Origin of the sequence: Gordonia jinhuaensis (assembly GCF_014639795.1) — a bacterium.
Classification (GTDB): Bacteria; Actinomycetota; Actinomycetes; order Mycobacteriales; family Mycobacteriaceae; genus Gordonia_B; species Gordonia_B jinhuaensis.
Genome location: NZ_BMGC01000005.1, coordinates 115,344 through 220,059 on the forward strand (window position 1 = coordinate 115,344; position 104,716 = coordinate 220,059).

Annotated in this window: 87 protein-coding genes, 1 pseudogene and 1 riboswitch (1 of these 89 running past the window's edge); of the genes and pseudogenes, 25 read left to right on the top strand and 63 right to left on the bottom strand. The window is 68.1% G+C overall.

Annotation, left to right across the window (positions count from 1 at the left end):
* The 3 genes from IEW22_RS05475 to IEW22_RS05485 form a co-directional block, all read left to right on the top strand.
* On the top strand, window positions 1-399 hold the 3' portion of the coding sequence (locus tag IEW22_RS05475; RefSeq protein ID WP_188585587.1) for an aconitate hydratase. It extends 2,403 nt beyond the left edge of the window; only the last 399 of its 2,802 coding nucleotides appear in the window; its start codon lies beyond the left edge, outside the window; it ends in the stop codon at window positions 397-399.
* 216 nt (window positions 400-615) lie between these two features.
* Window positions 616-1,194, top strand: a complete 579-nt coding sequence (locus IEW22_RS05480) for a TetR/AcrR family transcriptional regulator (RefSeq protein WP_188585588.1) — start codon at window positions 616-618, stop codon at window positions 1,192-1,194.
* A gap of 159 nt (window positions 1,195-1,353) precedes the next feature.
* A complete protein-coding gene (locus tag IEW22_RS05485; protein WP_188585589.1) occupies window positions 1,354-2,889 on the top strand; it encodes an acyl-CoA synthetase in 1,536 nt (511 codons plus the stop codon).
* Window positions 2,890-3,034: 145 nt separating this feature from the next.
* Here the strand turns inward: IEW22_RS05485 and IEW22_RS05490 are convergent, their stop codons facing one another.
* Window positions 3,035-3,436, bottom strand: a complete 402-nt coding sequence (locus IEW22_RS05490; protein WP_188585590.1) for a hypothetical protein — start codon at window positions 3,434-3,436, stop codon at window positions 3,035-3,037.
* 30 nt (window positions 3,437-3,466) lie between these two features.
* On the opposite strand from IEW22_RS05490, the gene IEW22_RS05495 reads away from it, so the two are divergent.
* The 3 genes from IEW22_RS05495 to IEW22_RS05505 all read left to right on the top strand — a co-directional run bounded on the left by IEW22_RS05495 (window position 3,467) and on the right by IEW22_RS05505 (window position 5,493).
* Window positions 3,467-4,075, top strand: a complete 609-nt coding sequence (locus IEW22_RS05495; RefSeq protein WP_188585591.1) for a class F sortase — start codon at window positions 3,467-3,469, stop codon at window positions 4,073-4,075.
* 167 nt (window positions 4,076-4,242) lie between these two features.
* A complete protein-coding gene (locus IEW22_RS05500; RefSeq protein WP_308421362.1) occupies window positions 4,243-4,854 on the top strand; it encodes a hypothetical protein in 612 nt (203 codons plus the stop codon).
* Between the two features lie 114 nt (window positions 4,855-4,968).
* Window positions 4,969-5,493 carry a hypothetical protein gene (locus IEW22_RS05505; protein ID WP_188585593.1) on the top strand — a complete coding sequence of 175 codons (525 nt, stop codon included), beginning with the start codon at window positions 4,969-4,971 and terminating at the stop codon, window positions 5,491-5,493.
* Here IEW22_RS05505 and IEW22_RS05510 read toward each other — a convergent pair.
* The 3 genes from IEW22_RS05510 to IEW22_RS05520 form a co-directional block, all read right to left on the bottom strand.
* The gene (locus IEW22_RS05510) at window positions 5,430-7,265 is read right to left on the bottom strand and encodes a CocE/NonD family hydrolase (protein ID WP_188585594.1); all 1,836 of its coding nucleotides are present in this window, start codon (window positions 7,263-7,265) and stop codon (window positions 5,430-5,432) included. The genes IEW22_RS05505 and IEW22_RS05510 overlap by 64 nt on opposite strands.
* The gene (locus IEW22_RS05515) at window positions 7,262-8,464 is read right to left on the bottom strand and encodes a lipase family protein (RefSeq protein WP_188585595.1); all 1,203 of its coding nucleotides are present in this window, start codon (window positions 8,462-8,464) and stop codon (window positions 7,262-7,264) included. Before IEW22_RS05515 ends, IEW22_RS05510 begins: the two co-directional genes overlap by 4 nt.
* Before the next feature lie 192 nt (window positions 8,465-8,656).
* Entirely contained in the window at window positions 8,657-10,285 is a 1,629-nt protein-coding gene (locus tag IEW22_RS05520) for an ABC-F family ATP-binding cassette domain-containing protein (RefSeq protein WP_188585596.1), read from the bottom strand.
* Window positions 10,286-10,351: 66 nt separating this feature from the next.
* Here IEW22_RS05520 and IEW22_RS05525 point away from each other — a divergent pair, with 66 nt between their 5' ends.
* Window positions 10,352-11,173, top strand: coding sequence for an SDR family oxidoreductase (locus tag IEW22_RS05525; protein WP_188585597.1), 822 nt, complete (start codon window positions 10,352-10,354; stop codon window positions 11,171-11,173).
* Window positions 11,174-11,403: 230 nt separating this feature from the next.
* The gene (locus IEW22_RS05530; RefSeq protein ID WP_229742202.1) at window positions 11,404-12,543 is read left to right on the top strand and encodes a lycopene cyclase family protein; all 1,140 of its coding nucleotides are present in this window, start codon (window positions 11,404-11,406) and stop codon (window positions 12,541-12,543) included.
* A gap of 2 nt (window positions 12,544-12,545) precedes the next feature.
* Here the strand turns inward: IEW22_RS05530 and IEW22_RS05535 are convergent, their stop codons facing one another.
* From IEW22_RS05535 to IEW22_RS05575, 9 genes are all read right to left on the bottom strand, one after another.
* A complete protein-coding gene (locus IEW22_RS05535) occupies window positions 12,546-14,153 on the bottom strand; it encodes a S1C family serine protease (RefSeq protein ID WP_188585599.1) in 1,608 nt (535 codons plus the stop codon).
* A gap of 141 nt (window positions 14,154-14,294) precedes the next feature.
* Window positions 14,295-14,726, bottom strand: coding sequence for a DnaJ family domain-containing protein (locus IEW22_RS05540; RefSeq protein WP_188585600.1), 432 nt, complete (start codon window positions 14,724-14,726; stop codon window positions 14,295-14,297).
* Between the two features lie 12 nt (window positions 14,727-14,738).
* Window positions 14,739-15,221: a metal-sulfur cluster assembly factor gene (locus IEW22_RS05545; RefSeq protein WP_188585601.1), complete on the bottom strand. Its 483-nt coding sequence runs from the start codon at window positions 15,219-15,221 to the stop codon at window positions 14,739-14,741.
* Window positions 15,218-15,754: a Fe-S cluster assembly sulfur transfer protein SufU gene (sufU, locus tag IEW22_RS05550; RefSeq protein WP_188585602.1), complete on the bottom strand. Its 537-nt coding sequence runs from the start codon at window positions 15,752-15,754 to the stop codon at window positions 15,218-15,220. The genes IEW22_RS05545 and sufU overlap by 4 nt, the downstream gene beginning before the upstream one ends.
* A gap of 4 nt (window positions 15,755-15,758) precedes the next feature.
* Window positions 15,759-17,051 carry a cysteine desulfurase gene (locus tag IEW22_RS05555; RefSeq protein ID WP_188585672.1) on the bottom strand — a complete coding sequence of 431 codons (1,293 nt, stop codon included), beginning with the start codon at window positions 17,049-17,051 and terminating at the stop codon, window positions 15,759-15,761.
* A gap of 208 nt (window positions 17,052-17,259) precedes the next feature.
* Window positions 17,260-18,033, bottom strand: a complete 774-nt coding sequence (gene sufC / locus IEW22_RS05560) for a Fe-S cluster assembly ATPase SufC (RefSeq protein WP_188585603.1) — start codon at window positions 18,031-18,033, stop codon at window positions 17,260-17,262.
* Window positions 18,034-18,080: 47 nt separating this feature from the next.
* Window positions 18,081-19,322: a Fe-S cluster assembly protein SufD gene (sufD, locus tag IEW22_RS05565; RefSeq protein ID WP_188585604.1), complete on the bottom strand. Its 1,242-nt coding sequence runs from the start codon at window positions 19,320-19,322 to the stop codon at window positions 18,081-18,083.
* On the bottom strand, window positions 19,322-20,779 hold the full coding sequence (gene sufB / locus IEW22_RS05570; protein ID WP_188585605.1) for a Fe-S cluster assembly protein SufB: 1,458 nt from the start codon (window positions 20,777-20,779) through the stop codon (window positions 19,322-19,324). The genes sufD and sufB overlap by 1 nt, the downstream gene beginning before the upstream one ends.
* On the bottom strand, window positions 20,776-21,624 hold the full coding sequence (locus IEW22_RS05575) for a helix-turn-helix transcriptional regulator (protein ID WP_373284132.1): 849 nt from the start codon (window positions 21,622-21,624) through the stop codon (window positions 20,776-20,778). Before IEW22_RS05575 ends, sufB begins: the two co-directional genes overlap by 4 nt.
* 505 nt (window positions 21,625-22,129) lie before the next feature.
* On the opposite strand from IEW22_RS05575, the gene mptB reads away from it, so the two are divergent.
* The 5 genes from mptB (at window position 22,130) to IEW22_RS05600 (ending at window position 28,663) form a co-directional block, all read left to right on the top strand.
* Complete coding sequence (gene mptB / locus IEW22_RS05580) at window positions 22,130-23,887, top strand: polyprenol phosphomannose-dependent alpha 1,6 mannosyltransferase MptB (protein WP_188585673.1); 1,758 nt, start codon at window positions 22,130-22,132, stop codon at window positions 23,885-23,887.
* A gap of 156 nt (window positions 23,888-24,043) precedes the next feature.
* Window positions 24,044-25,021 carry an ABC transporter ATP-binding protein gene (locus IEW22_RS05585; RefSeq protein WP_188585607.1) on the top strand — a complete coding sequence of 326 codons (978 nt, stop codon included), beginning with the start codon at window positions 24,044-24,046 and terminating at the stop codon, window positions 25,019-25,021.
* A 119-nt stretch (window positions 25,022-25,140) separates the two neighbouring features.
* The gene (locus IEW22_RS05590) at window positions 25,141-25,920 is read left to right on the top strand and encodes an ABC transporter permease (RefSeq protein WP_229742214.1); all 780 of its coding nucleotides are present in this window, start codon (window positions 25,141-25,143) and stop codon (window positions 25,918-25,920) included.
* A gap of 136 nt (window positions 25,921-26,056) precedes the next feature.
* The gene (locus IEW22_RS05595; protein ID WP_229742215.1) at window positions 26,057-27,052 is read left to right on the top strand and encodes a COX15/CtaA family protein; all 996 of its coding nucleotides are present in this window, start codon (window positions 26,057-26,059) and stop codon (window positions 27,050-27,052) included.
* 222 nt (window positions 27,053-27,274) lie between these two features.
* On the top strand, window positions 27,275-28,663 hold the full coding sequence (locus tag IEW22_RS05600; RefSeq protein ID WP_188585609.1) for an amino acid permease: 1,389 nt from the start codon (window positions 27,275-27,277) through the stop codon (window positions 28,661-28,663).
* 21 nt (window positions 28,664-28,684) lie between these two features.
* Here IEW22_RS05600 and IEW22_RS05605 read toward each other — a convergent pair whose 3' ends face one another.
* Window positions 28,685-29,089: a hypothetical protein gene (locus IEW22_RS05605; RefSeq protein ID WP_229742203.1), complete on the bottom strand. Its 405-nt coding sequence runs from the start codon at window positions 29,087-29,089 to the stop codon at window positions 28,685-28,687.
* A 155-nt stretch (window positions 29,090-29,244) separates the two neighbouring features.
* On the opposite strand from IEW22_RS05605, the gene IEW22_RS05610 reads away from it, so the two are divergent.
* Window positions 29,245-30,240, top strand: a complete 996-nt coding sequence (locus IEW22_RS05610; protein WP_188585610.1) for a quinone oxidoreductase family protein — start codon at window positions 29,245-29,247, stop codon at window positions 30,238-30,240.
* 4 nt (window positions 30,241-30,244) lie between these two features.
* Here the strand turns inward: IEW22_RS05610 and IEW22_RS05615 are convergent, their stop codons facing one another.
* The gene (locus IEW22_RS05615; protein ID WP_268235459.1) at window positions 30,245-31,246 is read right to left on the bottom strand and encodes a heme o synthase; all 1,002 of its coding nucleotides are present in this window, start codon (window positions 31,244-31,246) and stop codon (window positions 30,245-30,247) included.
* 322 nt (window positions 31,247-31,568) lie between these two features.
* Between IEW22_RS05615 and tkt the strand changes: the two genes are divergently transcribed.
* From tkt to IEW22_RS05645, 6 genes are all read left to right on the top strand, one after another.
* A complete protein-coding gene (gene tkt, locus IEW22_RS05620; protein WP_188585612.1) occupies window positions 31,569-33,662 on the top strand; it encodes a transketolase in 2,094 nt (697 codons plus the stop codon).
* 4 nt (window positions 33,663-33,666) lie between these two features.
* Window positions 33,667-34,788: a transaldolase gene (gene tal, locus IEW22_RS05625; protein ID WP_188585613.1), complete on the top strand. Its 1,122-nt coding sequence runs from the start codon at window positions 33,667-33,669 to the stop codon at window positions 34,786-34,788.
* A 5-nt stretch (window positions 34,789-34,793) separates the two neighbouring features.
* Window positions 34,794-36,332: a glucose-6-phosphate dehydrogenase gene (gene zwf, locus IEW22_RS05630; RefSeq protein WP_188585614.1), complete on the top strand. Its 1,539-nt coding sequence runs from the start codon at window positions 34,794-34,796 to the stop codon at window positions 36,330-36,332.
* Between the two features lie 93 nt (window positions 36,333-36,425).
* Window positions 36,426-37,349 (top strand): glucose-6-phosphate dehydrogenase assembly protein OpcA, encoded by a 924-nt coding sequence (locus IEW22_RS05635; RefSeq protein ID WP_188585615.1) that lies wholly within the window; start codon window positions 36,426-36,428, stop codon window positions 37,347-37,349.
* Window positions 37,346-38,083 carry a 6-phosphogluconolactonase gene (pgl, locus tag IEW22_RS05640; RefSeq protein ID WP_188585616.1) on the top strand — a complete coding sequence of 246 codons (738 nt, stop codon included), beginning with the start codon at window positions 37,346-37,348 and terminating at the stop codon, window positions 38,081-38,083. The genes IEW22_RS05635 and pgl overlap by 4 nt, the downstream gene beginning before the upstream one ends.
* A 185-nt stretch (window positions 38,084-38,268) precedes the next feature.
* The gene (locus IEW22_RS05645; RefSeq protein ID WP_188585617.1) at window positions 38,269-39,678 is read left to right on the top strand and encodes an aldehyde dehydrogenase family protein; all 1,410 of its coding nucleotides are present in this window, start codon (window positions 38,269-38,271) and stop codon (window positions 39,676-39,678) included.
* A gap of 65 nt (window positions 39,679-39,743) precedes the next feature.
* On the opposite strand, the gene ppc is transcribed toward IEW22_RS05645, so the two are convergent.
* The 33 genes from ppc to IEW22_RS05810 all read right to left on the bottom strand — a co-directional run bounded on the left by ppc (window position 39,744) and on the right by IEW22_RS05810 (window position 77,592).
* Window positions 39,744-42,521: a phosphoenolpyruvate carboxylase gene (gene ppc, locus IEW22_RS05650; protein ID WP_188585618.1), complete on the bottom strand. Its 2,778-nt coding sequence runs from the start codon at window positions 42,519-42,521 to the stop codon at window positions 39,744-39,746.
* Between the two features lie 233 nt (window positions 42,522-42,754).
* Window positions 42,755-42,988 carry a preprotein translocase subunit SecG gene (gene secG, locus IEW22_RS05655; RefSeq protein WP_188585619.1) on the bottom strand — a complete coding sequence of 78 codons (234 nt, stop codon included), beginning with the start codon at window positions 42,986-42,988 and terminating at the stop codon, window positions 42,755-42,757.
* A gap of 239 nt (window positions 42,989-43,227) precedes the next feature.
* Window positions 43,228-44,016 (bottom strand): triose-phosphate isomerase, encoded by a 789-nt coding sequence (tpiA, locus tag IEW22_RS05660; protein WP_188585676.1) that lies wholly within the window; start codon window positions 44,014-44,016, stop codon window positions 43,228-43,230.
* Window positions 44,013-45,224, bottom strand: coding sequence for a phosphoglycerate kinase (locus IEW22_RS05665; RefSeq protein WP_188585620.1), 1,212 nt, complete (start codon window positions 45,222-45,224; stop codon window positions 44,013-44,015). The genes tpiA and IEW22_RS05665 overlap by 4 nt, the downstream gene beginning before the upstream one ends.
* A 34-nt stretch (window positions 45,225-45,258) precedes the next feature.
* Window positions 45,259-46,281 (bottom strand): type I glyceraldehyde-3-phosphate dehydrogenase, encoded by a 1,023-nt coding sequence (gene gap / locus IEW22_RS05670; RefSeq protein WP_188585621.1) that lies wholly within the window; start codon window positions 46,279-46,281, stop codon window positions 45,259-45,261.
* 155 nt (window positions 46,282-46,436) lie between these two features.
* Complete coding sequence (whiA, locus tag IEW22_RS05675) at window positions 46,437-47,414, bottom strand: DNA-binding protein WhiA (RefSeq protein ID WP_188585677.1); 978 nt, start codon at window positions 47,412-47,414, stop codon at window positions 46,437-46,439.
* A 139-nt stretch (window positions 47,415-47,553) separates the two neighbouring features.
* Window positions 47,554-48,555: a gluconeogenesis factor YvcK family protein gene (locus IEW22_RS05680; protein WP_188585678.1), complete on the bottom strand. Its 1,002-nt coding sequence runs from the start codon at window positions 48,553-48,555 to the stop codon at window positions 47,554-47,556.
* A gap of 20 nt (window positions 48,556-48,575) precedes the next feature.
* Window positions 48,576-49,508, bottom strand: coding sequence for an RNase adapter RapZ (gene rapZ, locus IEW22_RS05685; RefSeq protein ID WP_188585691.1), 933 nt, complete (start codon window positions 49,506-49,508; stop codon window positions 48,576-48,578).
* Entirely contained in the window at window positions 49,498-51,729 is a 2,232-nt protein-coding gene (gene uvrC / locus IEW22_RS05690; protein ID WP_188585622.1) for an excinuclease ABC subunit UvrC, read from the bottom strand. Before uvrC ends, rapZ begins: the two co-directional genes overlap by 11 nt.
* A gap of 143 nt (window positions 51,730-51,872) precedes the next feature.
* A complete protein-coding gene (locus IEW22_RS05695) occupies window positions 51,873-52,355 on the bottom strand; it encodes a PH domain-containing protein (RefSeq protein WP_229742204.1) in 483 nt (160 codons plus the stop codon).
* A gap of 77 nt (window positions 52,356-52,432) precedes the next feature.
* Complete coding sequence (gene ribH, locus IEW22_RS05700; protein WP_188585623.1) at window positions 52,433-52,927, bottom strand: 6,7-dimethyl-8-ribityllumazine synthase; 495 nt, start codon at window positions 52,925-52,927, stop codon at window positions 52,433-52,435.
* Entirely contained in the window at window positions 52,924-54,222 is a 1,299-nt protein-coding gene (locus tag IEW22_RS05705) for a bifunctional 3,4-dihydroxy-2-butanone-4-phosphate synthase/GTP cyclohydrolase II (protein ID WP_229742205.1), read from the bottom strand. Before IEW22_RS05705 ends, ribH begins: the two co-directional genes overlap by 4 nt.
* A 165-nt stretch (window positions 54,223-54,387) precedes the next feature.
* Window positions 54,388-55,008, bottom strand: a complete 621-nt coding sequence (locus IEW22_RS05710) for a riboflavin synthase (RefSeq protein WP_188585681.1) — start codon at window positions 55,006-55,008, stop codon at window positions 54,388-54,390.
* A 63-nt stretch (window positions 55,009-55,071) separates the two neighbouring features.
* Window positions 55,072-55,218, bottom strand: a riboswitch (FMN riboswitch).
* 70 nt (window positions 55,219-55,288) lie between these two features.
* Window positions 55,289-56,302, bottom strand: coding sequence for a bifunctional diaminohydroxyphosphoribosylaminopyrimidine deaminase/5-amino-6-(5-phosphoribosylamino)uracil reductase RibD (gene ribD, locus IEW22_RS05715; RefSeq protein WP_188585624.1), 1,014 nt, complete (start codon window positions 56,300-56,302; stop codon window positions 55,289-55,291).
* A 22-nt stretch (window positions 56,303-56,324) separates the two neighbouring features.
* Entirely contained in the window at window positions 56,325-57,008 is a 684-nt protein-coding gene (gene rpe / locus IEW22_RS05720; protein WP_188585682.1) for a ribulose-phosphate 3-epimerase, read from the bottom strand.
* A 33-nt stretch (window positions 57,009-57,041) separates the two neighbouring features.
* On the bottom strand, window positions 57,042-58,472 hold the full coding sequence (locus tag IEW22_RS05725) for an RsmB/NOP family class I SAM-dependent RNA methyltransferase (protein WP_188585625.1): 1,431 nt from the start codon (window positions 58,470-58,472) through the stop codon (window positions 57,042-57,044).
* Window positions 58,469-59,395 (bottom strand): methionyl-tRNA formyltransferase, encoded by a 927-nt coding sequence (gene fmt, locus IEW22_RS05730; protein WP_188585626.1) that lies wholly within the window; start codon window positions 59,393-59,395, stop codon window positions 58,469-58,471. Before fmt ends, IEW22_RS05725 begins: the two co-directional genes overlap by 4 nt.
* 123 nt (window positions 59,396-59,518) lie before the next feature.
* Window positions 59,519-61,468, bottom strand: coding sequence for a primosomal protein N' (locus IEW22_RS05735; protein ID WP_188585627.1), 1,950 nt, complete (start codon window positions 61,466-61,468; stop codon window positions 59,519-59,521).
* Window positions 61,469-61,664: 196 nt separating this feature from the next.
* Window positions 61,665-62,885 (bottom strand): methionine adenosyltransferase, encoded by a 1,221-nt coding sequence (gene metK, locus IEW22_RS05740; RefSeq protein WP_188585628.1) that lies wholly within the window; start codon window positions 62,883-62,885, stop codon window positions 61,665-61,667.
* Window positions 62,886-63,112: 227 nt separating this feature from the next.
* Window positions 63,113-64,348: a bifunctional phosphopantothenoylcysteine decarboxylase/phosphopantothenate--cysteine ligase CoaBC gene (gene coaBC / locus IEW22_RS05745; RefSeq protein WP_188585629.1), complete on the bottom strand. Its 1,236-nt coding sequence runs from the start codon at window positions 64,346-64,348 to the stop codon at window positions 63,113-63,115.
* Between the two features lie 11 nt (window positions 64,349-64,359).
* Window positions 64,360-64,659, bottom strand: a complete 300-nt coding sequence (rpoZ, locus tag IEW22_RS05750) for a DNA-directed RNA polymerase subunit omega (protein WP_188585630.1) — start codon at window positions 64,657-64,659, stop codon at window positions 64,360-64,362.
* A 166-nt stretch (window positions 64,660-64,825) separates the two neighbouring features.
* Window positions 64,826-65,440: a guanylate kinase gene (gene gmk, locus IEW22_RS05755; RefSeq protein WP_188585631.1), complete on the bottom strand. Its 615-nt coding sequence runs from the start codon at window positions 65,438-65,440 to the stop codon at window positions 64,826-64,828.
* 70 nt (window positions 65,441-65,510) lie between these two features.
* Window positions 65,511-65,828, bottom strand: coding sequence for an integration host factor, actinobacterial type (gene mihF / locus IEW22_RS05760; protein ID WP_188585632.1), 318 nt, complete (start codon window positions 65,826-65,828; stop codon window positions 65,511-65,513).
* Window positions 65,829-66,398: 570 nt separating this feature from the next.
* Entirely contained in the window at window positions 66,399-67,220 is an 822-nt protein-coding gene (gene pyrF, locus IEW22_RS05765) for an orotidine-5'-phosphate decarboxylase (RefSeq protein WP_188585633.1), read from the bottom strand.
* On the bottom strand, window positions 67,217-70,543 hold the full coding sequence (carB, locus tag IEW22_RS05770) for a carbamoyl-phosphate synthase large subunit (RefSeq protein ID WP_188585634.1): 3,327 nt from the start codon (window positions 70,541-70,543) through the stop codon (window positions 67,217-67,219). The genes pyrF and carB overlap by 4 nt, the downstream gene beginning before the upstream one ends.
* Window positions 70,543-71,691: a glutamine-hydrolyzing carbamoyl-phosphate synthase small subunit gene (carA, locus tag IEW22_RS05775; RefSeq protein ID WP_188585683.1), complete on the bottom strand. Its 1,149-nt coding sequence runs from the start codon at window positions 71,689-71,691 to the stop codon at window positions 70,543-70,545. Before carA ends, carB begins: the two co-directional genes overlap by 1 nt.
* An 8-nt stretch (window positions 71,692-71,699) precedes the next feature.
* Entirely contained in the window at window positions 71,700-72,191 is a 492-nt protein-coding gene (locus IEW22_RS05780) for a PH-like domain-containing protein (protein WP_229742218.1), read from the bottom strand.
* 56 nt (window positions 72,192-72,247) lie between these two features.
* Window positions 72,248-73,582: a dihydroorotase gene (locus tag IEW22_RS05785; protein WP_188585636.1), complete on the bottom strand. Its 1,335-nt coding sequence runs from the start codon at window positions 73,580-73,582 to the stop codon at window positions 72,248-72,250.
* Window positions 73,579-74,523 carry an aspartate carbamoyltransferase catalytic subunit gene (locus tag IEW22_RS05790; RefSeq protein ID WP_188585637.1) on the bottom strand — a complete coding sequence of 315 codons (945 nt, stop codon included), beginning with the start codon at window positions 74,521-74,523 and terminating at the stop codon, window positions 73,579-73,581. Before IEW22_RS05790 ends, IEW22_RS05785 begins: the two co-directional genes overlap by 4 nt.
* Entirely contained in the window at window positions 74,523-75,152 is a 630-nt protein-coding gene (gene pyrR / locus IEW22_RS05795; RefSeq protein WP_188585684.1) for a bifunctional pyr operon transcriptional regulator/uracil phosphoribosyltransferase PyrR, read from the bottom strand. The genes IEW22_RS05790 and pyrR overlap by 1 nt, the downstream gene beginning before the upstream one ends.
* Window positions 75,153-75,268: 116 nt before the next feature.
* Window positions 75,269-75,772: a transcription antitermination factor NusB gene (gene nusB / locus IEW22_RS05800; RefSeq protein WP_188585638.1), complete on the bottom strand. Its 504-nt coding sequence runs from the start codon at window positions 75,770-75,772 to the stop codon at window positions 75,269-75,271.
* A gap of 46 nt (window positions 75,773-75,818) precedes the next feature.
* Window positions 75,819-76,382, bottom strand: coding sequence for an elongation factor P (gene efp / locus IEW22_RS05805; protein WP_188585639.1), 564 nt, complete (start codon window positions 76,380-76,382; stop codon window positions 75,819-75,821).
* Between the two features lie 115 nt (window positions 76,383-76,497).
* Entirely contained in the window at window positions 76,498-77,592 is a 1,095-nt protein-coding gene (locus IEW22_RS05810) for a M24 family metallopeptidase (protein ID WP_188585685.1), read from the bottom strand.
* Window positions 77,593-77,767: 175 nt separating this feature from the next.
* Here IEW22_RS05810 and IEW22_RS05815 point away from each other — a divergent pair, with 175 nt between their 5' ends.
* Window positions 77,768-78,331: a B-4DMT family transporter gene (locus IEW22_RS05815; protein ID WP_188585640.1), complete on the top strand. Its 564-nt coding sequence runs from the start codon at window positions 77,768-77,770 to the stop codon at window positions 78,329-78,331.
* A 208-nt stretch (window positions 78,332-78,539) separates the two neighbouring features.
* Complete coding sequence (locus IEW22_RS05820) at window positions 78,540-79,028, top strand: hypothetical protein (protein WP_229742206.1); 489 nt, start codon at window positions 78,540-78,542, stop codon at window positions 79,026-79,028.
* A gap of 70 nt (window positions 79,029-79,098) precedes the next feature.
* Here IEW22_RS05820 and aroB read toward each other — a convergent pair whose 3' ends face one another.
* From aroB to alaS, 8 genes are all read right to left on the bottom strand, one after another.
* The gene (aroB, locus tag IEW22_RS05825; protein ID WP_188585642.1) at window positions 79,099-80,226 is read right to left on the bottom strand and encodes a 3-dehydroquinate synthase; all 1,128 of its coding nucleotides are present in this window, start codon (window positions 80,224-80,226) and stop codon (window positions 79,099-79,101) included.
* Window positions 80,223-80,849 carry a shikimate kinase gene (locus tag IEW22_RS05830; protein WP_229742207.1) on the bottom strand — a complete coding sequence of 209 codons (627 nt, stop codon included), beginning with the start codon at window positions 80,847-80,849 and terminating at the stop codon, window positions 80,223-80,225. Before IEW22_RS05830 ends, aroB begins: the two co-directional genes overlap by 4 nt.
* Window positions 80,846-82,036, bottom strand: a complete 1,191-nt coding sequence (gene aroC, locus IEW22_RS05835; RefSeq protein ID WP_373284133.1) for a chorismate synthase — start codon at window positions 82,034-82,036, stop codon at window positions 80,846-80,848. The genes IEW22_RS05830 and aroC overlap by 4 nt, the downstream gene beginning before the upstream one ends.
* Before the next feature lie 19 nt (window positions 82,037-82,055).
* Window positions 82,056-82,454, bottom strand: coding sequence for a prepilin peptidase (locus tag IEW22_RS05840; RefSeq protein WP_188585643.1), 399 nt, complete (start codon window positions 82,452-82,454; stop codon window positions 82,056-82,058).
* 100 nt (window positions 82,455-82,554) lie between these two features.
* On the bottom strand, window positions 82,555-83,469 hold the full coding sequence (locus IEW22_RS05845; protein WP_188585644.1) for a shikimate dehydrogenase: 915 nt from the start codon (window positions 83,467-83,469) through the stop codon (window positions 82,555-82,557).
* Window positions 83,470-83,491: 22 nt separating this feature from the next.
* Window positions 83,492-85,345 (bottom strand): endolytic transglycosylase MltG, encoded by a 1,854-nt coding sequence (locus tag IEW22_RS05850; protein WP_188585645.1) that lies wholly within the window; start codon window positions 85,343-85,345, stop codon window positions 83,492-83,494.
* Window positions 85,342-85,833 (bottom strand): Holliday junction resolvase RuvX, encoded by a 492-nt coding sequence (gene ruvX, locus IEW22_RS05855; protein ID WP_188585646.1) that lies wholly within the window; start codon window positions 85,831-85,833, stop codon window positions 85,342-85,344. The genes IEW22_RS05850 and ruvX overlap by 4 nt, the downstream gene beginning before the upstream one ends.
* A gap of 17 nt (window positions 85,834-85,850) precedes the next feature.
* A complete protein-coding gene (gene alaS / locus IEW22_RS05860) occupies window positions 85,851-88,517 on the bottom strand; it encodes an alanine--tRNA ligase (protein ID WP_188585647.1) in 2,667 nt (888 codons plus the stop codon).
* A 197-nt stretch (window positions 88,518-88,714) separates the two neighbouring features.
* On the opposite strand from alaS, the gene IEW22_RS05865 reads away from it, so the two are divergent.
* Window positions 88,715-88,942 carry a hypothetical protein gene (locus tag IEW22_RS05865; RefSeq protein WP_188585648.1) on the top strand — a complete coding sequence of 76 codons (228 nt, stop codon included), beginning with the start codon at window positions 88,715-88,717 and terminating at the stop codon, window positions 88,940-88,942.
* 183 nt (window positions 88,943-89,125) lie between these two features.
* On the opposite strand, the gene IEW22_RS05870 is transcribed toward IEW22_RS05865, so the two are convergent.
* The 7 genes and pseudogenes from IEW22_RS05870 to aspS form a co-directional block, all read right to left on the bottom strand.
* The gene (locus IEW22_RS05870) at window positions 89,126-90,499 is read right to left on the bottom strand and encodes a replication-associated recombination protein A (RefSeq protein WP_188585688.1); all 1,374 of its coding nucleotides are present in this window, start codon (window positions 90,497-90,499) and stop codon (window positions 89,126-89,128) included.
* Window positions 90,500-90,599: 100 nt separating this feature from the next.
* Window positions 90,600-91,853, bottom strand: coding sequence for a protein kinase family protein (locus tag IEW22_RS05875; protein ID WP_188585649.1), 1,254 nt, complete (start codon window positions 91,851-91,853; stop codon window positions 90,600-90,602).
* Window positions 91,854-91,917: 64 nt separating this feature from the next.
* Window positions 91,918-93,003, bottom strand: coding sequence for a transglutaminase family protein (locus tag IEW22_RS05880; RefSeq protein ID WP_188585650.1), 1,086 nt, complete (start codon window positions 93,001-93,003; stop codon window positions 91,918-91,920).
* On the bottom strand, window positions 93,000-95,750 hold the full coding sequence (locus IEW22_RS05885) for a circularly permuted type 2 ATP-grasp protein (RefSeq protein WP_229742208.1): 2,751 nt from the start codon (window positions 95,748-95,750) through the stop codon (window positions 93,000-93,002). Before IEW22_RS05885 ends, IEW22_RS05880 begins: the two co-directional genes overlap by 4 nt.
* A gap of 54 nt (window positions 95,751-95,804) precedes the next feature.
* A complete protein-coding gene (locus IEW22_RS05890; protein WP_188585690.1) occupies window positions 95,805-97,676 on the bottom strand; it encodes a transglutaminase family protein in 1,872 nt (623 codons plus the stop codon).
* 208 nt (window positions 97,677-97,884) lie between these two features.
* Window positions 97,885-99,678: pseudogene (locus IEW22_RS05895) on the bottom strand (transglutaminase family protein); the annotation flags it as partial.
* 239 nt (window positions 99,679-99,917) lie between these two features.
* Window positions 99,918-101,735 (bottom strand): aspartate--tRNA ligase, encoded by a 1,818-nt coding sequence (aspS, locus tag IEW22_RS05900; RefSeq protein WP_188585652.1) that lies wholly within the window; start codon window positions 101,733-101,735, stop codon window positions 99,918-99,920.
* A gap of 209 nt (window positions 101,736-101,944) precedes the next feature.
* On the opposite strand from aspS, the gene ypfJ reads away from it, so the two are divergent.
* The gene (ypfJ, locus tag IEW22_RS05905) at window positions 101,945-102,817 is read left to right on the top strand and encodes a KPN_02809 family neutral zinc metallopeptidase (protein ID WP_188585653.1); all 873 of its coding nucleotides are present in this window, start codon (window positions 101,945-101,947) and stop codon (window positions 102,815-102,817) included.
* Between the two features lie 78 nt (window positions 102,818-102,895).
* Complete coding sequence (locus IEW22_RS05910) at window positions 102,896-104,623, top strand: DUF885 domain-containing protein (RefSeq protein ID WP_188585654.1); 1,728 nt, start codon at window positions 102,896-102,898, stop codon at window positions 104,621-104,623.
* Window positions 104,624-104,716 lie beyond the last annotated feature (93 nt).

A 104,716-nucleotide genomic window follows, 5' to 3' on the forward strand; every position in this document is an offset into this window, starting at 1 on the left:
CTGGTCGTTCTCGGTGGTAAGGAGTACGGCACCGGCAGCTCGCGTGACTGGGCCGCCAAGGGCACCAGCCTGCTGGGCGTCAAGGCCGTCATCACCGAGAGCTTCGAGCGCATCCACCGCTCCAACCTCATCGGTATGGGTGTCATCCCGCTGCAGTTCCCCGAGGGCGAGTCGCACAAGTCGCTGGGCCTCGACGGCACCGAGACCTTCGACATCACCGGTATCGCTGAACTCAACAAGGGCACCACGCCCAAGACGGTTCACGTGACCGCCACCAAGGAGGACGGCTCGAAGGTGGAGTTCGATGCCAAGGTGCGCATCGACACCCCCGGTGAGGCGGACTACTACCGCAACGGCGGCATCCTGCAGTACGTGCTGCGCAACATGATCGCCGAGTGATCTCGGGGGTCATCACACCCAGCACGCCGATGTGACGAGACAGGCGGCGGGTCGCTCCAGCTGCGACCCGCCGCTTGTTTTCTCTCCGGTCGCGGGGGTCTGCCCGCGAGACCGCCCGCCGTCCGGCGGTGTCCAGATGTCCCACCGACCGGCGGTGTTCAGCCCGCCAACCGCATTCCCCGGCGGTGACGCCACGACAAGAATCGAGAGCCCGACGTGCCCAAGGTAAGCGAGGATCATCTCGCCGCGCGGCGGCGCCAGATTCTCGACGGCGCGCGCCGGTGTTTCGCCGAATTCGGCTATGACGGTGCGACCGTCCGCCGACTCGAGGAGGCCACGGGTCTGTCCCGGGGCGCCATCTTCCACCACTACCGCGACAAGGAAGCGCTGTTCCTCGCGCTGGCACACGAGGACGCCGAGCACATGGCCGATGTCGCGGCCGGCGGCGGCCTCGTGCAGGTGATGCGCGACATGCTCGACCGACCCACAGATTTCGACTGGCTGGCCACGCGACTGGAGATCGCGCGAAAACTCCGTTCCGACAGTACATTTCGCAGCGCGTGGCAGGCTCGTTCGGCAGAACTCGAAGATGCCACACTCGCGCGACTCGAACGTCAGCGCAGCGCAGGCCGACTGCGCGACGACTTGCCGACGCCGGTGATCCTGAGCTACCTCGAGCTCATCCTCGACGGACTGATCACCCGGCTCGCCACCGGCCAGGACACCTCCGGACTCCACGCGGTTCTCGACCTCGTGGAGGAATCCGTGCGTCAGCACAGCGAATCCGAGTCCTGACGGTCGGCGGGATCTAGCCGTCTCGACGACGTTCATCTCGCCGACGTCGAACCGCGCTCTCCAGGCGAAGACGGGAATCAGCGGAACTGTCGAAAGCGACATCCGGGTACGACCGCCGCCGTTAGCATCAGGGCAGACGCGCTGGAACGGAGGCTCTCGATGTATCCCGGGACATTTGCACGCACGACGCCCGACAAGCCCGCCATCATCAGGCCCGCCACCGGAACGCAGGTGACATACCGCGAACTCGACGAGCGCTCGACACGTCTGGCGCATCATCTGCGCGATCTGGGCATGCGCCCGGGGGACATCGTGGCGATGGTCTCGGCCAATGATCTCCGGTGCTTCGAGCTCTACTGGGCCGCAGTGCGATCGGGCCTCTACATCACCGCGGTCAACCACCACCTCACCGCGTCCGAGGTGAACTACATCCTCGATGACTGCGACGCGTCGGTGGTGTTCGCCGACGCCGGATGCGCACCCGCGCTGGCCGCTCTCGACGAGGTCGACGGTGTCCACACGCGTATCGCCTGGGGTGGGGAGATACCCGGATTCGCCGATTACGAGGACGTACTGTCGGCATCGTCGAGTGAACCGCTGACCGATCAGCCACGCGGACAAGACTTTCTGTACTCGTCGGGAACGACGGGCCGGCCAAAGGGTATCAAGGTCCCACGACCTGACGGGCAGGTCGACGAGGTGCTCGATCCGTACACCACCGCCTTCGCGCCCATGTACGGTTTCGGTCCTGACACCGTCTACCTGTCCCCCGCGCCGCTGTATCACGCAGCGCCCCTGCGGTTCTGCGGGACAACCAACTCCACCGGCGGCACCGTGGTCATCATGGATCGGTTCGATCCAGAACAGGCACTGTCCTACATCGAGCGTTTCGGTGTCACGCACAGTCAGTGGGTTCCGACGATGTTCATCCGAATGCTCAAGCTGCCCAAAGAGATTCGTGAGTCCTATGATGTGTCGAGCATACGTGTGGCCATCCATGCGGCGGCGCCGTGTCCCGCCGAGGTCAAGGCGCAGATGATGCAGTGGTGGGGGCCGGTCATCCACGAGTACTACGCCTCCACCGAGGCACCGGGTTCGACATTCATCGGCCCCACCGAGGCGCTGGCGCATCCGGGTTCGGTCGGCAGACCACTCGTCGGTGAGGTGCACATCTGCGACGACACGGGGAGTGAACTGCCCGCGGGAGAGATCGGCACCATCTACTTCGCGCGGGACAAGCGCATGTTCGCCTATCACAAGGACGACGCGAAGACCGAGTCGGCGTATCACCCGGAGAATCCGCTCTGGGCCACCACCGGGGACATCGGCTACCTCGATGACGAGGGCTTCCTGTATCTGACCGACCGCAAGGCATTCATGATCATCTCCGGCGGAGTCAACATCTATCCGCAGGAGGCCGAGAACGTCCTCATCGGGCATCCGGCCGTGTACGACGTGGGCGTGATCGGGGTCCCCGATCCCGAGATGGGTGAAAGCGTCAAGGCCTGCGTCCAGCTGGCAGACGGCTACAGTCCCTCCGATGAGCTCGCCGACGAACTGATCACCTACGTGCGGTCGCAGATCGCGGCATACAAGGCGCCGCGTTCGGTGGACTTCCTCGAACGCCTGCCGCGGACCCCGACGGGAAAGCTCGTCAAGGGCGACCTCCGCAAGATCTACGCCGCGCGCGGCTAGTCGGCCGGCCACATAACGGTCGTGCAACGAGGCTAACGTCTCGGCGTGTGCGTCCGAACTAGCTTGTAGTCGGGAACCTTTCGGGTCGGGACCGTGCAGGGTCGGGATGAAGGAAGACCACCATGTGCCCCATCGACATTTCTGATCACCACGATCGACGCCACGCCCGCGCCACCTCGCGAGGCTCGCGCACTCCGATACGTCTGGCGCTCACATTCGCTGCGACGCTGGCTGTCTCGGCCGGTCTCGCCGTCCCGTCAGCGGTGGCCGACGATGCGTCGACGCCTGCGCAGCCGGCCGCCACGACGACCAGCGCGCCGACGACAGACCAGACACCTCCGTCGGAACAGACCCCACCGGAGTCGACTCCCGCGGACTCGTCGGATCCCACCACGCCGGGCGAATCCACCACGCCACCAGAGGAATCGACCACAGCGCCGGATACGTCCGAGACCGCTTCGCCGGACGGGTCGGTCGAATCCGGCGCCACCGAGGAGAATGCCGGGAGTGGCTCGGTGGTCCGTGATCCCGCCGGGCGGGTGCCCATCGCATCGATCCCCTCGGGACCGGTGTACCGGTGAGGTTCGCGCGACTGGTACTCGCGGTCGTCGCGATCGTCGCCGCTGTCCTGCTCGCCGGCTGTGCGGCATCCGAGTCGCCGCCGGCGAGAGCGCCGTCGGCATCGGTCCATGCGCTGCCTGCGCCCATCCATGCAGTGGCCACCGAGGCCGCCGCGCCCGTCGAGCTGACGGCGCGCGGAGGTCGAGCGCATGTCGACCCGGTCGCCACCGACGCCGGCGGTGCCCTCATCCCACCAACCAGCGTCGCCAGGTTGGGTTGGTGGGTGGACTCTGCCCTGCCGGGGTCCGGGCGCGGCACCGTGGTCATCACCGGCCATATCGATGACAGCACACAGGGCACAGGTTTCGCCGCGCGATTCGCCGGAATGCGCCCCGGCGAGCGTGTGACCGTGACGACCGCGGGCGGCGGTCCCGTCGACTACCGGATCACCCGTGTCGACGAGACCGACAAGGCATCGGGTGAGGGTTCCGGTGGCCTCCCCGTCGCAGAGCTCAACCGCCAGGACGGAGTCGAGACGCTGGCGCTCGTGACCTGCGGTGGCCCGTTCATCGGTCCACCTCTGGGGTATCGGGACAACATCATCGCCTGGGCCACCCGGGCATGACCCTGACGAGGTCGACTCCCACGCAAGCAGTTGAACAAGCATTATAGCTTGATTTCTCACAATCAAGTCACAATGCTTGATCTGAGGAAATCAAGTCTCGTACCATGATCGTGCAGCCGATCACGGAGGCGGCCTGACGAGAAATGGGGCGATGCCCGGTGTACGTGATGACGATCGATCAGCGGCGAAGTCGCACCGATCGTGACCGCGTACCCGACGCGCTCACCGCGCTGAGTGATGTGCACACCGTCCGGCCGTTCGACCGTACCGCAGGAGATGAGATCCAGGCGGTGCTCGATGATCCAGCGACCGTGGCCGAGGTGATCATCCGTCTGCTCACCGACGGCCGCTGGAGCGTCGGCGTCGGCGTCGGACCGGTCGACATGCCCCTACCCCATCCGACCCGCGCCGGACGGGGGCGCGCCTTCGAGGTCGCGCGCGAGGCCGTCGACATCGCCAAGAAGCGTGCCGTGCCGGTGGCGATCACCGGATTCGACGAGTCGGCGACGCTCGCCGAACGTGCCGACATCGCCGGACAGCTCCTCGGTGACATCATCGTCAACCGCAGCGACGCGGGCGCCGAGGCGGTGCGGGCGATGAGTGGAGCCGCGAGTCAGTCGACGGCCGCGCAGGCACTGTCGATCAGCCCACAGGCAATCTCTCAGCGTCTGCGCGCGGCCAGGTGGGAACTCGGTGTTCGTGCTCGCGAGCTGCTCATCGCCCTGCTCGCCGACGCAGACACCGCCGCACTGACCGCCACCGACCCCGACCGGAAGTGAGGACCCGCGCCCGCCGGTGGCCTTGTGGCGCCGGTGGCCGGGCAGCGTCGGTGGCGGGTGGTAGAACGACCCGGTCATGTCGAATGCATGCCGACTGCCGAGGGGGAACGACCTGTGACCGCACTGATCGTCGCATTGCTGGTGATCGTCGGTGTGCTGCCGCTCGCGTGCTATCCGTTGACCCGCACCCGCCTGGCGCCGCCCACGGTGGCGGTCGCCGGTCTCACGCTCATCCTGCTCGGCATCGTCGCACTCCTCGCGGCCGAGGCCGACCCGGTGACCGGCGCCTGGGGCGTGGTGTGCCGGGTACTCATCGTGATTGCGGCGATCACCGGGGGCAGCGCGGTGGTGCGGTCGGCGCTGCTGGCCGGCGGTGTCGATCCCTGGAACGGCGGGCAACGACGCGACACCTGCGCAGACGAGTCCGCCGAGGAGACCGGGCAGACCAGGCGGCAGCCGGCTCTACGCGGGGGACGGGTGATCGGCTACCTCGAACGGGTCGCGATCCTCGCCGCGCTGTTCGTCGGCTGGCCCGCCGGTATGGCCGTGATCGTCGGGGTCAAGGGTCTGGCGCGTTACCCCGAGATCCGCGACGCGGACGCCGGTGAGCAGTCGCGCATGAGCCCCGCCGGCAGCTGATACCGACCACCCACCGCGAGGTAGTCGTCGAGGAACACCGAACGGTTCCCCTGCGTGGACGGCCAGGTGTGGGCATCCAGCGGCAGCGACAGGCTCCCCTGACGCACGGTCACGGTGGCGTCGCTCCCCGACGGCAGGTACAGCTCGGAATTCGCGTTGACCACCCGGATCCCGAGGCGATGTCCGGGTTCCAGCACCCAGTCGGTCGGCAGGAGGCCGAAGCGTGTCGTGTGCTCACCGGCGGCAAGAACCGTCGCCGCACGCGTGATACGGGTCGCCTCCCCCGAGGCCGGGATGTCGTAGAGGTCGACGACGAGGTGGGCGCCCGGCCGTGTGCTCGATGTGTCGACCGTGACCTGCGGAACCCCGGAGATCCGCATTGCCGCAGCGACCGGAGAACTAACCCGCCACAGGCCCCGATTGCGGTCGAGTCCGGATCCCTTGCTCACGGTGAGTTTCGACTGCTGTGTGCCATACGACCCGATCGCCGTCCCGGAGTCGAGATAGCGTCCGGTTGGCAGCGCGACCGTGGATGTCGAAGTCGCCTCCGGCCACGCGGGTTGGGCGTGCCATGCCCCGGAGTTGTCCTCGACGACGACCGGTGGATCGCTCGGCGCGTTGGCCCCAGAGAGGGGCGCCCCGATGAGGTACTTGTCGAACCAGCGCATCACCTCGTCGAACCATCCCGCGCGTCCCATCGCGAGCCGGCCGTTGCGGGCGGTCTCGTTGCCTCGCACGTGATCCCACATTCCCAGCCAGGCCCGGGTGGGCGCTCGGCGTCCGGCGATGGTCTCGTAGAGTCCGTCGGGCCAGGTGTTGTTCTCGATCAGACCCTGGGTGAGGAACAGCGGGACCGGGGAGTCGTGTGCCGCCCGGGTGAAATCACGGACCCGCCAGTACGGCGACGAGTGATCCGAGTCCGTCATCTGCGCTGTCGCATTGCGAGTCAGGCACTCCGGATGGGACAACTCGTAGAGCGAGGAGCGCATGTATCGCGGGTCGTCACCGAAGGGCACACCCGACGCCGACGCGATCTGGTCGTACCAGATACCCATGTACAGCGAGTTCAGGTATCGCACGCCGTTCTGATAGAGGTAGCGGTAACCGTCGTACATCGGCTCCTGCGCGACCACCGCACGTAAACCCTTGGGGGCCAACGCAGTTCCCATGATCCCGGTGTCCGCGTCGTAGGATTTTCCGTACATCCCCACCGCGCCGGTGGACCACGGCTGAGAGGCCGCCCACTCCACCGCCGTGCGCACGTCGGCCTGTTCACCCGGACCGTCGTAGTCCAGGCATCCGGTACTCCCGCCGAATCCGCGCAGGTCGACCATCACGAATGTGTAGCCCTTGCGCATCAGGTCGCCGCCGGTGACCAGATCGGCGAACCGATCGTTGGGGTGGGCCGGCGGCAGCGGGTCATAGGTGAACCCGTCGAGTGCACCGGCGACGCCACCGGAGCCCGAATGGTTGAAATACGGGCTGACGCTGAGGATCACCGGTGTCTTGGCCGTGGGCGCAAGGTGTGCCGGCCGCAGGATGTCCGCATGCAGCGTGGTCCCGTCGGATTCGTGGATGTAGGTCTGCGACCAGTGCGCGCCCGGCGCCCAACTGACGTTCTGGGTCTGCGCGGACCCCGCGCCGGGTGCCGCGACGGCGGGTGCCGCCTCTGCCAGTGCCAGTGCCAGTGCCAGTGCCAGTGCCAAGGTGAGCATCGCCGCGGCCAGTCGCAGACGCGGCATCGGCAATCGCGGCATCGGTGATCGGGTCATCGGACCGCCGCGAAGCGAGCGGCGAGGAATGGCGTCGAGTCGGGCAGCGAGGCCGCCATCGTTCCGTCGTGGCCGGTCCAGTACCCGTTGAACTGCACGTCGGCTCCGGAGTGCCGCATGTCGTTCACCAGCGATGCGGTCACCGGATAGATGGCCGTGTCGTCGAGGTAGCCCTCCCCGATGAACAGCGGCTTGCTGAACCCAGCGGTCGGAATGTGTTGCATCGCGGCGAATGCCGTGGCCACGCGCGGGTCACTCGCGGGACTCCGGGCGAACAGACTCGAGATCTGCACATGCGCGAGCTGGGCGTTCATCTCGTCGTCGCATGCAGTGTCGGCCCGTGCGACCAGCTTCTTGCCCAGCGGCGTGAGATACTTCTCGATCCCGAGTTCGGGGTGCGCGGCCTGCAAGCCGGCGATCGTGAAGACCACGTAGGCGGTCGCGTCCTCGATGGGGACCGGGAGCGCCGCATGCGGTGCGGCCTGCAGGACCAGCGGCGCCGCGCGATCGAAGTAGCCGGTGAGCCCGGTGCTCACCGAGCCGACGAATCTCAGTTCGGGGGCATATGTCTGTGCGACGTGGGCCGCGGCGACGGATGCCTGACCGCCCTGCGACTGTCCGATGGCGGCCCACCGGGTCGAGATGACCGACGGCATCAGCCGATGTGCGGCGCGCACCATGTCGACGACGTTGTAGCCGGGCACCTGCGCGTCGGCGTAGGGGTGGTGTCCGGTGCCGTCGAGCCCGTAGGTCCCCAAGCCGTAGTAGTCGCTGGCCACCACGGCATAGCCCAGCCTGAGCCAGTGTGACAGGTAATTGTTGTCGCGGTCACGATAGACCGGACCGTGAAGTGTTGGTGCACACTGGTTTCCGATTCCCACGGTGCCGTGGGCCCAGGACAGGACGGGGTACCCGCCCGGCGGTGGCGGCGTGGTGGGCAGGAAGATCGCCCCGCTCGAGAGTCCTGAGGTCCCCCGAGGTCCACGTGTCCGGTAGATGATCCGCTTCTGCGTGCTCGCATCGGCTCCGGGTATCGACCACACCGACGTGGGCAGCGGGGCCACCGACACGACGGTTCCGGCGGCGGGGTCGGCCGACGCGGTGGGTGCAGCCGACGCTGTCGGGCAGCCCGCGATCACCAGCGACGCCGCCAGCGAAACGAGGGTCAACGGGACGAGAGATCTCAGAAGTCGTCGCACGTGCGCACTGCTCCCTGCATGAGGCCGGATGTGACGTGGCGGTCACGTGTACGGCACATGACCTTGTGCCCAACATGTCACGTCGGCGCGGGTTACGCGCGGTGTACAGACGGCTTTCGGAGGTGCGTCACCTCATGGCCCGGATGCGAGACCGATCACCTCACCCGCCGGCGATCGATCCGGTGCAGGCGCTCAGGCGAGTTCGATCAGTTCCTGATACTCATCGGACCAGTGATCCTCGGTGCCGTCGGGCAGCAAGATGACGCGCTCGGGGTTGAGCGCGGCAGCGGCCCCCGGGTCGTGGGTCACGAGCACCACCGCGCCGGTGTAGGAGCGCAGGGCCTCGAGGACCTGCTCGCGCGAGATCGGGTCGAGGTTGTTGGTCGGCTCGTCGAGGAGCAGGACATTGGCCGCCGAGGACACCAGCCCGGCGAGTGCCAGCCGTGTCTTCTCACCGCCGGACAGCGTGCCCGCCGGCTGGTCGAGCTGCGGACCGGTGAACATGAAGGCACCGAGCAGCCCGCGCAGATCCTGCCCGCCGGCGTCGGGTGCGGCGTGACGGATGTTCTCCCACACCGTGGCCATGTCGTCGATCGTGTCGTGTTCCTGCGCGAAGTAGCCCAGCTTGAGCCCGTAGCCCGGCTCGATCGTGCCCAGATCGGGCTTCTCCACCCCGCCGAGCAGTTTGAGCAGGGTGGTCTTGCCCGCTCCGTTGAGGCCGAGCACCACCACACGGCTGCCCTTGTCGATCGCGAGGTCGACCCCGGTGAAGATCTCCAGCGAGCCATAGGTCTTGGTGAGCCCCTTGGCCATCAGCGGGGTCTTGCCGCAGGCTGCCGGTTCGGGGAAGCGGATGTGGGCGGTGCGATCGGCCACCAGCTCGTCGTCGAGATCGTCGATCATGCGCTCGGCACGTTTGAGCATGTTCTGGGCCGCGGTGGCCTTGGTGGCCTTCGCGCCGAGTTTGGCGGCCTGGGCACGCAGTGCGCCGGCTTTCTTCTCGGCATTGGCGCGCTCACGCTTACGGCGCTGCTCGTCGGTGGCGCGGGCGTCGAGGTACTTCTTCCAGCCCATGTTGTAGACGTCGGCCTCGCCGCGCACCGCGTCGAGGAACCACACCTTGTTGACCACGTCGTTGAGCAGATCCACATCGTGGCTGATCACCACCAGACCGCCATCGTGATTCTGCAGAAAGCTCCGCAACCAGGCGATCGAGTCGGCATCGAGGTGGTTGGTGGGCTCGTCGAGCAGCAGCGTCGTGTTGGACTTGCCACCGCCGGTGGAGGCGGCGAACAGGATCCGGGCCAGTTCGATGCGGCGGCGCTGGCCACCCGACAGGGTCTTCAGCGGCTGGCCCAGCACGCGGTCGGGCAGCGCCAGGCTGTGGCAGATCCGCGCGGCGTCGGACTCGGCCTCGTAGCCACCGAGTGCGGAGAACCGCTCCTCGAGCTGTCCGTAGCGGTTGACCGCTCTGTCGCGGATCTTGTCGTCGGCGGCCTCGGCCATCAGCGCCTGCTGCTTCTCCATGTCGCGCAGGAGTGTGTCGAGCCCGCGCGCGGAGAGCACACGATCCTTGGCCAGGACCTCGAGGTCACCCTCCTTGGGATCCTGCGGGAGGTAGCCCAGATCGCCGGTCCGGGTGACGCTGCCGGCGTAGGGTTCGCCCTCACCGGCGAGGATCCGCAGGGTCGTGGTTTTGCCGGCGCCGTTGCGTCCCACCAATCCGATGCGGTCGCCGGGCTGGATGCGCAGCGCCGGACCGGGTGCGGACAGCAGTGTACGAACGCCTGCGCGCACTTCGAGGTCGGTTGCTGTGATCACGACGTTCCAGTCTACCGGTCACGGGATCGTCGATGACGCGTGCTGTGTCCGCGCTAGGTTGTAGCAGTGACCGACACAACATCTCCCTCTGCAGCATCCCCCTCGGCGACCAGCTCGTCCGGCCCCTCACAGAACCTGCTCGACCGGTCGGCGTTGGTGACCGGCGCGAGCCGTGGCATCGGACTGGCGATCGCCACCGAACTCGCCCGTCGTGGCGCGGCCGTGACCATCACCGGCCGCAAGGCCGAGGCACTCGACGAGGCCGCGTCGACCATCACTGCTGCCGTCGACGGTGCCAAGGTGCTTACGGTTCCGGCCAACACCGGCGATGCGAGCAACCGCCACGACGTCGTCGCTGCCGCGGCGGCGGCGCACGGTTCGGTGGACATCCTCGTCAACAACACCGGCATCAACCCGGTCTACGGCTCGCTGATGGATGCCGATCTCAGTGCGGTCGGCAAGATCTTCGACACCAATGTCGTGGGCTCGCTCGGATTCCTCCAGGAGGTCTACCACGGCGGGATGAAGGAGACCGGTGGCGCGGTGGTGAACATCGCCTCGGTGGCCGGGCTGCGCTCCACCGGCGTGATCGCCGCCTACGGCGCCTCCAAGGCAGCGCTCATCCGGCTCACCGAGGAACTCGCCTGGCAGCTGGGCCCGGCCATCCGCGTCAACGCGGTGGCGCCGGCGGTGGTGAAGACCCGTTTCGCCCAAGCGCTCATCTCCGCGGGTGAAGATGCCGCGGCCAAGGCGTACCCGATGCACCGGCTCGGAACACCTGAGGACATCGCGGCGGCGGTGGCCTTCCTGGTCAGTGACGACGCCTCGTGGATCACCGGTGAGACGTTGCGCGTCGACGGCGGCCTGCTGGCGACCGGCGGACTCTGAGGCCGTACTCGCCAGCGCCACGGACAACAGCGAGTCCGAGTACGGCGCCACCGACCACGGGGCAGCGACAGCAGGGCGCCTGACAAGAGGGCTACTGCTGCAAGGCGTCTGGGGGCCGACAGGGCGACTGGAGGCCGACAGTGCGACTTGGGGGCACTGTCGCGACGAGCGACCACCCCTGGCGCGGACCGATGGCGCCGATACCGTCATCGCAGACAGGTGGTGAGCTCGTGACAGGCAACCCGCAGTTCCGCGCCGTCGTCGTCGGTGCGGGGCCGGCCGGTCGTGCGCTGGCACAACGGCTCGCCGTGGCGGGCGTGTCGACCACGCTGGTCGATCCCGCACCGCACCGGCGGTGGGCGGCCACCTATGCCGGCTGGTCGGATGAGTTCCCCGAGTGGCTGTCGCCGGCGGCCGTCGCCGTCGAGCTGCCATCGGTGTCTGCGCGAGCACGGACCGACCACGAGATCGCCAGGGCCTACCGGGTTCTCGATGTCGGCGCGCTACAGGACGCGCTGACGCTCGAGGAAGTGCGGATCGTCGCATCGAGGGCCGCACGCCTCGATCGCGGACGGGTCGTGCTCGACGACGGTCGCGAGCTCGTCGCCGATGCGGTGTTCGACGCGCGGGGCGGTCCCGACGGCGGCCCCCGCCAGACGGCATTCGGAGTGGTGGTCGCCCGCAGCGCGGCCGATACGGTGCTCGCCGACCGCGACGCGGTGCTGATGGACTGGTCGGGACCCGACGCCCGCGGTGGGTCGCCGTCATTCCTCTACGCGATCCCGCTGAACGACACCGAGATCCTGCTCGAGGAGACGTGTCTGGCCGGCGATCCCGCACTGCCGGTCGCCGAGCTGCGTGACCGGCTGCGCATGCGGATCGGTGCGCTCGCCGAACGTCCGCGGCGCACCGAGACGGTGAGTTTCACCCTGCTCCCCCGCCATCGCCGGCCGTGGCGGACTCTGGTACCGGAGTTCGGTGCCGCCGGCGGACTGAAGAATCCCGTCACCGGCTACAGCGTCGGTGCCTCGTTGGCCGCGGCCGACCCGGTTGCCCGCGCGGTGGCAGGTGGACGAGAGCCGATGGCGTCGCTGTGGTCGCGGCCGGCGCGCGCAGTACACCGGCTGCGGCTGCGCGGCCTCGCGGCGCTGCTTGCGCTCGACCCCACCGAGACGGTGGACTTCTTCGACACCTTCCTGGCCCTTCCCGTTGCCGCGCAACGGGCCTACCTCACCGGTCGTACCGACGTCCGGGGTGTGACGGCGGCGATGGGGCGTGTCTTCGCCGCATCCGACACCACCACACGACTCACCCTGGCCAGAGAGTCGACGCGACCACGACCCTGGGCGGACGAATTCGCCGACCGGTGAGATCAGTTGCCGCCCAGGCCAAACGGGTCCTGACCGAAGATCCCGCCCCCACTCTCACTGCCACCATCACTGCTGCCACCGTTACCGTAGCCACCACCACCGGATGAACCCGAGCCGAACGGGTCGGACTGTGCGTCGCCGGCAACGGTGGTCTGCTGTTTGTCGACGGTGCTGCCGAGGGTGACCTCGACGGTGTGTGTCGACCCGCCGTCGGATACCGTCACCGGCACGGTGTCACCGGGCAGATGCGTGAGAACCTGCGCCATCAGGTCGGCGTAGTCGCTCACCGGCGCGTCACCGATCTTGGTGATCACCTCACCGGCCTTGATCCCGGCCTTGGCCGCCGGACCGCCGGAGGTCACCGACGTCACGGTCGCCCCGGTGGAACCGGAAGTGTCGTTGAGCGAACCTGCCACCCCGAGAACGGGTTTGGTGGCCTGCCCATCCGCCAGCAGCTGATTGGCCACGCGCTTGGCGGTGTCGACCGGGATGGCGAATCCGAGGCCGAAGGCCTGTACGCCACCCTGGGAACTCTGCCCGGTGTCGACCGCGGAGTTCACGCCGACCACCTGCCCGGCCAGATTCACCAGTGGCCCACCGGAATTCCCCGGGTTGATCGGTGTGTCGGTCTGCAGGCCGTTGTACACCGCCACACTCTCACCGCTGTCGCCACCGGCGGTGACAGTCCGCGACAGCGCGCTGATGATGCCGGAGGTCACCGTATTCGACAGGTTCTCCGGGCTGCCCACCGCCACCACCTGCTGACCGACCTGGAGGTCGCTCGATTGCCCCAGAGTGGCCGGCGTGAGCCCCGACGCTCCGGCGAGTTTGACCACGGCGAGGTCGTAGGAGGGTGAGGTGCCCTTGACCGATCCGGAGTAGCTCTTGCCGTCGGTGGTCGTGACGGTGATCTTGCCACCGTCGGCGCCGGACACCACGTGATTGTTGGTGAGTACGTAGCCATCCGGCGACAACACAATCCCGCTGCCGACGGCGGTACCCGATGAGCCGGTCACCTTGATGTCGACGGTCGATTTCGATGCCACCTGTGCGGCGTAGGTGATCGACCCCGGTTTCAGGTCGGCGGCGTTGGTCGCGGTATTCGCCGGCGCGGATACGAGTGCGGGTGGACGTGACGACGAATCCTGGTGCAGCAGTGCGGCACCGCCGATACCGACACCGCCGCCGATCAGGCCCGCAAGTACCGCGGTGACCACGATGGGCATGGCGACGATGCGTCGGGACGGAGCCGGGGTGGTCGGCCGATCGGGGTGCGGACCGCTGAACTCCCCCGTGCCGCCGAGGGGCTGGGCGCCGTATGCGTGGTCGGGCCCGTAGCCCGACTGTCCCGGCCCGGGATGTGCGAACGGCTGTGTCGGCTGGGCAGCCCAGGCATAGGGGCCCACCGGCGAAAACTCATCCCCGCGGTACTCGCGCGGCTGTGCCGCCGGGTCGGGTCGGGTGACGCCCTGCGCCACGGTGGCCTGATCCTGCGAATCCTGCTGACGGCCCTGCGAATCCGGATGGCGACCGGGTGAATCCTGCTGAAACGGAAGGGGTGCGGTGGTGTCGCCGGCGTGCGGCCAACCGTCTGACTGGTGTTCGTGCATGAACCCACGGTGCCGACGCGAGCTGAGAACAACAGAAGAGATGGGGTACCGATCAGCTGATACTTTGCTGCCGGTTTGCTCAGAGTGTCCGACCGGCCCGTACGAGGGATTCGCCGGCGATCGGCACCTGCGAGCGTGCCGTCAGCGGTGCGACCGAATCTCTCGCCATCGTGCGAGCATCTCGTCGACGTCGATGGTGCCCACCACGATTGTCGACATCGGACCCAGTCCGCCGTCACCGAGCCGGTCACGTTTGACCCGCGAGTTGAAGTCCTCGAACACGCGCCGGACCGCGCCCTCGTCGGCGATGTCGGCCACCGACTCGGGATAGCCGTCGCGCTCCTTGCGCAGCTGCAGACGACTGGGCAGCAGCGACGATGCGTCGAGATTCTCCTCACGCATCTTCTTCTTCGCCCACCAGTCGGGATCGTGACTGTCGCTGAGATCCAACGGCTTACCCGACCCCGGGAGGTTGTCGAAGTCGCCGCGTTCGGTGGCCTCGCGGATGAGCCGGTCGACCCGCGACTCGGGGACCGTCGGCCGATACCAGCGGCGGCGTTTGCGCGCGGTCACTGCTGTCTGGGCTCAGACGGTGAAACCGAGTGCGCGCAGCTGCTCGCGGCCGTCGTCGGTGATCTTCTCCGGACCCCACGGCGGCAGCCACACCCAGTTGATCTCGATCTCGGTGCACAGGCCACCGTTGACGAGCGCGGCACGCGCCTGATCTTCGATCACGTCGGTGAGCGGGCATGCGGCGGAGGTGAGGGTCATGTCGATCTTGGCGACTGCCTCGTCGGTCACCTCCAATCCGTAGACCAGGCCGAGATCCACCACGTTGATCCCGAGTTCGGGGTCGACCACGTCACGCATCGCCTCTTCCACGTCGAACAGCGTGGGCAGTGAGGTGGTCGGTTCCGGTGTCGTCGATGCGGCCACCGTTGTTGATGCGGCAGCCGGTGTCGATGGGCCCGAACCACCGTCTGTCGGATTCCCGGCGGCATCGGATACCACAGCTGCATCGGAGAGGGAGGTATCCGATTCGGTCGCGGCAACACTGTTGTCGGTCATGGCTGTGCAACTTCCTGTCTGGAGTCGTCTGTGGAGGTCGAGGAGGGCGTCGCGACTCGGGCGGTCTCGCCCGGTGTCGCCTTGTCGGGCGGTGTATCGACCGTCTGGACCAGCGCATCCTTGAACGCCATCCAGCCCAGCAGTGCGCACTTCACGCGCGCGGGATATTTGCTCACCCCGGCGAACGCGATGCCGTCACCGAGGATGTCCTCGTCGCCGTCGTCCTTGCCGCGCGAGGTCATCATGGCGTTGAAACGATCCAGGGTGGCGAGCGCCTCGGCGACGTCCATCCCCACCACCTGGTCGTAGAGCACCGACGTGGAGGCCTGGCTGATCGAGCAGCCCTGCCCGTCATAGGAGATGTCCGCGACGGTCGTCCCGTCATCCGACAGCGCCACCCGCAGCGTCACCTCGTCGCCACAGGTGGGGTTCACATGATGAACCTCGGCGCCGAACGGGTCGCGCAGGCCGCGACCGTGGGGGTGCTTGTAGTGATCGAGGATCACTTCCTGGTACATCTGATCCATTCGCATCAGGTCAGCTCCCTTCCCTGTCGGTCCGCTCGCCGGCTGCCTCGGGACGTTCGGGCGCCGGGTCGGCGACCACCCCGAAGAAGCGCTGCGCCGTCACGATCGCGTCGGCGAGTGCGTCGACCTCGGCAAGGGTGTTGTACGCGGCGAAGGAGGCTCGCGCGGTGGCGGCCACCCCGAAGTGACGGTGCAGCGGCCAGGCGCAGTGATGTCCCACCCGGATCGCCACGCCTTCGTCGTCGAGGATCTGGCCGAGGTCGTGGGCGTGGATGCCATCGACGACGAAAGACACTGCTCCGCCGCGGTTGTCGGTGGTGGTCGGTCCGATCACACGGACCCCGTCGATGGCGCCGAGACGTTCGAGTGCATGCGCGACGAGAGCATGCTCGTGGTCGGCGACCGCACTCATACCGAGAACCCGCAGATAGCGCACCGCCGCGCCCAGACCGACGGCCTGTGAGGTCATCGGGACGCCGGCCTCGAAACGCTGCGGGGGTGCGGCGTAGGTCGATCCCTCCATGGTGACGGTCTCGATCATCGACCCGCCGGTGAGGAAGGGTGGCAGCTGGTCGAGGAGGTCGGCCTTCCCGTAGAGCACACCCACGCCGGACGGACCGAACATCTTGTGCCCGGAGAAGGCTGCAAAGTCGACGTCGAGCGCATGGAAGTCCACCGGCATGTGCGGAACCGATTGGCAGGCATCGAGTACGACGAGCGCGCCGACCTCACGGGCCCGGCGCACCATCTCGTCGACGTCGGCGATCGCACCGGTCACATTGGACTGGTGGGCGAAGGCCACCACCTTCACCGAGTCGTCGAGTGTCAGAGAATCGAGGTCGATTCGACCGTCGTCGGTGATTCCGTACCACTTCAGCGTGGCGCCGGTGCGGCGGCACAGTTCTTGCCAGGGAACGAGATTCGCATGGTGCTCGAGTTCGGTGACCACGATCGTGTCAGCGGGACCCAGCGGCCTGCCGCCGAACAATCCAGCCGACCTCTCGTCGCCGAGCGTGTAGGTCACCAGGTTCAGCGACTCGGTCGCGTTCTTGGTGAAGACGATCTCATCGACGTCGGCGCCGACGAAGGCCGCGATGTCCTCCCGTGCACCCTCGTAGGCGTCGGTGGCCTCTTCCGCGAGCTGATGCGCACCGCGGTGGACCGCCGCATTGTTGTGGACGAGGAAGTCCCGCTCGGCGTCGAGTACTTGGGTCGGCCGCTGCGAGGTGGCCCCGGAGTCGAGGTACACCAGCGGTTTCCCGTCGCGCACCGTGCGCGACAGGATCGGGAAATCGGCGCGCATCGCGTCCAGGTCGTACGCCGGACCATCGGTCGCTCGGATGGACTCCTCAGCCGAGGCCGGGTCGATCGTCAACTCGTCTGGTGTGGTTGTCACCGTGATCTCCTAAGGCCTGTCGGGAGTGACAGGGCCGGTCGACGTGCCGTCGCGGCGAAGCGCCGCCGTGGCCGCCACGGGCTGTGGCGGCTGTCCCAGCGGCACTTCCGCCGGCTCAGGCCTGTGCGGTCGCCTTGGTGAAGCGCTCGTAGCCGTTCTCCTCGAGCTCGTCGGCGAGCTCGGGGCCACCCGACTCGACCACGCGGCCCGCCACGAACACGTGGACGAAGTCGGGGTGGATGTAACGCAGGATCCGGGTGTAGTGCGTGATCAGCAGGATCCCCCCGTTCTCGCGCTCCTTGTAGCGGTTGACACCCTCGCTGACCACGCGCAGGGCGTCGACGTCGAGACCCGAGTCGGTCTCGTCGAGGATGGCGAACTTGGGCTTGAGGAGTCCGAGCTGCAGGATCTCGTGACGCTTCTTCTCACCGCCGGAGAATCCCTCGTTGACGCTGCGTTCGGCGAAGGCCGGATCGATGTCGAGTTCGGTCATCGCGGTCTTGGTCTCCTTGACCCAGTGCCGCAACTTCGGTGCCTCACCGCGCACGGCGGTGGCTGCGGTGCGCAGGAAGTTCGACATCGACACACCCGGCACCTCCACCGGATACTGCATCGCGAGGAACAGTCCGGCGCGGGCGCGCTCATCGACGCTCATCTCGAGTACGTTCTCGCCGTCGAGGGTGATCGAGCCCTGTGTCACCACGTATTTCGGATGACCGGCGATCGCGTAGGACAGCGTCGACTTACCCGAGCCGTTGGGGCCCATCAGCGCGTGGGTCTCTCCCGACTTCACGGTCAGGTCGACACCTTTGAGGATGTGGATGGGATCGGCATCGGGGTCGGTCTGGGCGACGTCGACGTGCAGATCGCGGATTTCCAATGTGGACAACGGTTTTCGTCTTTCTCGTGTGCGTCAGTTGGGCTGTGGGGCGGCGATCAGGCGCCGGCGTTCTCGAGTTCGGCCTCGATCGCTGCCGAGAGTCGCTCGCGCAGTTCGGGAACCGAGATGCGGGCGATGACCTCTCCGAAGAAGCCGCGCACCACCAGTCGGCGGGCCTGTTCTTCGGGGATGCCGCGGGCCTGCAGGTAGAACAGCTGCTCGTCGTCGAACCGACCGGTCGCCGAGGCGTGTCCGGCACCGATGATCTCGCCGGTCTCGATCTCCAGATTGGGGACCGAGTCCGCCCGTGCACCGTCGGTGAGCAGCAGGTTGCGGTTGAGTTCGAACGTGTCGGTGCCCTCGGCCTCCGGACGGATCAGCACATCGCCGATCCACACCGTGTGCGCCTCACGCTCGCGACTGCTCGGATCGCCCTGCAGCGCACCCTTGTACACCACATTCGAGCGGCAGTTGGGCTGGCTGTGATCGATCAGCAGGCGCTGCTCGAGATGCTGACCGGCGTCGGCGAAGTACAGACCCCACAGTTCGGCGTCGCCGCCGGGGGCGGTGAAGTGCACGACGGGACTCAGACGCACCAGATCTCCGCCGATGCTCACCGCGAAGTGGCGGACCACGGCGTCGCGGCCCAGTGAGATGTGATGTGCCGGAACGTGTACCGCGTCGTCAGCCCAGTCGTGGACATTGACGACAGTCAGGTGGGCGCTGTCGCCGACGACGAACTCGACGTTCTCGGCGACGGTGCCGCTGCCCTTCTGGTCGATGACGACCACGGCCTTGGCGAATGCCTGCAGGCGGATCTGGGTGTGCGCGTAGGCGACCTCGTCGACACCGGGTCCGTCGACGGTCACGATGATCGGTTCGGACACTTCGTGTTCGGTGCCCACGGTGATCACCGTGGCCGAGGTGAACGACGTGTACGCCTGTGCGGCGATGCGGTCGAAAGGCACGCCGGCGTCGCCGAGACGCCGGTCGTCGCGACCGACGGTCTCGACGGTGACCTTCTCGTCGCCACCGCGAACCGACACGGTCGCCTCTGCGGTGGGCGTGGCGGTCCCGTTGTGCAGGCCCCGCAGGCGACGCAACGGCGTGAAGCGCCACACCTCCTCGCGTGAACTGGGCACCTCGAACGCCTCGACGTCGAAGGAGGTGAAGACCTCACCCTTGTTGGCCGTGGGCCGCGCGGCGGGGTTCTCCCCGGTGACCGCGTCGATCACGCCGTCCCCGGTCGTCTTCCCGCTGTTGATGTTCCCGGTGCCGATGTTCCCTGTCGACGTCATCAGCCGACGGCTCCTTCCATCTGCAGTTCGATGAGGCGGTTGAGCTCGAGTGCGTACTCCATCGGGAGTTCCTTGGCGATGGGTTCGACGAAGCCGCGCACCACCATCGCCATCGCCTCGTCCTCGGTGAGACCGCGGCTCATCAGATAGAACAGCTGATCGTCGCTGACCTTGGAGACCGTGGCCTCGTGACCCATCGTCACGTCGTCCTCACGGATGTCGACGTAGGGGTAAGTGTCGCTGCGTGAGATGGTGTCGACGAGCAGCGCATCGCATTTGACCGTCGAGCGGCTGCCGTGGGCACCCTTGTTCACCTGGATCAGACCCCGGTAGGACGCCCGTCCACCGCCGCGGGCCACCGACTTGGAGACGATGTTGCTCGAGGTGTGCGGCGCCAGGTGCACCATCTTCGAACCGGTGTCCTGATGCTGACCCTCGCCCGCGAAGGCCACCGACAGCACCTCACCCTTGGCGTGTTCACCGGTCATCCACACCGCCGGGTACTTCATGGTGACCTTGGAGCCGATATTGCCGTCGATCCACTCCATGGTCGCGCCGGCCTCGGCCTTCGCGCGCTTGGTCACCAGGTTGTAGACGTTGTTCGACCAGTTCTGGATGGTGGTGTACCGGCACCGACCACCCTTCTTGACGATGATCTCCACCACGGCCGAGTGCAGCGAGTCGGTCTTGTAGATCGGCGCCGTGCAGCCCTCGACGTAGTGCACGTAGGCACCCTCGTCGACGATGATCAGCGTCCGCTCGAACTGCCCCATGTTCTCGGTGTTGATCCGGAAGTAGGCCTGCAGCGGGATGTCGACGTGCACACCCGGCGGGACGTAGATGAACGAGCCGCCCGACCAGACGGCGGTGTTGAGTGCCGAGAACTTGTTGTCACCGGCGGGGATCACCGAGCCGAAGTACTCCTTGAACAGCTCGGGGTGCTCCTTGAGACCGGTGTCGGTGTCGAGGAAGATCACACCCTGGGCCTCGAGATCCTCACGGATCTGGTGGTAGACCACCTCCGACTCGTACTGTGCGGCCACACCGGCGACCAGACGCTGCTTCTCCGCCTCGGGGATGCCCAGCTTGTCGTAGGTGTTCTTGATGTCCTCAGGCAGATCGTCCCAGGACGCTGCCTGCTTCTCGGTCGAGCGCACGAAGTACTTGATGTTGTCGAAGTCGATCCCCTCGAGTCCGGCGCCCCAGGTGGGCATCGGCTTGCGGTCGAAGATCTTGAGCGCCTTGAGCCGGTTCTCGAGCATCCACTCGGGTTCGTTCTTCTTCGACGAGATGTCGGCGACGACCGCGTCGGACAGTCCGCGCTGCGCGGATGCGCCCGCGACGTCGGAGTCGGCCCATCCGTAGCCGTAGTGGCCCAGGGATGCGATCGCCTCCTCCTGGCTCAGCGGCGCGGTCGCGGTGTCGGTTCCGGTGTGGCCGGGGTCGATGACCGTCATCGGGTCTCCTTCGTGTCGACGTGGGTGTGCGGCGCGGGCTGTGCGCCAGTGGTCGGTGTGCCGGCAGATCTTCGGGTCGGCGGCGTGCCGGTGCTCGATCGTGCGGTGGTCGCGGTGTCGGGTGGTTGCTCGCCCGCTACTGCGGCCTCGCCGGAGCTGTGTCCGCGGTGGGCCGTGACCAGCGGCACGTGGGTGGTGCAGGCACAGTCCCCGTTGGCGATCGTGGCCAGACGCTGGACCGGAGTGCCCAGCAGTTCGGTGAAGACCACCGTCTCGGCCTCGCACAGCTCCGGGAACTCTCCGGCGACGTGTGCGACCGGGCAGTGGTGCGCGCAGATCTGCACCCCGGTCCCCACTCGGCGTGTGCTGGCCGAGAATCCGGCGCCGGTCAGTGCGTCGGCGATCTGGTCGGCGGTCGCGGCGACCTCGTCGGCGTCGCCACAGCGTTCAACGGCATCGACCTGCGCGACAATTCCCTCGATGCGGTCGCGCGCGAAGTCGGTGATCGCCTGATCGCCGACCAGCACCCGCAGGCGCTGCATAACCGCACCGGCGAGATCGTCGTAGGCATGACGGAACCGGCCTCGACCGGCCGCCGTGAGTTGATAGCGCTTGGCCGGGCGCCCGCGCGTGCGAGGTGCATAGCGTGACGACGTCGCCGAGGCGCTCACCTCACCGGATGCCATCAGCGCATCGAGATGACGGCGTACGCCGGCGGCACTGATGCCCAGCTCCGAGCCGATCTCGCCGGCGGTGACCGGTCCGTGTTCGAGGAGCATCGTGAGCACGGCGTCACGGGTCTGACCATCTGCCGACCGAACATAGCCCTCATGCGATGCGGTCACCGCAGGTGAGGGACCGGATTCTGGCCGCGGCGAGCCTGATGAGCCGACACCCGGGAACGAACTGTCCCGGGTGTCCACATCGGTTCGCGTAGTTTTCACAACACAAGTGTGTCGTAATTCGAACCGCATTTCCAGCAAGGGTGCCCTACCTCTCGCCCTACCCCGCGCCCCAGCCCTCTCAGCAGCCCGCTCCGGGGCGGCGAACCAATCGCACCGGCTCGCCGACGCCGCTGCCGATTCGTTTCGCGGCGGCACTCCTCTAGAGTCGGCGTCTGTGTCGGACGGATCAACGCTGAGGCGACCGGCGCGTTCCGACGCTCCCGGGCCGGCCGACGTCGACGCGTCGGACGCTCGGTCGCATGCGCTGGATCCCGACGGGGTTGACCAAGCGGCTGATCACGGGGCCGAGGGACGCCGGGGTGCGGCCGATCCCGCCCCGGACACCACTCCGGGAACCTCTCCCGCCGACACGACCACGACCGCGCCCAGCAGACCGGTCACCGCGCTGCGCCGAGCGGGGCGCTACCTCGGTCTGCTCTCCGACGACCAGACGAGCGACCGGCCCGGTGACTACGGCACCGCTGTCGCGCGGCTGCACAGCTCCGACGGCGAGTCCGGACCGCTCACCCGCGCCGAGAACCACCGGCTGCATCGCATCCGGCTGTTCGGCTGTGTGGGGTCGATCTTCATCCTCGTCGGGTCGCTGGGAACCGGGGCGCTGCCGGTGCTGCAGAATCCGATCGCCGGTGTCCGGGTGCTTTCGCTGCCTGCGCGCATGTGGACCACCGCGCTGACCATCTCGATCGCGGGCAGCATCATCCTGGTCATCGCCTGGATCATGATCGGGCGCTACGCGGTGGGACGCTACGGCGCCGACGTGATCGGCCGTCGCGGGCCGAGGCGCCGGATGAGCCGTCGCCAGGCAGACCGCACCCTCGTGCTGTGGATAGCGCCGATCGTGCTGGCACCACCGCTGCTGAGCAAGGACGTCTACTCCTACCTCGCGCAATCGGCGATCGCCTACCGCGGCCTGGACCCCTACACCGTCACCCCGATCCGGGGGCTCGGCGTCGACCACGTGTTCACCCGCTCGGTGCCGACGCTGTGGCGAGACACCCCCTCGCCCTACGGGCCGCTGTTCCTGTGGATCGGCAAGGGGATCACCGCCATCACCGGCGAGAACATGACCGCCGCGATCTTCCTGCACCGCTGTGTGGCGTTGGTCGGAGTGGCACTGATCGTGTGGGCGCTCCCGCGACTGGCCGCCCGGTGCGGAGTGTCCGACGTCGCGGCGCTCTGGCTGGGGGCGATGAACCCGCTGCTGATCCTGCATCTGGTGGGCGGCATCCACAACGAGGCGCTGATGATCGGGCTGATGCTCGCCGGCCTCGAGCTGTGCTTCCGGGCCATCTACGGATCCGACAGGTTACGGCGTGCCGGCAGCCTCGCACCCACCAGGGCCGGTTGGATCCTCCTGGCCGGCGCCGCGATCATCTCGGCCTCCGCGATGGTGAAGATCGCCTCCCTTCTCGCACTGGGGTTCGTGGGCGTGGCCCTGGCGATGCGCTGGGGTGCGACGCTGCCGGCGCTGCGCAACGCCCCGCTGCGGCAGTGGTGGCACCGCTCGCGGCGCACGGTCGCCGCACTCGCCGGCGCCGCGGGACTGCTCCTGTCGGTGTTCGTGGTGATGCTGGTGTTCTTCTCCGCCGCCTCCGGGCTGGGCTTCGGCTGGGTGCACACCCTGAGCACCGGATCGGTGGTCCGCTCCTGGATGTCGATGCCGACGCTGCTCGCGGTGACCAGCGGGCGCATCGGGATCCTGATGGGGCTCGGCGACCAGTCGCAGGCCATGCTCGACGTAGCCCGACCCGTCGGGCAGGTGATCGCGGCGTTGTTCATCGTGCGCTGGCTGCTGGCGGTGCTGGCCGGACGTATCCACCCGCTGGGCGGTCTGGGACTGGCGATGGCCACCTTCGTGCTGTTCTTCCCGTTCGTGCAGCCCTGGTATCTGCTGTGGGCGATCATCCCGCTGGCCGCCTGGGCGACCGGTCGCTGGTTCCGCCTCGGCGCGATGTGGGTGTCGGCGATCATCGCGGTGGTGGTCTTCCCCACCGGTGCGGGGACCCGACCGTTCCAGCTCGCCGAGGCACTGGTCGCCTCGGTGATCACCGTGGCGATCCTGATGGCACTGTTCTTCGAGGAACACCCCTCCCGTCTCCTCCGGCGTCGGCGCGCGCAGCGGTCCGAGCAGGGTGTGCGGTGACGATCACTCACCGGCGATGTCTTATCGTCACCGGTGACCGGATTCGGTGTGCGGCGCCGGCACACATATCCTGGTCGGGACAGAGTACGAGCAGGACGGGGTGGCGCGAATTCATGGCAGCGAGCTCATCGCAACGGTGCGCAGCCGGGTGATGTCGTGACGACCCGGTCGACCTCCTCGCGGGCGTCCGCCGGAACCGCCGGCGGCGCGGATTCCTCGACGGCGCTGCGTGTACGCGACCTGGTGAAGTCCTTCGACGGCACCGTCGCGGTGGGCGGACTCGACCTCGATCTCGACCGAGGCGAGGTCCTGGCGCTGTTGGGCCCCAACGGCGCAGGCAAGACGACAACGGTCGAGATCTGTGAGGGCTTCACCGAACCCGACAGCGGAACCGTCGAGGTCCTTGGCCTGAACCCCACCACCGACAACGATGCCCTGCGCGCACGGATCGGCGTCATGCTCCAGGGCGGCGGCGCCTACCCGGGTGCTCGCGCAGGCGAGATGCTGCGGCTGTGCGCCGCCTACTCGGCCGACCCCATCGATCCGCGCTGGTTGATGGACAACCTCGGCCTCACCGATGTCGAGCGTGTCCCCTACCGGCGTCTGTCGGGTGGGCAGCAGCAGCGTCTGTCGCTCGCGTGCGCACTGGTCGGGCGGCCGGAGATGGTGTTCCTCGACGAACCCACCGCGGGGATGGATGCGCATGCGCGGATCATGGTGTGGGAGTTGATCGATCGGCTCCGCGGCGACGGTGTGGCGATCCTGTTGACCACCCATCTCATGGACGAGGCCGAAGAACTGGCCGACAATCTGGTGATCATCGACCACGGTGTCTGCGTGGCCCGGGGCACACCGGCCGAACTCACCCATCGCGGCGCCGAGAACGAACTGCGCTTCCGCGCCCCCCGCCACCTCGACCTCACACTGCTCACCGCGGTGCTGCCCGAAGACTACGTCTGCGCCGAGACCGCTCCCGGTTCGTATGTGGTGCGCGGCGACGTGACCCCGCAGGTGCTCGCGACGGTGACGGCGTGGTGCGCCAAAATCAATGTGCTCGCCACCGATCTGCGCGTGGAGACGCGCAGCCTCGAGGACGTGTTCCTCGACCTGACCGGACGGGAGTTGCGTCCGTGACCTCACCCCGACAATCCCCTCGCACCCCTGGAGCCCCTCGCACCACCCGGGCCTCTCGCGCCGCCCAGGACACCGACGGTGTCGGGACCGCCGGTGCCACCGGCGTCGCTGGCACCTCGATCCCGGGGCCGAACCGCTTCGAACCGGGGACGTTCACCCCGCATCCGGCACCGGCACCGGTGTCGCGGATGCTCGCCGCGCAGACCCGGATGGAGCTGACGCTGCTGCTGCGCAACGGCGAACAGATCCTGCTGACCATGCTCATCCCCATCACCTTGTTGGTGGTGTTGTGTCTGATGCCCATCGGTCACTTCGACGAACCGCGGGCCAACGTCTTCGTGCCGGCGATCATGACGGTGGCGGTGATGTCCACCGCGTTCACCGGTCAGGCGATCGCGGTGGGGTTCGATCGCCGCTACGGCGCGTTGAAACGGCTTGGCGCAACCCCTCTGCCGCGCTGGGGTGTGATCGCGGGCAAATCGGCCGCGGTGACGATCGTGGTGATCCTGCAGGCCATCATCATCGGCCTGATCGGCCTGGCGTTCGGATGGCACTGGACCTGGACGGGATTGGTCCTCGGCGCGGTGATCATCGCCTTGGGAACGGTCACCTTCTCGGCATTGGGACTGCTGCTCGGCGGCACCCTCAAGGCCGAGATCGTGCTGGCGCTGGCCAACATCCTGTGGTTCCTGTTCATCGCGATCGGCAGCCTGGTGATCGTGCGCGATAACGTGCCGACCGCAGTGCACTGGATCGCGAGAATCACCCCGTCAGGCGCTCTGAGCGAGGCCTTGCACCAGGCTGCGGACGGATCGTTCGATGTATTCGGCGTCGTCATCCTCGTGGTGTGGGCGGTGGTGGCGGGCACGCTGGCCGTCCGGTGGTTCCGGTTCACATGACACGAACAGGGACGACGCGAACAGGGATGGCGCGAACAGGGACTCTGCGGACGCGAACCGCCGACACCACCCGGCTCCGCGCGGCCCGGTGCCGCGGTCACAGACGAAAGTTTCGAGTGAGGACAAGCAAGTGCACGTGATCTCCCGCGGCTTCAACCGACTCGTCGGTGTGCTCCCCCTGCCGTCACTGCGGGTCCAGGTGATCATCGCCTGGCTGGTGCTCATCAGCCAGGCCGGGATCTGCGTCACCGGTTCGATCGTGCGCGTGACGTCTTCGGGTCTGGGATGCCCCACCTGGCCGCAGTGTTTTCCGGGCAGCTTCACCCCCACCCCCCACGAGGCGGTGCCGGGAATCCATCAGGCGGTGGAGTTCGGCAACCGCATGCTGTCGCTGCTCGTGGTCGTCACCGCGATCCTGATCGTCCTGGCGGTGACCAGGGCCGGTCGGCGCACCGAGGTGAAGGTCTATGCGTGGCTGATGCCCGCCTCGACTGTGGTGCAGGCCGTGGTCGGCGGGATCACCGTCAAGACCGGGCTGGTGTGGTGGACGGTGTCGATCCACATGCTGTTGTCGCTGGCCATGGTGTGGCTGTCGGTGATGCTCCTGGAGAAAGTCCGTGAACCCGACGACGGCACATATGTCGCGCTGGTCCCCGCCCCACTGCGGTGGCTGACCGCTCTGTCGGCGCTGGCGATGGCGGGGACCGCGATCGCCGGGACCATGGTGACCGGCGCCGGACCCCACGCCGGTGACCAGAACGTCGACAAGCCGGTGCCACGGCTGCGGGTGGAGATCGTCACGCTCGTACACCTGCACGCCGACCTGCTCATCGCCTACCTCAGTCTGCTGGTGGCCCTCGGTTTCGCACTGTGGGCTGTGCACGCCTCCGCACGTATCCGCACTCGACTCTATGTCGTGATCGTGATCGTGATCGCCCAGGCGGCGGTGGGGATTGCGCAATACGCACTGCACGTCCCCTCGCAGCTGGTCGTGCTGCATGTGCTCGGCGCCACCGCATGTGTGGCTGCGACCGCAGCGCTGTGGGTGTCGCTGCGTCCGCGACTGGAGTCGCCGCATGTGCAGGGCACCCCCTCAGCCGAGCAGACGCTGCGCGAACAGACCCTCGCCTGAGGAGTCCGCAGACCTCGACGTGCGGGCGCGTGCGGTGGCAGGGCGACGTCACATCACACGACGGCACGCCCATTCCGTCGGATCTGCGAAGTGAGAGCCTCGCGGTCTGGTAGTCAAGATGTCTGGGTTGGTCGCGTTGTCCGGACCGGCCGAGACGTCTGGGCGCGCACAGCCGACTCCGGCTGACGTCGCCGTCACGCCACGCCGCATGAGGGGGAATGCATGTCGACTACAGAGGGCAACGTCGCCACCGAGGCGAAACCGGCCGAACTCGGAGCCAATCTGAAGCCGCGTCACATCACGATGATCTCGATCGCCGGCGTCATCGGCGCAGGGTTGTTCGTCGGCTCGGCGAATGCGATCACCAAGGCCGGGCCTGCGGTCCTCATCCCCTACGCAATGGCCGGGGCGCTGGTGGTCCTCGTGATGCGGATGCTCGGCGAGATGGCCACCGCCAACCCCGACACCGGCTCGTTCTCCGTCTACGCCGATCGCGCACTGGGTCACTGGGCCGGGTTCTCGGTCGGCTGGCTGTACTGGTGGTTCTGGGTGCTGGTGATACCGGTCGAAGCCACGGCCGCGGCGACCATCCTCACCGATCTGGTGGGTGGTGCGCAGTGGATCTGGGCGCTCGCGGTGACGCTGTTGCTGACGGTGACCAACCTCGCCAGCGTCGGCAACTACGGCGAGTTCGAGTTCTGGTTCGCACTGATCAAGGTGGTCGCGATCGTCGCATTCATCCTCGTGGGCGTCGCCGCGATGCTGGGATGGTTCCCCGACTCGCAGGTCAGCGGCATCAGTCATCTCTGGCAGCCGGATGGGTTCATGCCCAACGGATTCGGCGCCGTCATCGCGGGCATGCTGATCACGATGTTCTCGTTCATGGGTACCGAGATCGTCACGATCGCCGCGGCCGAATCACCCGACCCGCAGCGCGGGATCACCCGTGCGGTCAACTCGGTGATCTGGCGGATCTCGCTGTTCTACATCGGATCCATCTTCGTGGTCGTGGCGCTGATGCCCTACAACAAGCTCGACAACGGGTCCTACCAGTCGGTGCTGGAGGCGATCGGGATCCCCGGCTCGAAGGTGATCATGGACATCGTCATCCTCACCGCTGTCGCGTCATGCCTGAACTCGGCGCTCTACACCGCCTCGCGGATGATGTTCTCGCTGGGAACGCGCGGCGACGCCCCGCAGGTGGTGCGACGGCTGTCGCCGAAGGGCGTGCCGTGGATCGCGGTGCTGATGTCGATGGTCATCGGCTTTCTCGCGGTGATCGGCAACTACGTGCTGCCCGACAAGATCTTTGCGTGGCTGCTTGCGACGAGCGGTGCGATCGCGCTGTTCGTCTACCTGACCATCGCCGCCAGTCAGCTGGTCCTGGGCCGCACGCTGCGCCACGAGGGCCAACGGCCGCCGGTGCGGATGTGGTTGTTCCCCTACCTGACCGGAGCGGTGATGGCCTTCATCATCGCCGTGCTGCTCCTGATGGTCTTCGACCCCGACCAGCGCCAGGCGATCGTGTTCTCGGCGATCTCGGCTGTGATCATCGTCGCCGCGGGCATCGTGGTGCAGCGCCGACGACGTCAGGTGCCCGCCGCCGCATGACCGCGGCGGGGCCTGCCGGGCTCAGGTGTTGGCGACCCAGCCGGCCATCTTGCGCCAGTGACCGGGCGCCGGAGTCGCCGTCGAGGTGAGGTCGCGGTCCCATTCGGCGACCTCCACTCCGTCGACCGCATCGACGACCGCCGTGGCGGTGTCGAGATCGTCGACGACCTCGTCGCCCAGGATGCCGCCCTCGGCGGCCACCAGGGTGATGCGCACGCCCGCACCGCCGATCGGCTGCAGCACGGCCTTCGCCGAACCGCCGTTGCGCCTGACGTAGCCCTCGATGGCCTTGACCACGCCACGCGGTGCGGCGTGTGCTGCATGCTTGCCGCCGGAGGCGGTGTCCCCGGTGCCGGAGGCGGTGGTGTTCTCTGTGCCGGAGGCGGTGGTCTCCTCGGTGCCGACGGTGCTGGTGTCCTCGCTCATGGGTGTTGAGTCTAGCGTCGCCACGGCTGCGCCCCGTCCGGCAGTCGCACCCCGACCGATCGGCGCCGAACGCGATGCGGCGTGACGGGGCGCTCCCGATGCCGTACCCGCGATGTCGGGATCGATCGCCGCCCAGACAGGGTAGAACTGAACGCATGTGGGCCATCGAAGTGACCGCACACGGCGGTCCGGAGGTACTGGAGCATCGACAGATCAGCGACCCGGAGCCCGGTCCCGGCGAAGTGCTCGTCGCGACGCGCGCGGTCGGCGTCAACTTCATCGACACCTATCTGCGAGAGGGGATGTATCCCTCGAACCCTCCGTATGTGCCCGGCTCCGAGGGGGCCGGTGACATCGTCGCGGTCGGGTCCGGCGTGGACCCTTCCCGCATCGGGGAGCGGGTGGCCTGGGCCGATGCGCCGGCGAGTTATGCCGAGCTGGTGCGGGTTCGCGCTCCCCGTGCGGTGCACCTGCCCGACGACGTGAGCTATGAGCAGGCGGCCGGGGTCATGCTGCGCGGGATGACGGCTCACTACCTGCTCGACGGCAGCGCACATCCCGGCGAGGGCGACACGGTGCTGCTGCACGCCGGCGCCGGTGGCGTGGGGTTGCTGCTGACCCAGATGGCCCGCGACAAGGGCATCCGGGTGATCACCACCGTGTCGACCGATGAGAAGGAACGACTGTCCCGGCAGGCCGGTGCGGCCGAGGTACTGCGGTACTCCCCCGATCTGGCGCAGCGGGTTCGTGACCTCACCGCCGGCGATGGCGTCGCAGTGGCCTATGACGGCGTGGGCGCCTCGACGTTCGAGGCCAGTCTCGCCGCGACCCGGGTACGCGGGATGATCGTGCTGTTCGGTGCGGCCAGCGGTCCGGTGCCGCCGTTCGACCTGCAGCGCCTCAACCCGGCCGGCTCATTGTCGGTGACGCGACCCACGCTGGGGCATTTCATCGCCTCCGACGAGGAACTGAACTGGCGCGCGGGAGCGGTCCTCGGCGCGGTCGCCGAGGGTCGCTTGCAGGTGGATGTCTCGGCGACCTATCCGCTGGCGCGGGCCGCGGACGCCCAGACCGATCTCGCCGCACGCAAGACCACCGGGTCGACGGTGCTCACCGTCGCGGGATCCGACGGGGCGGTCGCTCGGCAGTAGTCGCTCAGAAGTAACTGAGGATGGTCGGGAGGTTGACCACCGAGTCGACGGCGAGGCCGCAGAACACGATCGCCAGGTATTCGTTGGACTTGAGGAAGATCTTCAGCGGCGTGACCGGCGCACCGCGCAGGGTGTCGCGGTAGAGCTTGTGCACGACGACCAGGAACCAGGCGCCGGCGACCACGGCGACGGCCAGGTAGATCCAGGATGCGGCCGGGATGAGCGCGAACGTGCACAGCACCGTCAGCCACGTGTAGATCATGATCAGCCGGGTGACCCGGGCTTCGCTCGCGATCACCGGCAGCATCGGCACGCCGGCCGCGCGGTAATCCTCCTTGTAGCGCATCGCCAGCGCCCAGGTGTGCGGCGGCGTCCAGAAGAAGATCACCAGGAACAACACGATCGGTTCCCAGCTCAGCGATCCGCGGACGGCGGCCCAGCCCACCAGCGTGGGCATACAGCCGGCCGCACCACCCCACACGACGTTCTGCCATGTCCGCCGCTTGAGGATCATCGTGTAGACGCCGACGTAGAAGGCGATCGTGATCATCACCAGGATCGCCGACAGGAGGTTGGCGCCCAGCCACAGCACTAGGAACGACACCACAGCCAGGACCAGACCGAAGATCAGCGCGTTTCGTCTGCTCACCGCATCACGGGCCAGCGGACGGCGTTCGGTTCGCTTCATCTTCTGATCGATGTCGGCGTCGACCACCATGTTCAGCGAGTTGGCGCTCGCGGCGCCGAGCCAGCCGCCGATCAGGGTCACAACGATCAGGCCGAGATGGATCACGCCCCTGTCGGCCAGCAGCATCACCGGAATGGTGGCGACCAGCAGCAATTCGATGACGCGGGGCTTCGTCAGCGCGACATAGGCGGCGAACGTCGAACGTACGCGGCGCAGGACACCACTGTGTTCGGTTGCCTCAGACGACTGATCGGGCTCTCCCGACGACGATCGAGTGGGTGCGAAACCGTGTCCGCTCACACGCACCCCTATCTGCACCCGTCGTCGTGCACATCCCCCGCCATGGCAGGACTCCTCACAGGCGATGTCGCGGGAACCGGAGGGTCCTTCCGGCGACACCGTCGATCTACTACAACGCATGGTAGACGCCGAGCGCCGAGACGCAGAATCCGGTCGCTTTAGTGTGTTGACGTACTCGCACGACTAGGCTGGATCCCGACGCCATGCGGAACGCCGACGAAGTCTTCCGGTACTGCGACGAAGCGGTGCACGTCCATTGCCGAACCAGGCGCCCCACCAGCACGGCTGCAGGTTGTACGAGGTGCGAAACGAATTGACGGCAGGAGAAGCACGAGTGTCCATGACTGACGAAATCCGCGATCTGACCAAGCCCTCGTATCCCGAGGACTGGACAGATGTCGACACACGAGCGGTCGACACAGCGCGTGTGCTCGCCGCCGACGCCGTCCAGAAGGTCGGAAACGGCCATCCGGGCACCGCGATGAGCCTGGCGCCGCTGGCCTACACGCTGTTCCAGCGTGTGATGCGTCACGACCCGACCGACACCACCTGGCTGGGACGGGATCGATTCATCCTGTCGTGCGGGCATTCGAGCCTGACGCTCTATATCCAGCTCTACTTCGGTGGATTCGGTCTGGAACTGGAAGATCTGGAATCCCTGCGTACCTGGGGATCCAAGACCCCAGGCCACCCAGAGTTCCGTCACACCAAGGGCGTGGAGATCACCACCGGGCCGCTCGGCCAGGGTCTGGCCTCGGCGGTCGGGATGGCAATGGCCTCCCGTCGCGAACGCGGCCTGTTCGACCCCGATCCGGCCTGGGGTGAGAGCCCGTTCGACCACTACATCTATGTGATCGCCTCCGACGGCGACATCGAGGAGGGCATCACCTCCGAGGCGTCCTCACTGGCCGGCACCCAGCAGCTGGGGAACCTCATCGTCTTCTACGACGACAACAAGATCTCCATCGAGCACGACACCAAGATCGCGCTGACCGAGGACACCGCCAAACGGTATGAGGCCTACGGCTGGCATGTGCAGGTCGTCGAGGGCGGTGAGGACGTGACCGCGATCGAGAAGGCCGTCGCCGAGGCCAAGAAGGTCACCGACCGCCCCTCGTTCATTCTGATGCGCACCATCATCGGTTATCCGGCGCCGAACAAGATGAACACCGGCGGTGTGCACGGCTCGGCACTCGGCGAGGCCGAGGTCGCCGCCACCAAGCAGGTGCTCGGGTTCGACGCGGACAAGTCGTTCCAGGTGTCCGACGAGGTGATCTCGCACACGCGCGAACTCGTCGAACGCGGCCACAAGGCACATGAGGCGTGGCAGTCCGACTTCGACGCCTGGGCGACCCGTGAGCCCGAGCGCAAGAAGCTGCTCGACCGCGTGACCGCCGACGAGTTGCCGTCCGGCTGGGCCGACGTGCTCCCCACCTGGGAGCCCGGCAGCAAGCCAGTCGCGACCCGCGCCGCCTCCGGAGCGGTGCTGTCGGCCATCGGTCCGGTCCTGCCCGAGATCTGGGGCGGCTCGGCCGACCTCGCCGGCTCGAACAACACCACGATCAAGGGCGCCGACTCGTTCGGTCCGACGAGTATCGCGACCGCGGATTGGAATGCCGAGCCCTACGGCCGGACGCTGCACTTCGGTGTTCGCGAACACGCGATGGGTGCGATCCTCTCGGGCATCGTGCTGCACGGTCCGACCCGCGCCTACGGCGGCACGTTCCTCCAATTCAGTGACTACATGCGGCCGGCGGTCCGGCTGGCGTCGCTGATGGACATCGATCCGATCTACATCTGGACGCACGACTCGATCGGTCTCGGCGAGGACGGCCCGACCCACCAGCCGGTGGAACACATCTCGGCTCTTCGTGCCATCCCGAATCTGTCGGTGGTCCGACCTGCCGATGCCAACGAGACCGCGTACGCGTGGAAGACCGTGATCGGCAAGTCGTCGAGCAGCGGCCCGGTCGGTCTGTGCCTCACCCGCCAGAACGTCGAGGTCCTCGAGGGCACCGATGCCGACGGCGTGTCGAAGGGTGCCTATGTGCTGGTCGAGTCGTCGACCGCACTGCCCGAGGTGATCCTGATCGGCACCGGCTCGGAGGTCGAGATCGCGGTGGAGGCCGCCAAGAAGCTCGAATCGCAAGGTGTGGGAACACGCGTCGTCTCGATGCCGTGTATGGAGTGGTTCGAGAGCCAAGACCAGAATTATCGCGACCAGATCCTGCCGCCGACCGTGCGTGCACGCGTGTCGGTCGAGGCAGGTATCGCGATGAGCTGGCACAAGATCGTGGGGGGATTCGGGGAGTGCGTCTCGCTGGAGCACTACGGCGAGTCGGCTGATTACAAGACGCTGTACCGCGAATTCGGGATCACTCCCGATGCCGTTGTTGCAGCGGCGCAACGCTCGCTCACCAATGTGAAGGGATGAACCCATGGCCCAGAACGACAATCTCGCAGCGCTCGCCGCAGCCGGCGTCTCTGTCTGGCTCGACGACCTGTCTCGCGACCGACTCAACTCCGGGAACCTGCAGGAGCTGATCGACACCAAGTCGGTCACCGGCGTCACCACCAACCCGTCGATCTTCCAGGCGGCGATGTCGAAGGGTCACGCCTACGACCAGCAGCTCGCCGAACTCGCGGCGCGCGGTGCCGATGCCGATTCGGCGGTACGCACGATGACCACCGACGACGTCCGCAACGCCTGCGACGTGTTCACCCAGGTCTACGCGGCCACCAACTCGATGGACGGCCGGGTGTCGATCGAGGTCGATCCGCGCCTGGCCAACGACACCGACCAGACGATCGCCCAGGCCTCGGAGCTCTGGAAGATCGTCGACCGCCCCAACGCACTGATCAAGATCCCGGGCACCAAGGCCGGACTGCCCGCCATCACCAAGGCGATCAGTGAGGGCATCAGCGTCAACGTCACCCTGATCTTCTCGGTGGACCGTTACCGCGAGGTGATGGCTGCCTACCTGGCCGGACTCGACCAGGCCAAGGCTGCCGGACATGACCTGTCGACGATCCGCTCGGTCGCGTCCTTCTTCGTCTCCCGCGTCGACACCGAGGTGGACAAGCGGCTCGACGCCATCGGCTCCGACGAGGCGCTCGCGCTCAAGGGCAAGGCCGCGCTGGCCAACGCCCGACTGGCCTACGTCGCCTACCAGGAGGTCTTCGACAACGGCGACACCTTCGCCGCACTGGCCTCCTCCGGAGCGAATCCGCAACGCCCGCTGTGGGCGTCCACCGGCACCAAGAACCCGGACTATCCCGACACCCTCTACGTCGGCGATCTGGTGGCGCCCAACACGGTCAACACCATGCCGGAGAAGACGATGGATGCGTTCGCCGACCACGGCGAGGTCCACACTGACTCGATCCTCGGCCGCGGGGCGGAGTCCCAGGAGGTGTTCGACAAGCTGACCGCTGTCGGCATCGACATGGACGATGTCTATGTCGTACTCGAGGACGAGGGCGTCGAGAAGTTCAAGGTCGCCTGGACCGAACTCCTCGATGCCACCAAGACCCAGCTGTCGGAAGCGTCGAAAGGCTGACATAGGTGAGTGAGTCGAGCGGTTCGTGGTTCAACCCCCTGCGCGATCCGCGCGACAAGCGTCTCCCCCGGATCGCCGGTCCGTGCAGTCTGGTCATCTTCGGCGTGACAGGTGACCTGGCACGCAAGAAGCTGATGCCTGCCGTCTACGATCTGGCCAATCGCGGTCTCCTGCCGCCCGCATTCGCCCTTGTCGGGTTCGCTCGACGCGATTGGGACGACGAGGATTTCGCGAAGGTCGTTCACGATGCCGTGCGTGATCACGCGCGGACCGGCTTCCGTGAAGAGGTGTGGGAGCGACTGTCGGAGGGGTTCCGGTTCGTCGAGGGCAGCTTCGACGACGACGCGGCTTTCGACAAGCTGCGCGACACACTGCTCGCGCTCGACAAGGAGCGCGGCACCGACGGCAACCACGCCTTCTATCTGTCGATTCCCCCGAAGGCCTTCCCCACGGTCTGCGAACAACTCGACCGCAGCGGGCTCGCCCGGGAGGAGAACGACCGGTGGCGACGGGTGGTGATCGAGAAGCCGTTCGGTCACGATCTGGAGTCGGCCAAGGAACTCAACGCCATCGTCAACTCGGTGTTCCCCGAGTCGTCGGTCTTCCGCATCGACCACTATCTCGGCAAGGAGACGGTGCAGAACATCCTGGCGTTGCGGTTCGCGAACCAGATGTTCGACCCGCTGTGGAGCTCCAACTACATCGACCATGTGCAGATCACGATGGCCGAGGACATCGGGTTGGGCGGGCGCGCCGGATATTACGACGGCATCGGCGCCGCCCGCGACGTGATCCAGAACCATCTGATGCAGCTCATGGCGCTGGTCGCGATGGAGGAGCCGATCTCGTTCGAGCCCAAGCAGTTGCAGACCGAGAAGATCAAGGTCCTCTCGGCGACCCGCAACATCCTGCCGCTCGACGAGAACACCGCACGGGGTCAGTACGGCCCCGGCTGGCAGGGCAGTGAGAAGGTGCCCGGACTCCTCGAGGAGGAGGGCTTCGCCAAGGACTCCAGGACGGAGACCTACGCGGCGATCGCCGTCGAGGTCGACAGTCGCCGGTGGGCGGGGGTGCCGTTCTACCTCCGTACCGGAAAACGATTGGGACGCAGGGTCACCGAGATCGCGCTGGTGTTCAAACGTGCACCACATCTGCCGTTCGACAAGACGATGACGGAGGATCTGAGTCAGAACGCGCTGGTGATCCGCGTGCAGCCCGACGAGGGCATCACCCTGCGGTTCGGGTCGAAGGTGCCCGCGTCGAGTATGGAAGTGCGCGACGTGAACATGGACTTCAGTTACGGCACCGCCTTCACCGAGGCCTCCCCGGAGGCCTACGAACGGCTCATCCTCGACGTGCTGCTCGGCGAGCCCTCGCTGTTCCCGGTGAACGAGGAAGTCGAATTGTCCTGGAAGATCCTCGATCCCGTCATCGAGGCATGGGCCGATCACGGCGCCCCCGACACCTATGAGGCGGGTACGTGGGGGCCGAAGTCGGCCGACGAGATGATGGAACGGGTGGGCCGCGAATGGCGCCGTCCGTGAGTGGTTCCCCCGCTCCCAGCAGTTCCGGCACGCCCAGCAGTTCCCGTACCCAGCCCAGATCACGTACCCAGCGAAGGTGAGGACGGCCGCCCGATGATCGTCGACATGCAGGACACCTCGACCAGCGAGGTCGCCAAGAAGATCGTGCAGGTGCGCGAGTCCGGGGGCGCGGTCAGCCTCGGGCGCGTACTCACCCTGGTGGTTGCCGTGGAGCACGGCGAACCCACCGAGGGTGCTATCGAGGCGGCCGTCGCGGCCTCCCGCGAACACCCCAGCCGCATCATCGTGCTGTCGTCCCGATCGGCGACCTCGGAAACCCGTCTCGACGCGGAGATCCGGGTCGGCGGCGACGCGGGCGCCTCGGAGGTGGTGGTGCTCTACATGCACGGCGCATTGGCCGAGCACCCGCATTCGGTGGTGATCCCGTTCCTGCTCCCCGACACGCCCGTGGTCACCTGGTGGCCGGGTGCCGCACCGGAGCATCCGTCGCGCGACCCGCTCGGAAAGCTCGGGCGCCGAAGGATTCTCGATGCCGGCAAGGATGGTGACCCGCAGACCGTGCTCGCCCGTCGGTTGGCCACCTACGCGCCCGGCGACTCCGATCTGAGCTGGACGCAGATCACCTACTGGCGCGCGATCCTGGCCTCGGCGATGGACCGCCCGCCGCATTCGCCGGTCACCTCGGTGCAGGTGGCCGGACCCAATGACTCCCCCAGTCTCGACCTGCTCGCCGGCTGGCTCCGGTCGCAGCTCGGAGTGCCCACCTCCCGGGTCTTCGGCAGCTTCGAGGTTCGGCTGGACCGTGACGAGGGCCCCACGGTCCTCGCGGTCGATCAGAACAACAACGCGGTCCTGACGATGCCGGGCAAACCCGATGGGCGTATCGCGATGACCCGCCGGGACCTTCCGGTGTGTATCGCCGAGGAACTGCGTCACCTCGACGCCGACGAGGTCTATCTGCAGTCACTGCAGGGTGCGGCCGAGGTGGACTACGTCGACGATCTGGTGCCGGCATGACACAGACGGCGCAGGTCGAGGTATTCGCCGATTCGGCGGGGCTCGTCGAAGCGGCGCGGGCCAGATTGGTGGACACGCTGGTCGCCGCACAACGCGACCGCGGGAGTGCCTCGGTGGTGCTCACCGGCGGGAGCAATGGCATCGCACTCCTGACGGCGCTGCGTGCCGACTCCGGAGCCCTCGACTGGTCGGCACTCGACATCTACTGGGGTGACGAACGTTTCGTCGCCGCAGCCGACGACGAGCGCAACGCCAAGCAGGCCTTCGATGCGCTCCTGGACCATGTGCCCGTCGATCCGGCGCGGGTCTTCGAGATGGCACCCTCGGACGGCGCGTTCGGTGACGACATCGACGCCGCCGCTCTCGCCTATGCGGACACGCTGTTCGAACAGGGTGACGGTGCGGTTCCGCAGTTCGACGTGCACCTGCTCGGGATGGGCCCCGAGGGACACATCAACTCGTTGTTCCCGCACACCCCGGCCGTCGCGGAGACTCAGAAAGTGGTTGTCTCCGTATCGAACTCGCCCAAACCGCCGCCGCAGCGGATCACGCTGACGCTTCCGGCGGTGAACCGCTCGCACCATGTGTGGTTCCTGGTCGCCGGTGAAGACAAGGCGCAGGCGGCCGCGGCGGGGATCTCCGGCGCCGATGAAGCCGACTGGCCGTGCGCCGGCGCACACGGTCGTGCATCGACAGTGTGGTTCCTCGACGAGGGCGCGGCCTCGGCGCTCTGAGCGCGCCTGTCCGGCGCCGCATCGACGCTCGGCGCCCCCGGGCTCACTCCAGCGGGGTGCACCGTGCGTATCGCGTCGCGCTCGCCGGGCGTATCGGCCCAATCCGGGGTCGCGGTGGGTGTCCGATACTGGTCCTCGACACGTGAGTCAGACACGTGACGCACCGGCATCCGAGGAGGTCGATCATGGTCACACCGGTCGCGCCCGTCGAGGCGACCCCGACGCCCGAGCACGCGTTCGGTCCCGCCGACATGGAGGGGCTGCGGCTCGTCCAGAACTCAGGCCGCACTCGCGGTGTGGCGTGGCGGCGTGCACAGCTCGCGGCCATCGAGCAGATGATCGCCGATCACGAGGACGAGTTCGTCGCCGCGATCGCCGCAGATCTGGGTCGCGACGGTTTCGACGCCTACCTCGGTGACCTGGCGGTCACCCGCTCTGAGGCCGCCTACGCCCGCAAGAGGCTGCGCTGGTGGATGCGACGCAGGCCGGTGGCGCTGCCGCTGAACCAGCTGCCCGGCCGGGCATGGGTGCAGTACGAACCCAAAGGCGTCGTCCTGGTGATCGGGCCGTGGAACTATCCGGTTCAGCTCACACTCGCCCCGCTCATCGCCGCCCTCTCCGCGGGCAACTGCGTGGTCGTCAAACCCTCCGAGCTCGCTCCCGCGTCGTCGGCGGTGATGGCCCGGCTGATCCCGCAGTATCTCGATCCCACCGCGATCCGCGTCGTGGAAGGTGACGGTGGCGTCACCCAGGCGCTTCTCGGGCTCGGATTCGATCATGTGCTGTTCACCGGAGGCACCGAGATCGGACGCAAGATTCTGGCCGGTGCGGCACCCACGCTCACCCCGGCCACCCTCGAACTCGGCGGCAAGAGCCCGGCATATGTGGCCGCCGACGCCGACATCGAGGTCACCGCACGCCGGATCGTGTGGACGAAACTCCTCAACTCCGGACAGACCTGCATCGCACCCGACTACATCCTGGCCGACCCGTCGATCGTCGGTGAGCTCATCACCGCATTGCAGTCCACGATCGACACCTTCCTGGCCGGTGCGGACGCCGGCCGTCAGATCGTCAACGCTCGGCAGTTCGACCGTATCCGCGGCTACCTCGAGTCCACCACCGGGACAATCGTCCTCGGCGGGACCAGCGATCGCCAACGGCTGACGATCGACCCGACGATCGTGGTCTCCCCCGCACCCGACGACGATCTGATGACCCAGGAGATCTTCGGGCCCGTACTGCCGATCCTCACCGTGGACTCGCCGGAGGACGCGATCGCATTCGTCAACTCCCGGCCGAAACCGTTGGCGCTCTACGTGTTCACCGAGTCGCGAGCGCTGGGTCGACGCATGATCGATGTGATCCCCGCCGGCGGTGCGGTGATCAATCACGCGATCATGCACTGCCTGGTCCCCCAGCTCCCCTTCGGCGGGATCGGCGCCAGCGGTATGGGCGCCTATCACGGCCGCTGGGGATTCGAGGAGCTCAGTCACCGCAAGGCGGTGCTGGCCAAACCCAGCACACCGGATCTGTCGCTGCTGTATCCGCCCTATTCGGCACGCGACATCCGGATCCTGCGCAAACTGCTCTGATCGGTGACATCGGCCCGGCCCCGCTCTTGCGATCGACCCGGTGTGCGATCTACCCGGTGTGGGATCTACCCGCTGTTACGCAGTGCGGTGGCCAGTCCGTTCATCGTCAGCAGGATGCTGCGACGCACCAGCGGCGAGTCGTCGCCGGCGCGGTAGCGGCGCAGCATCTCGATCTGCAGCAGGTTGAGCGGTTCGAGGTAGGGGAAGCGGTTGAACACCGAGCGCTTGAGCGCGAGGTTGTCCTCGAGAAGGTCATCGGTCTCGGTGATCGCGAAGTACATCTTCACCGTGCGCTCATGTTCGTCGGCGATCATCCCGAAGATCGTGCGGCGCAGCTCCTCGTCGGGGACGAGCTTCGAATAGCGTTCGGCCAGACCGAGATCCGACTTCGCGAGCACCTGCGCCATATTCGACATGACGGTCCGGAAGAACGGCCATCGCGTGTAGAGGTCGCGCAGCACCCCCAGCCGCGACTCGTCGTCGCCGATCCACTGCTCGAATGCCGATCCGGTGCCGTACCAGCCCGGCAACATCACCCGTGACTGCGTCCACGACAGCACCCACGGGATGGCGCGCAGGTCGGAGATTTTCTCGGTCTGCTTACGTGAGGCGGGACGGCTGCCGATGTTGAGCTCGCCGATCTCGGATACCGGGGTCGAGGTGGTGAAGTACTCCACGAATCCCGGTGTCTCGTGGACGAGTTCGCTGTAGGCATCCCTGGCGAGGGCGGCGATCTCGTCCATCACCACATACGCCGATTCGGCGTCGTCACCGAGTCCCTCGACGTCGAGCAGTGACGACTCGATGGTCGCCGCGAGAAGCGTCTCCAGATTGCGTTGGGCCAGTGCCGGTTCGGCGTACTTCGCCGCGATGATCTCACCCTGTTCGGTCAGTCGCAGCGAGCCCTGCACCGCACCCGGCGGCTGGGCGAGGATCGCGTCGTAGCTCGGGCCGCCACCGCGACCGACCGTGCCGCCGCGACCGTGGAAGAGCCGCAGGCGGATCCCGGCCTTCTTGGCGGCCTCCACCAGATCGAGTTCGGCGCGGTACTGAGCCCAGTTGGCGGCCATGTACCCGCCGTCCTTGTTGGAGTCGGAGTACCCGATCATCACCTCCTGCAGTCCGCTCTGGTGATCGACCAGGCCCCGGTACAGCGGGAGATCGAGCGCCGCCAGTACGGTGGCAGCGCCGTGCTGCAGATCCTCGATCGTCTCGAACAGGGGCACCACCCGTACCGTCGATGTGAGCGCACCGGTGTCGTCGAGTTCGATCAACCCCGCTTCCTTGAGCAGGATCATCGGCTCCAGCATGTCACTGACCGATTGGCACATGCTGATGACGTAGTTCGGGATCGACGGTGCGCCATAGGTTTTCACCGCATGAGCGGCGGCACGGACGATCCCCACTTCCTTGGCCGTGACCTCACTGAGCTCGGCATCGGGCCGCAGCAGCGGACGGCGTGTGGTGAGTTCCGACGTGAGCAGTGCCACGCGGTCCTCCTCGCCGAGTGACAGATAATCCGGATGCACACCCGACCAGGCGAAGAGTTCGGCGATGACCTCCTCATGTGTGTCGCTGTTCTGTCGCAGGTCCAGCCCGGACAGGTGGAAACCGAATGTCCGCACGCCTTCTCGGATGGTGAGCAGCCGATCGTCGGCGATGAGGGCGTCGTGGGTCCGACGCAGTGAGTCGTCGATGGCGTCGAGGTCGGCGAGCAGTTGCTCGGCGGTGGCATAGGGCACCGCGTCGGGGTCGAGACTGCCGCCGATCGACCCGAAGGTCTCACCGAACTCGCTGACGGCGGTCGCAGCCAATCGCGAGCGGATGTGTTTGATGGCCAGACGATAGGGTTCGTCACCGTCCTCGCCGGCCAACTCACGCACCGCGTCGTCGACGGTCACCAGACGTGCGGACTGGCTGAGCTCGTGATAGAGCAGGCGAAGTTGCTCGAGATGATGGGCGATCGCCGTCTGCGCGGCCCTGCCGGTGGCCATCTCCACCACGTCGGCGGTGACGAAGGGGTTGCCGTCGTGGTCGCCTCCGATCCACGACCCCATCCGCAGCATCGGCTCCTCGAGCAGACCCGGCACCGGGTATCTCGACTGCAGCTCGGCGCGAACCTGCGCGTTGATCTGCGGCACCACCTCGAAGAAGGCGGCGTCGTAGTACTGCAGCCCCACCTCGATCTCATCCTGGATGCGCAGTCGCTCGAGGCGGATCAGCGCCGTCTGCCACAGTGCGAGGATCTGCCGCCGTACCTTCGTCAGCACCTCGTCGCGTTCGTCGGGCAGCAGGTCGGGCCGGTGCAGCAGGCGCAGCAGCTCGGTGATGCGGTGCTGTGCCTCGAACACCGAGCGCCGACGCGTCTCGGTGGGATGTGCGGTGATCACGGGAACCACGGTCGCGTGGTCGAGTCCGACGGCCACCTCGGCCGGGTCGAGGTCGGCGGCGTCGAGTTTGTCGTAGGTGGCGGCCAGGCTGCTGTCCTGAGGCGGATCACCGGCCAGGACGTGCAGCGAACGCCGGCGCTCGCGGTGGACATCTTCGGCGAGGTTGGCCAGCAGCGCGAAGTGGCTGAACGCGCGGATCACCGTGTTGGCGAGATCGACCGGCATGTCGTCGAACATCCGCTCGTAGTCGCCGCGTTCGATCTCCTCGCGGCGGACACGAAAGGCGCCGATCCGCGCGGCCTCCACGGTCTCGAACACCTTCGCACCGGCGTCATCTCGAATGGTGTCACCCAGAATCCCGCCGAGCAGCCTGATGTCCTCGCGCAGAGGCTCGGTCGCGGCGCGGCCCGAGGGGATGGCGGATACGGATTCAGATTCCGAAGACTGCGACATGCGACCAGTATTCCGCGTGCATCCGAGCACGGCATCTTCTGCACCAGCGCAGCAGGTCGGGTGGGCGTGTCCGTTGCCGGCGGCGATCATGTGCGGCGCGTCGTGTCACATCGAGGCGTGCGAACCAGGGGCGAAATGGCGAGAACCCACCTGCACCGAGGTAGGTGCAGGTGGGTTCTCGACGTCCCGCTCGCTCGCCGCCGCCGACTCCGGCGGCAGGTGCTGCGCGTGGATCAGTTGTACTTGATGTAGAGCTCGACGCCGATGATCAGCACGAACCAGATTGCACCGACGAAGATGGTGAGACGGTCGAGGTTGCGTTCCACGACCGAGGAGCCCGACAGGCTCGACTGCACGCCGCCGCCGAACAGCGACGACAGTCCGCCGCCCTTGCCGCGGTGCAGCAGGACGAGCACCACCATGAGCACACTGGTGATGACCAAACCGATGTCCATCGCGAGCTTCACGCTAGTTGCATCCTCTTGTCGAAACACACGTGTCGAGATACACGTCCGGGGCGCCGGTCCATCAGGTCGGGAGGACCTGATGGGCAGACCGACGCCCCAGTGTACGTGCTGTGCCCGCCGCGACCCGAATCAGGCCCGGCGTGTCCGCTTCGCCGGAACCGGCGACGGCGATCGGCGCTGGTCACGGCCGCTGAGCGCGTGTGCCGCGATCAGGGCAGTGGCGATCAGGGCAGGGGCGATCAGGGCAGGGGTCCGCCGGCGGCGATCGCGCACAGAGTGGCGAACTCGTCGGCCTTGAGCGACGCTCCGCCCACGAGCGCACCGTCGACGTCGGCCTTCCCGACGATCTCGGCTACGTTCTTCGAGCTGACCGAACCGCCGTAGAGGATGCGGATCCCCTCGGCGATGTCGGTGCCCGCGAGCGTGGCCACCTCGGCACGGATCGCCGAGCACACCTCCTGGGCATCCTCGGCACTGGCCACCCGGCCGGTCCCGATCGCCCAGACGGGTTCGTAGGCGATCACCACTTTGGCGAGTTCTTCGGCCGACAACCCGTTCAGCGAGTTCGCGGTCTGCTGGGTGCAGAACTCCACGTGATCGCCCGACTCGCGAACCTCGAGAGGCTCACCGACGCACACGATCGGGGTGAGTCCGTGCCGCAGCGCGGCGTTGGCCTTGCTGAACACGATCTCGTCGGTCTCGCCGTGCATCGAGCGGCGTTCGCTGTGCCCGACCACCACGAATGTCGCACCGAGCTTCGCCAGGAAAGCCCCACTGATCTCGCCGGTGTAGGCACCGGAGTCGTGCGCCGAGATGTCTTGGGCGCCATAGGTGAGCAGCAGCTTGTCGCCGTCGACCACCGTCTGGACGCTGCGGATGTCGGTGAACGGCGGGAGCACCGTGACGTCGACCTTGTCGAAGTACTTCGCGGGCAGTGCGAACGCGATCTTCTGGACCAGCGCGATGGCCTCCAGATGATTCATGTTCATCTTCCAGTTGCCCGCGATGAGCGGTGTGCGCGCCATCAGCTCTCCAGCACCTTCAGCCCCGGGAGTTCCTTGCCTTCGAGGTACTCCAGAGACGCGCCACCCCCGGTGGAGATGTGGGAGAAACCGTTCTCGTCGAGTCCGAGCGTGCGGACCGCGGCCGCCGAGTCACCGCCGCCGACCACGGTGAAGGCACCGTTGCCGGTGGCCTCGATGATCGACTCGGCGACACCCTTGGTGCCGGAGGAGAACTTCTCGAACTCGAACACACCCATCGGGCCGTTCCAGAACACCGTCTTGGCCGCGGTCAGCACCTGCGCGAAACGCTTGACCGACTCCGGACCGATGTCCAGACCCATCCAGTCGTCCGGGATTGCGTTGGACGCCACCGTTTTCGACTCGGCGTCGGCGGCGAACCGATCGGCGACCACCACATCACTGGGCAGGTGGATGACGTCGGCGAACCGGTCGAGCAGATCCTTGCAGGTGTCGATCTGGTCTTCCTGCAGCAGCGACGTGCCCACACCGAGACCCTGCGCGGCGAGGAAGGTGAACGCCATCCCGCCACCGATCACCAGGGTGTCGACCTTGGGCGCCAGCGACTCGATCACCCCGAGCTTGTCGGAGACCTTGGAGCCGCCGAGCACCACGGCATAGGGCCGGTCGGGATTCTCGGTCAGCTTGTTGAGCACGCTGACCTCCTTCTCGACCAGTTGTCCGGCGTAGTGCGGGAACAGCTTTGCCACGTCGTAGACCGATGCCTGCTTGCGGTGGACCACACCGAATCCATCGGAGACGAATGCCGCGCCGTCGTCGACGAGACCGGCGAAGGCCGCGGCCAACGCCTCGCGCTCGGCGTCGACCTTGGAGGTCTCACGCGCGTCGAAACGTACGTTCTCCAGCAGCAGGACGTCACCCTCGGTGAGCCCCTCGGCCCGCGCGAGGGCGTCGGTGCCGACCACGTCACCGGCGAGCTGAACGTTGCGACCGAGCTCCTCGCCGAGCCGCTTGGCGACCGGGGCGAGTGAGTACTTCGGATCCGGCTCACCCTTCGGCCGGCCCAGGTGGGCCATGATGACGACCTTCGCCCCGCCCTCGATCAAGGCGTTGAGGGTCGGGAGCGAGGCCTCGATGCGGCCGGCGTCGGTGATCCTGTCGCCGTCGAGCGGAACGTTGAAATCCGATCGGACGAGCACGTAACGATCCGAAACACCCTGCGCCAGAAGGTCTTTCAGTGTTAAGACAGTCATACTTCTCGAGTCTCCGGTCTCTGCTCGCCCGGCCTCAGAGGGACTTGCCGACGAGGGCGGCGAGGTCGACGAGACGGTTGGAGTAGCCCCACTCGTTGTCGTACCAGGAGCTCACCTTGGCCTGGTTGTCACCGATGACCTTGGTCAGCCCGGAGTCGAAGATCGACGAGTGCGGATCGCCGACGATGTCGGTCGACACCAGCGGATCCGCGCTGTACTTGAGGATGCCCTTGAGCGGTCCGTCGGCGGCGGCCTTGAGAGCGGCGTTGATCTCCTCGACGGTCACCGACTTCGAGAGATCGACGGTGAGGTCGGTGATCGAGCCGGTGGGTACGGGCACGCGAAGCGCGTAGCCGTCCAGCTTGCCCTTGAGCTCGGGCAGCACCAGACCGATGGCCTTGGCGGCACCGGTGGAGGTCGGGACGATGTTGATTGCGGCGGCACGCGCACGACGCGGATCCTTGTGCGGTCCGTCCTGCAGGTTCTGGTCGGCCGTGTAGGCGTGGACCGTGGTCATCAGACCCTTGACGATGCCGAATTCGTCGTTGACGACCTTGGCGAGCGGGCCGAGGCAGTTCGTGGTGCACGACGCATTCGAGATGATGTTCTGGCTGCCGTCGTACTTGCTGTCGTTGACGCCCATCACGATGGTGATGTCGGGGTCGGTGGCGGGAGCGGAGATGACGACCTTCTTGGCGCCGGCGTCCAGATGTCCCTTGGCCTTGGCCGCATTCGTGAAGATGCCGGTCGACTCGATCACGACGTCGACGCCGAGATCGCTCCACGGCAGGGCCGACGGTCCCTCCTTGATGGCCAGCGCCTTGATCTTCTTGTCGCCCACCACGATCGTGTCCTCGCCCTCGAGGTACACGTCCTCAGGCAGGCGGCCGGTGATCGAGTCGTACTTGAGCAGAGTTGCGAGCGTGGCGTTGTCGGTCAGGTCATTGACGGCCACGATCTCCAGATCAGGTCCACCCGCGAGCTTCTGAGCCTCCAGAGCACGGAAGAAGTTTCGGCCGATTCGTCCGAATCCGTTGATGCCAACTCGTACAGTCACGATGTCGCTCCTTTTGTCCTGCGTCCAACAGGTGAGTCACCTGCCGCGCTGTGGTGTGGTGCTCTTTCATGTCCAGCCTAGTGCGCCCGGGTTCAGCGTAGTGCGGGTGCTGGGCGCGGTGATCGGGTTCATACGCTTTGCCGCACCTGCGACGGTCACGCCTCGTCGAGCAGCTCGGAGGTCACCGCCGACTCGGTGTCCGGAATGCCTTCTGCGTGAGCCTTTTTGTCCGCCATCGACAGCAGCCGGCGGATCCGCCCGGCCACCGCGTCCTTGGTCATCGGCGGGTCGGCCAGCTGTCCGAGTTCCTCGAGCGACGCCTGCCGGTGCTCCACCCGCAGCCGTCCCGCGGCCACCAGGTGATCGGGCACCGTGTCGCCGAGGATCTCCAGTGCGCGTTCGACGCGTGCGGCCGCGGCGACCGCCGCGCGCGCCGAGCGTCGCAGATTCGCGTCGTCGAAGTTGGCCAGCCGGTTTGCCGTCGCCCGCACCTCCCGGCGCATGCGACGTTCCTCCCAGGTCAGCCGGGTGTCCTGGGCTCCCATCCTGGTGAGCAGCGCGCCGATCGCCTCGCTGTCGCGGATCACCACACGATCGGCCCCGCGCACCTCACGTGCTTTGGCGGACACCCCGAGCCGACGGGCCGCACCGACCAGTGCGAGCGCGGCCTCGGGCCCGGGACAGCTCACCTCGAGTGCCGAGGATCGCCCCGGTTCGGTCAGCGAGCCGTGTGCGAGAAATGCACCGCGCCAAGCCGCTTCGGAATCGGCGACCGATCCGCCGACCACCTGGGCGGGCAGGCCGCGGACCGGTCGGCCGCGGACGTCGAGAAGTCCGGTCTGTCGTGCCAGCGCCTCGCCGTCCTTGGTGACACGCACGATGTAGCGTGCGCTCTTGCGGATCTGTCCGCCACGCAGCACATGCACCTCCGACGGGTACCCCCACAGGTCGGCGATGTCCTTGCGCAATCGCCGCGCGACGTTGCCCATGTCGACCTCGGCCTCGACGACCACCCGGCCACCGACGATGTGAAGCCCTCCGGCGAACCGGAGCAACGAGGCGACCTCTGCTTTGCGGCTGCTGACCTGCGTCACCACGAGCCGACTCAATTCGTCCTTGACCGCCGCTGTCATCGCCACCGATATTCGCTCCTCCTCGACGTCATCGTCACGTCTTCGGTTTGTACGGCACGGACTGCACTCGGTGTGCGTCGCGGCGCCGGGCGGCGGGACCGCCGCCGACCTGATCTGCCGGATACACTAATCGTGTCGTTCACTCTCGTACATCTTCGTCGCCCTGCGCACGTGTCGCGGGCGATCCGTCCGCCATCAGGCCAGCGATCACCTCACCCAGCTTGACCGGGTCGTGCACGCTGCTCTGCGGCGCCGCCACCGAGTCGACGCGCAGGGTGGCCCCGAATTCGGCCGCTGCCTCTTCGAGGTATCCGCGTTCGCGCCCGGCCGGCACCGTCCCGGCGTCGACGATCACGTCGTCCACCCGCAGGTCGGCGTGCGCGCGTAACACCCGCAGGTGCCGTTCGAGCGAATAGCGCGGCGTCTCCCCGATCTCCGGCGAGAGGTTGACCACGAGCACTTTGCGCGCCGACGTCGACCGCAGCGCCTCGAGCTGAGCGGGCACCAGCACATGTGGGATCACACTGGAGAACCACGAGCCGGGTCCCAGCGTCACCAGGTCGGCGTTACCGATCGCCTCGATCGCGGCCGCACATGCCGGTGCGTCGCCGGGCAGCAGCCGCACACGACGAACCTTGCCCGGCGTGGTCGCCACCGCCACCTGCCCGCGGATGCACCGACTGATCCGTGGATCTGATTCGAGCTCGAAGACGTCGGCCTCGATCTCCAGCGGCACGGTCGACATCGGCAGCACCCGCCCCCGCGCGCCGAGGGTGGACATCAATGCGTCCAGTGCGGCGACCGGGTCGCCGAGGACCTCGGTCAGACCGGCCAACAGCAGGTTGCCCACCGGGTGCCCGGCCAGTGCCCCGCTCCCCCGGAATCGGTGGTGCAGGACCGATGCCCACAGCCGCGCATCGGCCGGGGAGTCCGCCGAGACGGCGTCACGCTCCGGCGGGGTGAGCAGCGCGGCGACGGCCATGCGTAGATCGCCCGGCGGGATCACTCCGAGTTCGGCCCGCAGCCGCCCCGAGGAGCCGCCGTCGTCGGCGACGGTGACCACTGCGGTGATGTCGTCGCCGAGCCGACGCAGTGCGGTGAGTGTGGCGTGCAGTCCGTGGCCGCCGCCGAGCGCGACCATCGCGGGTCCGTGCCCGCTGTTCACTCGCGCCCCAGATCCCGGTGCACCACACGCACACTCAGGGCCGAGGTGTCGATCGACGAGTCCGTGTCGCCTGTCGGCCCGCCGTTACCCGGCTGCGCGACGCCGGGATCGGCCTCCTGCAGCCGCGCCGACAGCGCCTCGGCCATCGCGACGCTGCGGTGCTTGCCGCCGGTGCACCCCACCGCGACGGTCATGTAGCGCTTACCTTCTCGTCGATATCCGGCAGCGGTGAGCCGCACGATGCGCTCATAGGTGTCGAGATAGTCGGCCGCACCGTCGGCACCGAGTACGTAGTCGCGCACTGGCTCCTCGCGACCGTCATGATCGCGCAGTTCGGGGATCCAGAACGGATTCGGCAGAAAGCGGACGTCGGCAACGAGGTCGGCGTCGATGGGCAGCCCGTATTTGAAGCCGAACGACTCGCAGACCACGCGCAGTGCGGTCTCGGACTCCTGGGCATAGGCCTCGTCGAGAATCTGGCGCAGCCTCGCGACCGGCAGCGAGGTGGTGTCGATCGAGAGGTCGGCGGCCTCGGCGATCGGTGCGAGCATCGTCCGCTCGCTGGTGATCGCGTCCACCAGAGTGCCGTTGCCCTGCAAGGGGTGGCGGCGGCGGACCTGTTCGAATCGGCGCACCAGCATGTCGTCGCGGGCGTCGAGGAACACCGTCTTGACGCGGACCCCGTCGGAGGTGAGGTCCTCGGTCAGATGTTTGAGTTCGTCGGCGAAGTTGGTGTCGACCGCGCGCAGCACCACACCGAGTTTCGACTCGGTGCCCTCGTCGCGGGTGACCCGCACGATGTTCTCCACCACCCGGGTGGGCGCGTTGTCGACCACGTACCAGCCCGAATCCTCCAGCACCTTGGCTGCGGTGGACCGTCCGGCCCCGGACATCCCCGTGACCACGAGGACCTCGACATCAGCGCTCACCCTCACCACCTCGTACTCGGAGGGGTTCGCCGACCGGCGCGGGTTTCGGCCCCGGTGCGCCCGCGCGGTTGCCCCCTTCTCGGTTGGATCCTGCCTGCTCCATCGTGGCATCTCCGTCGGCACCGGTCCCGGTGACGGAATCCTCCGGCGCGTCGGCGCCGACGGAGGTCGCCGGATCTGTCTGCGGCTCCCGCCCGGCTGCTGCTTCCCCACCGGCTTCCTGGTGACTGCCGGCGACCGGGTGACTGCCGGCTTCCTGTTGACTGGCGGCGTCTGATCCGCCCAGTGCATCGGAGACCGCACGCGCGGTGGTCTTGCCGATGCCGGGGACCTGGGCGATCTGTTCGACGCTCGCCTCCCGCAGCCGTGCGACCGACCCGAAATGCGACACCAGTGCGGTGCGCCGCGTCTGGCCGAGTCCGGGCACGTTGTCGAGCGCCGATGCCGTCATCCGTTTCGAACGCTTGCTGCGGTGGAAATTGATGGCGAATCGGTGCGCCTCGTCGCGCACGCGCTGCAAGAGGAACAACGCCTCGCTGGTGCGCGGGAAGATCACCGGGTCATCGTCGTCGGGCAACCACACCTCTTCGAGGCGTTTGGCCAGACCGACCACCGCCACGTCGGTGACGCCGAGCTCGTCGAGCACCGCTGCGGCGGCAGTGACCTGGGGCTGACCGCCGTCGACGACGAACAGATTGGGCGGGTAGGCGAACCGTCGCGGGCGCCCGGTGGCCGGATCGAGTGCCGCCTCCGGCGCCAGATCGCCGCCGTTGTCGGTGCGATGACGCAGGAACCGCCGACGGGTGACCTCGGCGATCGAGGCCACGTCGTCGGACCGGCCGTCGCCGGCCGCCTCCTTGATCGCATAGTGGCGGTAGTCGGATTTGCGGGGCAGCCCGTCCTCGAACACCACGAGCGAGGCCACCACGTCGGTGCCCTGCACATGCGAGATGTCGATGCACTCGATACGCAGCGGCGCCGAGTCGAGGCCGAGGGTCTCCTGGATCTCGGTGAGTGCGGCAGAGCGTGTGGTCAGGTCGCCGGCGCGACGCAGCTTGTGCTGCACCAGCGACTCCTGGGCGTTGCGTGTGACCGTCTCCATCAGCGTCTTCTTGTCGCCGCGCTGGGGCACCCGCAGGTCGACCGCGCTGCCCCGCAGGTCCGACAACCAGTCGCGCATGCCGTCGACGTCCGGCGGCAGCTCGGGAACCAGCACTTCGCGGGGGACGGGGTCGCCCCCAGCGTGGGAATCGGGGACCGAGATCGTCTCGTCCTGCTCGACCTGGGCGCCGTAGAACTGCGTCAGGAACTGCGAGACCTGCGCTGCGAGCTGATCGCTCTCGTCGGTCTTCTCCACCACCCAGCCGCGCTGTCCGCGTACTCGTCCGTCGCGGACGTGGAACACCTGGACAGACACCTCGAGCTCATCGGAGACCATGCCGACCACGTCGGCATCGGTGCCGGATCCGAGGACCACCGCCTGCTTCTCGACCGCCTTGCGCAGCGCACCGAGGTCGTCGCGCAGTCGGGCGGCGCGCTCGAAGTCGAGATCCTCGGAGGCCTGCGACATCTGCTTTTCGAGCACCCGGACCATCCGGTCGGTGCGGCCGGCGAGAAAGTCGCAGAATCCGTCGACGATCTCGCGGTGTTCGGCGGCACTGACCCGTCCCACACACGGCGCCGAGCATTTGTCGATGTAGCCGAGCAGGCAGGGCCGGCCCATCTGCGCATGCCGTTTGAAGACGCCCGCCGAACAGGTGCGCGCCGGGAAGACCCGAGTGAGCAGGTCGAGGGTTTCGCGGATGGCCCAGGCGTGCGAATACGGCCCGAAGTACCGAACCCCCTTGCGGCGCGGTCCGCGGTAGACGAACAGGCGCGGGTACTCCTCGTTCAACGTCACCGCGAGCATCGGGTAGGTCTTGTCGTCGCGGTAGCGGACGTTGAACCGGGGGTCGAACTCCTTGATCCAGTTGTATTCGAGCTGCAGCGCCTCGACCTCGGTGTTGACCACCGTCCACTCCACCGACGCCGCGGTGGTGACCATCTGCCGGGTCCGCGGGTGCAATGTGGTGATGTCGGCGAAGTAGGAGGTCAGCCGCGAGCGGAGATTCTTCGCCTTACCCACGTAGATGACCCGGCCGTGGGCGTCGCGGAACTTGTAGACGCCCGGCTCGGTCGGGATCGACCCCGGCGCGGGGCGGTAGGTGATCGGGTCGGCCACGCGTTCAGGCTAGTACGGCCGACCGACGCCACCGCTCGTCCGGCCCGTCGACAGCCGACCGGGCCTCGACGCCACCGACAAACACCGGGGTCACAGAAGGACCGGGATCACAGACGGACCGGATCACCGGGAAAGGCTCGAGATCATGCGGTCTGACTGGCGTAGCGCTCGTGGATCTCCCGGAACCGTGCCATCGCCTCCACCGCGGCGTCGCCGTCGTTCGAGGCGATCGCGAGGACCGCGACATGTTCGTCGTAGGGCAGCTCCAGACGCGCCCAGTGCCCCTTGGCGGGGAAGTACACCCCCCGCACCTGCGACCAGTCGTACACCTTCTCCTCACCCAGATTGCGCACCGCCACCCCGCGCGCACCGGCGCGGATCCGGGGTCGGGTCAGGGTGAGGATCGCGACCCCGAGGATCACACCGATCAGAGGCAGCGCGAAGGTGTCCGACAGCCGGAAATCGACTCCGGTGTCGCCGTCGCGGAGCAGGATTCCGGCGACGACGTGTGCGATCACCACCAGCGCCGCGACCACCATCGCGATCCGCGGGGTCGTGCGCGCGCGGTAGGTGAAGTCCCACTCGATGTCGCGGTCGGTGCGCCGTGTGGGCATCTGCGCGGTCACGACCCGACTGCTTCGCCGGCGTCCAGATCGCGCAGCACCACGGCCGAGGCGAGTGCGGCGTGTGGGCATCTGCGCGGTCACGACCCGACTGCTTCGCCGGCGTACAGATCGCGCAGCACCACGGCCGAGGCGAGTGCGGCGTTCATCGCCTGGGCACCCTTGTCCTCCTTGGAGTCCTGCAGGCCGGCCCGATCGAGCGCCTGCTGCTCGTCGAGGGTGGTCAGCACCCCGTTGCCCACCGGTGTGCTCTCGTCGAGGGAGACCCGGGTGATCCCGGCGGTCACCGCGTCACAGACGTACTCGAAGTGCGGGGTCTCCCCGCGGATCACCACACCGAGCGCCACCACCGCGTCGTGGGTACGGGCCAGCGCCTGGGCGATGACAGGCAACTCCACGGCACCGGCGACCCGGACCACCGTGGGTTCGCCGACACCGGCGGCACGCGCTGCGCGCAGTGCACCGTCGAGCAGGGCCGTGCAGATCACCTCGTGCCACTGTGAGGCGACGACGGCCACCCGTAGGCTGCCCGCGGCGTCTCCGAGGTCGATCGTCGGTTCTCCGGCGCCGCTCATGCACCTGTCCCTTCGGTTGTCGGATCGTCGAGTCCCACCAGGTCATGCCCCATCCGGTCGCGCTTGGTGCGCAGATACCGCAGGTTCTCCGAGTTGGCGCGCACCGGCATCGGCACCCGCTCCACGATCTGCAGCCCGTAGCCGTCGAGTCCGACCCGCTTCGCGGGGTTGTTGGTGAGCAGTCGCATCGAGTTCACGCCGAGATCCTTGAGGATCTGGGCGCCGAGGCCGTAGTCGCGGGCGTCGGCAGGCAGACCGAGTTCGAGATTCGCGTCGACGGTGTCCGACCCGGCGTCCTGCAGCTGGTAGGCCTGCAACTTGTGCAGCAGGCCGATACCGCGGCCTTCATGTCCTCGCATGTACAAGACGATGCCACGTCCCTCGGCGGCGACCATCTCCATGGCCGCGTCCAGCTGAGGTCCGCAGTCGCATCGCAACGAGCCGAACACGTCTCCGGTCAGACACTCCGAATGCACCCGCACGAGCACGTCGTCGCCCTTGCCGTCGGTTCCGGCGATGTCGCCCATCACCAGGGCCACGTGTTCGGCATCGTCGTAGACGCTGGAGTACCCCACCGCACGGAACACCCCGTGTTCGGTGGGAATGCGAGCGTCGGCGACGCGCACGACGTGCTTCTCGTGACGGCGACGCCACGAGATGAGGTCGGCGATGGAGATCATCGCGAGGTCGTGTTCGTCGGCGAACACCCGAAGTTCGTCGGCGTGGGCCATCGAGCCGTCGTCCTTCTGGCTGACGATCTCGCAGATCGCACCCGCGGGGCGCAGTCCGGCCAGCCGGGCGAGGTCGACGGCCGCCTCGGTGTGGCCGGGGCGGCGCAGCACGCCACCCTCCTTGGCGCGCAGCGGTACGACATGTCCGGGGCGGGTGAAGTCGCCGGCGGTCGACTCCGCGTCGGCGAGGCGGCGGATGGTCACCGCGCGGTCGGCGGCGCTGATCCCGGTGCCGATGTCGGTGCGCGCGTCGACGGTCACCGTGTAGGCGGTGCCGTGTTTGTCCTGGTTCACCGAGTACATCGGGGGCAGCCCGAGTCGGTCGCAATCGTCGGCGTCGAGAGGAACGCACACGTAGCCGGAGGTGTAGCGCACCATGAACGCGACCAGCTCCGGCGTCGCCTTCTCGGCGGCGAAGATCAGGTCGCCCTCGTTCTCGCGGTCCTCGTCGTCGACCACGACCACGGCCTTACCCTCGGCGATGTCGGCGATCGCCCGCTCGACGGAGTCGAACGTGATCGGCTCACCGGGGTGCTCGATCTGCCGAACTGTCGAATCTGACACTGCATTCACCTTCGTTCATCGAGTGCACGCCCGCGATCCGGCCTGATGGGGAGGTCCGGCGCTGTCGCGATTGTCGTCACTCGTGGATCGGAATTCTCAACGTGTGGGATGCCCGGGATATGCCCTGCCGATGGCGGAGGCAGTGTGCGGGCACCGGGTCGGCGCTCAGCCGGTTGCCGCATGCGGTTCGGCGAGCTTCTCCACGTATTTGGCGATGACGTCCACCTCGAGGTTCACCGCGGTGCCCGGCGACGCCGATCCGAGAGTGGTCAGGTCGAGGGTGGTGGGGATCAGCGACACCTCGAACCAGGGGTTGTCCTCGGCAGGCCCGGACACCGCCGACACGGTGAGAGACACGCCGTCGATGGTGATCGAGCCCTTCTCCACGATGTAGCGGAAGAGTGCAGCCGGTACGCCGACGCGCACCACGCGCCAGTGTTCAGACGGCGTGACGGACACGATCCGGCCGACGCCGTCGACGTGGCCCTGGACGATGTGGCCGCCGAATCGACCACCGGCGGGCATCGCGCGTTCCAGGTTCACCTCCGCGCCGGTGTCGAGGTCGGACAGTGAGCTGCGCGCGAGCGTCTCGTGCATCACGTCGACGGTGAACTGGTCGGTGGCGGGCTGGTCGACGACCGTCAGGCACACACCGTTCACACAAATCGAGTCGCCGTGTGCCGCGTCCTTGGTGACCACGGGTCCGGCGACGGTGAATCGAGCCGAGTCTCCCAGGTCTTCGCGCGACACGATGCGTCCGCGCTCTTCGACGATCCCGGTGAACATCCCGTCCTCCTCTTCGGCCATCACGACCCAGGGCGACGAGACCACAGGTGCCAGCCTGCGGAGACGCGTTCTCTCTCATCCGGACTATGACCGTCGGCTCCGGGATCGAACCGGAATCTGCTGTCCCCGGCCATGCCGGGCGCTCGCGGGCTCGACATCTCCGATGCCATCACCGCCGGTGGGGAATCGCACCCCGCCCTGAGAACCTGCACATCGACGCTAGCACAATCTCGCCGCGGTCAGACGCGCGGGCGCACCCGTCGACCCTGGTCAGGGCCCGTCATCGGACTCGGATCAGCGTGAGTGCAATGTCGTCGCCGAGCACCTGCGAGCCCTCGAGAACGAAATGGTGTGCCTGTGCCAGGGTGGTCACGGTCGGATCGTCGACGGCCGCCGCACCGGCCCCGAGGACGGTCGGTGCGAGATAGACCTGCAGTGCGTCGACCAGATCGGCGGCCAGGAACGCCCCGACGATGCGGGGGCCGCCCTCGACCTGCACGGCCAGTGCGTCGCCGGCTGCCGCGAGTGCCTCGCGCGGATCGTGACCACGCACGTGGATCGTGGCGGCCGCATCGGAGAAGATCTGTGCGTCGGGACGGATGTCCCTGTCGCCGAGGATGATCCGGGTCGGCTGATGGCCGCGCAGACTGCCGTCGGGGTGGCGTGCGGTGAGGGCCGGATCGTCACGTTCGACGGTCCCGGTACCCACCACGATCGCGTCGAGCTCGCCGCGGATTTCGTGGACACGCGCACGCGCCACGGGTCCGGTGATCCACTGGCTGGTGCCGTCGGGCGCGGCAATCCTGCCGTCGAGTGTCGCAGCGAATTTCGCGGTCACATGCGGACGTCCGTGGGCCTGACGAAACAGCCACTCGCGCAACGGCCCTCGCTCGGCGTCGGCGGCACCGACACCGCGCGAGACCCGTACGCCGGCGGCGGCGAGACGTTGGGCCCCACCGGAGGCGCGCGGATTGGGGTCGGCGACGGCGAAGACCACACGTGCGATCCCCGCGTCGATCAGCGCCTCCGAGCACGGTCCGGTGCGTCCGGTGTGATTGCAGGGCTCGAGAGTCACCACCGCGGTACCACCCCGGGCCCGCTCCCCCGCCTCGCGCAGGGCGTTGATCTCGGCGTGCGGGCCGCCGGCCGGTGAGGTCGACCCCACTCCGGCGATCTCGCCGTCGGCATCGACGACAACGGCGCCGACCGGCGGGTTCGGGGTGCTCACGCCCCTCGCCGCGCGCGAGGCGTCGATCGCGATGCGCATCAGCGCGTCGTCGTCGAGTGATGTCATCGGCGGATCCGCTGATCGCGGTTCAGGATCGGACCGAGGTGACCTGTGCGCGAAGGTTTCGCACCGCGTCGGCGGGATCGGCCGCACTGTAGACGGCCGATCCCGCGACGAAGCAGTCGACTCCCGCCTCGGCGGCCTGCTCGATGGTGTCGGCATTGATGCCGCCGTCGATCTCGATGAGGATCTGCAACTCACCGGAATCGACCAGCGACCGCATACGCGTGACCTTGTCGAGCACCTGCGGCATGAAGGACTGTCCGCCGAACCCCGGCTCCACACTCATGACCAGCAGGGTGTCGAACGCCGGGAGGATCTCCAGGTACGGGTCGAGCGGGGTGTTGGGTTTGATGCTCAGCCCCGCCTTCGCGCCCGCGGCCCGGATGTCCTTGGCCACCGGGACCGGATCGTCGGTGGCCTCGGCGTGGAAGGTCACGTTGTAGGCGCCGGCCTCGGCGTACGGAGGTGCCCAGCGACCCGGATCGTCGATCATCAGGTGGCAGTCGATCGGGATGTCGGTGGTCTTGAGGATGCTCTGCACCACCGGCAGTCCCAGCGTGAGATTGGGGACGAAATGCGCGTCCATCACGTCCACGTGCACCCAGTCGGCCCCGCCGACCATCCCGTGGCCGCCGATGGCGTCGATCTCATCGGCGAGGTGTGCGAAGTCGGCGGACAGGATCGAGGGGGCGATCATCGGCGGATTCACAGGAGCCATGCCGCAGAAGTCTAGTGCGCCGACTCAGCGTTTCCGCAGTGCTGCCAGGAACATGGCGTCGGTGCCGTGCACATGCGGCCACAGCTGCACATACGGCCCGTCGCCCAGATTGTCGGCCGGGACGTAGGCGCGCGCATCGAGCACCTCGACGTCATCACGGTCGGCGACCGCGTCGACGATGTCGACGGTCTCGGCGCGATGCGGGGAACAGGTGGAGTACACCACGACACCACCGGGCCGGACGAGATCGAGCGCGGAATCGAGCAGCTGCCGCTGCAATCCCACCAACTCCGCGACGTCACCGGGTTGCCGGCGCCACCGTGCCTCGGGTCGACGGCGCAACGAGCCGAGTCCGGTACACGGAGCATCGAGCAGGACGCGGTCATACCCCTCGGTCAGATGGGGGTCGCGGCCGTCGGCGACATGCACGGTCACCGGCAGCCCATCGACGGCCCGGCGGATGAGATCGGCGCGATGAGGTGCGATCTCGACCGCGTCGACACGTGCGCCGTCGATGTCGGCGAGTGCGCCGATCATCGCGGCCTTGCCGCCGGGTCCGGCGCACAGATCCAGCCAGCGCCCCGTGTCCTCGCCGTCGACGTCGGCCACGGTCACCGCTCGCGCGACCAGCTGGCTGCCCTCGTCCTGCACTCCGGCCAGCCCGTCGCGCACCGGGTCGAGCTTTCCGGGGTCCCCGCCGTCGAGGTACACCCCGTAGGGCGAATACCGCGCCTGCTCGCCGCCGGTGGTCAGCGCGAGTTCCTCGGCGGTGATCAGTCCGGGCCGTGCGGCCAGGTGAACCAGCGGCCGGTCGTCGTCGGCCGCGAGCAGTGCCTGCAGCTGCCCGAGCGATCCGCCGAGTGCGTCGAGGAAGGCCGCAGCGATCCACCGCGGATGGGCGTAGCGGAAAGCCAGATGCCCCACCGGGTCCTCACCCATCGAGGGGGCGAGAGTGTCGGTCCACAGCTCCTCGTCCTTCTGGGCGATCTTGCGCAGCACCGCGTTACAGAACCCGGCCGGCCCCTGCCCCATCTCCGATCGGATCAGGTCCACCGAGGTGGAGACGGCGGCGTGCGGTTCAACTCGGGTGCGCAGCAATTGATAGGCGCCCAGGCGCAGCACGTCGAGGACGGGACCGTCGATCTCGGCGACCGGGCGGTTGGCCGCAGCGGCGATGATCCTGTCCAGGACACCCATCGCACGCGCGGTCCCGTAGGTCAGCTCGGTCGCGAACGCCGCATCCCGACCCGTGATGTGGCGCTCGCGCAACATCTTCGGGAGCACCAGATTGGCGTAGGCATCGCGTTCGCGCACCGCCCGCAGCACGTCGCGGGCCGCGGCACGCGGTTCGTCGACGGCCTTGTCGCGCACATACGCAGGCTTGTCGCGCGCTGACTTCTCCCGGGCCGGCTTCTCGCGCGCGGACCCGGCACGCGGTGCTCGGCGATCACTCATGACAGCACCGCACCGTCGGTGAGATGAGCGCCGCGCGCCCAGTCGGCAGCCGACATCGCCTTCTTGCCGGGCGGTTGCACGTCACCCAGGGCCACGGCGCCGCCCCCGGTGCCGACGATCACCGACTTCTTGGTCACCGCCACGACGCCCGGTGGCAGCGGATCGTGGTCGGCACGGTTCACCGGGCCGACCTTGATCCTGGTGTCCCCCAGCATCGTCCACGCGCCGGGTTCGTCGGTCATCGCGCGGATGTGGCGGTCCACGATGTGGTCGGGCAACGACCAGTTGACCCGAGCGGCCTCGACGCTGATCTTCGGCGCATGACTGATCCCGTCGGTCGACTGGGGCACCGGGGCGAGTTCACCGTCCTCGATGCCGTCGAGGGTGCGGACGAGCAGTTCGGCTCCGATCACCGACAGCCGGTCGAGCAGTGACGTCGCCGTGTCCTCGGCCGCGATCTTCTCGGTGACTACGCCGTACACCGGGCCGGTGTCCAGCCCGCGTTCGATCTCGAATGTGCTCGCCCCGGTGACCTCGTCACCCGCGGCGATCGCCGCCTGCACGGGTGCGGCGCCGCGCCATGCGGGCAGCAGCGAGAAATGCAGGTTGATCCAGCCGTGCGCCGGTACCACCAGCAGATCCGGAGTGATGAGTCCGCCGTAGGCCACCACCGGGCAGCAGTCCGGAGCCCACCGGCTCAGCGCCTCGCTCACCTCGGGGTCGGACACCCGGGCGGGGGTGAGCACCTCGATGGCGTGTTCGTGTGCGACCTCCTTGACGGGCGAGGGGCGCAGTGTGCGACCGCGGCCCGAGCGTGCATCGGGTCGTGTCAGCACCCCTGCCACGTGGTGGCGTTCGGAGGCGATGAGCGCGCGCAGAGCGGGGACGGCAGCCGCCGGAGTGCCCGCGAAGACCAGCCTCATGGCCGCGCTCCCGCCGTCGATACCCGTCGTCGACGTGTCTGATGAGGGGTAGGCGGGCGGGAGGTCGTCGCGCAGCAGCAATCCACGACATGCAAGCCTACCGGGGCGCATCCACGGCCCCGGTCAGCCGATATGCGGCGGATCCACCTGTACGCGCAGCGGTGCCGGATCGCGCACCGCACCGCGGTGGATCTGCGCCGCCCGCAGCGCCTCGGCCAGTGCCCGGCCGTGTCGTCGCGGCACGCGCAGCAGGATCCGCTCGACATCGGCGGCGTCGTCGAGTCCCGCGGGGCGGCGGGCACCCGCCGGGAGTTCCACCGGGCCGAGCACGTCCGCGTCGGCCGGCAACCCGATCGTGTCCACGAAGTCGGTTACGGTGCGCGCCGCACCGTCCACCGAGGCCATCGTCACCGCCGGCGGAAATCCCAGCACCTCGCGGTCCCGGATCTCGCGCGCGGCGAAACCGGCCGGATCCCAGCGGATCACGGCCTGCACCGGAGACAGTGCGGCGTCGGCGACGATCACCACTTCCCCGCCCTGTCCGCGCCGCCGGGTGGCGGTGGCGACAGCGAGCCAGCGCCGGACCGCCTCCTCACCGGCGCGCAGGTCGGCGCGCCCGAGCTGGGATCGGGTGTCGAGCACGATCGCCGCCCCGTACCCCTGCGGCGCCGTCGGTTCTGCGCCGGGGGTGGCGACCACCAGCCGCGCCCCCGCCTCGACCGCGTCGACCACGCGGTCACCGCCTGAGGTCGTCACCGCGACCCCGGGGAAGGCGCGACCGAGTTCCTCGGCGGTGCGGCGCGCGCCGGTGACCGCCGCCCGTACCTGCTGGCCCCCGCACTCGACACAGCGGAAATGCGGCTCTGGGCGACCGCACCACCGGCATTCCAGCGCGATCGCCTGGGGCCCGGTGGACTGCAGCGGGCCGTGGCAGTGCCGGCAACGCGCGGGTGTGTAACAGCGCGCACAGCTCAGTGAGGGCTGATATCCGCGGCGTGGCACCGAGAACAGCACCGGTTCGTCCCGGCCCAGAGCGGCGCGGGCTGCGCGGAAGGCCACGTCGGGGATGCGGGCGGCATGGGCCAGCGGATCACCGGCCACCCGGACGTCGTGATCGTCGAGGGCGGTGACCCGGGGGGCGCGGTCGCGGATCACCGCCCTCGACGCGGTGATCGAATGCGCCCAGCCGGCCTCGACGAGGCTGTGGGCGTCGGTGGTGCGGGTGTGTCCGCCGATCATCAGCGCGCTACGGGCGCGGTGGCTGCGCAGCACGGCGACCTCGCGCGGGTGCGGATACGGTGCGCGCGGTTCGATCAGGCTGTCGTCGCCGTCGTCCCACACCACGATGAGTCCGAGGTCGTGTACCGGCGCGAAGACGGCGCTGCGCGTGCCGACCACCACGAGCGACTGTCCGCGCAACACGCGCAGCCAGCGCCGATAGCGTGCGGTCGGGCCGAGTCCGGCCGACAGCGCGACCACCGCCTCGGCGCCGAGCGCCTCGACGCAGGCCTTCTCGAGCCGGTCGAGGTCGCGCTGGTCGGGAACCACGATCACCACACCGCGGCCCTGACCGCAGACCACTGCGGACAACTCGGCGAGGCGGGCGGGCCAGTCCTCCCCCGGCGCCGCGTCGAACACCGCCCGCGGGGCTGTTCCCGCCGCGAGCGCGTCGACGAAGGCCGAACCCGCCTCGTAGGTCTCCCGCCATGCCGACAGATCCGGTGCTGCCGGTGCGGCGACGGCGGCATGCACCACCGGTTCGGTCTCTGTGCGGCCGTGCCGGGGTGGCACGGCCATCCGCAGCACATCCGACATGGTCCCCGCGTAGCGGTCGGCGACCGCACGGCAGACGGCGGCGATCTCCTCGGTGAGCACACGTTCGGCGGACACCACCCGGTCGAGCCAGGCCAGTGCGCCGTCGTGGTCGGTGTCGTCGCGGCGTTCGAGGAGATAGCCGTCGACCAGCCGACCCGCGAATCGCACGCGTACGCGTACGCCGGGTTGCGCGATCTCGTCGAGATCGGTGTCGACGAGGTAGTCGAAGGGCCGGTCGAGGTGCGAGAGGCCCAGCATCGGCAGCACCCTCGCGACCGGGCGATGGGGGGCTGGTGTCCGCGCCCCGCGCCGCGCGCCGCCTACTGCGCGCGAGCTCGCGGGCAGGCCGGAGGCACCCGGCGCGCGAGTCTTCGACGAGCTGCCCTGCGAGGAGCCGGTCTCCGAGAACGAGCTGGTCACCGGCGTAGCGCGGTCATCCGCCCGCCGCGGGGGTTCACAGCCCGGCGGCGGCCCGGAGCTTGTCGGCTCGGTCGGTGCGCTCCCACGGCAGATCGATGTCGGTGCGGCCGAAGTGTCCGTAGGCGGCGGTCGGAGCGTAGATCGGCCGCAGCAGGTCCAGGTCGCGGATGATCGCGCCCGGGCGCAGGTCGAAAACCTCCGAGATGGCCTTCTGGATGACGGCCGGATCGGTGGCCTCGGTACCGAAGGTCTCGACGAACAGGCCCACGGGCGCTGCCTTGCCGATGGCGTAGGCCACCTGGACCTCGATGCGCTTGGCGAGTCCGGCCGCGATCGCGTTCTTGGCGACCCAGCGCATGGCATAGGCGGCCGAGCGGTCCACCTTCGAGGGATCCTTGCCCGAGAAGGCGCCACCGCCGTGACGGGCCATGCCGCCGTAGGTGTCGACGATGATCTTGCGGCCGGTCAGCCCGGCATCGCCCATCGGTCCACCGAGCACGAACTTGCCGGTCGGGTTGACCAGCAGGCGCGGATCCGAGGTGTCGAGGCCGTCGACGGTGAACTCCTCGAACACCGGCTGCAGCACATTCGCGCGGATGTCGGGGGTGAGGAGGTTGTCGAGGTCGATGTCGGCGGCGTGCTGGGTCGACAGGACGACGGTGTCCAGACGCACCGGCTGGTCACCGCGGTACTCGATGGTCACCTGGGTCTTGCCGTCCGGGCGCAGGTACGGCAGCCGGCCGGTCTTGCGCACCTCGGTCAGACGTCGCGACAGCCGATGTGCGAGTGCGATCGGCACCGGCATGTACTCCGGGGTCTCGTCGGTGGCATAGCCGAACATCAAGCCCTGGTCGCCGGCACCCTGGCTGGCGATCTGGTCTTCGGTGATGCCGTCCACGCGGTGCTCGTGGGAGGTGTCGACACCCTGGGCGATGTCGGGCGACTGGGCGCCGATCGCCACGTTCACTCCGCACGAGTTGCCGTCGAAACCCTTGGCCGACGAGTCATAGCCGATCTCGAGGACCTTCTCGCGGACGATCTTGGGGATGTCGACGTAGGCCTCGGTGGTCACCTCACCGGCGACGTGCACCTGGCCCGTGGTCACGAGTGTCTCCACCGCCACGCGGGCACGCGGATCCTGGGCGAGCATCTCGTCGAGGATCGAGTCGCTGATCGCGTCACAGATCTTGTCGGGGTGCCCTTCGGTGACGGACTCACTCGTGAACAGTCGTGACGCAGAACCGGTGACGGTCATCGTGTCCTCTCGGAATGAAGCGGAATACTCGTCGGAAATCGTTCGATCGCGGCGGCGGGTGTCGTCATCAGCGCGGTGCGGACGCGGACACCCGGTCAAGCCGACATATGAACCTACACGCGGGTCAACCTACACACGCGGTGTGACGCGGGGCCACAGCAGGTTCGACAGGCCACAGCGGTGTGGGCTGCCGGCGCGGTGCGCGTGGCCGGCCGGGTGCTGCCGGGTCAGCCAGAGCTAGTGGGCAACAGCGGCGTCACCGCGTCAAGGATTCTGGTCGCCATGAGTGTTTTGGTTCCCAACGGCAGCGCGGTCTCGTGGCCGTCCGCGGTGAGGATCCAGCCGGTGTTGTCGTCGGTGCCGAACGCCTTGCCGTCCCCCACCGCGTTCACCACGAGCAGATCGCATCCCTTACGCGCGAGCTTCTCGCGGCCGTGATCGAGGACTCCACCGTTCTCGTCACCGGTCTCGGCGGCGAATCCCACCAGCACGGTCTCCGACGACAGTTCGCCGGCCGAACGTGCCGTCACCAGCTCGCGCAGGATGTCGGGGTTGGTGGTCAGCTCGATCGGATCGGGGTCGGTGCCCTTCTTCTTGATCTTGGAATCGGAGAAGTTGACCGGGCGGAAGTCGGCTACTGCTGCGGCCATGATCACCACGTCGGCGTCGACGGCACGTTTGCGCATCTCGGCCGCGAGATCCTCGGCCGTCCTGATGCGAACGAGTTCGACCGCGGCGGGCGGGGCGAGGTCGGCGACCGAGCCGGCGACCAGTGTCACCTCGGCGCCCCGCTGGGCGGCGGCACGGGCGAGGGCATAACCCTGTTTGCCCGAGCTGCGGTTGCCCAGATACCGCACGGGGTCGAGCGGTTCGCGGGTGCCGCCGGCACTGACCACCATCTTCACCCCGGTCAAGTCGCGGGGGAAGGCGTCGCGGCGGGCCAGCAGTACCTCTCCGAGCAGCGAGATCTCCTGCGGGTCGGGCAGCCGGCCCGATCCGGTGTCGGGCCCGGTGAGCCGTCCGGCGGCCGGAGTGATGACGGTCGCGCCGTCGGCACGCAGCGTCGCCACATTGCGCTGGGTGGCCGGATGCTCCCACATCTCGGTGTGCATCGCCGGCACGTACATGACCGGGCAGGTCGCGGTGAGCAGCGATGCGGTGAGCAGATCGTCGGCGCGGCCGTCAGCGGCGCGCGACATCAGATCGGCGGTCGCCGGCGCGACGATCACCAGGTCGGCGTGGCGTCCGAGCTGGACGTGGGCGACCTCGTCGACGGCGGAGAACACATCCGCGGACACCGGATGTCCGCTCAGTGCCTCGAATGTCGCCGCGCCGACGAATCCGAGCGCGGCGCGCGTGGGGATCACGCGGACATCATGCCCGGATTCGGTGAAGTGACGGATGACCGAGCAGACCTTGTAGGCGGCGATCCCGCCGCCGACTCCGATGATGATCCTGCTCACGCCGGTGAGCCCTACTCGCCTTCGGTGTGTTCGAGCAGATCCGCGTGGATCTCGCGCATGGCGATCGACAGCGGCTTTTCCTGCGGTTCCGGCTCGACCAGCGGGCCGACGTACTCGAGGATGCCGTCGCCGAGCTGGTTGTAGTAGTCGTTGATCTGACGGGCACGCTTGGCCGCGAAGATCACCAGCGCGTACTTCGAGGAGACTCGCTCGAGGAGTTCGTCGATGGGCGGGTTGGTCAGACCCTCCGGCGGGTCGTACGGGGGTGCGTCGTGGATCGAGGTCGACGCGGTGTCGGTGGTGGTGCTCACGCGAGACTCCTTGGTGCGTTGCCACGGTGAGGTGGCGGTGGCATTCGATGATGGCGGGCGCTCGCCGACGGCTGGCCGACGAGGGCTGTACGGGTGTCCGACCCGAATGCGGGCGTCACGTGCGGGGCCGCGACGCGCCGGGGACCACGGGGTGCGGTCACCGGCGTCAGCGTGTGCGGTCCGAGTGATCGTGTCCATTGTGATCGTGTCCGACCAGCAAGGATACCAACTCATGTGCGACTCGGTCGACATCGTCGTTGACCAGCACGTGAGTGAACTCGTCGGTGTGGGCGAGTTCGTGTTGCGCGGTGGCCAAACGGCGCTCGATGACCTCGGGGCTCTCGGTACCGCGGCCGGTGAGGCGGGCGACGAGTTCATCCCAGCTCGGCGGCGCGAGGAAGACGGTGATCGCCGTCGGGATCTTCGCCACGATGTTGCGCGAACCCGCGATGTCGACCTCGACCAGCGTCGGCGTGCCGGCCTCGATCGCCTTGATCACCGGCGCCGACGGCGTACCCGACCGCTGCAGCCCGCCGTGGATCTCCGCCCATTCGAGCAGCTCGTCGTCGGCGATCATCTGGTCGAACTTCTGCGCGGTGACGAAGTGGTAGTCGCGACCGTCGACCTCGCCGGGGCGCGGTGACCGGGTGGTCACCGAGACCGAGAAGTACATCTGCGGGAGAAGCTCGCGCACCCGCGTCACCACGCTGGATTTGCCGACGGCAGAGGGGCCGACCAGTACCACCAGTCGACCCCTCTGTCCGGGCTGTATGTCTGACATGTCCGCATGCGTCCTGGTGGACGGCGCGGCGCTCGGGTCGGACGTCATCGCCGGATCGTGACCTCGTGCGTCAGTTCTGATCGAACTTCTCGAGCAGCGCCTTGCGCTGTCGATCACCGAGGCCGCGCAGACGACGGGTCGGCGCGATCTCCAGCTCGGTCATGATCTCCTGAGCCTTGACCTTGCCCACCTTCGGCAGGGCCTCGAGCAGTGCCGAGACCTTCATCTTGCCGAGAATCTCGTCGGTCTCTGCATCCTTGAGAACCTGCTTGAGATCGGTACCGCCACGCTTCAGACGCTCCTTGAGCTCTGCGCGGGCGCGCCGAGCGGCAGCAGCCTTCTCCAATGCAGCGGCACGCTGCTCGTCGGTCAACTGGGGAAGAGCCACGGTTCCTCCGTTTTCATTCTGTGGAAACTCCTACACCGCCCATCAGGGCAGCGACTGCGACCGTACCCACGTGAACTGCGATTTGCCACGCCCACCCCGTCAAAAGCCCACGACAACGCGTGTTGTATGGCCTCGCCGCGGCTCCCGGCCGGGTGTCTGTCACCACGGGCCGCCGATCACCGGATCACACCATGGCGGCGTCGAATCACGGTGAACGGCAAGCACTTTCGCTGCGGTGCCCGGTTTCGGGCGATTGACACGGAATGTGCTGGACGTGGCGTGCGATCCGACGCCGGCAGCCGCCGGGAAAAGTCGAAGTCCGCGGCGCACCGTTGCGCGTGTCGCGCGCCCGCGGGCCTCCCGTCGCGGTCGAGACCTGCGTCGACGCGGCCGTTCCGACCGCCTCGGACGGCGAGGAACTGCACGTCCAGGGTGTGACAGGGTCGTCGTGGCGTGCCGATGTGACGGTCACCTCGCACGGTCCCGGGGCGCACACAGGCACCGGCGAACACGCTGGGTGTCCTCGCCGGTGCGGTGGGCAGCAAGCGGCCGATCAGCCCGGGCGGTCGGTCAGCCCAGTGCGGCCTCGACGGCGTCGCGGGTGGTGGCTGCGGCGGCCCGCAGCGCGTCGACGTCGGGTCCGGCGGCCAGGATCGAGCGGGAGGCCGCCGGCAGCAGCCAGCTGCGGTCGGCCGACGAGAAGCGCTCAGGGAGGTCCTCGGGCCGTGCGCCCTGGACACCGAGTCCCGGTGCGAGGATCGGTCCGCCCACCTCGGAGAGGTCAACCCGGTACTGCGCGGTGGTCGCGCCGACCACGACTCCGACCGTCGCGGCGCCGTCACCGTTGATCGTGGCCGCCTCGTCGACCACGCCCTGTGACACGGTCTGCCCCTCGAACAGCGCGCATTGCACGGCGACGCTCTCGGGGTTGGAGGTGCGTGCCAGGACGAACATCGCGCGGTTGTTGCGCTGGGCCAGCTCCAGGACCGGCGTCAGCGCGCGGAAGCCGAGGTAGGGCGAGACCGTGACCGCATCGGAGCTCAACGGGGCGTCGGCACCGAGCCACGCCTGTGCGTATGCGGTCATCGTCGACCCGATGTCACCGCGTTTGGCGTCGCTGAGCACCAGAGCGCCGTGGTCACGGCATCTCGCGATCACCGACTCGAGAACGGCGAACCCCGCCGAGCCGTAGGCCTCGAAGAAGGCGACCTGCGGTTTGATCACCGCGGCGGTGGGGCCGAAGGCCTCCACGCAGCGGTCGGCGAACCGGGCGAGCCCGTCGGCATCCGCACGCAGCCCCCACTGCTCGAGCAGACCCGGATGCGGGTCGATACCCACACACAACCGGCCGCGGTCGGCGACCGCCGCACGGTACTGCGATGCGAAGGTCATCGCTGCGCTCCCATCGCCAGGTGACGTCGCTGTAGTGACAACACACCCATACCACCGTTCATCGCGGCTTCGATACCCTGCACCGCTGCGCTGGCACCCTGCACGGTGGTGACACACGGGACGTTCTTCGACACCGCGGCGCTGCGGATCTCGTAGCCGTCCACGCGCGGACCCGAATTGCCGTAGGGCGTGTTGATGATCAGCGCCACGTCGCCGGCGCGGATGCGATCGACGATCGTCTGCTCCCCCTCGGCGCTCTCGAACTGCTTGCGCACCGTGGTGCACTCGATTCCGTTGCGGCGCAGCACCGCAGCGGTGCCCTCGGTGGCCAGCACCGAGAAGCCGAGATCGGCCAGCCGCTTGACGGGGAAGATGATGGCGCGCTTGTCCTTGTTGGCCACCGACACGAAGACCTGTCCCGATTCGGGCAGCGAACCGTAGGCCGCGGTCTGCGACTTGGCGAAGGCGCGCCCGAAATCGGCGTCGATCCCCATCACCTCACCGGTCGACTTCATCTCCGGCCCGAGCAGCGAGTCCACCCCGCTGCCGTCGGCGGCGCGGAACCGGTTGAACGGCAGCACCGCCTCCTTCACCGAGATCGGGGCGTCCTCGGGTGTCTCGAGTCCGTCACCGGAGGCCGGCAACAGTCCCACGCTGCGCAGCTGGGCGATGGTCGCGCCCATCATCACCCGCGCGCAGGCCTTGGCCAGCTGCACCGCCGTCGCCTTGGAGACGAACGGCACCGTGCGGCTGGCCCGCGGGTTGGCCTCGAGCACGTAGAGGATGTCGTCCTTGAGGGCGTACTGGACGTTGAGCAACCCCTTCACTCCGATGCCCTTGGCGAGCGCCTCGGTGGACCGGCGCACGGCCTCGAGATCGCTGCGACCCAGCGTCACCGGCGGCAGCGCACAGGCGGAGTCACCGGAGTGGATGCCGGCCTCCTCGATGTGCTCCATCACCCCGCCGATGAAGACCTCGTCGCCGTCGCACAGCGCGTCGACGTCGATCTCCACGGCGTCCTCGAGGAAGCGGTCCACCAGGACCGGGTGATCGGGGGTCAGTTCGGTGGCACGGGAGATGTAGTCCTGCAGGGACTTCTCGTCGTAGACGATCTCCATGCCACGTCCGCCGAGCACATAGGACGGGCGGACCAGCACGGGATAGCCGATGCGCTGCGCGGTCTGGCGCGCCTCCTCGAAGGAGGTCGCCGTGCCATAGGCGGGAGCAGGCAAGCCGGCCTTGTCGAGGACCGTGCCGAACTCGCCGCGGTCCTCGGCGAGGTCGATGGCCTCGGGCGAGGTGCCCACGATCGGTACCCCGGCCTGCTCGAGCTCCTTGGCCAGGCGCAGCGGCGTCTGACCGCCGAGCTGCACGATCACGCCGGCGACGGTGCCCGACTGCGACTCGGAGTGGTAGACCTCCAGCACGTCCTCAAGGGTCAGCGGCTCGAAGTACAGGCGGTCGGCGGTGTCGTAGTCGGTGGACACCGTCTCGGGATTGCAATTGACCATCACGGTCTCGTATCCGGCGTCGCTCAGCGACAGCGCCGCATGCACACATGAGTAGTCGAACTCGATGCCCTGCCCGATGCGGTTGGGACCCGAGCCGAGGATGAGCACCTTGGGGCGCTCGGTCTGGGGTGCGACCTCAGTGGTCGCCGCGGGGTCGAGTTCGTAGGTGGAGTAGTGATACGGCGTGCGTGCCTCGAACTCGGCGGCGCAGGTGTCGACGGTCTTGTACACGGGCCGAACGCCCATCCCCCACCGGTATTCGCGTACCGCGTCCTCGTCGGCGAAGTCGTTGCGCAACGCCGCGATCTGTCGGTCGGACAGTCCCGTGGACTTCGCGAGACGCAGCAGCGTCTCGTCGAGCTCGTCGGCATCGCGGACCATCGCGCCGACCTCCCCGATGCCTGCCATCTCTGCCAGGAACCACGGGTCGATCTTGGTGGCCTCGTAGATGCTGTCGATGCTCGCACCCGCGTCGAGTGCGGCCATCACCCGGTAGAGCCGGCCGTCCTTGGGCACCGACAGCGACGCGACGTACTCGTCGAGGTCGGCGATCTCCTCGCGCGGCTCAGTCCAGAACCCGGCGGCCTTGGTCTCCAGCGAGCGCATGACCTTGCCGAGCGCCTCGGCGAAGCTGCGTCCCAGACTCATGGCCTCACCCACCGACTTCATCGTCGTGGTGAGCGTGTCGTCGGCGCCGGGGAACTTCTCGAAGGCGAAGCGCGGCGCCTTGACCACCACATAGTCCAGCGTCGGCTCGAAGCAGGCCGGCGTCTGCTTGGTGATGTCGTTGGTGATCTCGTCGAGGCTGTAGCCGATGGCGAGTTTCGCGGCGATCTTGGCGATCGGGAAGCCGGTTGCCTTGGACGCCAGCGCAGAGGACCGCGAGACGCGCGGGTTCATCTCGATGACGATCAGGCGGCCGTCGGTGGGGTCCTGAGCGAACTGGATGTTGCAGCCGCCGGTGTCCACGCCGACCTCGCGCAGGATGGCGATCGAGAGGTCGCGCATCTTCTGGTATTCGCGGTCGGTCAGCGTCATCGCCGGTGCCACGGTCACCGAGTCACCGGTGTGCACGCCGACCGGGTCGACGTTCTCGATCGAGCAGACGACCACCACGTTGTCGCGGTTGTCGCGCATCAGCTCGAGTTCGTACTCCTTCCACCCGAGGATCGACTCCTCGATGAGGACGTTCGCGGTCGGCGAGGCGGCCAGGCCGCCACCGGCGATGCGATCGAGGTCCTCTTCGTCGTAGGCCATACCCGAGCCGAGCCCGCCCATGGTGAACGACGGGCGCACCACGACGGGGTAGCCGAGTTCGGCGACCGTCTCGTGGACCTCCTCCATCGTGTGGCACACGGCCGAGCGGGCGCTCTCGCCGCCGACCTTGGCGACGATGTCCTTGAACATCTGCCGGTCCTCACCGCGCTGGATCGCGTCGAAGTCGGCGCCGATCAGCTCGATGTCGTACTTCTCCAGCGATCCGCGGTCATGCAGGGCCACCGCGGTGTTCAGTGCGGTCTGACCGCCCAGGGTGGCCAGCACAGCGTCGATCGGGTGTCCGGCGTCGCGTTCGGCCTCGATGACCTTCTCGACGTATTCGGCGGTGATCGGCTCGATGTAGGTGGCGTCGGCGAACTCCGGGTCGGTCATGATCGTGGCCGGGTTGGAGTTGACCAGGCTCACGCGCAGCCCCTCGGACTTGAGGACGCGGCACGCCTGGGTGCCGGAATAGTCGAACTCGCAGGCCTGGCCGATGACGATCGGGCCGGAGCCGATCACGAGGACGTGCGAGAGATCGGTACGGCGTGGCATCAGGCGTTCTCCCCTTGCATCACAGCGACGAAACGGTCGAAGAGGTAGGCGGCATCGTGCGGGCCGGCCGCTGCCTCCGGGTGGTACTGGACGGAAAACGCTCGGCCGGACAACAATTCGACGCCCTCGACGGTGCCGTCGTTGGCGCAGACGTGGCTCACCCGCGCTCGGCCGAAGTCGGTGTCGAATTCCTCGCCCGCCGACCCCTCGAGGGCGAAGCCGTGGTTCTGGGCCGTGATCGACACCTTCCCGGTCGCATGGTCGATGACCGGGATGTTGATGCCGCGGTGGCCGAACTTCATCTTGTAGGTCGACCGTCCCAGAGCGCGGCCGAGGATCTGGTTGCCGAAGCAGATGCCGAACAGTGGAATGTCCTCGCCGAGCACGCCGCGGGTCAGTTCCACCGCGTGGTCGGCGGTGGCCGGGTCGCCGGGACCGTTGGACAGGAACACACCGTCGGGTGAGAGGGCGGTGATGTCGGACAGGGTCGCCGACGCCGGGAGCACGTGCACGCGCACGCCGCGTTCGGCGAACATCCGGGGCGTGTTGGTCTTGATGCCCAGGTCGATCGCGGCCACGGTGAAGCGCGGCTCACCATCGGGGGAGATCACATAGTCGACGGGCGAGCTGACCTCGCCGGCAAGGTCGGCGCCGGCCATCGACGGCTGGGTGCGCACCCGCTCGAGGAGTTCGTCGGGCTCGGCGAGCGCGTCGCCGGAGAAGATGCCCGCGCGCATCGAACCGTGTTCGCGCAACACCCGCACCACCGTGCGGGTGTCGATGCCGGCGATGCCCACGATCCCCTGCTCGACCAGTTCGTCCTGCAGCGAGGTGGTGGCGCGGAAGTTCGACACGCGTCGCGTCGGGTTGCGCACCGCGTACCCGGCCACCCAGATGCGTCCGGTCTCGTCGCCGGGTGCCGCAGCGGGGTCGTGACTCTCGCCGTCCTCGCGGTTCCAGCCGGTGTTCCCGATCTGCGGTGCGGTGGCCACCACGATCTGCCGGTGATAGCTCGGGTCGGTGAGCGTCTCCTGATACCCGGTCATCGCGGTGCAGAAGACCGCCTCGCCGAGGGTCTGCCCGCGCGCCCCGAATTCCACTCCGGTGAAGCGCTGACCGTTCTCGAGCACCAGCACTGCCGGGGACACTGTCGAACTCATTGGGTTCTTCCGTTCTCGTCTGCCGACCCGTCGGAGTGGGCCGTGTCGGTGGGTCGCTCCGCCCGGGCTCGGCGGTGGCTCACCCATGCGGGGTAGATGGTCTTGTCGTCGGCGCGCAGGCCGGAGTCGATCTCGGTGCCGGTGGGCAACGTCCACCGGATCACCAGCACGCCGTCTGCGGTCATGACCTTGCCCGCCAGACCGCGCTCGGTGCGCACCGCGACGATCGCATCCTCGGGGATCCAGATGGGGCTGGCGCCGGTGCGGTCGATCAGGATGCCGTCGTCGTAGCGCGCGATCGAGGCCGACGCGCGGTCGCCGTAGTCGCCGACCGCCACCCGGTCCTGCCAGCTCGGCGCGATGGTCGACCCGACGTAGAGGCCGGTGTCGGGACCGAGCTCCGGTGCGCCGAGATCGGCGGGCACCGGTGGGAAGGCGCCGATCTGGTCGGCCTGGCGGCGTCCCCGGTTGCGCCAGCCGCGCAGCATCAGGCTGATGACACCAAGCCACAGAAGGATGACCACGACGGCGACGATCGCGCCTGTCACAGCGTCTCCATCCCGTCGGCCGGCACAGCTGCGTGGCCGTCGCGGGCGGTGATCCGGCCGCGCAGCACGGTGGCGACGACGGTGGCCGTCATCGTCATCTCCTCATAGGGGGTGTTGGCGGATCGACTGGCCAGCTCGTCGCCGCGCACCACCCACGAGGTCTCGGGATCGACGATGGTGAGGTTGGCGGGTTCGCCCACCGCGATCGGGCGGCCCTGGTCGGGCAGCCGGGTGATCTGCGCCGGGCGTTCGCTCATCACGCGCGCCACACCACGCCAGTCGAGCAGGCCCGGGGTCACCATCGTCTCCACCACGATCGGCAATGCGGTCTGCAGCCCGAGCATGCCCGGTCGCGCATTGGCGAACTCACAACACTTCTCCTGTGCCGCGTGTGGTGCGTGATCGGTTGCCACGCAGTCGATAACGCCCTCGGCCAGGGCTTCGCGCAGCGCCCGACAGTCCGACGCCTCCCGCAACGGCGGGTTCACCTTGTTCACCGCGTCATATGTCTCCAACCGCGAGTCATCAAGGAGCAGATGATGCGGGGTGACCTCTGCGGAGATCGAAATACCCTGCGCACGAGCCCATTTCAGGATCTCGACGGTGCCGGCGGTGGATGCGTGGCAGATGTGGACGCGCCCGCCCGCGTCGCGGGCGAGGATCGCATCGCGTGCCACGATCGACTCCTCGGCCGAGCGGGGCCAGCCGGTCAGGCCCAGCCGTGCGGCGGTGGGACCCTCATGGGCCACCGCGCCGACGGTCAGCCGCGGCTCCTCGGCATGCTGGGCGATGAGCACGTCGAGTCCGCGGGCGTACTCCAGCGCGCGTCGCATGACCAGCGGATCGTGGACGCATTTGCCGTCGTCGCTGAACATCCGGACGCCGGCGGTGCCGGCGGCCATCGTGCCCATCTCGGCCAGTTGCGTACCGCCGAGCCCGACGGTGACCGCCCCGACCGGATGCACGTCGACCAAGCCGACCTGCCGTCCGACGGCGTGCACGTGGTCGGTGACCACCACACTGTCGGCGACCGGGTCGGTGTTGGCCATGGCGAACACGGCCGTATATCCGCCGAGCGCTGCAGCCGCCGAGCCGCTGGCGATGGTCTCGGTGTCCTCGCGCCCCGGCTCACGCAGATGGGTGTGCATGTCGACGAAGCCGGGCAGCAATACTCCACCGCCCCCGTCGATCACCTCGGTGTCTGTATCGGTGTCGGTGGCGTCGTCGGCGACCCCGGCACCGATCGCGGCGATCATCCCGTCGCGGACCAGCACATCGACCGGGTCGCCCTCCCCGTAGGGGCGCACCGCCCGGATCACCAGATCGCTCATACCGCACCTCCGTTCTCGGTGCCGACCAGCAGTCCGAAGAGCACCGCCATCCGCACGTGGACACCGTTGGTCACCTGCGCCAAGATCGCCGCACGCGGCGAATCGGCCACCGAGAAGCCGATCTCCATACCGCGCAGCATCGGACCCGGGTGCAGGACGACCGCGTCGTCGCGCAGCAGCCCCGCCCGGCGTTCGCTGAGCCCGTACCGCACCGAGTACTCGCGTGAGCTGGGGAAGAATCCGCCGTTCATCCGCTCCGCCTGGACGCGCAGCATCATCACCGCGTCCACGGTCGGCAGGATCGTGTCGAGATCGTGGGACACCTCCACCGGCCACTGCGACACACCGACCGGCAGCAGTGTCGGCGGCGCGACCAACACGACATCGGCGCCGAGTGTGCGCAGCAGCAGCGCATTCGAGCGCGCGACCCGGGAGTGCAGGATGTCGCCGACGATGGCGATGCGCCGCCCGGTCAGTGAGCCGAGACGCTGGCGCAGCGTGAGCGCGTCGAGCAGCGCCTGGGTGGGATGTTCGTGAGTGCCGTCACCGGCGTTGATGACCGCGGGCCCGCGGCCGTTGTCGTCGGTCCAGGCGGCGATCTGATGTGCGGCGCCCGACGCCGGATGACGCACGATCAACGCGTCGGCGCCCGCGGCGTAGAGGGTCTTGGCGGTGTCGCGCAGTGATTCGCCCTTGTTCACCGACGAACTCGAGGCGCTGACGTTGATGACGTCGGCGCTCATCCACTTCCCGGCCACCTCGAACGACACCCGGGTACGTGTGGAGTTCTCGTAGAACACCGTCATCACCGTGCGCCCGCGCAGGGTGGGAAGCTTGCGGATCTCGCGGCCCCTCAATGCTTCCTCGAACCGCTGCGCCTCGTCGAGCAGCGCAGTGGCCGAATCAGCATCGAGATCGGCGACCGACAGCAGGTGACGCATCACAATCCCTCTTCTCTCGCCGCATGCCCTGCCGTCCGCTGCGCGCGCTCGACCGGTCGCAGGACGACCTCGTCGACGCCGTCCTCCTCGATCAGATGCACCTCGACATCCTCGCTGCGCGAGGTGGGGACGTTCTTGCCGACATAGTCGGCGCGGATCGGCAGTTCGCGGTGTCCGCGATCGACGAGGACCGCCAGCTGGACCGCGGCCGGACGGCCGAGGTCACGCAACGCGTCGAGTGCGGCGCGCACGGTACGACCTGAGTACAGGACGTCATCGACGAGGATCACCACCACTCCGTCGACGCCGCCCTCGGGCAGGGTCGTCAGCCCCAGAGCGCGGTGGGGCTGGGCGCGTAGGTCGTCGCGATAGAGGGTGATGTCGAGGGAACCGGTGGGAACGGTCACACCGGTGAACTCGGCGATCTTCGCGGCCAGCCGATGGGCCAGATGGGTGCCGCGGGTGGGAATCCCGACCAACGCGACCGGCGGCGCCTGAGGCGAGTCCAGCGCGGTCTTCTCGATGATCTGGTGGGACATACGGGCGATGGTGCGGGTGACATCGGCGGCGTCGAGGAGGATTCGACCTCCCGACGCACCGGCATCCGCGTCACCCTGGGCAGGTGTGATCACACCGACCTCCTTCTCCGCCTCACAGGACGGCTCTTAAAGGAAGAAGTTCGACGTCGACGTTAGCAGACCGGCAACGCCCGACAGGGAGCGGGGACCGGCAGCAGAGCGGGGGCTCAACTCCCGCCGGCATCCCCCGAGCGCTCCTCGGGTGCCTGTGCCGCGGCCGCTGCACGCACCTGCCCGGCCAGGCCCAGCATCCGACCGAGCACACCGTTGACGAACGCCGGTGAGTCGTCGGTCGAGAGCTCCTTGGCCAGTTCGACGGCCTCGTCGACCACCACACGCGGGTCGACGTCGTCGGCATGGAACATCTCCCAGGTCGCCAGCCGCAGGATCGCGCGGTCGACCGCGGGGAGCCGAGGCAGCGTCCACTTCTCCAGATGTGAGGACAACACCGAGTCCACCTCGTCGCTGTCGGCGACGACACCGTTGAGCACGCGCTCGGTGTAGTCGTTGATCGCGCCGATGCTGTCGTCGGTGACGAACAACTCACGACGCTGCTCGACGAGGTCGAGGGGTGAGACGTCTTTGGCCTCGGCCTCGAACAACAGGTCGACGGCACGCCGACGCGCCTTGTGGCGCGTGCCGCGCTTCTTTGTTCCGGACTTCTTGGTCACTGGTCGCTGCTCAATACTCTGGTGGCTCGATACTCGTGCTGGCTGGTCAGGAGTTGACGCGGCCCAGGTAGCTGCCGTCGCGCGAGTCGACCTTCAGCTTGTCGCCGGTGTTGATGAACAGCGGCACGGCGATCTCGGCGCCGGTCTCCATCGTGGCGGGCTTGGTGCCGCCGGTCGACCGGTCGCCCTGCAGGCCCGGATCGGTGTGCTGGACCACGAGCTCGACGGTGACCGGGAGCTCCACATAGAGCGGCGCGCCGTCATGCATCGCGACCTGCACACCCATGTTCTCGAGGAGGAAGCGCGCGCCGTCGCCGACGGTCTCCGGCGAGATCGGGTACTGCTCGTAGGTGTCGTCGTCCATGAAGACGAAATCGGAGCCGTCGTTGTACAGGTAGGTCATGTCGCGGCGGTCGACCGTCGCGGTCTCGACCTTGACGCCGGCGTTGAAGGTCTTGTCGACGATCTTGCCGCTGAGGACGTTCTTGATCTTGGTACGCACGAAGGCCGGACCCTTGCCGGGCTTGACGTGCTGGAACTCCTGGATCTGCCAGAGTCCGTTGTCCATCTGCAGGACGAGGCCGTTCTTGAAATCTGCGGTAGTTGCCACGCGCGTATGTACTTCCTTGTCGGTGTCGGGCTGGTCGGGTGCCGAGTGGTACTCGGTGAGGGCGCCGGGTGAGGCGGCCCTCGGTGAGGGGTCGACGGTCGGGTGCCGCGAGCCATCACAGGACGGTCAGGGCCTTGCCGGTCGTCGTCAGCACCTCACGGCCGGCGTCGGTGATCGCGAGCGTGTCCTCGATGCGCACCCCGCCGCGTCCGGGCAGGTAGACACCGGGCTCAGCAGTCACCACAGCACCGCATGGAAGTGTACCGGTAGCGGTCTTGCCGACTCCGGGGGCTTCATGGATCTCCAGTCCCACCCCGTGACCGAGCCCGTGTACGTAGTACTCGCCGAAGCCGGCCGCGTCGATCACCGACCGGGCGGCGGCGTCGATGTCGGCGAGCGCGGCGCCCGGCACCATCGCCTCAGATCCCGCCCGCTGTGCGGCGGCGACCAGCTCGTAGATCTCGCGCTGCCACCCCGCCGGCTCACCGAGGACATAGGTCCGCGTCATGTCCGAGTGGTAGCCGGCGACGGTGGCGCCGAAGTCGATCTTGACCAAATCACCTGCGGCCAGCACCGCCTCGGTCGGGCGGTGGTGCGGGATGGCCGAGTTCGCGCCGGCGGCAACGATCGTCTCGAAGGAGATCTCGTCGGCTCCCCGCGCGAACATCTCCCACTCCAGTGCGCGCGCCACCTCGCGTTCGGTGCGACCCGCGGCGATGGTCGGCAAGATCGCCGCGAGAGCATCGTCGGCGACCGCGCAGGCGCGACGCAGCAGCTCCACCTCACCGGGGTCCTTCACCTCACGCAGCCCTTCGACCAGTCCCGTCGTCGCGACCAGACGATCCGACGGCCCGGTATCGGACAGGCGGGCGTGCAGATCGCGCAGCCCGGCGACGGTGACGATGTGCGCCTCGAACCCGATCGCCTCGACCGAGGCGCCGGCCAGGCCCACCAACTCCGCCACACAGTCCCTGGCGATCACCGCGTGCACGTCCGGCGTCTGCTCGGCGACCTGCGTGAGATAGCGGCCATCCGTGCTGATGTGGTCGTCGTCGGCACCGGAGGCGGCGATCATGACCGCGGCATTCGAACCGGTGAACCCGGTGAGGTATTCGACGTTGAGCAGGTCGGCGACCACGAAGGCGCCGAGCTCACGCTCACGGATCACCGAGCGCAGACGTTCTCGCCGGGCACCGTGGTCGTGGACGATGCGGTCAGATGAGGGTCTGAGAGTGCGGGCGCCGTCGACCGGTTCGGCGGCCGTGGGCGATGAGGAGTCGGTGGTCACCTGGTCAACGCTACCGCCGGGCACCCCGGGCCTGCGACGAGCGCAATCCGGCGGTGTGACGGTAGGGCTGGGTCACCGTCGGTTAGGCTCTGTGACCATGGTCGCTTGGTTGCTGCGTGGTCTCGCTATGACCGCCGTACACGTCGTCGCCAGGGTCTTGCTGGCGCTGGCCATCGTGAAGTGGCCGCTCGAGGGGACCTATTGGAAGGTCGCGGCGATCGCAGCGGTCGTGCTCATCGCGTTCTGCTGGGGTGGCATCGACGGGATCCTCGACGCGCGCGCCCATCCCGATCCCGACGACTACAACGACCTGCTGATGCGCTGGCTCAAGGCCGGGCTGTTCGCAGGAGTCGTCTCCTCCGTCATCTGCTGGGTTCTCGGACGCACGACGCTGCCCGGCATGGGTGAGGGCAATCTCGCCGTCGACATCGTCGCCGGCGGATCCTTCGTTGCGCTGCTGATCCTGCTGCCCGCCATGGTCGGTGCCGCCATCGGCCGCTGGCTCGTGCGCCGTCAGTACCGCAACGTCGGCGAACACCATCACGCTCAGGCCGGCGACAACAACGCGACCGACAACGGCGCCCCCGACGACAACGCCCCCCACAACAACGCCGGTGACGATCCCGAGCACGCGTCCAGGCAACAGGTCGCGCACGGCTGACGCCCGGTCGGTGCCCGTCTGCCGACATGGCGGTCCACCCGTAACGAAGCCACGATCTGCGCGATAATCCGTGCATGCCGACAGAGGGGGAATTGTGAGGCTTGCCGCACCTGTGACGGAAGTGGCTGATGAGGGCACACCCGTTCAGACGACGAACCGGGACCGTACCCACCGGCATGTCATCACCGGAGTGCGTCGGCGCAGGCAGATGCCCCGCTGGTCGCTGCGCGCGGCTCTGGTAGCCGTACTCGGGATTGCGGCCGTCGCCGGGTCGGTCACCGCACCGGCCGGCGCCGACGTCTACCTGAACTATCGGCTCACCGGATTCCGCTCGGCCACGGCAGGCACCTCGTGGAGCTATCTGGGTATGTACACCGGAGACGGCGTGGGTGCCTTCTCGACGACCATCGTCACCGGCACGAAGGTGGCCAAGGACGGCTCTCTGCCGATCGTCGGCGGACATCTGCAGACCACCACCCCGTACCCACTTGACCGGTCGATCGTGAGCGGTTCGGTCGTCACGCTGAAGGCACCCAGGGGATGTGTCGACCTCCGCCGGGTGATCACCTACACCTACCGATCATCGACGCCGCTGTACACGACCGTGCAGTTCGTCGAGACCGAGATGCGCCGGCCGGTGTTCACCGCCTGTGTCACGATCGGGATCACCCTCGAGGGGGCGCTCAACCACCCCTGAGGATGGGGTCAGGGATCTGTCCCGACCCTGTCCCGGGACCGGCGACACTCCTCTCGCCAGAGGAATCTCGTCAGAGGAATGTGGTGGTGGCGCGCGGACCGTCTTCCTCGCGGGCGACGGCCGAATACGCCGCAGCCAGCAGTGCCGGGTCGGGCGCCTCCAGACGACCCGGGTCGGCGAGTCCGTCGAGGACCACGAAGCGCAGCATCCCCGAGCGATTCTTCTTGTCGCCGGCCATGTATTCCAACAGCACCGGTAGAGCGTCGGCATCGTAGGCGGTCGGCAGACCCACCGACGCGAGAACGGCGCGATGCCGATCGGCGGTCGCGTCGTCGAGTCGACCCGCCAGCCGACCCAGCTCGGCGGCGAACACCAGCCCCACCGACACCGCGGCGCCGTGGCGCCACTGGTAGCGCTCGCGCCGCTCGATCGCGTGGCCGAGGGTGTGTCCGTAGTTGAGGATCTCGCGCAGCGACGACTCGCGCAGATCGGCCGACACCACACGCGCCTTGACCCGGATGGACCGCTCGACCAGTTCGACCAGCACCGGACCGGTCGGGTCGAGTGCCGCGTCGGGATCGGCCTCGATCAGGTCGAGGATCACCGGGTCGGCGATGAAGCCGGTCTTGATGATCTCGGCCATCCCGGCAACGATCTCGTTGTGCGGCAATGTCTCGAGCGTGTTGATGTCGACGAGCACCGCGCGCGGCTCATGGAAGGTCCCCACCAGGTTCTTGCCCGCGTCGGTGTTGATGCCGGTCTTGCCGCCGACTGCGGCGTCGACCATCGCGAGCAGGGTCGTGGGGACATGCACCACACCGATACCGCGCATCCACGTGGACGCCACGAATCCGGCGAGGTCAGTGGCCGCTCCCCCACCCAGTGACACCACCACGTCGTTGCGTTTGAGCCCGATCCGGCCGAAGACATCCCAGCAGAAGGCCGCCACCGAGAGGTCCTTGCCGTTCTCGGCATCGGGAATCTCTACGCGATGGGCGTCGAAACCCTTGTCGGCCAACGCTTCTCGAATGACCTCGGCGGTCTGGGCCAGAGTGGGCTGGTACAGCACGGCCACCGAATCCGCCCCCTGACACCCGGCGACCACATCGTCGAGCAGGCCGCGACCGATCACCACGTCGTAGGGATGTTCACCGCCGACGGTGATCGTGGTGGGAGTGTCTGCGGGTCGTGAGCTCATGGGTGTTGCGCTCCTTGCCGGTCGGCGTCGGATTCTGATGTCGGGCGATCTCGATCTCGGGTGATGGTCGTGTCGTGCCCGCTGGTCGTGTCGTGCGCGACGGCCCTACGTCGGTGGGCGTCGATCGCGGCGGCGACGGATTCGGCCGCGTCGGCCCCGTCGACGATCTGCGAGGCCAGCGACCGGTACAGCTCGGCACGTTCGGCCAGGATCTGCTCATAGCGTCGCCGGGCATCGTCGCGGTCGACCGCGGCCAGCAGCGGACGAGCGCCCCCGTGCGCCCGGATGAACCCGACCGACGGGTCGACCTGGAGATACACCACGTGATGATCGCGCAGCGCCGCACGCACGACCGCCGAGAGCACCGAACCGCCGCCGAGTGCGACGACGCCCTCTCCTCGTCCGAGGACGTCGACGACCACCTCCTGTTCGATGGCGCGGAAGCCCGCTTCACCGTCAGCGGCGAAGATGTCGGGGATCGTGCGGCCGGTGCGTCGGACGATCTCGAGGTCGGTGTCCACCAGATCGGTGCCGGTCAACGCCGCGAGGCGCGCACCGACCGTCGACTTGCCCGCCCCCATCGGCCCGATGAGGACGACCACACCCGACGGGCCAGTGGTCACGGCCGTTCCATACGCGCGTCGATCGCCTCGCGGTAACGGCGCGCATTGTCGGCGGTCTCGGTCACCGAGTCGCCGCCGAACTTCTCCAGCGCCGCCTGCGCGACGACCAGTGCGACCATCGCCTCGGCGACGACCCCGGCCGCAGGCACCGCACACACATCCGAACGCTGGTGGATGGCGGTCGCGGGTTCACCGGTCGACATGTCGACGGTGGCCAGTGCCCGCGGAACGGTCGAGATCGGTTTCATCGCCGCGCGCACACGGATGCTCTCGCCGTTGGTCATACCGCCCTCGATACCACCCGCGCGGTTGGTCGAGCGCAGCACGCCGTCGGGTCCGGCGATGATCTCGTCGTGGGCGAGACTGCCCCGACGTCGCGCGGTCTCGAACCCGTCACCCACCTCGACACCCTTGATCGCCTGGATGCCCATCAACGCGCCGGCCAAGCGTGCGTCGAGACGATCCAGACCGTTGACATGGGTGCCCAGGCCCACCGGGACACCGGTGACGACCACCTCGACGACGCCGCCGAGGGTGTCGCCGTCCTTCTTGGCCGCGTCGATCTCGGCGATCATCGCCTCGCCGTAGGTCGGGTCGAAGGCCCGGACCGGGCTCTCGTCGATGGCGATCAGATCCGTGGCGGTCGGCGTGGGACCGTCATAGGGCTTGGTGGCGCCGATCGAGATCACGTGCGAGAGCACCTCGATGCCGAGCACCTGTCGCAGGAAGTTGCGGGCGACGGTGCCTGCGGCGACACGCGCGGCCGTCTCGCGCGCACTCGCCCGCTCGAGCACCGGACGCGCATCGGAGAACCCGTATTTGAGCATGCCCGAGTAGTCGGCATGGCCGGGCCGCGGCCGGGTCAGCGGGGCGTTGCGGGCGACGTCGGCAAGCTGCTCGGGATCCACCGGATCGGCGGCCATCACCTCCTGCCACTTGGGCCACTCGGTGTTGGCGATCTCGACGGCCACCGGGCCCCCGAGCGTCAGTCCGTGCCGCACGCCACCGATGACGGTGACCTTGTCGGCCTCGAACTTCATCCGGGCGCCGCGGCCGTAGCCGAGGCGCCGGCGCGCGAGCTGCTCGGCGATCTCGGCGGAGGTGACCTCGACGCCGGCGATCATGCCTTCGAGCACGGTGACCAGAGCGGGTCCGTGCGATTCTCCTGCGGTAGTCCAGCGCAACACGACTACACATCTTTCCACGTCAGAAAATCAGGGCGGCCGCGGCCACCGCCAGCGCCGGTCCGTGTGCGGCGACACACCGTCCTCCGTGGCGGCACACGCGCATCCCGACGACGACGCACACTGTCACGACGGCCGCCACGACCACCACCGCCATCGCGGTGAGCAGGTCACCGGCGAGCGCGCCCAGAACGAACACGAGCTTCACATCTCCCCCGCCACAGCCGCCGAACCACCACGCCAGCAGGTACGGCACGGTGACCGCCAGGGCGATCAGTCCCACATGCGGGTGCGGTACCGATGACGCCGCCACGGCCAGACATCCGGGAACCGTGACAACGTTGGGCAGCCGCAACGACACCAGATCGGTGACGGAGAGCAGACACAGCCATGCCGCCACGCTTGCAGTGACCACATCCATGCGCCGATCGTGGCGCATGGCGACGCTGTCGAGGTGCCCTGTCGCGCGGACAGGGGTCGAGCCTGTGGACAGGTGGGCGATTGTGGACAGGAGAGGCGGATCAGAGTCCGATCGCGTCGGCCATCGCTTCCCGCGGTGCCGCACGTCCGGTGAACTGTTCGAACTGTCCGAAGGCCTGGTTGAGCAACATCACCAGACCGCCCACCACCAGACCGCCCTGTGCCTCGACGGCCTCGGCCAGCGGGGTGGGCCACGGGTCGTAGATCACGTCGAGTACGCGCCCGGACACTGCGAGATCGTCGACGAGCGGCGCGACCCCGGCGACGGGAACCGTGTTGACGGTGACCGCGGCGCGGCCGCACAGCGCCCGCAGCTGCGTCGACGGCGCGAACTCGACGAGCAGGGTGTCGATGTCGTGTGCGCGCGCGAGCTCGAGAACCCCGGCCGCCCGATCGGCGTCGCGCGCCACGACCGCGATCGAAGCCACGCCCGCCTCGGCGAGGGCCTGCACAACCGCCAGTGCGGTGCCACCGGCTCCGACCAGCACTGCCGTGGACCCGGTGAGCTCGCGCAGGTCGGAGTCGTAGCCGAGCTCGCGCAGCGAGCCGGTGACACCGTCGACGTCGGTGCAGTCGGCGCGCCAGCCGGTGTCGGTCCTGACCAGCGTGTTCGCCGCACCGACCGCGCGTGCCCGGTCGGTGACCTCGGTCGCGTAGGCCAGCGCGGCCTTCTTGTTGGGCATGGTGACCGACAGACCCACGACATCGGCGGGCAGCCGATCGACCATCTCGGCGAAGCCGTCCTCGGCGCAGTCGATCCGGTCGTAGCTCCAGTCGGTCATACCGAGTTCGCGGTAGCCGGCCCGGTGCAGATCGGGGGACTTCGAGTGTGCGACGGGCGATCCCACGACGGCCGCTCGATGGGCTGCGCCGTCACCGTTGGACCGTGCATGTGCGGCCACCGTTGCCTCGTCACCGCTCGCCGCATCACCACTTGCACCGTCACCGCTGGGCATGTCACCGCTCGTTCGCTCGTTCTCAGCCATCGCACCCCGTCTTCAGAAGTCCGCTGGCACATGCATGCCTGCGGTTGGCGATCTGCTCCTCGTAATTGTCCGCGAACAGCGTGGTGCCACCGGAATCGATGGTGACGAAGTACAGCCAGCGGCCCTGTGCGGGATCACGGGTGGCCGCCAACGCGGCCTGCCCCACCGAGCCGATCGGAGTGACCGGCAGCCCCACATGCTGATAGGTGTTCCACTTGTTGTCGCTGGTGTAGCTGTCGCCGGAGACGTCGATGTTCTGCACCTTGGCCGCATAGTTGGCGGTGGAGTCCATCTCCAGTTTCTGATTGGCGCCGAGCCGGTTGACGATCACGCGGGCGACCTTCGCGTAGTCACCGGCGGGCACTTCGCGTTCGACCACCGACGCCGCGGTCAGCGTGTCGTAGGGATCCAGGCCGGTCGTGTTCGGTGTGGTCAGACCCCAGGTGTCGAATTGTGCGGCGCTCGCGGTGATCATCTGACGCAGCACGCCCGTGGCGTCGAGAGACGGGTCGAGCGCTTCGAAGGTCATCGCGGCGATGAGTCCCTCGATCCGTCGATGGTCGCCGGTCAGCGCCTGCACCCGTGCGGTCGCCCAGCCGGGCACCCCGAGTTGGGCGGGCGTGTCGGTCGCGGCGGCCTGGGCCAGCTGTTCGACGGTCACCCCGTGTCGCTGCCCGTTGAGGGTGTAGCTGCTCGCATCGGCGATCATCGCGAAGATTCCCGGGGTGGTCTTCCCGTCGATGCCGGGCTTCGAGTCGAGCTGACGGCCCGGCGGCACGTTGAGTCGACCCACCCGATGGTCATCGCCCGACAGCATGGACACCGCGGTCTTGGCCGAGACGTGCGTGCGGAGCTGATAGAAGCCGGCGTCGACGGTGTTATCACCCGCGGCGCGGGTGAAGGCGACGGTGCTGGCCACCACACCCTGGTCGGTGAGGATCGTCCCGGTCTGGGTCAGCGTCGCGTTCTGGGGCACCTCCACCAGCACGTCGGCGCGACCAGCGGTGTCGCTGTAGTCGGCGTCGTCGACGAAGAACCCCGTGACGCGCAGCCCCGCCCATGTTCCCGCTCCGGCGACGATGAGGACGAACACGGCGACCAGAGCGATCACCACGCTGCGACGTCTGCGCCGAGGCGAGCGAGCCGTGTCGCCACCACCGCGCCGGGAACGCTCGCGACGCGACGGGCGACGCGAGGACGCGCCTGGACTCGACTGTTCTGAGACGGGAGCGGCTGGAGCGGGAGTGCCGGCTGGGGCGGGAGCAGTTGGAGCGGAATCCGCGGCGTTGTGTTGGTTGCCCAGCCGTTGGCGTGGCTCGACGGCCGGGCCACCGCGATAGGCACCCAGTACATACCGGCCGGAGTCATAGACATCGGGTGCAGTCGGATCGGGCACAGACCGGTCGGGGGCAGACCGATCAGGGGCAGACCGATCAGGGGCAGACCAGTCCACGCCCTGACGGGCGTCGGCCCGCTGCCGCTCGGAACGCTGGGCCTGACCGCGCTGGGGTTCACCGCGCTGGGGCGCGCCACGCTGGCCCTGACCACGCTGCGGTTCGATGCGCTGGGGTTGGGCGCGTCGCGGCGGTGCCGTCCTGGAGGCATCGCTCGCATGGGCCTGCTCAGCGCGCGCACGTTCGGCGGCCAGTGCACGCCAGTCGAAGCTGCCCGTGTCGGGATCCTCGTCCCGTCCTCGGCGATGCCTCCGCACCCCGGCCGGCGACGACCTGGTGAAATACCGGAGCCGTTCCTCCTCGGTCAGCGCATTCTCGTCGGGTGAGGGCGCACCATGCGGTTCATACCCCCCGCGACTCCGCCGGTGATGGCCGTGCGGGTCGTCAGTCACCGATTCTCATCCCCCATCCCCGCCGGTCGCCCCTCATCGGACGCCCGGCGAGCTCGTGCCCGTTGCAGGTCGAGCCACCCTTGCAGGATTGCAACGGCAGCCGCCTGATCGATCACCTCACGCTGCTTCTTCGCGTTGCGGCCGGCCGCTCGCATGGCCTGCGAGGCGGTCACCGTGGTCAGTCTTTCGTCGAACGACTCGATGGGGATCGGCGTGATCTTCGCCGCCAGACGCGCGGCAAAGCCCTCGGCGTCGCGGGCCGACGACCCGCGTTCGCCTCGCAGCGTCACCGGTCTGCCGACCACCACACCGACGGCATCGTATTCGTCCACCAGCGCCACGAGGCGATCGATGTCGGAGCCGTCGTCGGATCGGCGAACCGTCTCCACCGGCGTCGCGAGGATGCCGTCGGGATCACAGGTGGCCACCCCGACTCGGACCGTGCCCACGTCGATGGCCAGTCGTCGCCCCCGAGGAGTCAGCGTCATGCTGTCCTGCTCCGCCGTCACTCGCCCGCGAGCGTCACGATTCGCGCGAGTGCGGTGTCGACACCGGCCGCGTCGACACCCGAACCCTGGGCGAGGTCGGGTTTGCCGCCACCGCGACCGCCGACCAGTGGTGCGACCTCCTTGACCAGATCGCCTGCCCGCACGCCCTTCTCACGTGCGGCCTCGTTGGTCGCGACCACGAAGGGCAGCTTCTCACCGGTCTGCGAGAACAGCGCGACCACTGCGGGATCGGCGCCGGCGCGAGCGCGCAAATCGGTTGCCAGCGAACGCAGTTCACCGCCATCGAGTCCGTCTGCCACCCGCCCGCCGATCACCCGGATGTCACCGGCACGCACCGCGGAGTCCAGCAACCCCGACGCCGACGCGCGGGCCTGTTCGGCCTTGAGCTTCTCGAGCTGCTTCTCCGCATCGCGCAGCCGCGTGACCAGATTCTCCACCCGGTCGGGCACCTGCTCGGACGGCACCTTCAGCGATGACGCCAGTCCGGCGAGCAGCGCCCGCTCTCGTGAGAGGTACGTGAACGAGTCCATACCCACATAGGCCTCGACACGACGCACGCCCGAGCCGACCGAGGACTCGCCGAGGATCGTGATCGGGCCGATCTGCGCCGAGGAGCCGACATGCGTTCCGCCGCACAGCTCCATGGAGAACGGTCCACCGATCTCCACCACGCGCACCACGTCGCCGTAGTTCTCCCCGAACAGCGCGAGCGCACCCATCGCCTTGGCCTCGTCGAGCCCGGTTTCGAAGGTGTGCACGGGATAGTTGGTCTCGACGGCGCTGTTGGCGATCTGCTCGATCTGTGCGCGCTGGGAGTCGGTCACCGGGCCCTGGGAATGGAAGTCGAACCGCAGGTATCCGGGCCGGTTGAGTGAACCCGCCTGCGTAGCACCGGGTCCGAGCACCTCGCGCAGCGCGGCGTGCACCATGTGGGTTCCCGAATGCCCCTGGGTCGCGCCGTGACGCCACGACTGGTCGACCTGGGCCAGCACGTCGGCGCCTTCGGAGACCTCACCGGCGTCGACCCGAACGCGGTGGCGCCACACCGACTTTCCCACCTTCTGCACGTCGGTCACCGTCAGCTTGACGCCGTCAGCGCTGGTGATCACGCCACGGTCGGCGATCTGGCCACCCGATTCTGCGTACAGCGGTGTGCGGTCGAGGATCACCTCGATCTCGTCGCCGGGGTGGGCGACCTGGATCCGCTCACCAGCCGACACCAAGCCGAGAACCTTTGCCTCCGAGGCGAGTTCGGTGTAACCGGTGAACTCTGTGGGGCCGCGGTCGAGGAAGTCGCGGTAGACGCTCATGTCGGCGTGACCGTGTTTGCGTGCGGTGGCGTCGGCCTTGGCCCGGGAGCGCTGCTCGGCCATGAGTTCGGTGAACCCGGCCTGGTCGACACTGAGCCCGGCCTCTGCCGCCATCTCGAGGGTCAGGTCGATCGGGAAGCCGTAGGTGTCGTGCAGTGTGAACGCGTCGGAGCCGGTGATCTGGCTGCTGCCACGCGATTTCGTCGCCTCTGCCGCGTCGTCGAACAACTTCGAGCCGGCCGAGAGAGTCTTGAGGAAGGCGTCTTCCTCACCGACGGCGACCGCGCGGATCTCGTCGGCCTGCTCGGCGAGATAGGGGTAACTGGGCGACATGGTCTCGATGACCTTGTCGACGAAGGCAGCCATGGTGGGTCCGGTCGCCCCGAGCAGTCGCGCCGAGCGCACGATCCGGCGCAGCAGACGACGCAGCACATAGCCACGGCCGTCGTTGCTGGGCAGCACGCCGTCGGCGATGAGCATCACGGCGGTACGCGCATGGTCGGCGATCACGCGGAAACGCACGTCGTCGTCGGCGGAATTCGGCGCCCCGTAGGTCTTGCCGGTGAGCCGCTCGGCGGTGTCGATCACCGGCTTGAGCAGATCTGTCTCGTAGACGTTGTCGACGTTCTGCAGCAGGCAGGCGACGCGTTCGATACCCATGCCGGTGTCGATGTTCTTCTTGGGCAGCGGCCCGAGGATCTCGTAGTCCTCCTTGGCACCGCCCTCGCCGCGCTGATTCTGCATGAACACGAGATTCCAGATCTCGATGTAGCGGTCCTCGTCGGCCTCCGGGCCGCCCTCACGACCGTAATCGGGGCCGCGGTCGTAGAAGATCTCCGAACACGGACCGCACGGACCCGGTACACCCATCGACCAGTAGTTGTCCTTCATGCCACGGCGCTGGATACGTTCGGCGGGCACGCCGATCTCGTCGCGCCAGATCCCGAAGGCCTCGTCGTCGTCGAGGTACACCGTCGGCCACAACTTCTGCGGATCGATGCCGTAGCCGCCGTCGTCGACCGACTTAGTCAGCAGATCCCAGGCGAAGTGAATGGCTTCGCGCTTGAAGTAGTCGCCGAAGGAGAAGTTGCCCGCCATCTGGAAGAACGTGTTGTGACGGGTGGTGATGCCCACCTCCTCGATGTCGAGGGTGCGGACACACTTCTGCACGCTGGTGGCGCGTGAGAAGGGCGGCGTCTGCTCGCCGAGGAAGTACGGCTTGAACGGCACCATGCCCGCGTTCACGAACAGCAGATTCGGATCGTCGAGGATCAACGATGCGCTGGGCACCTCGGTATGCCCTGCCGCGATGAAGTGGTCGAGGAACCGCTTCCTGATCTCGTGCGTCTGCACCGTGACCTGCCTGCCTGTCGCCGTGGTGGGCGCACGACAAAGCACGCCCTGATGAACTCAAGAACGTCGTCAACCCTACCCGCACCCGCCCCTGCGCCCGGTCCCCGCCGTCGGTCGTGTCCGGCGGCGATCGGTACTGGTCAGCCTGTCACCGACGGGAGCAGGAACAATCCGGGCCGACGTCGCACCATGGAGTCATGTCCTTCTCGACCGCTTCCGAGACCGCCTCCCCGACCGCTGCGGATGCCCTCGGCGACTTCCTCCGTTCCCGGCGTGCGGCAGTGGCCCCCGCCGAACGCGGCATCGTGAGGGCCAACCATCGCCGGGTGCCCGGTGTGCGCCGAGACATCCTCGGCCTTCTCGACGCGATGCCGGATGTGGCGTCGGCAATGTGGTCGGTGGCCGGGCCGCCGATCAAGACCTGACGATGACGCTGCGGGTGCTCTCGGTGGGCATGCTCCGGCGAGTCAGAGTCGCGATGAACCGGACTTACGATGGACCCAGCCCGACGAACACCTGCACCGCTGAACACCTGCACCGCTGAACCGAGAACACGCCACGCCGTGTGGATGTGCGCTGCGATCGGCGTGCTGTGGCGAGGCGCGCGGTCAGCGGCGACCGGTGAGCCCGCGGACGATCGCGCGAAGCCTCGGTAGCCGGGTCGACAGTTCGCGCTCGACACCGCGGCCGGTCGGTTCGTAATAGTCGACGCCGACGAGTTCGTCGGGTGGATACTGTTGCCGCACAACACCGTCGGGATCATCATGCGGATAGCGGTAGCCCACCGCGTTGCCGAGCTTCTTCGCGCCCGCATAGTGACCGTCGCGCAGATGTGCGGGCACGGCGCCCGCCTTCCCCGCCTGGACGTCGGCGATCGCCGCGCCGATCGACGACACCACCCCCGCCGACTTCGGGGCCGATGCCAGATGGATAGTCGCTTGCGCGAGTGCGAGTTTGGCCTCGGGCATGCCGACCATGTTGACCACATGCGCGGCGGCGACCGCGGTCTGCAGCGCGGTCGGATCAGCCATGCCGATGTCCTCACTCGCGTGGATCATCAGCCGCCGTGCGATGAAGCGCGGATCCTCACCGGCGACGATCATCCGAGCCAGGTAATGCAGCGCGGCATCGACATCGGATCCGCGGATCGACTTGATGAATGCGCTGGTGACGTCGTAGTGCTGGTCGCCGTCGCGGTCGTAGCGCACCGCCGCCCGGTCGATCGCCGACTCGACGTCGGCGAGCATGATCACAGGCCGGATCGTGTCGTCGGAATCGTCTGTGCCCCCCGAGGAATCGGCGGAATCCGTGGAGCCGGCGGTCTGGCGACCAGTGGCCACCTGGGCGGCGGCCTCCAGCGCGGTCAACGCCCGGCGCGCGTCACCGCCGGCCACTGCGACCAGATGCGTCATCGCGGCGTCGTCGATGTCGACAGCCGCACCGAGCCCGCGCGGGTCGGCCAGGGCCCGGCGCAGCAACTCGACGATCGAGTCGTCGCCGAGTGAGCGCAGCTGCAGTACCAGCGACCGTGACAAGAGAGGGGCCACCACGGAGAACGACGGGTTCTCGGTGGTCGCCGCGACCAGCAGCACGATCCGGTTCTCGACCGCGTCGAGCAGCGCATCCTGCTGGGTCTTGGAGAAGCGGTGGATCTCGTCGATGAACAGCACGGTCTGTCTGCCGTTGGCCAGCCGCCGACGCGCAGTGTCGATGACCGCACGCACCTCCTTGACGCCCGACGAGAGTGCGGACAACGCCTCGAAGGTGCCCCCGGTGGCCGCCGAGATGAGCGAGGCCATCGTGGTCTTGCCGGTTCCCGGCGGACCGTAGAGCAGCACCGAGGACACCCCGGACCCGTCGATGAGCCGCCGCAGCGGCGACCCGGCTCCCAGCAGGTGATCCTGGCCGACGATCTCGTCGAGGCTGCGCGGACGCATCCGCACCGCCAGCGGGGCGTCGGGGCGCTGCGGTTCGGCGCGCATCGCCTCGGCGGCTCGCGAGTCCTCGTCGGTGTCGGCGGGTCTGATGTCGAACAGTGAGTCCGCGGGATCCTGCGGACCGGTCGCCATCATCGCCGGTGGGTCAGCGCAACCACGCCGACTCGAGAGCGCCCGCGACGTCGTCGGCGTGTGCTGCCACGTCCGCGCGACCGGCCAGGATCGCGGCCTCGCGCAGATCGCGCCAGCGACCGACGACCTGTCGTGCGGAGGTGGTGTGCAGCGCCAGCCCGTGCGACATCGTCTCCTCGGCGAGCTGGTCGGCGGTCGCGGCCGCGTCGGTCGCCGATTCACCGGTTCCCGGGGTCTCCACCGGCAGCATCCACACCGTCGACAGCCACACCCAGATGGCGCGGGCGGTGAGCACGCGGCGGTGCAACTCGGCATCGCGCTGCAGCGCCGGCCAGATCGCGCGCACCTCCGACCGCCAGGCCTCGATGAGCGCCGCCTCCAGGTTGCCGCGATCGACCGCGCGCGCCGAGGACAGGTGCGGGCCGAGGGTGACCAGTGCGTAGGCGACGTCGAGGGACGGGTCGCGGAAACCGCCCCACTCGTAGTCCATGAACTGCACGCCGTCGGCGTTGATCATGATGTTCTCCGGGCCGACGTCAGACGGGCTGAACGCCCGATGATCGCCGTCGGTGAACAGTGCACATGCTTCGTCGAGCAGGTCGACGATCACCTGCGGCGCGGCCGAGGACAGGTATTCGTCGAAGACCTGACCGCACACGTCGACCGCCGAGCGCGCCTGATGTGCCAGCACGTCGGTGGTGTCGCGGCCGCTGTTCTGCCGCAGCAGCGCGGCGAAGTCTCCCTCGCCGCCCAGCGTCGCGGCATGCATACGCCCCAGGGCCTGACCCCACGCGCTGACGGCATGTTCGGTTGCCGATCGGTCAGCGCTGCCGAGCAGGTCGGTCATCGATCGTCCGGTACCCAGATCCGACAGGACGATCACGCGTTCGGCGGCGTCGTAGGCGATCAGATGCGGCCCCGGACGCGACGCGATGGGCAGCGCCGTGGCGTATTTGTAGGAGGCCAGTTCGCGGGCGAAGGACAGGTCGTCGTAGGCGCGGCCGGCGGCGGATTCGCGGGTCTGGGCCGCCCCCGGCAGATCGTCCGACGACGGCAGCACCTTGATCACCAGGGAGCGGTCCTGGGAGATCGGATTCTGGGGTGCGCGGACCCGCACGACCTCGGTACGACCACTTCCGCCCAGGTCAACCGGGTCGGCCAGGGTCACGGTGATTCCGGCGCGAGCAGACAGGACACGCTCGGCGATCCGTACCGCCGCAGCCATTCGATCCGCACTCGACGCACGAGGATCGGTTATGACGGTCATCGCGTGATGACAACTCCCTCACAGAATTCTCGGTCCGACGAACTGCCGGACCACGGGATCAAACCTACCGAAGATGACCGACACTGTGGTCGATCTCGTTGGGGTCGTTTCCGGTTCGATCTGCCCCGTGTTTCTGACCGGACAGCTGTACGAATCGAGCGTTCTCGTCGGTGCGCTGGGCGAACTCACCGTTGCCGGTGGGATCGATGGGTGCCACGTCCACCGACACATCGATCTTGCTGCTGGCCGCATCGGTGTAGATCACGCCGCGCAGCGGCGGCACGTCGTCGTAGTCGCGCCCCCAGGCGACAGTGACATGTCGCTCGTCGACCAGTTTGTCATTCGTCGGGTCGAATGCCAGCCACGCCCCGCCGGGGATGCGCACCGCTGCCCACGCATGACTTGCGTCGGCGCCGACGATCCGCTCGGAGCCCGGCGGCGGGTCGGTGGCCAGATAGCCCGACACGTACCGCGCGGCGAGTCCCTGCGAGCGCAGACAGGCGATGGCCACCCGCGCGAAGTCCTGGCACACGCCCTCGCGCCTGCGCATCACCGTCTCCACGCGGGTGCTGATGGCCGTGGATCCGGACCGATAGGTGAACTCGCGGTAGATGCGCGAGGTGAGGTTGCCGACGGCTTCCAGCAGCGAGATGCCGGGGACGAAGATCTCGGCGGCGTAGTCCGACACCGTCGGCGTGATCTCCGGAGGGGTGAGGTCGAGCGCGAACTCGACCGCACGCGGGTCGTTCGCGAGGTCGTCGCGAGCGGACTCCCACCGTGCCAGCAGTCCCGGATTCGTCAGATCCGATCGCCGGGGCGGGTCCACGTCGACCACCGAATGCCCGGTGACCACCAGCTCGCGGTGGGAGCTGCGGACGTGGAAATAGGTGTCGCGGTTGCCGTAGGCGTCGACACCGCTCGATCGGTCGGCCGCCTCCGGGGCGATGTCGACGCCGTCGTCGAGAACGCGCTGGCCGACGGTGTCGCGAGGGGTCAGATAGCACCGGCCATACGACGAGCTCACCACGTCGTCGTAGGTGTAGCGCGTGGTGTGGGTGACCCGGTAGCGGCGGGTGGTGGCGTCGCCGGCGTTGCGATAGGCGCGCGACACTGGGCCCGGTTCGGTGAACACCGCGTGATCGTCGCTCATGGCAGCTCCTCGATCCCGGCGCCCCACAGCGGCTGCAGCGCCGTCGGCGAGGCGAACCGCGTGCGTTCGATGAGGCTCGACAGCGCCACCAGTCCCGCACTGATCGTGGTCATCAGGGTGGCGAGTTCCACTCGCCGGCCATCGGCGGAGACCGACACCAGATCGGCGGTGTCGACTCGGCGCAGCTCGGCGATGAGATCGTCGACCTCACGTTCGGCCGACGCCGAGCGGATCTCGTCGGGCAGCGCGGTCAGGTCGCGTCGCAGCGCCGTGAGCGCGAAGATCATCGACCGCGGATTGGACTCGTCGAACATCATCAGCGTCAGCACCGCCGCGAGCTGGATCACCCCGCGGGTGCGACGACGGTAGATCACGCTGGACTCGTTGGCGATGAGGTAGGCCTCCAGCAACCCCTGCTCGGTCTCCGGGTCGTGCGCGGTGACCAGCACCGCCGCCGACAGACCCGCGAGCAGGATGCCGCGTTCGATACGTCTGCCCGCATCCATCATCAGCCAGCCGGGATCGTGGACCATCGACTCGGCCTGCACACCGGTCAGCGCGAGCAGTCCGTGCATGATCCGCGCATGCGCGACGATCAGATCCGCGCCCGGGTCCGCGGCGTCGCCGACGGAACCGATGGTGTCAGCGGCGTCGGCATGCAGACCGGCCAGCGGATCCGGTACCACCGGCTCGCCGTCGGTCTCCACCGACGCCGGCCGGATCGAACGCTGCCGCGGATCGGGAGCCAGATCGACCAGCGCCTGTTCGATCGAGCCCAGGATCATCCACGTGCTCGTCGACATCTGGTCACGCTCGGCACGGGCCGCCGCGATCAGCCGATCCACCGCATGCGCCACGGTGCCCGGGTAGTGGCGCGCCACCGTCATCGCGACCAGCGCGTCGATCGCGGCGTCGGTCTCACCGGGCCCGGGCATCCGCTCGGTGTCGACATCGGCGAGAAGCGAGGTGGTGGTGGTGGTCTCGGCGACGGCGCGCAGGAACACCCCGACCGCGGCGGTGCCGCTCATCCAGGGCCGGTACCGCATCGCGTGGTAGCGCTCGCGGGCCACCGACAGCATGCGGGTGGTCGACTCGGCGCGTTCGCCGTAGCGGCCGAACCAGAACATGTCCGACAGCACGCGCGGCGGTGCGCCGGCCAGCGATCCGGCCGAGAGTACTTGTGCACGTTGGGTATCGGACAACGCATCGACCTCGTCGGCAGGCAATTCGCCGGAGGGGACGCGTGACTGGTGGCCGGATTCGATCGTGGTGACCCACACGTCCTTCGACGCAGTCGAGCCCAGCGCGGACCCGGCCGGCCCGTCGAGCAGAACCGCCCCCAGCCCGCCGGGCATCAGCGAGTAGCCACTGCCGTGGGCGACGGCGAAGGTGCGCAGCGACGTGGGCGCCGGGCGCAGGATGTCGGCACCGATACGGCGGGCCGACGGGGTGACCGAGGGTGCCTGCGAGAAGTTCTCCAGGGTGCGCGCCACCCACTGCCACGGCTGCGCCTCGATTCGCCTGCGCAGCTCGTCGAGGCCGTCGGAGCCGAGGAACGGCCCGATCAGCTGTTCGCCGGTGTGGAAGTTGTCGATCAGCAGGTCGCCGAGTTCCGCGGTGATCTTGGTGCGCGCGAGTTCGTCGCCCGCCCACAGCGTGGGCACCGACGGCAGGATGAGGTCGGCATCGAGCAGGTCGCGGGCGAGGTCGCCGAGCACGACGTGCAACGCCGGATTCTCCAGCACGCCGCTGCCGAGGGTGTTGACCACCGACACCTGACCGCGCGAGATGGCCTCGACCAGCCCCGCCACACCCAGCCGCGAATCGGTCCGCAGATCCAGCGGATCGCAGTAGGCCGCGTCGACGCGGCGCAGCAGCACGTCGACGCGTTTGAACCGGCCGAGAGAGCGCATGTAGAGCGCTCCGTCACGCACCACGAGATCGCCGGCCTCCACGAGCGGATAGCCGAGGTTGGAGGCGAGATAGGCCTGGTCGAAGGCGGTCTCGGACAGACTTCCCGGACTCAGTACCGCGACCGTCGGTGTGCTGACGCCGCTGGGCGCGGAGTCGGTGAGCGCCAATCGCAACGTCTGGGCAAAAGTGGTGATGGGCCGCGGGCCGCAGTGCTGGAACACCCGCGGCACCGCCCGCGACATCAGTTTGCGGTCGGCCATCGCATAGCCGATACCCGAAGGCGCCTGCGTCTTGTCGCCGAAGACCATGAACCGGCCGTCGGGTCCACGCCCGAGGTCGGCGGCGTGCAGGAACAGCGACCGGCCGGCGATCCCGAGACGCGCGACCTTGCGGATGTAGCCCGGGTGACCGAACACCAGCTCCGGCGGCAGCTTCCCCCGGCCGATCGTCGCCTGGTCGCCGTAGATGTCGGCCAGCAGTGCGTCGAGGAGTTCGGCACGCTGGGTCAGACCTGATTCCAGGGCCGCCCACTCGTGGCCGTCGATGACCAGCGGGACCGAATCCAGCTCCCACTGGCGCGCGACCGTCGTGTCGCCCTGCACCGTGTTGTAGGTGACACCGTCGTCGCGCAGCAGCGCCGACAGCCGCCGCGCAGAGCGTGCCAATCCCTCGTCGCCGCGCACCGACACGTCTCCGACGTACTCTGCCCAGGCAGCACGGATGGTCCCGTCGTCGGCCATCAGCTCGTCGACACGAGCGGGCCCGTCGAGGGCCACCGTGTTGCGTTGCGCGAGATACCGGTCGAACACCTCACCGGCACCGGTGGTGCTCACGGACGTCAACAGATCCTCACATCTCGCCACGGGCCGTCGCGGCCGCGCGGCAGGTCACTGCAGTACTGTACGTGCCCGCCGCAGGTCGAGGATCATCGGTACCGACGAGTCCACGGCCATACGGGCACGGTGTTCGCGCAACAGTCCGATGTCCACCGGACCTGCGGTGTGACCGGACGCCTCGAAGCGGCCGTTGCGTCGCGATTCGGCCTCCACCGCGTTGACCGGTGGCTTGTCGTAGGCACGGCCGCCCGGGTGCACCGAATGGTAGGTCGCCCCGCCCACCGAGCGGCCGGTGTGGGTGTCGATCAGATCGAATACCAGCGGGGTGTCGACGGTGATCGTCGGGTGTAGTGCGCTCGGCGGCTGCCAGGCACGGAACCGGATGCCGGCGACGGTCTCCCCCGGCCGGTCGGTCGCGACCAGCGGCACCGGGAAACCGTTGCAGGTGAGCACATATCGGTCGTCGGTGCCGCCGAGGACACGGACCTGCACTCGTTCGACCGACGAGTCGACGTACCGCGCGGTGCCCCCACCGGTGGCCTCCTCGCCGAGCACATTCCACGGTTCGATGGCCCCGCGCAGCTCGATCTCGACATTGCGGATCGCCACGGTACCCAGCCGCGGGAACCGGAACTCGGTGAACGGGTCGAGCCAGGCGGTGTCGAAGTCCAGGCCCGCCTCGCGCAGGTCGGCTGCGACCGCGGCGATGTCGGCGATCACGTAGTACGGCAACAGGTGTCGGCCGTGCAGGTCGGCGCCCCAGCGCAACAGCGGCGCTCGGTAGGGCTGATCCCAGAACCAGGCGACCAGGGAGCGGACGAGCAGCGACTGCACCATCGCCATGCGGTGGTGCGGTGGCATCTCGAAGCCGCGCAGTTCCAGGATGCCCAGCCGTCCGGTGGCCGAATCGGGGCTGTAGAGCTTGTCGATGCAGAACTCGGCGCGGTGGGTGTTGCCGGTGATGTCGGTGAGCAGATGACGCAGCGCGCGGTCGGTCACCCACGGCAGGTGGTAGCCGGTCGCGCCCGCACCGATCTCCTTCTCGATGCGGTCGATCTCGGCGAAGGCGATCTCCATTTCGTAGATCGCACTCTCACGTCCCTCGTCGGCGCGCGGCGCCTGTGAAGTGGTGCCGATGAACCTTCCGGAGAACAGGTACGACAGGGCCGGATGACGCTGCCAGTAGGTGAGCATCGAGACCAGCAGATCGGGTCGGCGCAGCATCGGCGACTCGACGGGACTGGCGCCGCCGAGGGTGATGTGGTTGCCGCCACCGGTACCGCCGTGGCTGCCGTCGAGATCGAACGCCTCTGTGCCCAGGCGGGATTGGCGTGCCTCGTCGTAGAGCGTCTCCAGCTGTTCGGACTGTTCGGCGAACGATGCGGTGGGATAGATGTTGACCTCGATCACGCCAGGGTCGGGTGTGATCCTCATCGAGGTGATCCGCGGGTCGTGCGGGGGCGCATACCCCTCGAGTACCACAGGGGTGCCCAGTTCGTCGGCCGTCCGCTCGACCAGTGCGACGAGCTCGACGAAATCCTCGGCGCGTTCGGTGGGCGGGAGGAAGACATAGAGCACGCCGGCGCGCTGCTCGGCGACCAGTGCGGTCCGCGCGACACCGTTCACCAGACGTGCGGTCGGTGCGAAGACCTCGACCGTCGGACCACCGTGCGCCGTCGAGGATCCGGCATCGGCCGACGCACCGGAATCGGCATCGGAATCGGCGGAATCGGTCTCGGCAGCATCGGTCTCGGCGTCCGCTTCCGTGTCGCCGTCCTGCGCAGCGTCGGCATCCCCGGCACCGGCCTTCCTGCGCGCTGTCGCCCGTGCCGCCCGTTCGGCCGCCTCCATCGCCGCACGCTGTTCGGGGGTGTACCAGACCGTCTCCATCGACGGACCCACGGTCGTGGAGCTACCCAACATGTCTGCGCGTGTGGAGTCGTCGAGCAGTCCCGCACCGTCGATGGCCCGCACGGTCGTCCTCGGATACGTCGTCCTCGGATGCGTCGTCCTCAGATGCGTCGTCCTCGGCGAGGTCGTCGGCCACCTCGTCGAGGTCCGCGTCCGCCTCGTCGTCGAGGCCGCCACGCAGGTCGTCCTCGGTCGGTGGCGGCGCGAAGTCAGGAAGCTCACCGAGCGGCGGCAGCGGATCGAAGTGCACCGCTGTCGGGTCGGCCGGGATGAACTGTGGTGCACCCTGCCAGAACAGCGAGTCCAGCGGAAGTCGCAGTCCCGCAGGCGAATTGCCCGGGGTCAGCACGAGACGGCCACGTCGGGTGGTCCACAGGGCACTCTCCCACGACACCCCGTCGGCCGCCCGCGACAGCGGCATCACATATGCCGTGGGCGTCGACACCGACGAGTCGAGTTCGTCGAGCAGTGCCTGGCGGCGATCCGGCGAGTCGACGTCGGGGGTCAGATCCTTGTCGGTGGCCTCGAGCGCCGCGGCCTCCTTGAGCGGCGGCTGCCCGGGCGGCAGGCGCACCAGTTCGGCCAGCCGCAGCAGCGGGTCCTCGTAGGCGGGCATCACCTGCGAATCGGGCAGCGACAGTCGCCGGGCCATGGTGGCGATGAACTCCTTGGCGGCCACGGCCGCCGACGGATCGACCGGACCGAGTCCGCCCGGCGACTGCCAGTCGATGGTGGCCTGGGCTGCCTCGCGGTCACGCCACGGATCGTCGATGAGATCCTCGTTGCGCCACAGCGCTTTCCCGTCTTTGCGCCACAACAGGTCGATCTGCCAGCGCGGGAGCGGCTCGCCCGGATACCACTTGCCCTGACCCCGGCGGATCACTCCCGAGGGCGCCCACACCTTCTTGAGCCGGCCGGTGAGCACCGACGCCAGCTCACGCTTGTGCGGGCCGTCGGCGTCGGTGGTCCACTCCGGGTCGGTCTGGTTGTCGATGGAGACGAAGGTGGGTTCGCCGCCCATCGTCAGACGCGTATCCCCCTCGGCCATGAGCACATCGACCGTTCGTCCCAGATCGCAGATCTTGTCCCACTGGTCGCCGGTGTAGGGCAGGGTGACCCGAGGGTCCTCGTGGAAGCGGGTCACCTCGTTGGAGAAGTCCATCACCGCGTGGCACTTCTCGGTGGCGCCGGTGATCGGCGCCGCCGCGGCGGGATGCGGGGTGGCGGCCAGCGGGATGTGTCCCTCGCCGGCGAACAGGCCCGACGTGGGATCCATACCCACCCACCCTGCGCCGGGCAGGTACACCTCGGTCCACGCGTGCAGGTCGGTGAAGTCTGCGTCGGGGCCCGACGGCCCGTCGAGTGCCTTCACATCGGAGGTGAGCTGCACCAGGTATCCGGACACGAAGCGGGCCGCCAGCCCCAGCCGCCTCAGGATCGACACCAGCAGCCAGGCCGAGTCACGACACGACCCGATCGCCTTGGCCAGGGTCTCCTGCGGGGTCTGCACACCGGCCTCCAGGCGCACGGTGTAGTCGACGTCCTCACGGATGGACTGGTTGAGCTCCACGAGGTAGTCGATGATGCGGATGGTGCCGCGTGGCCGGTGACGCTCGACCCACGCCGAGACCAGCGGTTCGTCCGGTGCGCCGATCGGTTCGAGATAGGCCTCCAGATCGCGGCGCAGTTCCGGCGGGTAGGCGAATCCGTAGTTCTCCGCCCAGTCCTCGATGAAGAAGTCGAACGGATTGATCGCCGTCAGGTCGGCGACCAGCGACACCGTGAAGCCCAGCGAGGTGGTCCGCTCGGGAAACACCAGCCGCGCTTGATAATTGGCGAAGGCATCCTGTTGCCAGTTGAGGAAGTGCTCGGCCGGGTCGACGGTGAGCGAATAGGCCTCGATCGGTGTGCGTGAATGCGGGGCGGGCCGCAACCGGAGCACGTGCGGGAAGACCTTGACAGGTCGGTCGAACACATAACTGGTGCGGTGCTCGATTGCCACCTTGATGGTCACGGACCACTCCCTCCACTTCGCCCGGAAATCGCCGGATGCGGCAGATCAAAATCACATCACAGAACACCGTCACTCGCCCGCTCGGCGGCTGTGATCCGACCCGACCGCGCCGCCGGACGCGCGTGCGGTGGCCGTCGAGGTCCGGCGACCGTGTCAGGCTCCGGTGCGCGGCGAGACGACCCCGGAGACGACTCACCGCCGACACGCGGGCGCGGTCGGCGGTGAGTGTCAGGGTGTCCTCAGGATTCGGTCGACGTCGCCGCCGTGGCGTCGGCGGCCGGCGTCTCGGGTCCACGCGGCTTGGGTTTGGCGTCGATCCCCGACTCCTTGCGCTGTTCGGCGGTGATCGGGGCGGGCGCCTCGGTCAGCGGATCGATACCACCACCGGACTTCGGGAAGGCGATGACCTCACGGATGGAGGTCTCGCCCGCCAGCAGCGCCGTCACGCGGTCCCAGCCGAAGGCGATACCGCCGTGCGGCGGTGCGCCGTAGGCGAATGCGTCGAGCAGGAAGCCGAACTTCTCCTGCGCCTGCTCCTCGTCGATCCCCATGATCGCGAAGACCCGCTCCTGGATGTCGCGGCGATGGATACGGATCGAGCCACCGCCGATCTCGTTGCCGTTGCAGACGATGTCGTAGGCATAGGCCAGCGCCGATCCCGGATCGGACTCGAGGGTGTCGAGTGACTCGGGCTTGGGCGAGGTGAAGGCGTGATGCACGGCGGTCCAGGCACCGTCACCGACGGCCACGTCGCCCGAGGCGGTCGCATCGTCGGCCGGCTCGAACAACGGCGCGTCGACGACCCAGGTGAACGCCCAGTCACCGTCCTTGATCAATCCCTGCCGTTGCGCGATCTCACCGCGGGCGGCACCGAGCAGGGCCCGACTCGCCTTGACCGGGCCGGCGGCGAAGAACACGCAATCGCCGGGCGCGGCGCCCACGAAGTCGGCCAGTCCGTCACGTTCGGCATCCGACAGATTCTTGGCGACCGGGCCGCTGAGCGTCCCGTCCTCGCCGACCAGCACATAGGCCAGCCCCTTGGCGCCACGCTGTTTGGCCCACTCCTGCCAGGCGTCGAGGGTGCGCCGGGGCTGAGAGGCGCCGCCGGGCATCACCACGGCACCGACATAGGGCGCCTTGAACACGCGGAACGGCGTGTCGGAGAAGTAGTCGGTGCATTCGACCAGCTCGATCCCGAACCGCAGATCCGGCTTGTCCGAACCGAATCGGCGCATCGCGTCGGCATAGGTCATCCGCTGGATCGGAGTGGGGATCTCCACGCCGATCAGACGCCACAGGGCCACCAGGATCTCCTCGGCCAGCGCGATGACGTCGTTCTCGTCGACGAAACTCATCTCGATGTCGAGCTGGGTGAACTCGGGCTGGCGATCGGCGCGGAAATCCTCGTCTCGGTAGGCGCGGGCGATCTGGTAGTACCGCTCCATCCCGGCCACCATCAGCAGCTGCTTGAACAGCTGCGGGCTCTGGGGCAGCGCGTAGAAGGTCCCCGGCTGCAGGCGGGCGGGCACCAGGAAGTCACGGGCACCCTCGGGTGTGGAGCGGGTGAGGGTGGGCGTCTCGATCTCGACGAAGTCGTGGGCGGCCAGAACACCGCGCGCCGCGGCGTTGACCTTCGACCGCAACCGGATCGCCGCAGCCGGCTTGTCGCGGCGCAGATCGAGGTAGCGGTACTTGAGGCGGGTCTCCTCCCCGGCGGTCTCGTCGAGCTGGAAAGGCAGCGGGGCGGACTCGTTGAGCACCACCAGGTCGGTGACGTTGATCTCCACGTCCCCGGAGTCCAGGTTCGGGTTCTCACTGCCCGCCGGACGCTCCTCGACGACACCGGTCACCTGGATGCAGTACTCCGAGCGCAGTCGGTGGGCCTGTTCGGCGACCTTCTCGTCGCGGAAGACCACCTGCACGATGCCGGAGCTGTCGCGCAGATCGACGAAGATCACCCCGCCGTGATCTCGCCGCCGCGCCACCCATCCGGCGACGGTGACGACATCGGAAGCGTTCTGCTTCCGCAGCGATCCAGCAAAGTTCGTGCGCAGCACCGGGTAAATCCTCTCCACCTCGGGGTGCAACTACCCCGCGGGCATGGTCGACACGTCGGCGACCTCTCCGACGTCGACGTGTCAGCAATACAGAATGGTCACGGCACATCCTACGGAGTGCGGCATAGTGTGATCCGTCACCGGTCCGGGTGTCGCCGGGTGACCTGACCGTGGCGAACCCCATCGGCGAACTCGACCAAGGAGCAGTGATGACCTTCAGGGGTAGCGGTGGCCTCGACAGCTCCGGGGTGTCCGGGGGCGGCGGAGGCGGCGGCCGGCTTGCCATCGGCGGCGGTGCCGGCCTGATCATCACGGTGGTCGCGCTGCTGTTCGGCATCAATCCGGGTGACCTGATGGGGGGCGGATCGGGATCGGGGTCGAGCCTGAGCCAGTCGGGGTACGGCAGCAACGACGCCGAGATCCAGGACCACATCCAGAGCTGCACCATCGAGAAGGCCAACAGCGACACCATCTGCCGCATCGTGGCCACCACCAACAGCCTGAACAAGGTGTGGCCCACTCTCGTGAAGGGCTACACACCTCCCAAGACGGTCATCTTCTCTGGCCAGGTGAACACCAACGGCTGCGGTTCGGCGACGTCGGCGATGGGTCCGTTCTACTGCCCGGCCGACCAGACCGCCTATTTCGATCCGTCCTTCTTCGACGAGCTCCACGATCAGCTCGGTGGCAGCAACGGCCCTCTCGCGCAGGAATACGTGGTCGCCCACGAATACGGCCATCACGTGCAGAATCTGCTCGGCACCAACCGCAAGGCCGACTCGATGGGCTCCCAGGGCGCCAAGTCGGGATCGGTACGACTGGAGCTGCAGGCCGACTGCTATGCCGGCGTGTGGGCCTACCACGCCGACAAGGGTTCTGACGCCATGCTCGAACCCATCACGCCCGACCAGATCTCCCAGGTGATCCAGACCGCCCAGGCCATCGGCGACGACAAACTGTCGGGACCGAACTCGGAAGGCTGGACACACGGTTCGTCGGCGCAACGCGTGCGGTGGTTCGAGAACGGTTACGCCGGCGGCGACCCGGCCGCATGTGACACGTTCTCCACGAACAACCTCTGACCTCCGGTTCTCCCATCGCGCCGCCCCTCGACGAACCCGTCGATGCGACGGTGGCGCGGTCGATGTGACGATGGAGGGATGAGCACCGCGTCGAATCCCGATCAGAACCCGAATCCCGACACCGGACGCAGCGAGGGCCGACACCGCCGCGGCGACAGCTCATCGGACACCCCCGGCAGTCGTAACTCGGCGATCGATGAGATCGCCGATGCCTACCTCGAGCGGATCGCTGCGGCCGACCCGATCACCGGCACCCACCTCGGCGTGGGCGATCACGACCACCTGCTCACCGACTTCTCCCCCGAGGCCGTCGCCGCCCGGACCGCAGACGCCCAGGCGGTCCTCGACGCGCTGAGCCGCGCGCAGATCGCCGACGACGTCGACCGCGTGACGGTCGCGACGATGAGCGATGCGCTCGGACGCCAGATCACGGTCGCGCAGGCGGGTGAGAGCGTCGGCGAGGTCAACGTGATCGAGTCGCCGCTGCAGGCCGTGCGCGACGTCTTCGACGTGATGGCCACCGGCACCGCCGACGAGCGTGCGGCTGTGCTCGCCCGCGTGCGTGCCATTCCGGGGTCGCTGGATTCGGCGATCGAGGGTCTGCGGTATCGGCTCGCCCACGGCCCCTCGATCGCACGAAGGCAGGTGGATCTGGTCGCCGAGCAGGCCGACGATGCACCGGCGGCGGTGCGACACAACATCGATCGGGCGCTGGCCGATGCCGGCAGCGACGCCTCGTCATTGTCGGCGGCGTTGGATGCCGCACATGCCGACGCGGCGGCGGCCTTCGCCCGGTACGCGCATGCTCTCCGTACCGAGGCCGCGCCGGTTGCCGCCGTCGACGACGCCGTGGGTATCGATCGCTACCGCCCGCTACTCGGGTTGTATCTGTCCGATGACATCGATCCCCTCGATGCCTACGCGTGGGGCCTGGATCACCTGGATTCCGTTGTGGCCGAACAGAAAACGCTGGCGAAGGAAGTCACCGGCAGCGACGACGTGACCGCGGCGATGGCCGCTCTCGACGCCGACGCCCGGTACACGATGACCGACAAGCACGCATTCGTGAACTGGATGCAATCGCTCGCCGATCTGGCCGTCGCCGACCTCGGGGACACCGAATTCGTGATCCCCGAACAACTCCGCCACATCGAGTGCCGACTCGCCCCGTCGAGCACCGGCGCCATCTACTACACCGCCCCGAGCGCGGATCTGACCCGGCCGGGGCGCATGTGGTGGTCGGTTCCCTCCGATCAGAACGAGTTCCACACCTGGCAGGAGACCACCACGGTGTTCCACGAAGGTGTTCCGGGGCATCACCTGCAGCTGGGCGCGGCGATGATCTCGCCGGAGCTCAACCGCTGGCGCAAACAGGCGTCGTTCACCTCCGGTCACGGCGAGGGCTGGGCGCTCTACGCCGAACGACTGATGGATGAACTCGGCCGCCTCACCGACCCGGGCGACCGGATGGGGATGCTCGACTCCCAGCGGCTCCGTGCGGTCCGCGTGATCGTCGACATCGGCGTGCACTGCCGGCTCACCGCCCCCGAGTCGGTGGGCGGTGGCATCTGGGACGCCGACAAGGCCTGGCAGTTCCTCACCGACAACGTCGCGATGAACCGCTCGACACTGCGCTTCGAACTCGATCGCTACCTGGGCTGGCCCGGCCAGGCACCGTCCTACGCACTCGGCCAGCGGGTGTGGCGCGAGGTGCGTCAGGCGTATCTGGACGCCCACCCCGGCCACACGCGCAAGGACTTCCACGCCCGCGCGCTGGCGCTGGGCGGGGTGAGCCTAGTGTCCTGAGTCATTAATTGTCATTCGGTTGATAGACTGGGGAATGGCAACCCGGGGTCCGCGAGCAGTGGATATTGTTCTGACCGATGACGAGCGCCGTGA

Coding starts and splice junctions, on each gene's coding strand:
- ruvX (WP_188585646.1), bottom strand. CDS start 85,833: ATGACGCTGACTCCTCGGGGGCGACGACTGGCCATCGACGTGGGCACG.
- IEW22_RS05880 (WP_188585650.1), bottom strand. CDS start 93,003: ATGAGCGACGATCACGCGGTGTTCACCGAACCGGGCCCAGTGTCGCGC.
- IEW22_RS05710 (WP_188585681.1), bottom strand. CDS start 55,008: ATGTTCACCGGGATCGTCGAAGAGCGCGGACGCATCGTGTCGCGCGAA.
- ribH (WP_188585623.1), bottom strand. CDS start 52,927: ATGAGCGGCGCCGGAGAACCGACGATCGACCTCGGAGACGCCGCGGGC.
- IEW22_RS05845 (WP_188585644.1), bottom strand. CDS start 83,469: ATGCCCAGCGGTGACGGTGCAAGTGGTGATGCGGCGAGCGGTGACGAG.
- IEW22_RS05875 (WP_188585649.1), bottom strand. CDS start 91,853: ATGACCGTCATAACCGATCCTCGTGCGTCGAGTGCGGATCGAATGGCT.
- carB (WP_188585634.1), bottom strand. CDS start 70,543: ATGCCACGCCGTACCGATCTCTCGCACGTCCTCGTGATCGGCTCCGGC.
- ypfJ (WP_188585653.1), top strand. CDS start 101,945: ATGACCTTCAGGGGTAGCGGTGGCCTCGACAGCTCCGGGGTGTCCGGG.
- ppc (WP_188585618.1), bottom strand. CDS start 42,521: ATGTCGCAGTCTTCGGAATCTGAATCCGTATCCGCCATCCCCTCGGGC.
- IEW22_RS05865 (WP_188585648.1), top strand. CDS start 88,715: ATGTCCTTCTCGACCGCTTCCGAGACCGCCTCCCCGACCGCTGCGGAT.
- IEW22_RS05890 (WP_188585690.1), bottom strand. CDS start 97,676: ATGTTGGGTAGCTCCACGACCGTGGGTCCGTCGATGGAGACGGTCTGG.
- sufU (WP_188585602.1), bottom strand. CDS start 15,754: ATGCGAATGGATCAGATGTACCAGGAAGTGATCCTCGATCACTACAAG.
- IEW22_RS05555 (WP_188585672.1), bottom strand. CDS start 17,051: ATGCGCGCCGATTTCCCGATCCTGTCGCGCACGGTGCGCGACGGGAAA.
- IEW22_RS05725 (WP_188585625.1), bottom strand. CDS start 58,472: ATGAGTGATCGCCGAGCACCGCGTGCCGGGTCCGCGCGCGAGAAGCCG.
- IEW22_RS05680 (WP_188585678.1), bottom strand. CDS start 48,555: ATGGTCGCGCTCGGCGGCGGCCACGGACTGCACGCCACACTCACCGCA.
- IEW22_RS05815 (WP_188585640.1), top strand. CDS start 77,768: ATGGTCGCTTGGTTGCTGCGTGGTCTCGCTATGACCGCCGTACACGTC.
- IEW22_RS05645 (WP_188585617.1), top strand. CDS start 38,269: ATGGTCACACCGGTCGCGCCCGTCGAGGCGACCCCGACGCCCGAGCAC.
- pgl (WP_188585616.1), top strand. CDS start 37,346: ATGACACAGACGGCGCAGGTCGAGGTATTCGCCGATTCGGCGGGGCTC.
- aroB (WP_188585642.1), bottom strand. CDS start 80,226: ATGAGCTCACGACCCGCAGACACTCCCACCACGATCACCGTCGGCGGT.
- IEW22_RS05735 (WP_188585627.1), bottom strand. CDS start 61,468: ATGCTGGGCCTCTCGCACCTCGACCGGCCCTTCGACTACCTCGTCGAC.
- IEW22_RS05605 (WP_229742203.1), bottom strand. CDS start 29,089: ATGAGCGAGGACACCAGCACCGTCGGCACCGAGGAGACCACCGCCTCC.
- tal (WP_188585613.1), top strand. CDS start 33,667: ATGGCCCAGAACGACAATCTCGCAGCGCTCGCCGCAGCCGGCGTCTCT.
- fmt (WP_188585626.1), bottom strand. CDS start 59,395: ATGAGGCTGGTCTTCGCGGGCACTCCGGCGGCTGCCGTCCCCGCTCTG.
- gmk (WP_188585631.1), bottom strand. CDS start 65,440: ATGTCAGACATACAGCCCGGACAGAGGGGTCGACTGGTGGTACTGGTC.
- IEW22_RS05600 (WP_188585609.1), top strand. CDS start 27,275: ATGTCGACTACAGAGGGCAACGTCGCCACCGAGGCGAAACCGGCCGAA.
- pyrF (WP_188585633.1), bottom strand. CDS start 67,220: ATGACCTTCGCATCGCAGTACCGTGCGGCGGTCGCCGACCGCGGCCGG.
- IEW22_RS05610 (WP_188585610.1), top strand. CDS start 29,245: ATGTGGGCCATCGAAGTGACCGCACACGGCGGTCCGGAGGTACTGGAG.
- sufB (WP_188585605.1), bottom strand. CDS start 20,779: ATGACGGTCATCGACCCCGGCCACACCGGAACCGACACCGCGACCGCG.
- IEW22_RS05790 (WP_188585637.1), bottom strand. CDS start 74,523: ATGCGTCACCTGCTGTCGGTCGCCGATCTCGATGCTGATTCGGCCACT.
- IEW22_RS05545 (WP_188585601.1), bottom strand. CDS start 15,221: ATGACCGACAACAGTGTTGCCGCGACCGAATCGGATACCTCCCTCTCC.
- whiA (WP_188585677.1), bottom strand. CDS start 47,414: ATGACAGCGGCGGTCAAGGACGAATTGAGTCGGCTCGTGGTGACGCAG.
- IEW22_RS05780 (WP_229742218.1), bottom strand. CDS start 72,191: ATGCTGCGCGGCTGGCGCAACCGGGGACGCCGCCAGGCCGACCAGATC.
- IEW22_RS05820 (WP_229742206.1), top strand. CDS start 78,540: ATGCCCCGCTGGTCGCTGCGCGCGGCTCTGGTAGCCGTACTCGGGATT.
- IEW22_RS05500 (WP_308421362.1), top strand. CDS start 4,243: ATGACGATCGATCAGCGGCGAAGTCGCACCGATCGTGACCGCGTACCC.
- IEW22_RS05510 (WP_188585594.1), bottom strand. CDS start 7,265: ATGACCCGATCACCGATGCCGCGATTGCCGATGCCGCGTCTGCGACTG.
- IEW22_RS05635 (WP_188585615.1), top strand. CDS start 36,426: ATGATCGTCGACATGCAGGACACCTCGACCAGCGAGGTCGCCAAGAAG.
- IEW22_RS05665 (WP_188585620.1), bottom strand. CDS start 45,224: ATGACTGTCTTAACACTGAAAGACCTTCTGGCGCAGGGTGTTTCGGAT.
- sufD (WP_188585604.1), bottom strand. CDS start 19,322: ATGACGTCGACAGGGAACATCGGCACCGGGAACATCAACAGCGGGAAG.
- IEW22_RS05490 (WP_188585590.1), bottom strand. CDS start 3,436: ATGGGCACCCGCCCGGCGGGATCACGGACCACCGAGCCACTCCCGGCA.
- IEW22_RS05910 (WP_188585654.1), top strand. CDS start 102,896: ATGAGCACCGCGTCGAATCCCGATCAGAACCCGAATCCCGACACCGGA.
- IEW22_RS05535 (WP_188585599.1), bottom strand. CDS start 14,153: ATGCACGAACACCAGTCAGACGGTTGGCCGCACGCCGGCGACACCACC.
- metK (WP_188585628.1), bottom strand. CDS start 62,885: ATGACCGTCACCGGTTCTGCGTCACGACTGTTCACGAGTGAGTCCGTC.
- IEW22_RS05485 (WP_188585589.1), top strand. CDS start 1,354: ATGTATCCCGGGACATTTGCACGCACGACGCCCGACAAGCCCGCCATC.
- tkt (WP_188585612.1), top strand. CDS start 31,569: ATGACTGACGAAATCCGCGATCTGACCAAGCCCTCGTATCCCGAGGAC.
- ribD (WP_188585624.1), bottom strand. CDS start 56,302: ATGACATCACTCGACGACGACGCGCTGATGCGCATCGCGATCGACGCC.
- IEW22_RS05840 (WP_188585643.1), bottom strand. CDS start 82,454: ATGGATGTGGTCACTGCAAGCGTGGCGGCATGGCTGTGTCTGCTCTCC.
- IEW22_RS05870 (WP_188585688.1), bottom strand. CDS start 90,499: ATGCGCGCCGAACCGCAGCGCCCCGACGCCCCGCTGGCGGTGCGGATG.
- IEW22_RS05785 (WP_188585636.1), bottom strand. CDS start 73,582: ATGAGCGATCTGGTGATCCGGGCGGTGCGCCCCTACGGGGAGGGCGAC.